The organism is Paraburkholderia sp. FW306-2-2C-D06C, from assembly GCF_058781505.1.
In genome coordinates this window covers 1-114,240 of record NZ_JBYSWU010000001.1, presented here as the reverse complement: position 1 = coordinate 114,240, position 114,240 = coordinate 1, and the positions used below count along the sequence as shown (strand labels likewise).

The 114,240-nt window shown below is 63.1% G+C and carries 100 protein-coding genes and 7 pseudogenes (1 of these 107 only partly in view); 40 read left to right on the top strand and 67 right to left on the bottom strand.

The annotated features are described in order from the left end of the window. Both AC3WLT_RS00535 and AC3WLT_RS00530 read left to right on the top strand, forming a co-directional pair. Positions 1 to 727 carry the 3' portion of an SDR family oxidoreductase gene (locus AC3WLT_RS00535; RefSeq protein ID WP_492590116.1) on the top strand. Its footprint begins 20 nt before the window's first position, so 727 of the gene's 747 nt are visible here — the last part of the coding sequence; its start codon lies beyond the left edge, outside the window; its stop codon occupies positions 725 to 727. A 344-nt stretch (positions 728 to 1,071) separates the two neighbouring features. Continuing rightward, on the top strand, positions 1,072 to 2,244 hold the full coding sequence (locus tag AC3WLT_RS00530) for a patatin-like phospholipase family protein (RefSeq protein WP_492589753.1): 1,173 nt from the start codon (positions 1,072 to 1,074) through the stop codon (positions 2,242 to 2,244). 261 nt (positions 2,245 to 2,505) lie between these two features. Here the strand turns inward: AC3WLT_RS00530 and AC3WLT_RS00525 are convergent, their stop codons facing one another. The 3 genes and pseudogenes from AC3WLT_RS00525 to bufA1 all read right to left on the bottom strand — a co-directional run. Beyond that, positions 2,506 to 4,734 carry a hypothetical protein gene (locus tag AC3WLT_RS00525; RefSeq protein ID WP_492589751.1) on the bottom strand — a complete coding sequence of 743 codons (2,229 nt, stop codon included), beginning with the start codon at positions 4,732 to 4,734 and terminating at the stop codon, positions 2,506 to 2,508. A gap of 1,300 nt (positions 4,735 to 6,034) precedes the next feature. After that, positions 6,035 to 6,217, bottom strand: a pseudogene (locus tag AC3WLT_RS00520) (DoxX family protein); the annotation flags it as partial. Between the two features lie 123 nt (positions 6,218 to 6,340). Next, a pseudogene (gene bufA1 / locus AC3WLT_RS00515) lies at positions 6,341 to 6,556 on the bottom strand (BufA1 family periplasmic bufferin-type metallophore); the annotation flags it as partial. A 32-nt stretch (positions 6,557 to 6,588) separates the two neighbouring features. Between bufA1 and AC3WLT_RS00510 the strand changes: the two are divergent. From AC3WLT_RS00510 to AC3WLT_RS00495, 4 genes are all read left to right on the top strand, one after another. Continuing rightward, positions 6,589 to 6,786, top strand: a complete 198-nt coding sequence (locus tag AC3WLT_RS00510) for a hypothetical protein (protein ID WP_492589749.1) — start codon at positions 6,589 to 6,591, stop codon at positions 6,784 to 6,786. Next, a complete protein-coding gene (locus AC3WLT_RS00505; RefSeq protein WP_492589747.1) occupies positions 6,783 to 7,190 on the top strand; it encodes a hypothetical protein in 408 nt (135 codons plus the stop codon). Before AC3WLT_RS00510 ends, AC3WLT_RS00505 begins: the two co-directional genes overlap by 4 nt. Positions 7,191 to 7,249: 59 nt before the next feature. Continuing rightward, a complete protein-coding gene (locus AC3WLT_RS00500) occupies positions 7,250 to 7,690 on the top strand; it encodes a hypothetical protein (RefSeq protein WP_492589745.1) in 441 nt (146 codons plus the stop codon). 138 nt (positions 7,691 to 7,828) lie between these two features. Beyond that, entirely contained in the window at positions 7,829 to 8,524 is a 696-nt protein-coding gene (locus AC3WLT_RS00495) for a P-loop NTPase family protein (protein ID WP_492589743.1), read from the top strand. Between the two features lie 90 nt (positions 8,525 to 8,614). On the opposite strand, the gene AC3WLT_RS00490 is transcribed toward AC3WLT_RS00495, so the two are convergent. Together AC3WLT_RS00490 and AC3WLT_RS00485 are read right to left on the bottom strand one after the other, a co-directional pair. Then, on the bottom strand, positions 8,615 to 9,913 hold the full coding sequence (locus AC3WLT_RS00490; protein WP_492589741.1) for an MFS transporter: 1,299 nt from the start codon (positions 9,911 to 9,913) through the stop codon (positions 8,615 to 8,617). 230 nt (positions 9,914 to 10,143) lie between these two features. After that, the gene (locus tag AC3WLT_RS00485) at positions 10,144 to 10,869 is read right to left on the bottom strand and encodes a GntR family transcriptional regulator (protein ID WP_492590114.1); all 726 of its coding nucleotides are present in this window, start codon (positions 10,867 to 10,869) and stop codon (positions 10,144 to 10,146) included. 186 nt (positions 10,870 to 11,055) lie between these two features. Between AC3WLT_RS00485 and AC3WLT_RS00480 the strand changes: the two genes are divergently transcribed. Together AC3WLT_RS00480 and AC3WLT_RS00475 are read left to right on the top strand one after the other, a co-directional pair. Then, entirely contained in the window at positions 11,056 to 12,354 is a 1,299-nt protein-coding gene (locus AC3WLT_RS00480) for an MFS transporter (RefSeq protein WP_492589739.1), read from the top strand. A 2-nt stretch (positions 12,355 to 12,356) separates the two neighbouring features. Beyond that, positions 12,357 to 13,244 (top strand): amidohydrolase family protein, encoded by an 888-nt coding sequence (locus tag AC3WLT_RS00475; protein ID WP_492589737.1) that lies wholly within the window; start codon positions 12,357 to 12,359, stop codon positions 13,242 to 13,244. A gap of 23 nt (positions 13,245 to 13,267) precedes the next feature. Here the strand turns inward: AC3WLT_RS00475 and bamA are convergent, their stop codons facing one another. Next, the gene (bamA, locus tag AC3WLT_RS00470; RefSeq protein ID WP_492589735.1) at positions 13,268 to 15,583 is read right to left on the bottom strand and encodes an outer membrane protein assembly factor BamA; all 2,316 of its coding nucleotides are present in this window, start codon (positions 15,581 to 15,583) and stop codon (positions 13,268 to 13,270) included. Positions 15,584 to 15,680: 97 nt separating this feature from the next. Next, on the bottom strand, positions 15,681 to 16,079 hold the full coding sequence (locus AC3WLT_RS00465; protein WP_492589733.1) for a hypothetical protein: 399 nt from the start codon (positions 16,077 to 16,079) through the stop codon (positions 15,681 to 15,683). Positions 16,080 to 16,360: 281 nt separating this feature from the next. Between AC3WLT_RS00465 and AC3WLT_RS00460 the strand changes: the two genes are divergently transcribed. After that, positions 16,361 to 17,086 carry a DeoR/GlpR family DNA-binding transcription regulator gene (locus AC3WLT_RS00460; protein WP_492589732.1) on the top strand — a complete coding sequence of 242 codons (726 nt, stop codon included), beginning with the start codon at positions 16,361 to 16,363 and terminating at the stop codon, positions 17,084 to 17,086. Between the two features lie 58 nt (positions 17,087 to 17,144). On the opposite strand, the gene AC3WLT_RS00455 is transcribed toward AC3WLT_RS00460, so the two are convergent. The 8 genes from AC3WLT_RS00455 to deoC all read right to left on the bottom strand — a co-directional run bounded on the left by AC3WLT_RS00455 (position 17,145) and on the right by deoC (position 26,666). Continuing rightward, the gene (locus tag AC3WLT_RS00455) at positions 17,145 to 18,215 is read right to left on the bottom strand and encodes an ABC transporter permease (RefSeq protein WP_492589730.1); all 1,071 of its coding nucleotides are present in this window, start codon (positions 18,213 to 18,215) and stop codon (positions 17,145 to 17,147) included. A 15-nt stretch (positions 18,216 to 18,230) separates the two neighbouring features. Then, entirely contained in the window at positions 18,231 to 19,781 is a 1,551-nt protein-coding gene (locus tag AC3WLT_RS00450; protein WP_492589728.1) for a sugar ABC transporter ATP-binding protein, read from the bottom strand. A gap of 61 nt (positions 19,782 to 19,842) precedes the next feature. Beyond that, a complete protein-coding gene (locus AC3WLT_RS00445) occupies positions 19,843 to 20,847 on the bottom strand; it encodes an autoinducer 2 ABC transporter substrate-binding protein (RefSeq protein WP_492589726.1) in 1,005 nt (334 codons plus the stop codon). A gap of 114 nt (positions 20,848 to 20,961) precedes the next feature. After that, positions 20,962 to 22,008 carry an ABC transporter permease gene (locus AC3WLT_RS00440; RefSeq protein ID WP_492589724.1) on the bottom strand — a complete coding sequence of 349 codons (1,047 nt, stop codon included), beginning with the start codon at positions 22,006 to 22,008 and terminating at the stop codon, positions 20,962 to 20,964. A gap of 34 nt (positions 22,009 to 22,042) precedes the next feature. After that, the gene (rbsK, locus tag AC3WLT_RS00435) at positions 22,043 to 23,014 is read right to left on the bottom strand and encodes a ribokinase (protein WP_492589722.1); all 972 of its coding nucleotides are present in this window, start codon (positions 23,012 to 23,014) and stop codon (positions 22,043 to 22,045) included. Then, positions 23,011 to 23,166: a hypothetical protein gene (locus tag AC3WLT_RS00430; RefSeq protein WP_492589720.1), complete on the bottom strand. Its 156-nt coding sequence runs from the start codon at positions 23,164 to 23,166 to the stop codon at positions 23,011 to 23,013. Before AC3WLT_RS00430 ends, rbsK begins: the two co-directional genes overlap by 4 nt. Positions 23,167 to 23,227: 61 nt before the next feature. After that, positions 23,228 to 25,639 carry an aldehyde dehydrogenase family protein gene (locus AC3WLT_RS00425; RefSeq protein ID WP_492589718.1) on the bottom strand — a complete coding sequence of 804 codons (2,412 nt, stop codon included), beginning with the start codon at positions 25,637 to 25,639 and terminating at the stop codon, positions 23,228 to 23,230. 16 nt (positions 25,640 to 25,655) lie between these two features. Then, entirely contained in the window at positions 25,656 to 26,666 is a 1,011-nt protein-coding gene (deoC, locus tag AC3WLT_RS00420; RefSeq protein WP_492589717.1) for a deoxyribose-phosphate aldolase, read from the bottom strand. 506 nt (positions 26,667 to 27,172) lie between these two features. Between deoC and AC3WLT_RS00415 the strand changes: the two genes are divergently transcribed. The 6 genes from AC3WLT_RS00415 to AC3WLT_RS00390 all read left to right on the top strand — a co-directional run bounded on the left by AC3WLT_RS00415 (position 27,173) and on the right by AC3WLT_RS00390 (position 33,447). Further along, positions 27,173 to 27,802, top strand: coding sequence for a TetR/AcrR family transcriptional regulator (locus tag AC3WLT_RS00415; protein WP_492589715.1), 630 nt, complete (start codon positions 27,173 to 27,175; stop codon positions 27,800 to 27,802). 193 nt (positions 27,803 to 27,995) lie between these two features. Further along, positions 27,996 to 29,144 carry an acyltransferase family protein gene (locus tag AC3WLT_RS00410; protein ID WP_492589713.1) on the top strand — a complete coding sequence of 383 codons (1,149 nt, stop codon included), beginning with the start codon at positions 27,996 to 27,998 and terminating at the stop codon, positions 29,142 to 29,144. 327 nt (positions 29,145 to 29,471) lie between these two features. Beyond that, the gene (locus tag AC3WLT_RS00405) at positions 29,472 to 30,824 is read left to right on the top strand and encodes an MFS transporter (protein ID WP_492589711.1); all 1,353 of its coding nucleotides are present in this window, start codon (positions 29,472 to 29,474) and stop codon (positions 30,822 to 30,824) included. Between the two features lie 33 nt (positions 30,825 to 30,857). Continuing rightward, the gene (locus AC3WLT_RS00400; RefSeq protein ID WP_492589709.1) at positions 30,858 to 31,517 is read left to right on the top strand and encodes an RraA family protein; all 660 of its coding nucleotides are present in this window, start codon (positions 30,858 to 30,860) and stop codon (positions 31,515 to 31,517) included. A gap of 106 nt (positions 31,518 to 31,623) precedes the next feature. Then, a complete protein-coding gene (locus AC3WLT_RS00395; RefSeq protein WP_492590112.1) occupies positions 31,624 to 32,436 on the top strand; it encodes a class II aldolase/adducin family protein in 813 nt (270 codons plus the stop codon). 84 nt (positions 32,437 to 32,520) lie between these two features. Beyond that, positions 32,521 to 33,447 (top strand): 2-hydroxyacid dehydrogenase, encoded by a 927-nt coding sequence (locus tag AC3WLT_RS00390; RefSeq protein WP_492589707.1) that lies wholly within the window; start codon positions 32,521 to 32,523, stop codon positions 33,445 to 33,447. Here AC3WLT_RS00390 and AC3WLT_RS00385 read toward each other — a convergent pair. Then, complete coding sequence (locus tag AC3WLT_RS00385) at positions 33,441 to 34,421, bottom strand: LysR family transcriptional regulator (protein ID WP_492589705.1); 981 nt, start codon at positions 34,419 to 34,421, stop codon at positions 33,441 to 33,443. The two genes, AC3WLT_RS00390 and AC3WLT_RS00385, sit on opposite strands and share 7 nt — an antisense overlap. A 143-nt stretch (positions 34,422 to 34,564) precedes the next feature. Here AC3WLT_RS00385 and AC3WLT_RS00380 point away from each other — a divergent pair, with 143 nt between their 5' ends. Next, positions 34,565 to 35,794 carry a Zn-dependent hydrolase gene (locus tag AC3WLT_RS00380; protein WP_492589703.1) on the top strand — a complete coding sequence of 410 codons (1,230 nt, stop codon included), beginning with the start codon at positions 34,565 to 34,567 and terminating at the stop codon, positions 35,792 to 35,794. Positions 35,795 to 35,801: 7 nt separating this feature from the next. After that, positions 35,802 to 36,755, top strand: coding sequence for an HpcH/HpaI aldolase/citrate lyase family protein (locus AC3WLT_RS00375; RefSeq protein WP_492589701.1), 954 nt, complete (start codon positions 35,802 to 35,804; stop codon positions 36,753 to 36,755). Here AC3WLT_RS00375 and AC3WLT_RS00370 read toward each other — a convergent pair. Next, the gene (locus AC3WLT_RS00370; protein ID WP_492589699.1) at positions 36,752 to 36,907 is read right to left on the bottom strand and encodes a hypothetical protein; all 156 of its coding nucleotides are present in this window, start codon (positions 36,905 to 36,907) and stop codon (positions 36,752 to 36,754) included. The two genes, AC3WLT_RS00375 and AC3WLT_RS00370, sit on opposite strands and share 4 nt — an antisense overlap. Here AC3WLT_RS00370 and AC3WLT_RS00365 point away from each other — a divergent pair. Beyond that, positions 36,906 to 38,222 carry an MFS transporter gene (locus AC3WLT_RS00365; RefSeq protein WP_492589697.1) on the top strand — a complete coding sequence of 439 codons (1,317 nt, stop codon included), beginning with the start codon at positions 36,906 to 36,908 and terminating at the stop codon, positions 38,220 to 38,222. The two genes, AC3WLT_RS00370 and AC3WLT_RS00365, sit on opposite strands and share 2 nt — an antisense overlap. A gap of 198 nt (positions 38,223 to 38,420) precedes the next feature. Here AC3WLT_RS00365 and AC3WLT_RS00360 read toward each other — a convergent pair whose 3' ends face one another. The 4 genes from AC3WLT_RS00360 to AC3WLT_RS00345 form a co-directional block, all read right to left on the bottom strand. Beyond that, positions 38,421 to 39,533, bottom strand: a complete 1,113-nt coding sequence (locus AC3WLT_RS00360; protein ID WP_492589695.1) for an acetoin dehydrogenase dihydrolipoyllysine-residue acetyltransferase subunit — start codon at positions 39,531 to 39,533, stop codon at positions 38,421 to 38,423. Positions 39,534 to 39,536: 3 nt separating this feature from the next. After that, a complete protein-coding gene (locus tag AC3WLT_RS00355; protein ID WP_492589693.1) occupies positions 39,537 to 40,541 on the bottom strand; it encodes an alpha-ketoacid dehydrogenase subunit beta in 1,005 nt (334 codons plus the stop codon). Positions 40,542 to 40,848: 307 nt separating this feature from the next. Then, complete coding sequence (locus AC3WLT_RS00350; RefSeq protein WP_492589691.1) at positions 40,849 to 41,832, bottom strand: thiamine pyrophosphate-dependent dehydrogenase E1 component subunit alpha; 984 nt, start codon at positions 41,830 to 41,832, stop codon at positions 40,849 to 40,851. A 51-nt stretch (positions 41,833 to 41,883) separates the two neighbouring features. Then, positions 41,884 to 42,723 (bottom strand): hypothetical protein, encoded by an 840-nt coding sequence (locus tag AC3WLT_RS00345; protein ID WP_492589689.1) that lies wholly within the window; start codon positions 42,721 to 42,723, stop codon positions 41,884 to 41,886. A 469-nt stretch (positions 42,724 to 43,192) separates the two neighbouring features. On the opposite strand from AC3WLT_RS00345, the gene AC3WLT_RS00340 reads away from it, so the two are divergent. After that, a complete protein-coding gene (locus AC3WLT_RS00340) occupies positions 43,193 to 45,169 on the top strand; it encodes a sigma-54-dependent Fis family transcriptional regulator (protein ID WP_492589687.1) in 1,977 nt (658 codons plus the stop codon). Between the two features lie 430 nt (positions 45,170 to 45,599). After that, positions 45,600 to 45,980, top strand: coding sequence for a DUF2917 domain-containing protein (locus AC3WLT_RS00335; RefSeq protein ID WP_492589685.1), 381 nt, complete (start codon positions 45,600 to 45,602; stop codon positions 45,978 to 45,980). A 181-nt stretch (positions 45,981 to 46,161) separates the two neighbouring features. Here AC3WLT_RS00335 and AC3WLT_RS00330 read toward each other — a convergent pair whose 3' ends face one another. The 9 genes from AC3WLT_RS00330 to AC3WLT_RS00290 form a co-directional block, all read right to left on the bottom strand. Continuing rightward, positions 46,162 to 46,368, bottom strand: a complete 207-nt coding sequence (locus AC3WLT_RS00330) for a hypothetical protein (RefSeq protein WP_492590139.1) — start codon at positions 46,366 to 46,368, stop codon at positions 46,162 to 46,164. After that, positions 46,365 to 47,567 (bottom strand): 3-oxoadipyl-CoA thiolase, encoded by a 1,203-nt coding sequence (gene pcaF, locus AC3WLT_RS00325; RefSeq protein WP_492589683.1) that lies wholly within the window; start codon positions 47,565 to 47,567, stop codon positions 46,365 to 46,367. The genes AC3WLT_RS00330 and pcaF overlap by 4 nt, the downstream gene beginning before the upstream one ends. A 416-nt stretch (positions 47,568 to 47,983) precedes the next feature. Beyond that, positions 47,984 to 48,964 carry a D-erythronate dehydrogenase gene (denD, locus tag AC3WLT_RS00320; protein WP_492589681.1) on the bottom strand — a complete coding sequence of 327 codons (981 nt, stop codon included), beginning with the start codon at positions 48,962 to 48,964 and terminating at the stop codon, positions 47,984 to 47,986. Next, the gene (gene otnI, locus AC3WLT_RS00315) at positions 48,961 to 49,770 is read right to left on the bottom strand and encodes a 2-oxo-tetronate isomerase (RefSeq protein ID WP_492589679.1); all 810 of its coding nucleotides are present in this window, start codon (positions 49,768 to 49,770) and stop codon (positions 48,961 to 48,963) included. The genes denD and otnI overlap by 4 nt, the downstream gene beginning before the upstream one ends. A gap of 76 nt (positions 49,771 to 49,846) precedes the next feature. Beyond that, the gene (locus AC3WLT_RS00310) at positions 49,847 to 51,181 is read right to left on the bottom strand and encodes an MFS transporter (protein WP_492589677.1); all 1,335 of its coding nucleotides are present in this window, start codon (positions 51,179 to 51,181) and stop codon (positions 49,847 to 49,849) included. Between the two features lie 70 nt (positions 51,182 to 51,251). After that, a complete protein-coding gene (gene otnC, locus AC3WLT_RS00305) occupies positions 51,252 to 51,914 on the bottom strand; it encodes a 3-oxo-tetronate 4-phosphate decarboxylase (protein ID WP_492589675.1) in 663 nt (220 codons plus the stop codon). Continuing rightward, positions 51,911 to 53,221 (bottom strand): 3-oxo-tetronate kinase, encoded by a 1,311-nt coding sequence (gene otnK / locus AC3WLT_RS00300; protein ID WP_492589673.1) that lies wholly within the window; start codon positions 53,219 to 53,221, stop codon positions 51,911 to 51,913. The genes otnC and otnK overlap by 4 nt, the downstream gene beginning before the upstream one ends. A gap of 15 nt (positions 53,222 to 53,236) precedes the next feature. Further along, positions 53,237 to 54,157, bottom strand: coding sequence for an L-threonate dehydrogenase (gene ltnD, locus AC3WLT_RS00295; RefSeq protein WP_492590110.1), 921 nt, complete (start codon positions 54,155 to 54,157; stop codon positions 53,237 to 53,239). Positions 54,158 to 54,174: 17 nt separating this feature from the next. Then, positions 54,175 to 54,879, bottom strand: a complete 705-nt coding sequence (locus AC3WLT_RS00290) for a FadR/GntR family transcriptional regulator (protein WP_492589671.1) — start codon at positions 54,877 to 54,879, stop codon at positions 54,175 to 54,177. A gap of 229 nt (positions 54,880 to 55,108) precedes the next feature. Here AC3WLT_RS00290 and AC3WLT_RS00285 point away from each other — a divergent pair, with 229 nt between their 5' ends. Together AC3WLT_RS00285 and AC3WLT_RS00280 are read left to right on the top strand one after the other, a co-directional pair. Beyond that, positions 55,109 to 55,933, top strand: coding sequence for an IclR family transcriptional regulator (locus tag AC3WLT_RS00285; RefSeq protein WP_492589669.1), 825 nt, complete (start codon positions 55,109 to 55,111; stop codon positions 55,931 to 55,933). Between the two features lie 1,638 nt (positions 55,934 to 57,571). Then, positions 57,572 to 57,700 (top strand): annotated as a pseudogene (locus AC3WLT_RS00280) (LysR family transcriptional regulator); the annotation flags it as partial. Positions 57,701 to 57,729: 29 nt separating this feature from the next. Here AC3WLT_RS00280 and phnN read toward each other — a convergent pair. From phnN to phnF, 3 genes are read right to left on the bottom strand one after another with little or no spacing between them, the layout of a single operon-like run. After that, the gene (phnN, locus tag AC3WLT_RS00275) at positions 57,730 to 58,284 is read right to left on the bottom strand and encodes a phosphonate metabolism protein/1,5-bisphosphokinase (PRPP-forming) PhnN (RefSeq protein ID WP_492589667.1); all 555 of its coding nucleotides are present in this window, start codon (positions 58,282 to 58,284) and stop codon (positions 57,730 to 57,732) included. Positions 58,285 to 58,286: 2 nt separating this feature from the next. Beyond that, positions 58,287 to 59,009 (bottom strand): DUF1045 domain-containing protein, encoded by a 723-nt coding sequence (locus AC3WLT_RS00270; RefSeq protein ID WP_492589665.1) that lies wholly within the window; start codon positions 59,007 to 59,009, stop codon positions 58,287 to 58,289. Further along, positions 59,006 to 59,764 carry a phosphonate metabolism transcriptional regulator PhnF gene (gene phnF, locus AC3WLT_RS00265; protein WP_492589663.1) on the bottom strand — a complete coding sequence of 253 codons (759 nt, stop codon included), beginning with the start codon at positions 59,762 to 59,764 and terminating at the stop codon, positions 59,006 to 59,008. The genes AC3WLT_RS00270 and phnF overlap by 4 nt, the downstream gene beginning before the upstream one ends. Before the next feature lie 187 nt (positions 59,765 to 59,951). Here phnF and AC3WLT_RS00260 point away from each other — a divergent pair. From AC3WLT_RS00260 to AC3WLT_RS00245, 4 genes and pseudogenes are all read left to right on the top strand, one after another. Further along, positions 59,952 to 60,125 (top strand): annotated as a pseudogene (locus AC3WLT_RS00260) (ATP-binding cassette domain-containing protein); the annotation flags it as partial. Further along, positions 60,119 to 60,379 (top strand): annotated as a pseudogene (locus tag AC3WLT_RS00255) (ATP-binding cassette domain-containing protein); the annotation flags it as partial. The pseudogenes AC3WLT_RS00260 and AC3WLT_RS00255, both read left to right, overlap by 7 nt. Positions 60,380 to 60,503: 124 nt before the next feature. Further along, entirely contained in the window at positions 60,504 to 61,637 is a 1,134-nt protein-coding gene (locus AC3WLT_RS00250; RefSeq protein WP_492589661.1) for an alpha-D-ribose 1-methylphosphonate 5-triphosphate diphosphatase, read from the top strand. 105 nt (positions 61,638 to 61,742) lie between these two features. Next, positions 61,743 to 62,507: a glycosyltransferase family 2 protein gene (locus AC3WLT_RS00245; protein WP_492589659.1), complete on the top strand. Its 765-nt coding sequence runs from the start codon at positions 61,743 to 61,745 to the stop codon at positions 62,505 to 62,507. Positions 62,508 to 62,549: 42 nt separating this feature from the next. Here AC3WLT_RS00245 and AC3WLT_RS00240 read toward each other — a convergent pair whose 3' ends face one another. From AC3WLT_RS00240 to manD, 10 genes are all read right to left on the bottom strand, one after another. Then, on the bottom strand, positions 62,550 to 63,557 hold the full coding sequence (locus tag AC3WLT_RS00240) for a lysylphosphatidylglycerol synthase transmembrane domain-containing protein (protein WP_492589657.1): 1,008 nt from the start codon (positions 63,555 to 63,557) through the stop codon (positions 62,550 to 62,552). Between the two features lie 205 nt (positions 63,558 to 63,762). After that, positions 63,763 to 64,209 (bottom strand): lytic transglycosylase domain-containing protein, encoded by a 447-nt coding sequence (locus AC3WLT_RS00235; protein WP_492589655.1) that lies wholly within the window; start codon positions 64,207 to 64,209, stop codon positions 63,763 to 63,765. Positions 64,210 to 64,267: 58 nt separating this feature from the next. Next, complete coding sequence (locus AC3WLT_RS00230; protein ID WP_492589653.1) at positions 64,268 to 64,624, bottom strand: hypothetical protein; 357 nt, start codon at positions 64,622 to 64,624, stop codon at positions 64,268 to 64,270. Further along, on the bottom strand, positions 64,621 to 64,974 hold the full coding sequence (locus tag AC3WLT_RS00225) for a hypothetical protein (RefSeq protein ID WP_492590108.1): 354 nt from the start codon (positions 64,972 to 64,974) through the stop codon (positions 64,621 to 64,623). The genes AC3WLT_RS00230 and AC3WLT_RS00225 overlap by 4 nt, the downstream gene beginning before the upstream one ends. A gap of 8 nt (positions 64,975 to 64,982) precedes the next feature. After that, positions 64,983 to 65,189 carry a hypothetical protein gene (locus tag AC3WLT_RS00220; RefSeq protein WP_492589651.1) on the bottom strand — a complete coding sequence of 69 codons (207 nt, stop codon included), beginning with the start codon at positions 65,187 to 65,189 and terminating at the stop codon, positions 64,983 to 64,985. Positions 65,190 to 65,325: 136 nt separating this feature from the next. Beyond that, positions 65,326 to 66,159 carry a GntR family transcriptional regulator gene (locus tag AC3WLT_RS00215; protein WP_492589649.1) on the bottom strand — a complete coding sequence of 278 codons (834 nt, stop codon included), beginning with the start codon at positions 66,157 to 66,159 and terminating at the stop codon, positions 65,326 to 65,328. A 72-nt stretch (positions 66,160 to 66,231) separates the two neighbouring features. Continuing rightward, positions 66,232 to 67,524, bottom strand: a complete 1,293-nt coding sequence (locus AC3WLT_RS00210; RefSeq protein ID WP_492589647.1) for an MFS transporter — start codon at positions 67,522 to 67,524, stop codon at positions 66,232 to 66,234. Positions 67,525 to 67,624: 100 nt separating this feature from the next. After that, the gene (locus AC3WLT_RS00205; protein ID WP_492589645.1) at positions 67,625 to 68,671 is read right to left on the bottom strand and encodes an L-idonate 5-dehydrogenase; all 1,047 of its coding nucleotides are present in this window, start codon (positions 68,669 to 68,671) and stop codon (positions 67,625 to 67,627) included. A 31-nt stretch (positions 68,672 to 68,702) separates the two neighbouring features. Further along, entirely contained in the window at positions 68,703 to 70,106 is a 1,404-nt protein-coding gene (locus tag AC3WLT_RS00200; protein WP_492589643.1) for an MFS transporter, read from the bottom strand. Positions 70,107 to 70,156: 50 nt separating this feature from the next. Then, positions 70,157 to 71,365, bottom strand: a complete 1,209-nt coding sequence (manD, locus tag AC3WLT_RS00195; protein WP_492589641.1) for a D-mannonate dehydratase ManD — start codon at positions 71,363 to 71,365, stop codon at positions 70,157 to 70,159. Between the two features lie 266 nt (positions 71,366 to 71,631). Between manD and AC3WLT_RS00190 the strand changes: the two genes are divergently transcribed. Further along, a complete protein-coding gene (locus AC3WLT_RS00190) occupies positions 71,632 to 73,140 on the top strand; it encodes a mannitol dehydrogenase family protein (RefSeq protein ID WP_492589639.1) in 1,509 nt (502 codons plus the stop codon). A gap of 96 nt (positions 73,141 to 73,236) precedes the next feature. Here AC3WLT_RS00190 and AC3WLT_RS00185 read toward each other — a convergent pair whose 3' ends face one another. The 3 genes from AC3WLT_RS00185 to AC3WLT_RS00175 are packed head-to-tail and all read right to left on the bottom strand — an operon-like array spanning position 73,237 to position 76,423. Beyond that, positions 73,237 to 75,057, bottom strand: a complete 1,821-nt coding sequence (locus tag AC3WLT_RS00185) for a bifunctional diguanylate cyclase/phosphodiesterase (RefSeq protein ID WP_492589637.1) — start codon at positions 75,055 to 75,057, stop codon at positions 73,237 to 73,239. Beyond that, positions 75,057 to 76,181 carry an extracellular solute-binding protein gene (locus tag AC3WLT_RS00180; protein WP_492589635.1) on the bottom strand — a complete coding sequence of 375 codons (1,125 nt, stop codon included), beginning with the start codon at positions 76,179 to 76,181 and terminating at the stop codon, positions 75,057 to 75,059. The genes AC3WLT_RS00185 and AC3WLT_RS00180 overlap by 1 nt, the downstream gene beginning before the upstream one ends. Continuing rightward, positions 76,088 to 76,423, bottom strand: coding sequence for a hypothetical protein (locus AC3WLT_RS00175; protein WP_492590137.1), 336 nt, complete (start codon positions 76,421 to 76,423; stop codon positions 76,088 to 76,090). The genes AC3WLT_RS00180 and AC3WLT_RS00175 overlap by 94 nt, the downstream gene beginning before the upstream one ends. Positions 76,424 to 76,980: 557 nt before the next feature. Between AC3WLT_RS00175 and AC3WLT_RS00170 the strand changes: the two genes are divergently transcribed. From AC3WLT_RS00170 to AC3WLT_RS00160, 3 genes are all read left to right on the top strand, one after another. After that, positions 76,981 to 77,763 (top strand): ABC transporter substrate-binding protein, encoded by a 783-nt coding sequence (locus AC3WLT_RS00170; RefSeq protein WP_492589633.1) that lies wholly within the window; start codon positions 76,981 to 76,983, stop codon positions 77,761 to 77,763. Between the two features lie 268 nt (positions 77,764 to 78,031). Beyond that, positions 78,032 to 79,147, top strand: a complete 1,116-nt coding sequence (locus tag AC3WLT_RS00165) for a succinylglutamate desuccinylase/aspartoacylase family protein (protein ID WP_492589632.1) — start codon at positions 78,032 to 78,034, stop codon at positions 79,145 to 79,147. Positions 79,148 to 79,529: 382 nt separating this feature from the next. Continuing rightward, positions 79,530 to 80,693: a porin gene (locus tag AC3WLT_RS00160; protein ID WP_492589631.1), complete on the top strand. Its 1,164-nt coding sequence runs from the start codon at positions 79,530 to 79,532 to the stop codon at positions 80,691 to 80,693. A 241-nt stretch (positions 80,694 to 80,934) separates the two neighbouring features. Here AC3WLT_RS00160 and AC3WLT_RS00155 read toward each other — a convergent pair whose 3' ends face one another. From AC3WLT_RS00155 to AC3WLT_RS00130, 6 genes are all read right to left on the bottom strand, one after another. Continuing rightward, a complete protein-coding gene (locus tag AC3WLT_RS00155; protein WP_492589629.1) occupies positions 80,935 to 81,573 on the bottom strand; it encodes a formate dehydrogenase subunit gamma in 639 nt (212 codons plus the stop codon). Beyond that, positions 81,563 to 82,483, bottom strand: a complete 921-nt coding sequence (fdxH, locus tag AC3WLT_RS00150) for a formate dehydrogenase subunit beta (protein ID WP_492589627.1) — start codon at positions 82,481 to 82,483, stop codon at positions 81,563 to 81,565. Before fdxH ends, AC3WLT_RS00155 begins: the two co-directional genes overlap by 11 nt. Before the next feature lie 20 nt (positions 82,484 to 82,503). After that, on the bottom strand, positions 82,504 to 85,575 hold the full coding sequence (gene fdnG / locus AC3WLT_RS00145) for a formate dehydrogenase-N subunit alpha (protein WP_492589626.1): 3,072 nt from the start codon (positions 85,573 to 85,575) through the stop codon (positions 82,504 to 82,506). A 155-nt stretch (positions 85,576 to 85,730) separates the two neighbouring features. Continuing rightward, positions 85,731 to 86,393 (bottom strand): ankyrin repeat domain-containing protein, encoded by a 663-nt coding sequence (locus AC3WLT_RS00140; protein WP_492589625.1) that lies wholly within the window; start codon positions 86,391 to 86,393, stop codon positions 85,731 to 85,733. Between the two features lie 64 nt (positions 86,394 to 86,457). Continuing rightward, on the bottom strand, positions 86,458 to 87,093 hold the full coding sequence (locus AC3WLT_RS00135; protein WP_492589623.1) for a c-type cytochrome: 636 nt from the start codon (positions 87,091 to 87,093) through the stop codon (positions 86,458 to 86,460). After that, positions 87,090 to 88,772, bottom strand: a complete 1,683-nt coding sequence (locus AC3WLT_RS00130) for a pyrroloquinoline quinone-dependent dehydrogenase (protein ID WP_492590106.1) — start codon at positions 88,770 to 88,772, stop codon at positions 87,090 to 87,092. The genes AC3WLT_RS00135 and AC3WLT_RS00130 overlap by 4 nt, the downstream gene beginning before the upstream one ends. Before the next feature lie 551 nt (positions 88,773 to 89,323). On the opposite strand from AC3WLT_RS00130, the gene pqqA reads away from it, so the two are divergent. The 7 genes and pseudogenes from pqqA to AC3WLT_RS00095 all read left to right on the top strand — a co-directional run bounded on the left by pqqA (position 89,324) and on the right by AC3WLT_RS00095 (position 93,781). Further along, positions 89,324 to 89,398, top strand: coding sequence for a pyrroloquinoline quinone precursor peptide PqqA (gene pqqA, locus AC3WLT_RS00125; protein ID WP_013342881.1), 75 nt, complete (start codon positions 89,324 to 89,326; stop codon positions 89,396 to 89,398). Between the two features lie 198 nt (positions 89,399 to 89,596). Then, positions 89,597 to 89,872: pseudogene (locus AC3WLT_RS00120) on the top strand (cytochrome b); the annotation flags it as partial. Continuing rightward, positions 89,869 to 90,945, top strand: a complete 1,077-nt coding sequence (locus tag AC3WLT_RS00115; protein WP_492589621.1) for an alpha/beta fold hydrolase — start codon at positions 89,869 to 89,871, stop codon at positions 90,943 to 90,945. The pseudogene AC3WLT_RS00120 and the gene AC3WLT_RS00115, both read left to right, overlap by 4 nt. Beyond that, entirely contained in the window at positions 90,887 to 91,213 is a 327-nt protein-coding gene (locus tag AC3WLT_RS00110; RefSeq protein WP_492589620.1) for a thiaminase II/PqqC family protein, read from the top strand. The genes AC3WLT_RS00115 and AC3WLT_RS00110 overlap by 59 nt, the downstream gene beginning before the upstream one ends. 320 nt (positions 91,214 to 91,533) lie before the next feature. After that, entirely contained in the window at positions 91,534 to 91,923 is a 390-nt protein-coding gene (locus tag AC3WLT_RS00105) for a DUF6232 family protein (protein ID WP_492590104.1), read from the top strand. Between the two features lie 158 nt (positions 91,924 to 92,081). Next, positions 92,082 to 92,414, top strand: coding sequence for a hypothetical protein (locus tag AC3WLT_RS00100; RefSeq protein ID WP_492589618.1), 333 nt, complete (start codon positions 92,082 to 92,084; stop codon positions 92,412 to 92,414). Between the two features lie 263 nt (positions 92,415 to 92,677). Next, positions 92,678 to 93,781, top strand: coding sequence for a hypothetical protein (locus AC3WLT_RS00095; protein WP_492589616.1), 1,104 nt, complete (start codon positions 92,678 to 92,680; stop codon positions 93,779 to 93,781). Between the two features lie 75 nt (positions 93,782 to 93,856). Here AC3WLT_RS00095 and AC3WLT_RS00090 read toward each other — a convergent pair whose 3' ends face one another. Beyond that, positions 93,857 to 96,310 carry a glycogen/starch/alpha-glucan phosphorylase gene (locus AC3WLT_RS00090; RefSeq protein WP_492589614.1) on the bottom strand — a complete coding sequence of 818 codons (2,454 nt, stop codon included), beginning with the start codon at positions 96,308 to 96,310 and terminating at the stop codon, positions 93,857 to 93,859. Positions 96,311 to 97,048: 738 nt separating this feature from the next. Here AC3WLT_RS00090 and AC3WLT_RS00085 point away from each other — a divergent pair. Beyond that, positions 97,049 to 98,416 (top strand): MFS transporter, encoded by a 1,368-nt coding sequence (locus AC3WLT_RS00085; RefSeq protein WP_492590102.1) that lies wholly within the window; start codon positions 97,049 to 97,051, stop codon positions 98,414 to 98,416. Between the two features lie 172 nt (positions 98,417 to 98,588). Here AC3WLT_RS00085 and ltaE read toward each other — a convergent pair whose 3' ends face one another. From ltaE to AC3WLT_RS00070, 3 genes are all read right to left on the bottom strand, one after another. Then, positions 98,589 to 99,596: a low-specificity L-threonine aldolase gene (gene ltaE, locus AC3WLT_RS00080; RefSeq protein ID WP_492589612.1), complete on the bottom strand. Its 1,008-nt coding sequence runs from the start codon at positions 99,594 to 99,596 to the stop codon at positions 98,589 to 98,591. Positions 99,597 to 99,873: 277 nt separating this feature from the next. Continuing rightward, positions 99,874 to 100,626, bottom strand: coding sequence for a peptidoglycan DD-metalloendopeptidase family protein (locus tag AC3WLT_RS00075; RefSeq protein ID WP_492589610.1), 753 nt, complete (start codon positions 100,624 to 100,626; stop codon positions 99,874 to 99,876). Positions 100,627 to 100,777: 151 nt separating this feature from the next. Further along, entirely contained in the window at positions 100,778 to 101,089 is a 312-nt protein-coding gene (locus tag AC3WLT_RS00070) for a cupin domain-containing protein (protein ID WP_492589608.1), read from the bottom strand. Between the two features lie 262 nt (positions 101,090 to 101,351). On the opposite strand from AC3WLT_RS00070, the gene AC3WLT_RS00065 reads away from it, so the two are divergent. After that, entirely contained in the window at positions 101,352 to 101,672 is a 321-nt protein-coding gene (locus AC3WLT_RS00065) for a hypothetical protein (RefSeq protein ID WP_492589606.1), read from the top strand. A gap of 242 nt (positions 101,673 to 101,914) precedes the next feature. On the opposite strand, the gene AC3WLT_RS00060 is transcribed toward AC3WLT_RS00065, so the two are convergent. The 8 genes and pseudogenes from AC3WLT_RS00060 to AC3WLT_RS00025 all read right to left on the bottom strand — a co-directional run. Next, complete coding sequence (locus AC3WLT_RS00060; RefSeq protein WP_492589604.1) at positions 101,915 to 102,232, bottom strand: DUF4148 domain-containing protein; 318 nt, start codon at positions 102,230 to 102,232, stop codon at positions 101,915 to 101,917. A gap of 275 nt (positions 102,233 to 102,507) precedes the next feature. Continuing rightward, entirely contained in the window at positions 102,508 to 103,917 is a 1,410-nt protein-coding gene (gene gnd / locus AC3WLT_RS00055; RefSeq protein ID WP_492589602.1) for an NADP-dependent phosphogluconate dehydrogenase, read from the bottom strand. 173 nt (positions 103,918 to 104,090) lie between these two features. Continuing rightward, on the bottom strand, positions 104,091 to 104,723 hold the full coding sequence (locus AC3WLT_RS00050) for a DUF938 domain-containing protein (protein ID WP_492589600.1): 633 nt from the start codon (positions 104,721 to 104,723) through the stop codon (positions 104,091 to 104,093). 47 nt (positions 104,724 to 104,770) lie between these two features. Continuing rightward, entirely contained in the window at positions 104,771 to 105,376 is a 606-nt protein-coding gene (locus AC3WLT_RS00045; protein ID WP_492589598.1) for a pyridoxamine 5'-phosphate oxidase family protein, read from the bottom strand. 113 nt (positions 105,377 to 105,489) lie between these two features. Then, on the bottom strand, positions 105,490 to 106,386 hold the full coding sequence (locus tag AC3WLT_RS00040) for an NAD-dependent protein deacetylase (RefSeq protein WP_492589596.1): 897 nt from the start codon (positions 106,384 to 106,386) through the stop codon (positions 105,490 to 105,492). Positions 106,387 to 106,438: 52 nt separating this feature from the next. Next, positions 106,439 to 106,651 (bottom strand): oxidoreductase-like domain-containing protein, encoded by a 213-nt coding sequence (locus AC3WLT_RS00035; RefSeq protein WP_492589594.1) that lies wholly within the window; start codon positions 106,649 to 106,651, stop codon positions 106,439 to 106,441. 99 nt (positions 106,652 to 106,750) lie between these two features. Next, positions 106,751 to 107,515, bottom strand: a complete 765-nt coding sequence (locus AC3WLT_RS00030; protein ID WP_492589592.1) for an SDR family oxidoreductase — start codon at positions 107,513 to 107,515, stop codon at positions 106,751 to 106,753. Between the two features lie 128 nt (positions 107,516 to 107,643). Next, positions 107,644 to 107,985: pseudogene (locus AC3WLT_RS00025) on the bottom strand (ABC transporter substrate-binding protein); the annotation flags it as partial. A gap of 164 nt (positions 107,986 to 108,149) precedes the next feature. Between AC3WLT_RS00025 and AC3WLT_RS00020 the strand changes: the two are divergent. Beyond that, positions 108,150 to 109,028, top strand: a complete 879-nt coding sequence (locus AC3WLT_RS00020) for a polysaccharide deacetylase family protein (protein WP_492589590.1) — start codon at positions 108,150 to 108,152, stop codon at positions 109,026 to 109,028. A 54-nt stretch (positions 109,029 to 109,082) separates the two neighbouring features. On the opposite strand, the gene AC3WLT_RS00015 is transcribed toward AC3WLT_RS00020, so the two are convergent. From AC3WLT_RS00015 to AC3WLT_RS00005, 3 genes are all read right to left on the bottom strand, one after another. Continuing rightward, positions 109,083 to 110,495 (bottom strand): DUF2252 domain-containing protein, encoded by a 1,413-nt coding sequence (locus AC3WLT_RS00015; RefSeq protein WP_492589588.1) that lies wholly within the window; start codon positions 110,493 to 110,495, stop codon positions 109,083 to 109,085. Positions 110,496 to 110,614: 119 nt separating this feature from the next. Then, a complete protein-coding gene (locus AC3WLT_RS00010; protein WP_492589586.1) occupies positions 110,615 to 111,628 on the bottom strand; it encodes a hypothetical protein in 1,014 nt (337 codons plus the stop codon). 140 nt (positions 111,629 to 111,768) lie between these two features. Further along, the gene (locus AC3WLT_RS00005; protein WP_492589584.1) at positions 111,769 to 113,880 is read right to left on the bottom strand and encodes a D-(-)-3-hydroxybutyrate oligomer hydrolase; all 2,112 of its coding nucleotides are present in this window, start codon (positions 113,878 to 113,880) and stop codon (positions 111,769 to 111,771) included. Positions 113,881 to 114,240: the final 360 nt, after the last annotated feature.

Below are 114,240 nucleotides of genomic sequence, written 5' to 3'. Positions count from 1 at the left end.
AAAAGTCGTCGTCATCACCGGCGCGAGCAGCGGGCTGGGCGAGGCGACCGCGCGGCATCTGTGCGCACAGGGCGCAAGCGTCGTGCTGGGTGCCCGGCGCGTCGATCGCATTCAGTCGCTGGCGGACGCGCTGATCCGCGACGGCGGCAAGGCAGCCGCCGTGGCAACCGACGTCACCCGCTACGATGACGTGAAGAAACTGGTCGATACGGCGGTACAGACCTTTGGCCGCGTCGACGTGATGATTAACAATGCCGGGCTGATGCCGAACTCGCCGCTCGAGCGCCTCAAGATCGACGACTGGAACCGAACCATCGACGTGAACATCAAGGGCGTGCTGTACGGCATCGCTGCGGCCCTGCCCTACATGAAGCAGCAGAAGGCCGGCCATATCATCAACGTCTCGTCCGTGGCCGGCCATAAAGTGCGGCCCGGCAGCGCCGTCTATGCGGCCACCAAAAGTGCCGTGCTCATGCTGTCCGAGGGGCTGCGCCAGGAGGTCAAGCCCTATGACATCCGCACGACGGAGATCTCGCCTGGCGCGGTGGACACGGAACTCCCGAACAGCATCACCGAGTCGGATGTCGCCGGGAACATCCACAAGTTCTATGAGGAGTACGCGATACCTGCCGAGTCGTTCGCGCGCGCGGTCGCCTTCGCGATCGGTCAGCCGGCGGAAGTCGACGTGAACGAAATCCTGTTCCGGCCCACGCGCCAGGAGCTCTAACTGCGGTACGGCGGTGAAACCGGGTAACCCTCTCGAGGAACGGACGCTACAGATCGAACGCGTGAAGCGAAAAGCAGTCACAAACAGTCACAAACGCAACCTGTTCGTCTCAAGAAATCGCTCTATCGAGCGCTTCAGCACATCGGCCACGCCGCCGGAATGCTCAGTCGCGAGGAATCGATCTGCCCGCCGCGGCGCCGCGCAGAAGTAGCAGCGAACGGCAGGTGCGTCATGCCCTTCGAGGACTTGTATCGTCTGAAGAAGCCACGTGCCGATCTCACGCCACGCCGACCCTGCACGTGGCAGAATCACCGGCATCGCAGCATTCGTCCGGGGGACTGACAATGACGGCAAAGGGCAACAAGACGCACGGCGAACGCGACGTTGACCCGGCCGGCCGGTCGGGCGCCGCGCCGGACCTTCCCGGACAGGTTGTGCTGGTCTTTCAGGGAGGCGGTGCTCTCGGCGCGTACCAGGCTGGGGTTTATCAGGCGCTTCATGACGGCAAGATCAAACCCGACTGGGTGATTGGTACATCGATTGGCGCGATAAACGGCGCAATCATCGCCGGCAATCCGCCCGAGAACCGAATTGCCCGGTTGACCCAGTTCTGGAACGGCGTGGCGCGTCGAGACATCGATGCGGCAAGCTGGTTGCCAGGACTCGCAAACTGGTCGCGCGACCTGGCGATCGTCACGCAAGGCGTGCCGTCGTTCTTCACTCCGCAGCTGGAGTCCTGGGCGAGTATCCAAACGCGCGTCGGTTCCGAACGGGCGGCATTCTATTCGACAGAGCCACTGCGTGAGACCTTGTCTTCACTGGTCGATTTCGATTACCTGAACAGGAAGACCACGCGGCTGACCGTTGGTACGGTCAATGTCCGTAGCGGACGTATGCGGTATTTCACCAATCGCGACGCGCTGCTGGACGTCGAGCATGTGATGGCATCCGCCGCTTTCCCACCCGGCTTCCCGTCGGTGCGACTGGAAGGCGAATCATACTGGGACGGCGGCGTCTATTCGAACACGCCGCTCGAAGCCGTGCTCGACGACCGGCCGCGCTGCAGCTCGGTGATTTTTTCCGTGCAATTGTGGCCCTCGAGCGGTCCGGAACCCGAATCGATTCTGCAGGTCATGAGCCGGCAGCGCGACATTCAGTATTCGAGCCGCGCGGAGAGCCATCTCGATCGACAGAAGCAGATTCACCGGCTGCGTCATGTCATTCGCGAACTCAGCCAATACATCCCCGAAGAGAGGCGCAATGCCCCGGAGATTCAGGAGCTTCTCGGCTGGGGCTGTGGCACGACGATGCAGGTATTGGAACTCGACGCGCCGGCATTCGACAACGACGACCTGAACAGGGATATCGATTTTTCGTCGAGTGGCATCGAGCGGCGCTGGGCGGCAGGTTATGACGACACGACCCGCTTACTGGAACGTGCACCCTGGCGCGAAACACTGGACCCTATGGAGGGCATCTCGGTCTTTCGAATGGCCTCCGCGGAAGGTCACGGGTAACCCGCACGATCGCGGCAATCCGACACGCCAGGCTCGCCTGTTGTCTCAACGCGCTATGCCGACTTTCCGGATTCGCGATACCGACAACCCGTCTTCGTCAATCTCGAAGAGCCTCGACTCGCCTCCGCTAATGGGTAGCGCTGATTAACTTTTGGCAGGCTTTATTATGGTCAGCCAACCGGTTGGCCAGGGTGTGGTCCCAGCCAACCGGTCAGCGAACCTCCGCTACTTTCGCAGCGGCGCGTCAATCACCCTCAGCCCTTACTGGCCCGTATAGCCGAGCGGAACAGTCGCATTGTTCTTCGCAACCGTCGCGTTGTTCGACACGATGTACTGCGGCACCTCGGTGAGGGTCAGCGTGACTTTGCCGTTGGTATAGGCAAGCGTGCTGGCATTGCCGTAACCATCGATCTTCGTCACATTGCCCGACGTGCCAGCGTTGTCGACCTGAAGCTGATACGTGGCCGAGTATGTCTGGCTATAAAGGCCACCGCTCGTAGGCCACTGCGCATTGTTGTGCGCCCACGCAGCCGTCACGACCTTGCCGTTGCCGAGTTGCTGGAACGCGTACGCAAAGGTTCCGGACGGCGTACCCGTGACCCGGCCCAAGGTATTCGTGCCGTCGAGGACCCGTGTCATCGTGGCGAAGGCCATCGCTTCCGGCTTCGGAGAGAGGTTCGTTGCGCCGTACGCGCCCTGGGCGTCATTCAGGTCGAAGAACGAGCCGTAGCCCACTTCGCCCGGATAGTCAGGACCATAGAAAAGCGTCGTGAGCTGCGCGCCGCCGCCGAGCACAATAATGTGCGCCCGCACGCCAATCGCGGCATGGGCGAACAACTGGTTCTGCGACGGCACCGTGGGGCCGTAGCTAAGGCCAGGATCGTAGCTCGCGCCAGCTTCGGTGAAGAAGAGCTTCATGTTCGGCTTGCCCGCCTGCATCACCGAACGCAACTGCACCATCTGGTTGTCGAGCGCGTTGGCCTGGTTCGCCGGATCCGGATCCGAGTCCTGCAATTCAGGCGGATGAGACGGATAGGTGCCCGCATTCCAGTAGCCATGCGTCGAGACGGCATCGATGTAATTCCACAGGCCAAGCGCACCGAATTTCTGCAGATAGCCGGTGGTGCAAGTGTCGCAATTCGCGGCGAACGGGTTGGCCGTGCCCATCACGACTGCATTCGGATCGGTCGAGTGAATGCCTTCATAAGCGGCCTTGTACATAGCGACGAAGTTTGCGTCGCTATCCGCCCACCCGAGGCTCGGCTCCCACGTCACCTGGTAATAGTTCTTTTGCTGGTTCGGGTAATTGGCCGCGCGAATCAGGCTCGTATCGGTACCGACCCTGCCCATGAAACTCTGGAACTCAGCCATGTTCGACGGTGCGTAATAGCTGTCGTTGAACTGGCCCGTCTTCGAATCCCAGGCAGGCAGTCCATCGAGGCGCACAATGCGCATCTGATCCGGATTAGCCTTATAGAACGGATCGAGGTCGTTCACGTTCGGCGTGTACGTGTAGGGGCCATTGGGTTCCATGGCCGATACCTGACGGTCGTCGATCGTCCACGAGATTCCCAGAGCATGCAGCGCAGCGATGTTGCCGTTGAAGCCCTGCATGCCGAAGCGGTGCTGATCCTGATGGGCATACGTTACGGTGCCCAGTACCGGCTTGAGGTTCGGCAACACGCCGAACGTCGCGATGCCCATCGGACGCGTTCCGCTGCTCGGCAACGTGCCGCCATTCGAGCGCAGCGTCGCGGTCAGCGCGCCATAGCCGGACCACGTCGACGTGCACGGAATCGTGCTGGTTTTCACACCGGAGCTCACCGCGAAACTTCCCTGCGTCTTGATCGCGCCATTCGAGTCCGCCACGGACCAGATGACCGTATCCGCGCTCTGAGCGTTCGTCGTAATCGCGAGCTTGAACGGTGCGTTGTTCTGGAAAACGCGCAGGCCGTCGGTAGTGGGTGTGTCGGCGCTGATCAACCCGTTGGAGGTTCCGCCCGCTGTTTGTGTCGGCGAGCCGCACGACATGGTTGAACTGCCAGGGGTCGGGGTCGGAGTCGGAGTCGGAGTCGGTGTCGGTGTCGGTGTCGGTGTCGGTGTCGGTGTCGGCGTCGGCGTCGGCGTCGGCGTCGGAGTCGGCGTCGGCGTCGGTGTCGGCGTCGGGCTAGCGGCAACCGCCGTCATCCAGCATGCCTTGTCGTAGCCGACTGCGGGATCGGTCTGCGAAACAGCGCCGACATAACAACCGACCCCGTTACTAAAGGTAGCCGGCGCGGTCAACATCACCGATGGCGCATCGGGCGGAACCGCACCGAACACCACCGAAGCTGTTCCGAGGAATGCGCAGTTGCCATTCTCCAGTGCGCACAACTTGTATTGCTGGCCTGCGACGGTGATGGTGCTGGCCTGAGCCTGCGCATTTTGCGCAGCAAACGATGCCAACACCGTTGCTGTCGCAACGCCCAGTAGTTTTAGATTACTCGTCATTGTCCGTATGAATCGCTAAAAAGCAGGTTGTCCCCGAGGATTCAGCAAGATCGATCAAAGCCGTCCCGCTTTGGCGTTATTGAGCACAGAGAGATGAACCGGAGAACGCACTGATTGCGTTCATTGCTGACGAAGCTGGCGCTTCGATGTGACGTTTTCCGCTGGCAGATACCGTTAGACATCCGCCCGTGAGCTGACCGCTGCCAGACAACAGCGCGTTCAGCATTTCGATCTGGCATCAGTCAACACATTTAAATTACGCACTCCTTACTAACAACCTGATTAAGGCTCATCCGACGACGTGCTATCAGTGACTACCTCCCTGGATCTGCAACGCCAGGCATCCAGCGCAGCATGTCGCGAGACTCGACCGTACGCACCTATTGCGTGAACAGTTCAGTCGACTTGGCAGCCAGTTTGAAACGATCCGCCGAGCGCACACCAAAAAAGCCAACACAAGGGGTTATGGCGTGCCGACGATAAAACCTGTCACACCTGGTAAGGATTGCACCAGCAGTTCGGCGCACCCTCCATGTGACAAACAGACATTCGCTCGGCACGTTCAATCAGGAAATTGAGGACAGCTGACAGCTCGGTCGAATCCGCCTTCTTTCACTCTTGACGGCCCAATGCCGGTACGAACCCGGTGACCCGGCAGTCGAGGCAAGCCCATCACCTGGCAGGCAGGTTCGGAACTCGAAACTCATTGGGCCACGTCCAGGTCCGGCAGTCCAGCACCGGCGAAGGATCCTGCAGATAGCACTCGAGGCGCCAGACTCACTCGCCAGGCGTTTCGCACAAGAAATCCTTCTCCAGCGCGGCACAACTCTTATCGATGTAATTCTTACTGGATCGACAGAGCTTCGGCGCGGACTCGGTATTAGTTGCGAACGTTTTTGGCAGATGAATTATAAACGTTTCATCTGTGTAACGTGGTGGCGGCTGGAGATGATAAGTAATAATTCGAAGAATCTTCCACGGCAGGTGCCCGACGGTTTTCCAAAACGAGGGAAAACGAAGAGCTCTGCCTCAGCCTGACAAAAAAAGGAAAATGTTAATTTTTATCAACTGATGACGACAATTTAGCAGCAGCAGACGACATTTAAGCGTTTTTTATATTATTAATATAAATTGGCATATTTGATAAATCTGCAGCGATGACAGAGCGATACGGCACGAATTCGATGAAACATAGAAAGTGCTTCATATCGCCTTTCGTCAGATCTTTTATTAAAACCAATCATCTGATTAATGGCGGGTTCAAAATCGACAAAATCCCTCCGCATGCGTGAGACGAAAATCAGCATGCGTTGACCCACTTTTGCCGAGCGAGGTGGTCTACAGACCACTTCCCCCCGCCCCTGCACACCAGGACCAGCAGCATCGCCGCCCACTGGATATGCGTCGGCCACGCCTGCGGATAGACAAATATTTCGATGACTGCTGTCATACCAAGCAGAACAATCGCCACAGGTCTGGTTGAACCTCGAACCAGGCGACATCGGGCTGCGTGTCGATCACTGTCTGATGATGACGGAACCGCAGCCCGATATCCGCGCTCGTAGGAATGGGCAAGACCTGTCGCGCGCCGTGGCGTCAGCGAGTTTCATCGCACAACGGCCGCTCGGCCCGCCTGGAGCTTGCCGCCCTGGATCTTCGAGCAGTCGCCGGCGGGCAGCAGGACGAATGACTTCGGATCGCGCGCCTGCGTCGCCTGTCCTGCGCAGGAATGAGCGCCTTGCGCACAGTCGTTCTTCGCGACCGCGTCGACGCCGAAGCATTTCTCCAGCTTGTCCCTTTCCATGCGCGCCAGGTTGTCCCGCAAGCCGCACCGACGGCAGCGTCGACTGGACCATGCTGATGATCCGGTCGCAGGCCGGCGACCGGGAAGCCTACCGGCTGCTGCCCGAAGCGATCGCGCCATACCTGCGGTCGTTGGCCGCGCGACAGATCAACAACAGGAACGATGTCGAAGACACGGTTCAGGATATTCTTCTAACCCTCCACACGGTCCGGCACACGCACGGCTCGCTCCTACGCCCATTGCCATGATGGGCAGTCTCGCGGTTGCGGCGATGACCGCGGTTGCGCTAGCGCTGTTTCATCCCATCGATGCCGCGCTCATGATCCTGCTGTGGAATGTCGGCGTGGCGGCGCTGTTTCTGGCGATCAATGCAATCCCCTACCCTGTGCAAGACGTGGCTCTTGCGATCGGAGACGATCGGGACGGGCTTTTCTTAACAGTCTGTTACCAGATCCCTGCCGTTTGTTACCAGATCCCTGGATGGAATCGGCGATGGGAAATGCTATTCTTCGGGCCGAAAAACCGGATAAGACGCGCTTTAGCACGCCGCGCAATCGGTGCCATCGGCACAATCAGCGCCCCTGCGCGAGTTAGCGCCATGTCCGGTCAATGGGCGAATACAGTCCGTCAAGGTTCACAACTACAACAGTAACGAGACGCCGGCCGATACGCGTTTGGCTGACGTCTTTCGAACGAAGAAAAGGTTTGCATATGTTGAAGAAAATCAGCCAGATCATTGCCATCGGGGCACTTGCAGCAGCCACGTCCTTACCGGCTTTTGCCGGCGACATGAACAACGCCGTCGGCGGCGCGCTCGGCGGGGTTGCCGGCGCAGCGGTGGGCGGCGCACTCGGGGGCAGCACGGGCGCCGTGCTCGGCGGTGCGGTGGGTGGCGGCGCGGGTGGCGCGGTGACGTCGCACGGTCATGAGCGCACGGGCGCGATCATCGGCGGAGCGCTGGGCGGCGGTGCCGGCACGGCGGCAGGCAATGCGATGGGCGGACGCACCGGCGGCCTGGTCGGCGCGGCCGTTGGCGGCGGCGCGGGTGCGGCGTTAGGCGGCAACATGTCGCGTAATGCGTATTCGAACGACTACGGTCAACGCAACTACGGCGGCAAGCACCACCGCAAGCACCATCGCCACGACGACTAAGACGAACGCATCGCATCGCATCGCATCGTATTACCGCCGCTCATTTCTTTTCCGTGTAGCCTATTTCGCGGATACGTCACCGAAGTCTGGTACGGTCCTTTCTGACTTAGGCCGCATCACCACACAGGATCCGCAGAAATGAGCCATATCCACTTCATTGGTGGCGAAAAAGGCGGCGTTGGCAAATCGCTCGTCGCCCGCGTGCTGGCCCAGCATTTTATCGACCGGAGCACGCCGTTCATTGGCTTCGACACCGATAAATCGCATGGCGCCTTATTGCGGTTCTATGCCGATTTTGCCGCTCCGGCCGTGCTCGATCAGCACGACAGTCTCGATCCCATCCTCGAACACGCGCTCGAGAAGCCCGAGCGGCGCATTCTGGTCGATCTCGCCGCGCAGACCCAGCAGCCTTTGAGCAAATGGCTGGACGATGCGGACGTGATCGCGCTCGCCGAAGAGCATGGCCTGACGCTGACCTGGTGGCACGTCATGGACGCAGGACGCGATTCGGTCGATTTGCTGCGGGAGTGGCTCGACCAGTTCGGCGGACGAATCAAGCTTGTGCTCGTTCTGAATGAAATCCGCGGCGAGCGTTTCCAGATTCTGGATGCGTCCGGCGAACGCGCCCGGGCCGAAGCGCTTGGCGCCAGCGTCATCTCGCTACGCCGCTTGCCTGATACGACGATGCAGAAGATCGACCAGCAAGGCGCAAGCTTCTGGGCCGCAGTCAATCACCCCGACCGCTCAGCCAACGGACTCGGCATGCTGGAGCGGCAGCGCGTCAAAGTGTGGCTGAATCGCGCTTATGGCGAGATGGACAAGCTCGCTTTGTAAGCCGGAAGGACCGCGCGGCGATCAGCGTGCCGACCACCGCTACGGCCCTCAGCCAGGCGCGCTCAGGCAGCGCCCAGGCTGATGCTCGCTCTACGCCGCCGACTCCAGCGCCATTCTGCGGCGCGCACTGGCCAGCGCCGCGACAGCGGTTCCCATCCCCAACACGAACAGGCAGGCGGTGGGCACCAGCATCGGCGCGACATGGCTATGCGCGACCTTGCCGACATAAGGCATCAGGTTCTGACCAGCGAAGCCCCCAAGGTTGCCGATTGCGTTGATCGCCGCAACGCTCGCTGCCGCTCTCGCGCCCGAGAAGAACCGCGGCGGAAGCGACCAGAAGCACGGGTACAGCAACGGGATGCATGCTCCACCCAGGCACAGGGCAGCGAAGCGCATCGACGCGCCCGGCAAGACGAGGCTCGACGCGAAGCCGATCACCCCGATTCCTGCCACCAGGCTCATTGCCTTCAGAACGACGCGCTCACGTTTGAGCTTGCCAGGAAGCCAGAGCAGAAGCAGCGTTGCGAGCGCCCAGGGAATCATGTTCAGCAAGCCATTGAGCGACGACGACACGCCATAGCTTTTAAGCAGCGTCGGCATCCAGTAGGTCACGCCGTACAGCGAAGTCGACATCAGCATGTAAGTCAGCGCGAACATCAGCACCTTCGGGTCGAGCAGCGCGCCCCATGGCCGCGTCGCCTTCGCCTCGCTTGACGTTTCGCGCTTCAGCGCGGCGATCACGACGTCTTTCTCCGCTTGCGAAAGGAAAGCCGCGTTCCTGACCGAATCCGGCAGGAATTTGAGCGCGACCAATGCAATCAGGATGGCCGGAATGCCCGTCGCGATGAACACCCATTGCCATCCCGCGAATCCCCACGTCCCGCCGAGGGTGAGCAGCAGACCGCCGATCAGCGAGCCGAGCATGTTCGCGAGCGAACTGCCCAGCGTGAAGAAGCCGAGCACCCGGGTGCGGTAACTCTGCGGAAACCATTGGGTGAGGTAGTAAATGACGCCGGGATAAAAGCCGGCCTCGGCCACACCCAACGCGAAGCGAAACGAATAGAAGACGGGAAGCGACCGGGTGAACGCCATCAGAACCGTGACGACGCCCCAGGTAATCATGATTCTCGCGAGCCACGTCCGTGCGCCGAAGCGATGAAGCGCAAGCGTGCTGGGCACCTCGAAGAGGAGATAACCGATGAAGAATAGCGACGCCCCAAGACCGTATGACGCTTCCGTCATGCCGAGGGCATGCACCATCTCCAGCTTGGCAAAGCCGACATTCTGGCGGTCGATAAACGAGATGAGAAACATGACGATCAGCAACGGCATCAGCCGCCACGCCATCTTCTTCATTACCTGCTGCTCAAATCCTGCCGGTGTAGTCATGGTCCGCTCCAGTTTCCTTGCTGGCCGCCTTCGACCATCGCGTCATAGACCGGCAGTCGCTACCTCGGCGCAATCAGCCAAATTGATTTAGTCATATATATGTTTGTATGAATTTGAAATAGGCGCTATGAGGTGATACCCGCACCCGGGGCGAAGCCGGGCGGCCGCGGCATGCCGCCCTCGCCTTTCGGACGGCTCTGTCGCCGGGTTTTGCCGCCGGGTTTTGCCGCTCAGCGGATTTCGACCTGGTACTGGAAGGTGGCGGCGCCGCCGCGGGTGCTGCGCCATTCGAATGGTGTCCCGGCGAAGTCGGACGCGACACGGTGAACAAGAATCACGGGGCTGCCGACCGGCACGCCCAGAAGCGCTTCATCGTCGGCGGTGGCTTGTTCCACGTTGAGAATTTCCGTGGCGGACGCTACGATCTGCCGGCAGAGCCGCTCGTATAAGGGGTACAGCAGGTCCTCGAAATCCTCGAGCGCCAGGGTTGCCAGCGGCTCGAAGCGGGCGCGGGGCAGCCAGATTTCTTCAGACAAGACGGCTTGCCCTTCGATCAGCCGGACGCGTGACAGGTGAATCGCCTTCTCGGAGGCTTTCATCCGCAACTTCGCGCGAATCTCTTCACCCGGCTTGACCACTTCACGTTTGAGCACGCGCGCAGTCGGCCGCACCGGCTCACCCGCACGCGACTTGAAACGGAAGAAGCGAAACAGCGACGAATCAAAACGCGGCCGGCGAACGAACGTTCCCTTGCCCTGACTGCGCGTGAGCACACCGTCGACGACCAGCAAATCGATTGCCTTGCGCACCGTACCCGTGGATACGTTATAGAACTGGCCAAGCTCCGCCTCGGTGGCGATGGCTTCCTCAGGCGCCCATTCCCCCGCGGCAATCCGGCTGACAAGGTCGTCCCGCAATTGCTGATACCGGGGCAATCGATCGTCCGGCTTGGTCATGACAGAAAGCGCGTTCATGATTCATATAGTTGTTCAGAGGAGCTACCACTGTACCGCATCCGCAACCGGCCGAGTCATCAAGGGTTAATCCCGAATGCACATTCCCGTCCGGCGGCCTAGACTTCTCATACAGTCATATATATGACTGTATGACGTGAACGATGACACGCACGAACGGAGACAGGCATGTTCAGTTGGTACAAGCAAGGCACGCCCCTCGAACGCAACACCTTTTGGGGGTGCTTCGCAGGCTGGGGACTCGATGCGCTCGACGTGCAGATGTTCACACTGGCGATCCCCGCCATCATCGCGGCTTACGGCATCGACCATACGCAGGCCGGCGCGATCAGCAGCGTGACGCTCGTGTCGTCGGCGCTCGGCGGCTGGCTCGCCGGGGCGCTGTCGGATCGCTTTGGGCGAGTCCGGACGCTGCAAATGACGATTCTCTGGTTCGCAAGCTTTACGTTTCTTTGCGCGTTCGCTCAAAACTTCCCTCAGCTCCTTGTCCTCAAGGCGCTGCAAGGGTTCGGATTCGGCGGCGAATGGGCGGCGGGCGCGGTGCTGATGGCTGAAACCATCCGGACCGAACACCGCGGCAAGGCCATGGGCGCCGTGCAAAGCGCCTGGGCGGTCGGATGGGGCGCCGCAGTCCTGCTCTATGCCGCGGCCTTTTCCTGGTTGCCGTCGGACACGGCTTGGCGAACGATGTTCGCTGTCGGCCTGTTGCCGGCCGGCCTGGTTCTCTTCGTACGGCGCAACCTCAAGGAACCCGTGCGTCCCGCTCCGGCCAGCGCGGAACCCAAGGTCTCCGCGCTGGGGCAAATCACGCAGGTCTTCCAGCCACGGGTAATCAGGACCACGATCATTGGCGCGGTGTTGGGTACCGGCGCTCACGGCGGGTACTACGCCATCATGACGTGGCTGCCGACCTTCCTTGCCAAAGAGCGGCACCTCTCGGTGCTGAATACCGGCGGCTATCTCGCGGTTGTCATCGTCGCCTTCTGGTGCGGCTGCATGGCGAGCGCTCATCTGCTCGACCGAATCGGCCGCCGTCGCAACGTTGCACTGTTCGCGTTCTGCTGCATCGTCACCGTGCTCGCCTACGTGATGCTTCCGCTGACCAACACGGAAATGCTCGTTCTCGGCTTCCCGCTCGGCTTGTTCGCCGCGGGCATTCCGGCCAGCCTGGGCCCGCTCTTCAACGAACTTTATCCGGCCGACATGCGCGGCACCGGCGTTGGATTCTGCTACAACTTCGGGCGCATTGCCTCGGCAAGCTTCCCGGCTCTCGTCGGCTATATGAGTCATTCGATGTCGCTCGGCGCGGCAATCGGCATCGACGCCGCAGTGGCATACGGACTGGCGATGGTCGCCGTTCTGCTCCTTCCCGAGACGCGCGGCAAGCGGCTGCGTGCGGCGGCGCCGGAACTCGCCGCCGATGCCGCCGACGACGCGCGGTTGACCTTGAACCCTCCGCGGGGATGACCATGAGCTCTCGAGGACTCACCGCACCATCGCGCCCCTGCCGCGTGGACACTCACGCGCACGTTTTCGAGCGAGGCTTGCCACTGGCAGACGGAAGGCGCTACGCGCCGGGCTACGATGCAACGCTCGCTGCTTATCTGCAACTTCTGGACACCCACGACATCGGCCGGGCCGTTCTCGTGCAACCAAGCTTTCTCGGCACCGACAACCGCTATCTGCTGCAAGCGCTCTCGCGTGACACCCGCCGCTTGAGGGGCGTGGCAGTCGTCGCGCCCGACATCTCCGAAGAAGAGTTAGTTGACCTGCATGACCAGGGCATTACCGGCGTACGGCTTAACCTGATAGAGCAGGCATTACCCGAGTTGCGCGGAAAATCGTGGGCAACGCTGCTGAACCGTTTGGCGCGACTCGGCTGGCATGTCGAATTGCACCGGCAAGCGCATGACCTGGCGCCGCTGATCGACTGCCTTCTGGAGGCGGGATTGCCGGTCGTCGTCGACCATTTCGGGAGGCCCGACCCGGACAAGGGTACGAGCGATCCCGGATTCAAGGCGCTGCTCGACTTTGGCAACACAGCGCGGGTTTGGGTGAAAGTCTCGGGCGCGTACCGCTGTACGGCTCCTGGTTCCAGCTTTGTCCGCGACGCGACGAACCAGCTCCTCGAACACTTTGGCCCTGAGCGCCTGATGTGGGGAAGCGACTGGCCCCACACGCAATACGAAGAGGTGCTGGACTACGGCCAGTCGCTGTCAACGCTGCTGGACCTGGGTCTGGACCCGGCGGTTGTCGACTCGATTCTAAGCATCACGCCGCATGCCTTCTACGGATTCGAGCAGGAACCTGCCGGGCACAACACTTCGACTGAGCCAACGCTGCAACGCACTACCTGAAGCAGCCATGTAAGTGTCGACACTTAGAACGACGTGCCGATCTGGAACTGGAACTTCTGGTATTGATCGCCCGCGTGCCTGACGAGCGGAAAGCCGAGACTCAGCTTGAGCGGACCAATCGGCGAGATCCAGGCAAGGCCCAGCCCGTAGCCGTATCGCAATCCGTTCGCACCAATGCTGTTGCCTTCGCTGCCCCATACGTTGCCGCCGTCGAGAAATGTGAAGACGCGCAACGTACGGTCGTAGCCCGTGCCCGGCAGCGGGAACGTCAGTTCGACGTTACCCACCAGCAGCTTCGACCCGCCGATCGGGTCGTTGGTAGTGGCGTCGCGTGGTCCAAGCGAGCTCGGCTCATAGCCGCGCACCGAACCGATCCCGCCGGCGTAGTAGTTCTTGAAGATCGGGTAAGCCTTGCCGTTCAATCCATTGCCGTAGCCGCCCTGAAAATTCAGACCGAGCACGAAGCCACGCGCGAACGAATAATAGTATTGCGCCTGCAGATCGGCCTTGTAGTAAGGCGTATCGCCGAGCGGTGTGCCGTATTCGGCGTTCGCCTGCGCGTAGTAGCCACGGCTCGGCACGAGCGCGCTGTCACGGTTGTCGCGCGACCAGCCCACCGTCACCGGCACATTGTTGGACACACGCCCAAATTCAGCGACATAGTCCTTGTAGCTCTGCGGCGTAGCGGAATCGATCTCCAGACGGTTCTGCTCGAATCCCAGCCCGAAGTACACCATGTCGGCTTCGGAGAAAGGAACCCCGAACTTCATATCCGCGCCTGCCGTGATGATTCGAAAGCTCGAATCGGTCGAGTAATACAGCGGCTCGGTGGTGCGGTAGAAGACGTCGGTAATGCGCTTGATGCCGTCCACCGTGAAATACGGATCGACCTGCGTGACGGTCAGCGTTCGGTACGTCGACGAAGTGTTCACATTCACCGCCAGGCTGGTGCCGGAGCCGAACACGTTGTCCTGCGAGACGCCCGCCGAGACGATCGGCCCCTCGCCCGAGCCATAACCCAGGCCCAGCGAAATCGAGCCGGTCGGTTTTTCTGTCACGTTGACGTCGATATCGACCTGGTCCTGCGCGCCTTCCACCGGCACCGTGGTCACATCGACATCGGTGAAGTAGCCCAGACGATTGATGCGGTCCTTCGACAGCGCGAGCCGATTCGAGTCGAACCATGAGCTTTCCATCTGACGCATTTCACGGCGCACCACTTCGTCGCGCGTGCGGGAGTTGCCGACCACGTTGATGTTGCGCACGTATACGCGGCGGCTCGGGTCCACTTGCAGCGTCAGGTCCACCTTGTGGTGTTCCTGATCGATCTGCGGCAGCGCATTGACGGTGGCGAACGCATAGCCGTATTCGCCGAGCTTGTCGACGATCGCTTTCGTCGCCGCTTTCAACCTGTCGGCGGAGAAGCGCTCACCCCGCCTGATGTCGATCAGCTTGCTGAGCTCCGCCTCGCGGTCGAGCAGATTGCCCGCGAGCTTGATGCCGGAGATCGTGTACGGTTCGCCTTCGTGCAGCGTGACCGTCAGGTACATGTCCTTCTTGTCCGGCGAAAGCGACACTTGCGTCGACTCGATGTTGAACTCGAGGTAGCCGCGATTCAGGTAATACGAGCGGATGTTTTCGAGGTCGCCGGTCAGCTTGTCTTTCGCGTACAGGTCGTTCTTCGTGTACCACGAGAACCAGTTCGGCGTGGACAGCTGCATTTCGTCGCGCAAGGTATTCTCGCTGAACGCCTTGTTGCCGATGAAATTCACCTGACGGATCTTCGCGCTCGGGCCTTCAGCCACCGAGAACAGCACCGACACCCGGTTGCGGTCGATCGGCGTGATCGTGGTGGTGACTTCGGCGGCGTAGTAGCCGCGCGTCAGGTACTGGCGCTTCAGTTCCTGCTCGGCCTTGTCGACCAGCGCCTTGTCGTAGTAGCGGCCCTGCGACAAACCGACGGCGCGCAGCGCCTTGGTCAGGTTGTCCTTGTCGAATTCATGGATGCCCGCGAAATCGATCGTGCCGATCGCCGGACGCTCCAGCACCTGCACGATCACGACGCTGCCTTCGGTCGAGATCTTGACGTCGTTGAAAAAGCCGGTGGCATACAGCGCGCGAATGGCTTCGGAAGCCTTATCCTCGCTGAATGTCGCGCCCTGCTTGATCGGCAGATACGCGAACACGGTGCTGGGTTCGATGCGTTGCAGTCCTTCGAGCCGGATATCGCTAACCACGAATGATTCGCCGGCGTAGGCCGACACCGCTGTCACACTGACGCCGAGGCCGACGAAGGTCACCGCTCTGCTGCGGCGCGCGGATGGGAATTGAACAGACATGCAGGGGAGCCAAATGAAAGACGCACAACGTGGAAACCGCGATTGCAATGCGCTTTTTCGCGTATTGCTCGAGGCGCGGATGATGGGGACGCGATCGCTATTGCATCGTGATGCGGGACAGATCGCCGAGCTTTGCCACGCCGCTCACTAACGCCAGCACTTCTGTCATGTGCGCGGCCTGAGTGCGTTGCATGCGAAACGAAAGTTCCGCACCGCCGGGTAGACGGAACGTCAGAATCAGATGGGCGGCCGTCCCGCCATCCTTGCCGATTTCCCACGCCTCACAGGGCATCGCGAATTTCACGCTTTTCTTCTTACTGCGAATCCGCTCCGACACGCCGATGGCGTTCGACAAGGCCGCCAGCAACTCGTGCATGACAGAGCAATGCAACGCAATGCTGGAAGATTGATTGGTCTTCAACATCAGGTACTGACCGTCCCCCGTCAATTCGAAGCCACGCACGGAGTCGATCGCAAGGGATGGAGGCGGTGCCATTGAGCATTCCAGAATGAAGCCAGGCTCGAAGTGTAGGTGGCTCTCCAACGCGTTGAGTTACTACACGATTAACTTAACTTTCCTTCGACCGTTGCCCGTTACTGAATCTTCAGTTGCAAAGATTTCGCGCACGGCAAGGAATGCAGGACTCGAACATTTGCGTAGAAAAAGTTGGGCCGCCATGCTCACACGAGGCTCGCCGCGCAGACCACCTCTTGTTATAATTCTTTCACCAAATCGAACAAAACATAACGCCCCCTCCACTGCGCGACAGGACCTCCATGCTGAAACCCGATCGCCTCCGCGCCCTCGCCGATGCGCTGGCCAGGCAGAACGTGATGCGCCTGCGCGACGCCGCCAGTCTGCTGGGCGTTTCGGAAATGACTGTCCGGCGCGACATCGCAGGCAGTCCGGAACGATTCACCTATCTCGGCGGCTACATCGTCAGCGCGACTGACGTGCCGAACAACGCCGGCTACTCACTCGAAGAGGAGAAAGACCACTTCGCGCAGGCCAAGGCGGAAGCGTCCGCGATTGCGGCGGGACTCATCGGCGACAACGAAACGCTTTTCATCGATTGCGGCACGACGCTCACCACGCTTGCCCGGCTGATTCCGGTCGAGCGCCACGTCACCGTGGTGTGCTATTCGTTGAATGTCGCGGAGATTCTGCGGCGCAAGCCGAATGTGCGGATGATTCTGCTGGGCGGCGTCTATGTGCCGTCGTCGGATTCATTTGCGGGCGAAGAAAGTCTCGAGATGCTGCGCCGCATGGGGATCAACAAGGCGTTCATTTCCGCGGGCGGCGTGGATGCCGCACGCGGCGTCACCTGCTGGAATTTTCACGAAGTCGCATTGAAGCAGGCCGCCATGGCCAGTGCCGTCGAACGGCATCTGGTGGTGGACCAGAGCAAGTTCGGCGTCGTCAAGGCGGTGCGCTTCTCGCAAATCGACGACTTCGATTCCATCATCACGGAGAAGGGTCAGGAGCTCCGCAAGCGCAGATAAACGCGCTTGCGGCACGGCGCCTCGACAGCGCGCGTTGCAAGCGCGCCGACCGCGGCGTTCAACCTTTGCGCTGCAACGCGAAGAGTGTCCCGGCAATCAGAATGAACGCGCCGATGATCACCTTCTGCCAGGTGCTCGGCACGCCGACCAGAATCAGCACGCTGTTGATCAGCGTGACGAGCACGACGCCGAGCAGCGTACCGGCTACCGTGCCCGTGCCGCCGGTAATGCGCGCGCCGCCCAGGATCACCGCGGCGATCACATCGAGTTCCGAGCCGACCAGATCGAACGGATTCGCGAGACGATTGTTCGATACATGCAGAATGCCGGCGATCCCCGCAAGCATGCCCGTATAGCCGAACACGAACAGATGGATCGCGCGCAGGTTGTAGCCGAGCCGTTCGGCAATCGCCAGACTGCCGCCCATCGCATAGACGCCCCGCCCCATCATCGTCCGGTTCAGCAGCCACCACGTGACGAACGCGGCCGCCACCAGCGCCAGCACCGAAATCGGCAGCACCGCGCGCAGTCCGTCTGCCGTGTGATAGAAAAACAGCGGAATGCGGCCGAAACGATCCATGCTGTGCGGAATGTTCATGAAGAACGTCGTGCCGATGAAGGTCAGCAACAGCCCGCGATACAGATACTGCGTGCCGATCGTGACGATCAGCGAAGGCGCTTTCAAGCGGTGCACGAGCAGGCCGTTGACGATGCCGAGCACGACGCCGCCGAGCGCGCCCGTGCTCAGGATCAGCGCGAAGGGTGCGTCGGGCCACCATGCGAATACCGCCTTGGTGATGCCGTACATGGTCAGCGCGGCGATCGCGGTGAACGACACGTCGATGCCGCCCGAGGCGAGCACGACCAGCGTCCCCAGCGCGAAGAGCGACATCGTGGTGGCCGAATGCAACAGGTCGAACAGCGTCGCGAGCTGGAAGAAGCGCGGATTGATCGCGCCGACGATCAGGCACGTGGCCGCGATCAGCGCGACGGTGAACCATTCGGGGTTGCGCGCGAGCTTCGTGCGCAACCCCGGCGGCTTGACCTCGGGTGCGACTTCGACGACGGTCGGGGTGCTCATGGTCTGGTTCATGCGCGGATTCATGCGCGGATTCATGCGCGAGTTCATGGGTATTGGCGTCCTCTATGCGGCTTCCGAAAGCAGCGCGTGATACAGGTCGGCTTCGCTCAGCGCGTCGGCAAGGTATTCACTCGCGACGCGCCCTTTCTTCATCATCAGGATTCGGTCGCAGTTCTGCAGCAGTTCCGGCAGGTCGTCGCTGATCAGGACGATGCCGATGCCGCGTTGCGACAGGCGCTGCATGATGCGGTAAATGATGTCCTTCGATCCGACGTCGACGCCGACAGTCGGTCCATGCAGGATCAGCACGCGCGGATCGATGGCGAGCCAGCGGCCGATCAGCACGCGCTGCTGGTTGCCGCCCGAGAGCGACTGCACCGGCTTGTCGACGCCGGGCGTCGCGATCTGCAGATCCTTCACCGTCTGTTCGGCGAGCGCCTGCGCACGGGCGCGGTCGATCTGGCCGCAGCGGTCGCGCAAACTGGAGATCATGGCGGTGATCACGTTGTCGCGGATCGGTTTATCGAGGAATAGTCCTTCGTTCAGGCGGTCTTCCGGCACGTAGCCGATGCGATGGCGTTTCGCGTCCGACGGCGTGCGCAATGCGATAGCCTTGCCGTCCACGATGACCTGCCCCGACTGCGCGGGGGCGACGCCTGCCAGTGCCCGCGCCAATTCGTTGCGCCCCGAATCCAGCAAACCGGTGACACCGAGAATTTCGCCGCCACGCAGCGCAAACGACACATCATTGAACTGGCCGGCGCGCGTCAAACCGCGCACATCGAGCACGACATCCTGCCCAAGACCGCCCTCGCGATAGCGTTCGTTCGACAGGTGACGCCCCGTCATCAACTCGCTGATCTGCGCTTTCGTGAATTGCGCGATCGGTCCTTGCGCCATTTTTTGTCCGTCGCGCAGCACGATCACTTCCCCGCCGATCGCGTAGCACTCGTCGAGCTTGTGGCTCACGAACAGCACCGTCACGCCCTGCGCGCGCAGATTGGCGAGCACTGCGATCAGGTTGTCGACTTCCTTTTGCGTGAGTGACGTCGTGGGCTCGTCCATGATCACGAACTTCGCCTCGCTGGCGATCGCGCGGGCAATCGCAACCAGCTGACGCGTCGCGAGCGGCAATTGTTCGATGAGCGTCGTCTGAAAATCGGCGTCGCCGGGCAGACCGACTGCTTCGAGCGCACGCGCGGCCGTGCGCGCCAGCGCGCGCCGGTCGAACGTGCGGGCGAGCCTGCCTTCGTGCAGCGCCAGCTCGGACGTGAGCGCGACGTTTTCGGCCACGCTCATGTTCGGCAGCAGCGACAGATCCTGATAGACGGTCTCGATGCCTGCCGCGAGCGCTTCGAGCGCGGAGAGCCGCGCATGCCGCACGCCTTCGATCACGAGGACGCCTTCGTCAGGCGGCTGCGCACCGGAGATGATCTTGATGAGCGTGCTCTTGCCGCAGCCGTTCTCGCCGAGCAGGTGATAGATCTGGCCGCGCTCGAACGAGAGGCTCACACCGCGCAATGCATGCACGCCGGTGAACCGTTTATGCACGCCGCAGACCTGTAGAAAAGGCTGCGACGGTTGAGGCTGCGATGACGATGCGTCTTGATTCATGATGGCGAACCGCTAGTTAAGGCGTGCCCGCATGGGCACGCCGTGGCACCTGAAACACGGATCAGAACGGATACTGCTTGTAGTTCGACTTGTCGACGTTCACCCAGCCCTGGCCGCGCACGATGATGCCCTTGCCCGGTCCCTTGGCGACCGTGACCTTCGTATAACCAGGGATGCCGAGATCGGCTCCGTTCTCGACCGTCTTGCCGTCCACCAGCATCTGCGCGACCTTGTTCATCGCGATGCCCGCAAGCTTCGGATCCCAGAACGCGATGCCGTTGATGGCGCCGCTTTCGAGGAACTTGCCTGCTTCGGTCGGCAAGCCCGTGCCGTATACGCAGATCTTGCCCTGCATGCCGGCTTCTTCGACCGCGCGGCCAATGCCGATCACGTCGAGCGAGGACGACCCCTGGAAGCCTTTCAGGTCCGGATGCTTGCGCAGCACTTCCTTCGCGACTTCATACGCGCGCTCGCCGTCGTTGTTGGTTTCGAGCTTCGGCTCGACCAGATTCATCTTCGGATATCTGGCCTTAGCGTTGCCAATGCCGCCGTCCGCCCATTGCACCTGCGAGCGGCTGCCGAGCGAACCGACCAGCACGGCCCATTTGCCGTCGTCGTGCATGCACGACGCAAGACGCTCGTTCAGCCCGGCGCCGTAGGCGGTGTTGTCGAACGCTTCGATGTCGACCATCGTGTTCTTCGCGTTGTCGGCCTCATGGGTGACCACCTTGATGCCGCGATCCATCGCTTTCTTCAGCGCCGGTTCGAGCGTCGGCGGATCGTAGGGCACCACGGCAATCGCCGTGACTTTCTTCGCGATCAGGTCCTCGATGATCTTCAGCTGCTGCGCGGCATCCGCGCGGCCCGGGCCGGTCTGATAGGCGTTCACACCCGGGTTGTCCTTCGCGAACTGCTTGACGCCGTCGTCCATCCGGTTGAACCAGTTGATGCCGGTCACCTTGACGACCGTGACGATCGTCTCGTTGGTTGCAGCTTGCGCGGCGGCGATCACGCCCACCGCGAGGGCGCCTGCCGCAAACGCGGTGCCCAGTCGAGTCAATTTCATGCGATGTCTCCTTTATCGTTCGATGTCGCCCCTCTTCACGATCGCGGACAGCCAGGGCTCGTTGTCCGCCGCGTACTGAAAACCTTGTTGTGCCTGCTAGCGTCTGCTCGAACGCTAACGCTTCGGCGCCGCGCCTGCGCCGCCTGCACTGCCGCCTCCGCCGAAGCCAAAAATCGCCCGCACCCGCTCGCCGCCCGCGAACGCCAGCGACAGCAACAACAGAAAACCCCACGCGCAATCGCCGAAAAACTGCGACACGCCCAGCAGATTGAACAGGCTCGACAGAAATTGCAGCACCGTCGCGGCAAAGAACACGCAGACGATGCGTCCATGCCCGCCCGCGGGGTTCACGCCGCCCATCACCGCGATCAGAATCGCGATCAGCAGATATGAATTGCCGTAGTCCCATTTCGCACTGGACGTATGCGTCGTGCTGATGAGCCCCGCCAGTGAAGCGAGCACGCCGCACATGGCATAGGTCGTGATCAGCATTCGCGCGCGCGGAATGCCGGCATAGAACGCGGCTTTGGGATTGGTGCCCATCAGATAGAGGCGCAGGCCGAACGGACTGCGTTTGAGCAACCACCCCAGCACGGCGACCGCCGCGATAAAGATGCAGAACGCAAGCGGCACCTGAAACACCGTACCGTTGCCGATATTCGACAACGGATCGACATAGTCGACATGCACCGACGCGCCGTTGCTGAGCACCACGGCGACACCTGTAAACAACAGCTGGGTGCCGAGCGTACAGAGAATCGGCGTGAGCCGGAGACGCGCGATGACCACCCCGTTCAGCAGGCCGCCAAGCAACCCGACCGTCAACACGATCGCGCAGAACAGCGCCGTATAGAGCGCCGGCGAGTCGTCGCCGTTGACGAAATGCGGCACGGCCATGGCGGCGGCCATGCCCGAGAGGTTCGCCAGTCCGACGCCGGACAGGTCGATCCCGCCATTGCCGGACACCATCGACAGCATGATGCCGAGCGCGAGCAAACCGAGTTCGGGCAACTGGCCGCCCATCGATTGAAGGTTGTCGATGTCGACGAACTGCCCGTGCGATAGCCACGTCGCGACCAGCACGACGAGCACGTTGACGATCAGCAGAAAATTCAGTTGCCGGTCGGCGAACAGTTTTCCAGCGGCGAACGAGGACTTCATGGTGACGGCGATCTCCTTCGACCTGCGCAAACAGTCAGAATGCCTGTGACGTCTGGCCCGACTGGCCGGACTGATTCAGGACCCGCTTCACTTCGTCGAGCGTCGGCATGGAGGGCGCCGTGCCCGCACGCGTCACGGAAATGCCCGCGAGCGCGCAACCGAAGCGCATCGCCGAGACCGCATCGTCGCCGCGCGCCAGCGCCGCCGCGAAGCCGCCCGTAAAGCCGTCGCCGGCGCCGGCGGTTTCCACCACGCGGCCGCAGCGGTAAGCCGGCACGTGTACCGATCGGCTCGCCGAATGCAGCAGCGCACCGCCTTCGCCGAGCGTGACGATCACCGCGCCGGCGCCTTTGGCGAGCAGCACATCGGCGGCACGGCGCGCATCGTCGGCATTCGCGATCGGCACGCCGGTCAGCGCGGCGGCTTCGGTTTCGTTCGGGGTGATGTAGTCGCACAACGGAAAAATTCCGTCGTCGAGCGGCAACGCGGGCGCCGGATTGAACACGGTCGTGACGCCGTGTTTGCGCGCCACTTCCAGACCGCGGCGCGCGGCGGACAGCGGTTGTTCGAGCTGCGTGACGAACACGCACGCGGCAGCGATGTCGGCTTCGATCGCGTCGACGTCGGCTGCATTCATCGTGCCGGCCGCACCGGATGCGACGATGATCGCGTTCATGCCGGTGGTGTCGTCGACAAAGATATGCGCCGCGCCGGTGGAAACGCCCTCCACGATCGACGCGCGCGCCGTGATGCCTTCAGCAGCCCACGTCGAGCGGGCAATCGCGCCGAACGCGTCGTTGCCGATGCGGGTGCAGAAAACCACTTCGGCGCCGGCACGCGCCGCCGCGACCGCCTGATTCGAGCCCTTGCCGCCCGGCCCCATCGCGAACGCCGAGCCGGCGATCGTCTCGCCGATCAGCGGCATACGCCCGGCGCGAAACGTCAGGTCGGTGACGTAGATGCCGAGAATGACGACGCGCCCGTTTGCTTGCTGAGGCGCGTTCATTTGCGCTCCCCTCGCGCAGCCTTGCCCGAGAGGACTTCGTTTGGGGCATGACGTACATGAGCTGCATGACGTGCATGACGCGTATGACGTGCGCGCGGCGCATCGGTATGCAAAAGCGCGGTATTCAACAACAGGTCCAGATTCTTCAGCACGTTGTCTCCTCCATTTTCTGGTTGGCGTGCGTGTCATTCAGACGGCGATTCCGACTGTCGATCAGTCACCGTACGGTATCCAGATGTTCTTCACCTGCACGGCCTGGCGCAGAAACGGCAGGCCTTCACTTGAGCGGTCGAACCAGTCGAACCGACGTCCGTGATCGACGAACGTGCGCTTCAGATTGCCGATCGACTCGCGTTCGACCAGCGCCGAATCCGCCGCATTGCCGAAGCACCAGACGGCATCGACGTCGTCGTGCCTGGCAAGCGCCGGCAGCAGCGCGCCGCGCTCACCCGTCACGATGTTGAGCGCGCCGCCGGGCACGTCCGAGGTCTCGGCCACCTGATAAAAGTCGGTGACCGTAAGCGGACACGCCGCACTCGGCAACACGACGACGCGATTGCCCATCGCAAGCGCGGGCGCCGCCAGCGAAACGAAACCGAGTAACGGCGCCTCGTCCGGACACGCAATGCCGATCACGCCGAGCGGCTCGTGCATCGCCAGCGCGACGCCGCGCAGCGGCGGCGTATGGACGGCGCCGTCGAACTTGTCGGCCCACGCGGCGTACGTGAACAGACGCGTCACCGCTGCGTCGACTTCCGCACGCGCCGCCGCTTCCGTGGCACCGTTTCTCACGACGAGCTGCCGCGCGAATTCGTCCGCGCGCACGGCGAGGTTCTCGGCGAGATAGAAGAGCACCTGAGCGCGGCTATGGGTGCTCGCCTGCGACCACTTCTGCGCCGCCCGCGCCGCTTCGACCGCGTTGCGAATGTCCTTGCGGTTGCCCTCGCCCACTTCGCCGACCGGCGTGCCGTCCGGTGCGTGAACCTGCAACGAATAGCCGCTGTCCGGCCGCACCTGCTTGCCACCGATGAACAGCTTCGCGGTGCGGTCGATCAACGCGACATTCGCGACGTTCGTGACACTCGACGGCTGATCACGCTTGCCTGCGCCTGCCGCTGCCGGAGCAACCGCCGGCCGACGCTCCGCAAGGTTGAGCCACGCACGCGGTTTCAGATATTCGTAGATGCCCTCACGTCCGCCTTCGCGCCCATAGCCCGATTCGCGATAGCCGCCGAAGCCGACCGCCGCGTCGAACAGGTTCGTCGCATTGATCCACACGACGCCGCACGCAAGGCGCGGCGCGATGTCGAGCGCGCGGCCGATCGTCTCGCTCCACACGCTAGCGGCGAGCCCATAGCGCGAATTGTTGGCGAGTGCGATGGCTTCGTCGGGGGTACGAAAGCTCATCGTCACCAGCACCGGGCCGAAGATTTCTTCTTGTGCAAGCGTGGAGGCCGGCGCCACACCGGCGACGAGCGTGGGCGGATAAAAGCAGCCGCCGGCCGGCATCGCGGCATTGGGCGATTGCCAGACCGAGCAGCCCTCGCGCCGCCCGCTTTCCACCAGCGACTGGATGCGCTCGAGCTGCACCGGATCGACGATCGCGCCGATATCGATGCTCTTGTCGAGCGACGTGCCGACCCGCAGCGTCTCCATGCGGCGCTTCAGCTTCGCGATGAAGCGCGCTTCGATACCTTCCTGCACGAGCAGCCGCGAGCCCGCGCAACAGACCTGCCCCTGGTTGAACCAGATCGCGTCGACTACGCCTTCCACCGCACTGTCGATATCCGCATCGTCGAACACGATGAACGGCGACTTGCCGCCGAGTTCGAGCGTCAGCGATTTACCCGAGCCGGCCGTGACCGAGCGGATCGACCGTCCCACCTCTGTCGAACCCGTAAAGGCGATCTTGTCGACCTGCGGATGCGCAACCAGCGCCGCGCCGGTCCGGCCATCGCCCGTGACGACGTTCAGCACGCCCGCGGGCAAGCCCGCGCGCTGCGCGAGTTCGGCGAACAGCAACGCGGTGAGCGGCGTGTATTCGGCGGGCTTCAGCACGACGCAGTTGCCCGTTGCAATCGCCGGTGCGATCTTCCACGCGAGCATCAGCAGCGGAAAATTCCACGGCACTATCTGACCGACCACACCGAGCGGCGCATAACCGGCCAATTCGCTGTCCTGCAGCTGCGCCCAGCCCGCGTGATGCAGGAAGTGCCGCGCGACAAGCGGCACATCGATATCGCGCGTCTCGCGGATCGGCTTGCCGTTGTCGAGCGCTTCGAGCACGGCGAACAGCCGGCTATGACGCTGGACCATGCGCGCGAGCGCATACAGGTGCCGTGCACGTCCGGCGCCGCCGAGCGCGAGCCAGCCCGGCTGCGCGGCGCGCGCCGCGGCAACGGCCGCGTCGATATCGGCTGCATCGCCCTGGGCGATCCCGGCAAGCCGCTCGCCCGTCGCGGGCGCGTACGAGACGAAACGCTCGCCGGCGGCCGGCGCATGCCACGCGCCGCCGATGAAATGCCCGAAGCTCGCCTCGTGTTGCGCGAGCCATGCGCGCGCGGGCTGGTCGTCCTCGGGTGCGGGACCGTACTCCAACGATGAAAAATACTCGGCTACGCTCATGGGATCGGTCTTGTGTTCAGGCTACGGGGTGACGGTTGAAAGCGGAATAACGGCCGCTCACGTGATGTTCGAGCTGGCGTTCGATATCGGCCAGCAGACTCGACGCGCCGATCCGGAACAGCTCCGGTTCGAGCCACGGCCGGCCGAGTTCCTCCTTCATCAGGATCTGGTACGACAGCACCGACTTCGCGCCCGACACGCCGCCCGCCGGCTTGAAGCCGATCGGCACGCCGGTGCGCTCCCGGTATTCGCGGATCATGCGCACCATCACGAGCGACACGTCGAGCGTCGCGTTGACGCCCTCCTTGCCGGTCGACGTCTTGATGAAATCGGCGCCGGCCATCATGCAGACCATCGATGCGCGCGCAACGTTGGAGAGGGTGCGGATGTCGCCGGTCGCGAGAATCGTCTTCAGATGCGCGGGACCGCAGGCAGCGCGGAACTCGCGCACTTCGTCGTAGAGCGCCCGCCAGTTGCCTGTGAGCACGTATTCGCGCGTGACGACGATGTCGATCTCCGTCGCGCCGTCCGCAACCGAGGCCTCGATCTCCTTCAGCTTCAGCGGATGCGGACTGAGCCCGGCCGGAAACCCTGTCGATACCGCGGCGACCGGAATACCGCTGCCATACAGCGCATCGGCCGCCGCCGCGACGAAGCGGTGGTACACGCAGACCGCGCCCGTCGTGATCCCCTGCGGCGCGATGCCGAGCGCTTCGAGCAGATCGGCGCGCACGGGCTGGCGCGCCTTCGCGCAGAGGCGCCGCACGCGGCCCTCGGTGTCGTCGCCGTTGAGCGTGGTGAGGTCGATGCAGGTGACGGCCTTCAGCAGCCATGCGGCCTGCGCATCCTTCTTGACGGTGCGGCGCGTGGCGAGCGTGGCCGTGCGCCGCTCCACCGCGGACTGATTGACGCGCAGGCCGTCGAGCCATGACGCGTCGAACGGCGTGCCCGGGTTGCGCACTGGATGGATGAGCGGCCCGCCGCGCAGCGCGACGACCGACGAAGACAAGGAAGGAGCTTCAGGCATGAGACATCCGAAATATTGATGCGACGCACAACACCGGCCGCCGATTCGTTCGCGCCTATGCTACAACGATTGATATAATTATCACAAGCTTTGCGAATAGATCGTTACATTCACAAAGATTTCGGCCCGCCTTAACACCATAAGTGTTACTTATGCACCATATTCATGGTTCAAATATCACAATCACGGTCGTGGCAAATCGCAGCACACACAAAGAAAAGAATTCCGTCGCCCCTCATGCGCGGCGGCGAAGTGGATGGCGCCGCCATGCAGGCGGCTTGAAAACCCCGGTTGCGCGGCCGGTCCGGCGCTCGTTCCCGGAGGCGCCGTGGTCCAAAAGGTCGTCAGCAGGTCGATGCTTGTAAAATGAAGCTTCAACCGACCTCTTTCGACTATGCAAACCAGGCATCGCCCACACCAGCCCGACGCGCCTCGACAAGCGGGCAATTCCGGATCCGCGGCCGTAGTGACATCGCGCGAACTCGCACTCACGCTCCGGAGACACCATGGATAATCCCACCCGTTCGGAACGCTCCCGCCGAGCGGCGCTCCAGGCGGCGCTCACCATCGTCGCTCGCGATGGCCCGGGTCAGCTCACGTTTGACGCGATCGCTCGGGAAAGCGGTATGAGCAAGGGCGGACTGATGCATCAGTTCCGCACCAAAGGGGATGTGCTGAAGGCGTTGCTCGAGCATGAGATCGAGTACTTCGAGAATTTCTCGCGCAACTACCTTGCTGCGAATGGAGAGACGAAGGCCGAGCCCAATCTCGCAGCAGAGATCGCCACCATGCGCGAAGCCACGGACAATCCCCATTCCGCGGGTTTTTCCATCCTTGCCGCTCTGGTCGAAGATCCCTCGCTGCTGTCCGCCACGCGCGAGACCACCGCGCAGAAGGTCAAGCATATCAAGGCCGAGGCGGCCGACCCGGACCTGGCGCTCCTGCGCTGGGCAGCAGCCAGAGGTCTGGTGTTTACGGCCCTGCTTGGCCTCTGCCCGCTTTCCGAAAAGGAGCGCGGACGTTTGTTCGATCGGCTGCTTGACGAAGACCAGTGGCCGCAAGCTGCTGAGCTCAATAAGAAACCGCGCGCCGCACGCTCGCCGCGTAACGCCAGGAGCGGCGCTCAAAACGGTTGAAACCAATGCGTAAAGTGCGCATATTCCGCGCAGCCCCCGCCGCCACTTTCCAACGAAAGGACATACCGCGGAGTTCGTGTTTGACGACGGCGGAGGGCATCCGGATGGACATTAATTTCACGATTTTTTTTCGATTTTTGTCGTTGAGCGCGGAGGTAAGATCGTCGCAGCCTGAATAAAAAAGGGGCAGAAAATGGCGATCACCTTGAATCTGCCAGCGTCCGCGAATTTGAATAAATCGTTAAAGATCGACGCCATTCGATTCATCGCGGCTTTCTGGGTCTTGATGTATCACTTCAAGCCGCCCGCTTTCAAAGAACTTCTCCCGCATCAGCTGGCCTTCCTCGGCGGCGCGTTGTGGTCCGGATCGACAGCGCTGTTTGCGGGGCCCGCCGCAGTCATCGTGTTCTTTGTCATTTCCGGCTATTGCATCCACAACGCTTATCAGAAGGATGTCACGCTCAAGCCGGTCAACTATTACGCATCCCGATTCATCCGTATCGGCTTGCCGCTGATCATCCTGCTATGCCTCGTCCAATCGTTGCCGACGGGGCAAAATTATCTGGAGTCCGTGCTTTGGTCGCTCTACTGCGAGATGGTGTATTACGCCGTTTATCCGATCTTGCGGCCCCGGTTTCGCTACATCGGTGAAATGATCGTCGGCAGCACGATTGCAGCCGGCGTGATGGTGGCGGCGGTTCGTCTGTTTGGGCACCCCGCGTGCCGCGGCTGCGTCTACGAGACGTATCGCATCCCGGGTACCGCTTTACTGTATGCGGCTGGATGGATTTTTGGCTGCCTGATCGCGGAAACCCAGCGCAATGCGGAGCAGTTTCACGTGCGTGGCGCGTATTCGCCGCTCACCATGATGATCAAGCGCGGCCTCGATCGGAGCACTCGTTACCTCGCAAACCATCTGGTTGCGCTGCGAGTGACGGTTGCCGCAGCCGGGGCGGCAGTCATGATTCTGCTGTCCGAATCGAATCTCAAACCGGCGCTCGTGCCGCTGATTACGCCCGATATCACGCTGCCGCTATTTCAGTTTCTGGCGGCGATCTGGATCGCGACGGAAACAGCCACGCCTTCCAAAGCCGGCATTTGGTCCCGACTGGCTGCTTTCGGGGCGTGGTCCTATAGCCTCTATCTTTGCCACAAGATGGCGCTTGCCCTGCTGGAAATGACCGGGTTCGACGGCACATCCCGCTTAGCATGGTTCGTCCAGGTGGCATTGGCGTTCGCCATCAGCTATGCGTTCTACCGGATGATCGAAAGGCCTTCACATCTGATTTCCCAGCGACTGAGGAAATACACAGCGAGTGCGCCCGCTACGCCGGCGACTTGAGCGCGGAGATACCCGTTCTGCGTGGCGTTGCGTTTGATAGAGCCGCGTTGCGTTTGATAGAGCCGCGTTGCGTTTGATCGAGCCGCGTAGCGTTTGATCGAGCCGCGTAGCGTTTGATCGAGCCGCGTTGCACGCGACAGTAGTCGCGGCTTCCAGATTCTCGCAACAGGAATCACGGCGCGCCTCATCATTCGCACCATTAATACAAAGGATTAGAAAACAGACTTTTACTTATTGTTTTTGGCTTCCGATAAAGGCGCCAGGCCATAGCGCAATGGCTGTGTTCATCACCTGAACCTGAAACCGCCATGCCCCAAGGAGAAGCCCATGACTTCCTTACGCCCCGCCGACGCGTCCTCCACGCCAGACGGCACACAAAGCAACATGAAAAAAATCGCCGTCGCGAGTGTGATCGGCACGACCGTCGAATGGTATGACCTGTTCGTCTTCGCAACCGCGTCCGCGCTCGTCTTCAACAAGGTGTTCTTTCCGGGCTTCGTGCCGTTGACCGGCACTTTGCTGGCGTTCGGAACCTTCGCGTCCGCCTACCTCGCGCGGATTGCCGGCGCGGCATTGTTCGGGCATTTCGGCGACCGCCTCGGCCGCAGGGCCATGCTTCTGGTTTCGCTCGTCATCATGGGCATCGCGACATTCACGATCGGCCTGCTGCCGAACTATGCGTCGATCGGCATCTGGGCGCCCATTCTGCTGCTCACGCTGCGCATCGTCCAGGGCCTCGCGCTCGGCGGCGAATGGGGCGGCGCCGTGCTGATGGCCGTCGAGCACGCACCGGCCAACAAACGCGGACTGTACGGCTCGTGGGTCCAGATCGGCGTGCCCGCCGGCACGCTGATCGCCAACCTGGCCTTTCTGATCAGCAACGCCGTGCTCGCGAACGAAGCGCTGCTTTCGTGGGGCTGGCGCATTCCGTTTCTCGCGAGCGCGTTGCTTGTCGGCGTGGGCCTGTACATCCGTCTCAACACGTCCGAAACACCGTCGTTCCGCAAGATCAAGGAGGCCTCCGCGCAGGTCAAACTGCCGATCGCCGATGTGCTGACCAGGTACTGGAAGCAGGTGCTGCTCGGCGGTATCGCCACGATGTCGACCGGCACCTCCTTCAATCTGATCGTCGCGTTCGGTCTTACCTACGGCACGCAGACACTCGGCTTTTCGCGCAACGCGATGCTGTCCATCGCCCTGCTCGCCTGCGCGCTGTGTATCGTGCTGCTGCCGGCCTTCGGCAGGCTGTCCGATATCGTGGGCCGCAAACCGGTGATCATCGGCGGCATTGTCGCTGAAGCGCTGTTCGCGTTCCCGCTCTTCTGGCTGCTGGATACCCGTGAATTTCCGTTTGCCCTGATCGGCTATCTGCTGATGATGACGGCGTTCGCGGCGAACTACGGCCCCATCGCAACCTTCCTCGCCGAGCTGTTCGGCACCGAGGTCCGATACTCCGGCCTGTCCGTCAGCTACATGCTGTCCGGGCTGCTCGGCAGCGCCGCCACGCCGATCGTGACGACGGCGCTGCTGTCCGCCACGGGCCGCGGGTCGTCGGTCGCGTGGTACATGATCGGCTCGGCGGCGGTCTCCGCATTCGCCCTGGTGCTGCTCGCCGAAACGCTTCGCAGGGATCTCTCTTCGATGGCACGCGCCAATGCCGCCACGGCAAGCCTGTCGTGAATGCCGGACATCGGATCTGAACAGACTGCTCGCATGCAAGCCAATCCCGACACCTCCTTGTTACACGGCCTCGATACCGTCAGCCTTCCGACGCTCGGCCACTTTCTGGAAAACGGTTTCGCGGATCACCGCATTCGCGCGCTGGTGCCCAACGTGAAGGTGATCGGGCGCGCCGTGACGCTCAAGCTGACATCGCCCGATGCCGTTCCGGTCAACCGCGCGCTAGCGCAACTGAAACCCGGCGACGTGCTGGTGATCGACATGAACGGCGATCACCAGCACGCGCCGGTCGGGGCGGTCACAGCATGTGCCGCGCGCAGCACCGGCGCGGCCGGCATCATCGTCGACGGCGTGGTGACCGATTGGCTCGAACTGCAGCGCACGGGGCTCCCGGTCTTCGCGCGCGGCACCTCATTGCTGACGACGAAAAAACGCGACACCGGTTCAAGCGCGTTCAACGAGCCGGTTGTTTGCGGAGGCGTCGTGGTGCGGCCAGGCGATATCGTGCTGGCCGACGACAACGGCGTACTGTTCAGCGATGCGCCGACCCTCGCCGCCGTGATCGACATGGCGCTCGCGTCCGATCAGGCGGAACCCGCGTTACTCGCGCGTCTCGACGCGAAAGAACCGGTTCGCGATGTCCTGCAATGCTTCATGCCGCCCAGTATTCAAGCGGCTAATGATCAGCATTAGAACAATAAGGTTGACGAGCCCCCCAACGCCAGCGAACACTACACGCATGACAGCACGTGCGAATCTGGAGTCTTTTGAAATGCAAACGAAGCAATCGCCCGATCCCATGCGCGACAAGTCCGCGCCGCTCGGCGCCAGAATCGGCGCCCGAGTCGATACCCGCTCCGATGCCGAACAGCACGTACGGGAGGAGCTGGCGGCACTCTACCGCCTCGCCGCTCACTTCCGCATGACGGACATGATCGACACGCACATCACGGCACGTCTGCCGGACCGGCCGGGCGAGGCGCCGGCCTTCTTGATCAACCGCTACGGCGTGCTTTTTCACGAGATGCGCGCGTCGGATCTGGTGAAGATCGATCACCACGGCAACGTCATCGACGAACGCGCGCACAGTGAGCCGGAACTGTTCCGGGTGAATGCCGCGGGTTTCACGATTCATTCGGCCATCCACGCAGCGCGCGACGACCTGCATTTCGTGATCCACACGCATACGGCGGCCGGAACCGCGGTGTCGGCGCAGGAGCATGGGCTGCTGCCGATCAGCCAGCATGCGCTGAAGTTCTACGGCAAGCTCGCTTATCACGACTACGAAGGCATCGCGCTCGAACTCGGCGAGCGCGAACGGCTGGTGCGGGATCTCGGTTCCTGCAAGGCGATGATCCTGCGCAATCACGGACTGCTCGCGGCAGGCGCGACGGCGGCCATTGCCTTTCACGAGATCTATTTTCTCGAGCGGGCCTGCCAGGCGCAGATTCAGGCGCTGGCCGGCGGCACCGCGCTGCGCATTCCACCGCGCGAAGTATGCGAGTTGACCGCCGCCCAGTTCGATCGCGAGGACTCGGCGGAAATCGCGGACGTGGCATGGCGCGCGGCGCTACGGCTCATCGACGACCCGCAATCCGATTACCGCAGCTAGTTTCCCGCGGCCAGGTCCCGCAGCCTGGCCCGCTTCACCCTTCGCGATACGTGCCGTCGCCATGCACGTATCGCCAACGACGCCATGACCAAACTTGTCCTGATGAGTCGTGACTACGACATGTCACACCTCGTGCCGCCGATCCTGCGCGCGGCCCCCGAACTCGACGTCGTGATGCACGGCACGCCTTCAGCCGAGGACGCCGAAATCGCCGTATGCTGGAACCCGCCGGCGGGCGCGCTTGCGTTGCTGCCGAAACTCCGGCTCGTGCATAGCATCGCCGCGGGCGTCGACAACATCCTGTCGGACCCTGCGCTTCCGTCCGTGCCATTGTGCCGGGTCGTCGATCCGCAACACGCGCGCGGCATGAGCGAATTCGTCACATGGGGCGTGCTGCACTATCACCGTCAGCTCGATCGCGTGCTGGCCAATCAACGCGTCGAACGCTGGTTCCGCCACGACCAGCGCGATCCGTCCGAATGCGCGGTGGGCGTCATGGGACTCGGCGAGATCGGCAGCCGCGTCGCGCTGGATTTGCAGCGCTTCGGCTTCGCGGTGCGAGGCTGGGCCCGCAACGCGCGCGAATTGCCGGGCGTGGCGACCTTCGCCGGCTCGCAGGGCTTCGAGCCGTTCCTGGAAGGGACAGACATCCTCGTCTGTCTGCTGCCGCTCACCGAGGAAACGCGCTTGATCCTGAACGCCAACACCTTCGCGCATTTGCGCCCGGGTGCGAAGCTCATTCACGTCGGACGCGGCGAGCATCTGGTTCCCGCGGACCTGATCGCGGCGCTCACGAGCGGCCATCTCGGCGGCGCGATTGTCGATGTGTTTCCGACCGAGCCGTTGCCCAAGGACGATGACTTATGGCGCGCGCCCAATCTGATCGTCACGCCGCACATGGCGTCGGTGGCGAGTTCGGAGACGATCGGCGCGCAGGTGGCGCACAACGCAAGACGGCTGATGCGCGGCGAACCCTTGAGCAATGTGATCGACGCAGCGCGCGGCTATTGAGCGTCGGGAGCGTCGGGCGAGTGGGCTGCTGCGCCTTGCTCCTGCCCGTCGATGAACGCATTCAACGAATCGATAAACGCGGCTTCTGCGGTGCTCAGCTTGCGGTCCAGTGACCACAGCATGTAGATGTCGAGATCGGCCACGCCTTCGTCGGGCGGCAGCCGCTGCAGGCGGCCCTGCGCAATGTCGTCGCGCACGACGTGCTCCGGCAGGCAGCCGATGCCGAAGCCCGCGAAAATGAAACGCCTGACCTCGGTCATGCTCGACGAAGAGCCGACCACCCGCCCCGTGAAGCCCATTTCGTCGCGAAAGAAGGTGAGCGGCGACAGGTGGTCACCCACCTTGTCGCCGGTGAAAGAGACGAACTTTTCGCCGGCCAGGTCCGCGACGCGAAGATCGCTGCGTCCAAAGAGCGGATGGTGGCGTCCGCAGAAGAGCGCGTAACGCTGACGAAGAAACACGCGGCTATCCACTCGCCTGGGCAACGCGCGCCGCGGCGTCAGTCCGAGCGTGGCGGACTTTTGCTGAAGGCTGTTCACGACATCGGCGCTGCGCATTTCCTGGCTCTCCAGTTCGATGCGCGGATACGTGCGGTGAAAGTCTGCCAGAAAGGTGTCGTAGGCCGGAAAATCGATACCGCTGACGGTGGCCACGCGCACCATGCCGGAAATATCGTGATCGCGATCCACCTCGGCGAGCGACAGACGCGAGATCGTGCCATACACGTCTTCGGCGATCTGCTTCACTTCGATACCGGCCTGCGTCACCTCGATACGCGGTCCGTGACGATCCACCAGCCGCAAGCCGAGCTGCTCTTCCAGACGGCGCAACGCCTGGCTGACGGCGGGCTGCGTCAGATGCAGCTTAGTGGCCGCCCGGCTCACGCTGCCCTCCTTCGCGATCGCCAGAAACGTCCGCAGCAGGTTCCAGTCCAGACGGTCGTTCAGGTAAGTATCCGGGCGCTCTTTGCTCACAATGAGCCTCACTGGTTTCATCATCCGCCAAAATTATACTTAGGATAAGAATTAGAAATTAGACTAATCTTTTTTGATTTCCGATAAAGGCATCACGACGAACCCGACGCCGCCCTCGCGGCTGCGAATTCAGGAGTGTGATGATGCTGAAAATCGATGGTGAACGGCTCTGGACGAGCCTGATGGAGATGGCAAAAGTCGGCGCCACAGCCGGCGGCGGTGTGCGGCGCCTCGCGCTGACGGAGCAGGATGCGGCCGGACGCGCGCTCTTTTCGCAATGGTGCAGCGACGCCGGTCTCACACTGTCCGTCGATCAGGTGGGCAATCTCTTCGCCCGGCGCGCGGGCAAACGCAACGACGCCGCTCCTGTGGCCAGCGGGAGCCACCTCGACACGCAACCCGAAGGCGGGCGCTTCGACGGCGTCTATGGCGTGCTCGCGGCGCTCGAAGTCGTCCGCACCCTGAACGACGCAGGCATTCAGACCGACCGTCCCATTGAAATCGTCGTCTGGACCAACGAGGAAGGCGCCCGCTTCACCCCGGCCATGCTCGGCTCGGCCGCCTTCACGGGCGTCATGCCGCTCGCGCAGGCGCTGGCTACGCGCGACGCCGCAGGGATTTCCGTCGCGCAGGCTCTGCACGCCACAGACTACGCCGGCGCGCGCGCCGTGCCCGGCATCGTCTTCGACGCCTACTTCGAAGCGCACATCGAACAGGGTCCGGTGCTCGAGGAAAGCGGCGTGCCGATTGGCGTCGTCACGGGCGGCCAGGCGATTCGCTGGCTCGACGTGCGCGTGCGCGGACAGGCGGCGCATGCGGGCACCACGCCGATGCAGTACCGGCGCGACGCGCTGTTCGGCGCCGCCGAAATGGCCGCGGAGCTGGAGAGCATCGCGGCGGATTTCTTCCCGCAAGGGCTCGCGACCGTGGGTGAGCTACAGATACGCAACGCGTCGCGCAACACGATTGCGGCGGACCTGTCCTTCACCGTCGACCTTCGTCATCCTGACGACGCGTTGATCGGCAAAATGGAAAGCGCGTTGCGCGAGCGCTTCGAAGCGGTCGCCAAGCGCCGCCGTCTGGAGGTCGAGGTCGCGCAGCACTGGGTCAGCCCCGCCACGCCGTTCGATCCGGACTGCATTGCCGCTGTCGGCAACGCGGTTCAGGCACTGGACTATCCGCATCAGCGCATCGTCAGCGGCGCCGGCCACGACGCAATTCATCTCGCGAAGCATTGTCCGACCGCGATGATCTTTATCCCCTGCGTCAACGGCCTGAGCCACAACGAGGCAGAAGACGCGCTGCCCGAAGACGTGACACGCGGCGCGGACGTGTTGCTGCACGCGATGCTCGCGCGTGCCGGTCAAAGCTGATAAGCGCATGAACGCTCACCCACCCCCACGTCCGCCGAGCCTGCGGCGCACCTGGCTCTTCGTCCCGGGCAACGACACTCGCGCTCACGAAATCGCCCTGCACAGCGGTGCGGACGCTATCGCCGCGGATCTCGAAGAGATGACTGCGCCTGAAGACCGGCCGCGCGCACGCGAACGAATCGTGACGCTCTTGCGCGACTCAGCCGCGCGGGGCCTGTTCAGCTCGGTGCGGATCAACAAACTCGAACAGGACGGATATGCCGATCTCCAGGGCGTCATGCGCGGCATGCCGCGCGCCATCTTCCTGCCGCATGCGGAACACCCGGATCAACTCGCCGCTCTCGACCGCGCACTGTCCGGCATCGAACGCGAACGTGGGATTGCGGCAGGCTCGACGGAGATTGTTCCAACTATCGAGTCCGCGAAGGGCCTGGTCCATTTGGGCGCACTACTTCAGGTCAGTGCACGGATAAGGTGCTGCATGCTGGCGGTCGAAGACCTTGCGGCGAATCTCGGCGCGCGCCGCACGCCCGGCGGTCACGAATTGCTGTACGCGCGAAGCCGCTTCCTGATCGAGTGCATCGCCGCCGGATGCGTACCGATCGATCTGCCCTGTACGTATCGATCCGCTGAGGTGCTCGCCCTTGACCTCGACGTCTCGACACAACTTGGATTTGCTTCGAAGAGCGTCGTGTTTCCGGAACACGTCGCGGCGATTCATCGTGCGCTCACGCCGGCTGAAGGCGAGGTGCGGGCGGCGCATGCGCTGGTCGAAGCACATCACGCGCAACAGGCCGGGTTTGCTGCTGCCGGCGCCGCATGGATCGACTATCCGGAGCGCAACAACGCCCAGCACCTGATCGCGCGCGATGCTCGGTTGCGCGAGTTCCATGAGCATCGCGACGCGGGAGCAACACGAATGAGCAGCATGAGCATTAGCCGCCCTGATAGTAAGGATTAGAAATCCGAATTTTGTCGGCGCATTTCGGCGACCGATAAAAGCGGCTGGTCACACAAACCCACAAGATGCAGCGGTCGCAAAGCATAGACGGCGACGAAATCCGCCGCCGCCCCCGCAGCGAGCGGCCGCATGTTCACGAACAGGATTCCCATGTCCCACCCCGAACAGACTCATCAACCGGTACGCGCCGCGACCGCGGCGTTTATCGGCACGGCTGTCGAGTTCTACGACTACTACACCTACGCGACCGCGGCCGCGCTCATTCTCGGCGAAGTGTTCTTCCCGAGCAGCAACCACTTTCTCAGCACGATGGCCTCGTTTGCAACGTTCTTCGTCGGATTCGTCGCACGCCCGTTGAGCGGAGCAGTGTTCGGCCATCTCGGCGACACGCTCGGACGCAAGAAAATGCTGCTGCTGACCATGTTTCTGATGGGGATCGCCACCACTGGCATCGGTCTGCTGCCCGGCTACGACAGCATCGGCATCTGGGCGCCCGTCCTGCTCGTGCTGTTGCGCATCCTGCAGGGCATCGCGGTGGGCGGCGAATGGGGCGGCGCCGTGCTGATGGCAAGCGAACATGCACCGGCGGGCCGCAAGACGCTCTTCGCGTCGTTCCCACAGATGGGCAGTCCAGCCGGCCTGATTCTTTCGTTGATATCGTTCCGGCTCGTCACCTCGCTCGATCACGCGAGCTTCGTTGCCTGGGGTTGGAGATTGCCGTTCCTCGCCAGCTTCGTGCTGCTTCTGATCGGCATGGCGATCCGTCTGGGCGTCAAGGAATCGCCGGAGTTCGAGCAGCTCCGCAAGAGCCGCGAGGTGGTGAAATTTCCCGTTGCGGAGGTGTTGCGCACCGCGTGGTATCCGATCGTGCTGGCAGCGATGGCCACGACGATCGGCTCTGCCGGATTCTTCTTCACCAACACCTTCATGATTTCGTATGTCACGACTTATCTCGGCATGTCGAAATCGTTCATTCTCGATTGTCTGTTCGTCGTCACCGTCATCCAGTTGTGCTCGCAGCCGGTTTCGGCGCTGCTGGCTCAACGTTTCGGCGAGGCCCGCTTTCTGACCTATGCCGCCGTGCTGTCCATGGTCACCCCCTACCCGATGTTCGTGCTCGTGACGACGCAAAATCCGGTCGCGATCATCGCGGGCATCTCGCTCGCGGTGGTGACCCTGTCCGCGATCTACGCGGTCATCGCCGGCTTTATGACACCGGCGTTTCCGACTCAGGTACGTTACTCCGGCATTTCGATCGCCTATCAGCTGTGCGCGACGATCGCCGGCGGCACGACCCCGCTGATCGGCACCATGCTCGCGCAGAACTACAAGGGCGAGTGGTTGCCGCTGGCGGTTTTCTTCAGCGGGCTCTCGGCGGTATCGCTGTTTGGCATCGTGGGCCTCGAACGTTATCGCAAGGGCATGCGCGCGGACTCCATGGCCGCATCCGCCACCCGGTCCGCATGATACGAAGACCGTACCAGCGGCCCGGCCGCCACCTCGCGAAAGCCCATCGGCCTGGCGTGCAGCCACGCAGGCTTCGGCAAGGCCTCGCCGCCGGAAACCGGCACGATCTTCACCGGAATCCGCGCAAGCTTGTCGACGCTGCGCTTGCCATGCTGACCGAGCGCGGTGACGCTATCGCCATGCAGGGCGGCGTCCCTCTCAACGCCCCAGAAAATCGTCGAGCAGGCGATTGACCTCCGAGGCCGCTTCCATCTGCACCATATGCCCCTTTCCTTCGAGCACGTGGACGCGAATGTCGCCCGGCAGGCCCTGCGCATGCGCGGCGGGAATGATCTGGTCCTGCGCGCCCCAGATCACCAGCGTGCGCGGCGCAAGCTGAGCGAGCCGTTCGCGATAGCCGGCGCGCTGCACATTGCCGTCGAACGCCGACGACGCGATCTTGCACAGCGCATCGTTCACGCCTTCGAGCCGCTTGTACTTGACGATGTCCTCGACCAGCTGACGCGTCACCAGCGCCGGGTCGGCGAAGAGTTTCGCCAGATGCGGCTTGAGCGTGTTACGGCTGCTGCCCTCCACAAAGCCGCCGATGTACTCGCCGTTGATCTCCTCGCCGAGACCCGCCCCCGAAATCAACGCAAGCGAAGCAACCCGCCCCGGCGCTTTCGCCGCGACCGTCATCGCCACTAGCGCGCCCATCGAATGTCCGATCAGATGCGCGCTGCCGATGCCGCGATCGTCGAGGAACGCGATCACGCTGTCCGCCAGTTCATCGGCGCTGCCGGTTTCGACCGCTTTGCCGGACTCACCGTGGCCCGGCAGATCGAGCGCCCACACGGTGCGATGCGCGGCGAGCTCGGTATGATTGAACAGCCAGTTGTTCAGGTCGCCGCCGAAGCCGTGAATCAGCACTGCCGGTGTGCCGCCCTCGCCGAGCTTCAGATAGCGCACGGTGCGCCCGCCGATCTGAGCTTTCTCCGGTTGCGGGCCGCTTTCACCCGCGTCCGCGCTGGCCGGCACGAAGTCGCGCTGGAACGCTTCGACCGCGGCATCGATTTCCGCGTCCGGCGTTTCCGCGTCGGCCACCACCGCCAGCAACGCGCCGACCGGCAGCGTATCGCCCTCCTGCGCGATCTGCCGGCGCAAGATGCCGTCGAACGCACATTCGACGCCTGATGAGATCTTGTCCGTCTCCACGTCGAGCACTTCGTCGCCCTTGGCGACCTTGTCGCCGACGGCCTTGAGCCAGCCGTTGACCTGCCCCTGCTCCATCGACAGGCCCCACTTGGGCATCGTAATCATCTGAATCGGCATCGCTCAACCTCTCACTTTCAGAACGGCTTCGGCGATCTGCTGCGCCGACGGGATGTACATGTCTTCGAGCACGCCGGCAAACGGCGTCGGCGTATGCGGCGCGGTCACGAGTTCGATCGGCGCCTTCAGCGAGTGAAACGCGCGTTGGGCGATCAGCGCCGAGATATCGGTGGCCATCGAGCAGCGCGGATTCGCTTCGTCGACCACCACCACGCGGCCGGTCCGCTCCGCGCTTTCGAGAATCGTTTCCTCGTCGAGCGGCGAGGTGGTGCGCAGGTCGATCACGTCGACCTGCACGCCGTTTTTCGCCAGCTTCTCCGCGGCCTCCGTGGCGTAATGCACCATGCGTCCGTAGGTGACGATGGTGGCGTCGTCGCCGTCGCGCACGACGTTCGCCTCGCCGAACGGAATCGCATACGACTCTTCCGGCACCTCGCCTTCGCGGCTGTACAGCAGTTTGTGCTCGCAGAAAATCACCGGATCGTTGTCGCGGATCGCCTGAATCAATAGACCTTTCGCGTCGTACGGCGTCGACGGACACACGACCTTCAGACCAGGTATGTGAGTGAACAGCGAAGTCAGCATCTGCGAATGCTGGGCCGCCGCGCGCAGGCCGGCGCCCTGCATCGCGCGAATCACGACCGGCGTCACCGCCTTGCCGCCGAACATATAGCGAAACTTGGCGGCCTGATTGAAGATCTGGTCGAAGCACACGCCCATGAAATCGATGAACATCAGCTCCGCGACTGGCCGCATACCGCACGCGGCCGCGCCCACCGCCGCGCCGATATAGCCGCCTTCCGAGAGCGGCGTGTCGAGCACGCGGCCCGGATACTTGTGGAACAGCCCCTTCGTCACGCCGAGTACGCCGCCCCACGCGTCCTGCTCGCCCGGCGAGCCCGCGCCGCCCGCGTTGTCCTCGCCCATCACGATGACGGTTTCATCGCGGGCCATTTCCTGACTCAGCGCTTCGTTGATTGCCTGAGAGAATGTGATCTTGCGTGCCATGTCTGTCTCCTGTGTCGACTGGAGTTAGCGCTTCAGCGCTTACTCCAGTCCCATGCAGAATTGCGGTCGACCGGAGTTAGCGCTTCAGCGCTTACTCTGGTCCCATGCAGAGTTGCGGTCGACTGGAGTTAGCGTGTCGACCAGAGTTGGCGCTTCAGCGCTTACTCTGGTCCCATGCAGAATTGCGGTCGACCGGAGTTAGCGTGTCGACCAGAGTTAGCGCTTCAGCGCTTACTCTGGTCCCACAGCGCTTACTCCAGTCCCATGAAAGATGGTTGCCAAATCGTTCAGGTTTGCCACGCGTGCGTTACGGATAGGACACGTAGACGTCGCTCAACAGGTCTTCGGCGGTCGGCAGCGGCGCCGCCTTGGCTTCGGTCACGGCGCTGTCGATCAGGGCCTTGACCTCGGCATCGATGCCGCGCAACGGGTCCGCCGTGAGGATTTCGGCGCGCACCACGCGCTCCTCGAAGCGCTTCAGGCAGTCTTTCTCGTCGCGCAGCTTTTGCACTTCGCCAGGCGCGCGATAGGTTTGCGCGTCGCCTTCGAAGTGGCCGAAATAGCGGGAGAATTTCACTTCGACGAGTGTCGGGCCGCCGCCGTGGCGCGCTCGCTCGATCGCTTCGCCCAATGCTTCATGCACCGCGAAGAAATCGAAACCGTCGACGATCACACCCGGCATGCCGAAGCCGCTCGCGCGGTCGGCGATGTTGTCGGTCGCCACCGACCACGTCGACGAAGTCGCTTCCGCGTAGCCGTTGTTCTCCGCGACGAAAATCGCCGGCAGGCGCCATACCGAGGCCAGATTCATCGATTCGAAAATCACGCCCTGATTCGACGCGCCGTCGCCGAAAAAGCACACGCCTACGCCGCCGGACTTCTTGTACTTCGCCGCGAGCGCCGCGCCGCAAATCAGCGGCCCGCCCGCGCCGACGATGCCGTTCGCGCCGAGCATTCCTTTCGACAGATCGGCGATATGCATCGAGCCGCCCTTGCCGTGACACACGCCCGTCTTGCGGCCGTAGATCTCGGCCATCATGCCGTGCACGTCGACGCCCTTGGCGATGCAATGGCCGTGACCGCGGTGCGTCGTCGCCACGTAATCCGAGTCGTTCAGATGCAGCATCGTGCCCACCGCCGATGCTTCTTCACCCGCGTATAGATGCACGAAACCGGGGATTTCGCCGGTCGCGAATTCGACATGCAGGCGCTCCTCGAACTCGCGGATCGTGCGCATCATTCGATACGCCTTCAGCAGTTCGTCCTTGCTCAAATCACTTGAAACCGACATGGTGTGTCTCCTTGGAGTGAATGCATTACTTGCTCCGACCAATCCGCAACACTACTTCTGATGCGCAACCACGTTCGCCACCTCCCGCACGAGTTGCCGCGATGCCGAGAAGCGCAGCGTGCGTTCGACATCGACGGTCAGCGGCCCGTCCCAATCGAGCGCGATCTCATAGCGATCGCCCCGCTCCAGTTCGATTTCGCGCTCGCCATCGAAAGCTAGCGTGCCGTGTTCGGTATCGAGCGGCGTCCAGCGGCCGACTTCGAAACGCTCGCAGGTGCGCATGAGCACACGCTCGACGCGGCCCGGCGCAATCGGCGCGACCAGCGGCACGCCGATTGCGCCGATTGCGCCGGGGCGGGTGAAGCGCAGATGCAAGCCATGCGAGGCGGTGCGTTCGACCGGCGCCCACGCGCCGCCGATCGACGACAGGCCGATCCCGTCGGGCGAAGCGAAGGTGAGAAAGAGCGTTTCGATATCGGCCGGATCCGACACCGCGCGAGCACCCACGAAGCGTTGCCGGCTCACGCACACATCGACCAGCGCGATCTCCTCGCGGCCCTGGTTCGGCCCGCCGACGCAACGCACCACGAGGCGCTTGTTGCGCGTGAGCGCCACATCCGGCGGCACCGCGCCGGACGCGACCAGCGCGCCGGCGAGGCCGGCGACCGCCGCATGCGTGTCGAGCGCGCGCAGCAACAACGCGGCGACGCCGGTTCGATCGCGCAACGTCAGCACGCGATCCACACCGAGCACGCCGAGCCCGGCCAGCAGACGCACGACCATGTTGGCTTTTTCAGCGGTCGGAAACACCGACGCATACGTGGTGAGGCGGCGAATATCGCGACCCGAGGCCGGATTCGCGATCACACCGACGGTGATGGGCGATGGCACTGTGCTTGTCTCCTGCCCGCGCGGTGCGCGGACTATTCATAGTGGGGCGCCGCATTCGCTATTTGCAACGGCGCGCAACGGCGCTTTGTCATGCGCAGGACACTGCAAAGGGTGTGCCAATTTGCTCGAACAGTCGCGGACCGATCGCAAAGTGCCTTATTTAAAGGGCTCTGGAGAGTAAACGGCGTGCATGCAGCCGCCCGCACACGCCGTGCGATGCAACCTGCGCGGTGTCTCAGGCGCACTGTGTACGACGTTCCGCGTGCGAATCCAGCACTCGAAGAACACGCACAAAGCCTTTTCGCGCCTGAATTTCAGGGATGAAACAAGCCGTCTCAATGCGATCTCACACGCGCATGAGACGAACGTCTCACGCGTCTCGCGTGCTGCGTTGCAATGTGATTGCTGAAGCCGGATGTGCTACAAGAACAGCCTGAACTCACTGTGCGTCGCTCGACTGGAGCCGACCATGCCCTACGTTTCGCAGACCCAGCATATCGACCGCGTACGCGGCGCCATCGAAGGACGGCTGCCCGCGCCCGCCGATTCGGCGCGCCTCGTGTCGTCGTGGCAGCGTTCGTTCGAACAGTACCGGCTCGATCCGGGCGCCGTGATCGGGCCGCGCGTCCTTACGTCGGCCGAATTACGCGAGGTGCAAGGCAAGGAAGAAGCCTTTTTGCGCGCATCGGGCCAGTGCCTGACACGCCTGCACGACATGATTCGCGTGGCCGACTATTGCGTGATGCTCACCGACGCTCACGGCGTCACGATCGACTACCGGATCGACCGCGAGCGCCGCAGCGATTTCAAGCACGCGGGGCTGTATATCGGCTCATGCTGGTCGGAACGCGAGGAAGGCACCTGTGGCGTCGCCAATGTGCTGACCGATCTCGCACCGATCACGGTGCACAAGACCGACCATTTCCGCGCGGCCTTCACGACGCTCACCTGCAGCGCCGCGCCGATTTTCGCGCCGACCGGCGAGATGATCGGCGTGCTCGACGCGTCCGCGGTGCAGTCGCCGGATAACCGCGACAGTCAGCGGCTGGTGTTTCAACTGGTGCGGCAAAGCGCAGGTCTGATCGAAGACGGCTATTTCCTCAATCAAACCACGCAGCACTGGATTCTGTTCGGCCATTCGAGCCGCAACTTTGTCGAGGCGCAGCCCGAAGTGCTGATCGCTTTCGACGAGTGCGGCAACCTGGTCGCCGCCAATCGCAAGGCGCGCGAGTGTATTCCGGGCTTGAACGGCCCGCGCCACATCGACGATGTATTCGATACGTCCGATGTGCATCTGCATGACATTGCGCGCACCGATACGATTGTCGGCTTGCGTCTGCGCGCGACCGGCGCGACGCTGCACGCGCGCATCCGTGCGCCGCTCAAGCGGATTTCGCGCAGCACGGCCGGCATGACCGGCAGCATTGCCCGTGCGCAGCAAACGGATTCGCAACGCGATCTGCAACTCGGCGCGCTCAGCCGCTTTCTGCACAGCGCCGACAAGCGCATTGCGCACAACGCGGCGGTGGCGTTGCGCATCGTCGGCAAGCGGCTGCCTATTCTGATTCTCGGCGAAACCGGCGTCGGCAAAGAGGTGTTCGCGCATGCCGTGCACGACGCGGGCGCGCGGCGCACCCGGCCGTTCATTGCGGTGAATTGCGGCGCGATTCCGGAGTCGCTGATCGAGAGCGAATTGTTCGGCTACGCACCGGGCGCCTTCACCGGCGCGCGCAGCCGCGGCGCGCGCGGCAAGATCGCGCAAGCGCATACCGGCACGCTGTTTCTGGATGAAATCGGTGACATGCCGCTCAATCTGCAAACGCGGCTGCTGCGCGTGCTGGCCGAAGGCGAGATCATGCCGCTCGGCGGCGATGCGCCCGTGCGCGTGGATATCGACGTGATCTGCGCAACCCACCGCGATCTTGCGCAGATGGTGGCCGAGGGTTCGTTCCGCGAAGATCTCTACTACCGGCTGAGCGGCGCGAGCTTGCCGATGCCGCCGTTGCGCGAGCGCGCGGATATCCGCGACGTGATCGAGGCGGTGTTCGATGAAGAAGCGCAAATGGCCAGCCATGTGCTCACACTCGACGCGCGCCTCGCCGAGCGTCTTGCCGCGTTTAGCTGGCCGGGCAACATTCGCCAGCTGCGCAACGTACTGCGCTATGCGTGTGCGATCTGCGATTCCGCGCGCGTGGAGTTTCGGCATGTCGCGCCCGATATTGCGGCAGTGCTCGAGCCGGGGGCTGCGAATCATCGCACGCTGATGCACGCCAATCCGTACGACACGCCGCACGACGACCCGCGCGACGAGCGCACGCGCATTGTCGAGGCGCTCACGCGTCACCAATGGCGGCCGAATGCTGCCGCCCAGGCTCTAGGCATCTCGCGCGCGACCTTGTACCGGCGCATCGCTAAGCTGGGCATCGTCGGACCGCATCGCAGCTGATCCGGTTATTGCTGCGCCATGCGTTGAACGGCGTTGCGGTCGTTCGCAACGATTCCCGGCGTCGCGTCGAATGCAGGATTCACCGCAAGCGGTATGCATTGCGAAGTGCGCTCGCCGCGCAGATTCGCCTGAACGTCGTCACGAGCACGGCGCGCTGAAACGGTATGCAACGCTTATCGCTTGAATCGATTGCAATTTTTTATTGACAAGGCATGCGGCAAAACGGCACACTCGATCTCATGTTGACGCACACCTTCATCGCCCATGCGATTAAAAACCCAACGCGAGCCATCATCGGCTGGCCTTTGGGAGCATGTGCGCGTTAGCAGTCTGAATCTGCAAAACAAGACCCCCAAGGCCCCGCCGGTAACGGAAGGGGCCTTTTGTTTTGTGGGCGCCTCTGTCCGCCGGCTCGATGACGGAGAGCAAGATGGATCAGGCAAGCCCGCAGTGCATGGATGACGACTCGAGCCAGTACGCATATCAGCAGGACGAGCGTCTCCCGAAGGTGGTAGTGCATTTTTCCGTGATGCCCGGCGCGACGCTGACATGGCGTGTGGATGCCGACAGCACGCTCAGTGTGCAAGGCGCACGCGTATGGCTCACACGCGTCAGTTCACCTTACGATCATTGGCTCCAACCCGGCAACGAGTTTCGCCTGCAACGCGGCGAACGCGTGTGGCTCAGCACGGATGGAAAGATCGCCGCGCGCGTCTCGTTGACTAGCGCGCTGCCCGCACGCCGTGGTCTGGTCAGCCGCTGGCTGGCGCGGCTGGCATGGCTGAACCTGGGCGTGCCGACCCCGCGTTAGCATGACATGCCGCGACGCGATGGCTGAAGCTTCGCCGGTAGAAAAGCAAACACCCCTGCTTTGAGGGGTGTTTGCCGATCAGACACGCGAGTTTCGAAAAACCTGGCCGCCGTTTTGTATGACTGCGTTGCGCTGCTTATCGTGCTCGCTGCGGTACTCACCGCGCTGCTTACCGTGACGCTTACTGAGCGGTTTCTTGCGGCCTCACCTGCACGGCCGCGACCGAGACGAATACCGCGTGAATCGTGTCGCCGACCTTGACGCCCTTCGGGTCGACGTCCGGACCGACTTCTAGCGTTTGCGTCCGATACGCGCCACGCAGCGCTACGTACGGCGGTTCGCGTCTGACGACGCGTCGGCATCCGCTACGCGTCGCCAGACGCTTCACACGCGTTCGATGGCGATCGCAATGCCCTGACCAACGCCAATACACATCGTGCACAGCGCAAAGCGGCCTTGCGTGCGTTGCAATTGATACATGGCTGTCGTCACCAAACGTGCGCCGCTCATGCCGAGCGGGTGACCGAGCGCAATCGCACCGCCGTTCGGGTTCACGCGCGCGTCGTCGTCCGCGACACCTAGCGCGCGCAGCACGGCAAGCCCTTGTGATGCGAATGCTTCGTTCAACTCGATCACGTCGAACTGGTCGATGGTCATGTTCAGGCGCGCCAGCAGCTTTTGCGTGGCGGGCGCCGGTCCGATGCCCATCACGCGCGGCGCCACGCCGGCCGTTGCGATACCCAGCACGCGGGCGCGCGGCGTGAGGCCGAAGCGCTTCGCGGTGGCTTCGTTGGCGAGCAGCAGCGCAGCGGCGCCGTCGTTGACGCCCGATGCGTTGCCCGCGGTCACCGTGCCGTCCGCGCGCACCACGCCCTTGAGCTTGGCCAGCGCTTCAAGGCTGGTTTCGCGCGGATGTTCGTCTTGCGAGACGGTGATCGGATCGCCCTTCTTCTGCGCAATCGTCACGCCGACGATTTCCTGCGCGAGCGTGCCGTCGCGTTGCGCGCGTGCGGCCTTCTGCTGACTGCGCAGTGCGAATGCGTCCTGGTCGGCACGGCTGATGTGGTAGTCGGTCGCGACGTTCTCGCCGGTTTCCGGCATCGAATCGACGCCGTAGCGTTGCTTCATCAACGGGTTGACGAAACGCCAGCCGATCGTCGTGTCGAAGATATCGGCCTGGCGCGAAAACGCGCTGGTTGCCTTGCCCATCGCGAACGGCGCGCGGCTCATACTTTCCACGCCGCCGGCCACCATCAGCGCGGCCTCGCCCGATTTGATCGCGCGCGCCGCGATGCCGACCGCATCCATGCCCGATCCGCACAGGCGGTTCACCGTCGAGCCCGGCACGCCTTGCGGCAAACCGGCCAGCAGCAGCGACATGCGCGCGACGTTGCGGTTGTCTTCACCGGCCTGGTTCGCGCAGCCGTAGATCACGTCGTCGATCGCGTTCCAGTCGACGTCCTTGTTGCGCTCCATCAGCGCCTTGAGCGGCACCGCGCCCAGGTCGTCGGCGCGCACCGACGACAACGAACCCGCATAGCGGCCGATCGGGGTGCGAATCGCGTCGCACAGGAATGCTTCGGTCATGTGATGTCTCCAGTTGGTGTGCTGCGTGCGCTGTGCCGAAATCGGGTAGCGGCGCAGGCCGCTTGCGCAAAGGCATTGACCCGGCGAGCGCGCCGAAAAACGGCGAAACTGACGAGGAACAGCTGCGTGGCGGCCGCCACCTCAAATCAGCTTAGCGCAGGATGATGAACCACGGATTCGATATCGCGATATCGCGGCCATTTGTTCTTTATACGAACAATAGGTCATATATCGAACATTGAGGCTCGATAATAGGCGTGCGGCCGAAACCGTGTCAAGCAAAGCGACACCGTTACCAGGGAATACGTGCAGCCTCGCGGCCTGCGCGATGCCTCAGACAAATGACGCGCTCGTGCCGCTCAGATCTGCTTGACGGTCCGTGAAGAACCGCCGGCACGAGGCTTGGGGCGTGCTTTTCAGCGGACCTGAATCCGCTCGTCTTCGAGATAGGCGCGAATCACGTCGGCGAAACTGCGATCGCCGCTCAGGCCGAGCCGCTCGGCTCGCGACGTATCCCACCGTCCCGGCCAGCTGCCGACAATCTTCTCCACGCGGGCGTCCGGTTCCCAGACGATTCGCTGCGCGGTCTCGTCGCCGGCGACCTCGCGCAGCGCCGCAACCATCTCGTCGACGCTCACCGAAATCCCCGGCAGATTCAGCACACGCTGGTTGCCGAGCGCGGCTGCATCGATTTCGAGTCCGGCGATCAGGCTTTCGATCGCCTTGCGCGGCGACAGCAGCCACAAGCGCGTGGCGCCCGCTACCGGACACACCGCCGCTTCGCCGTTCAACGGCTCGCGAATGATTCCGCTCGCAAACGACGACGCCGCCGCATTCGGCTTACCCGGCCGCACGCTGATGGTGGGCAGCCGCAGCACGCGGCCGTCGACGAAACCACGCCGCGCGTAATCGTTCAGCAGCAACTCGGCGATCGCCTTCTGCGCGCCATACGACGATTGTGGATTCAGCGCGGTATCGTTCTGCACGACATCCGGCAGATCGCCGCCATAGACCGCCACCGAACTCGTGAACAGCACCCGCGGTTTGTGTCCGCGTTGCCGGCACGTTTCGAGCAGCAGACGCGACGCGTCCAGATTGATACGCATGCCGAGATCGAAATCCGCCTCGGCCTGGCCGCTGACGATCGCGGCGAGATGGAAGATCGCCGCGGTCTTCCCGTCGATCACGCTTTCGAGCACGCTGCGCTCCGCGATGTCGCCCACCTCCGCGCGAACGCGGCTGTCGCCGAAATCGCCCGCGCGCACCACGTCGAGCAGCACCAGCTCGGTAATGGCTTGCGGCTTGCCGTCCACGTCTTTCAATGAACCGCGCGCCAGCAGCTCGCGCGCGAGGCGCTGGCCGAGAAAACCCGCGCCGCCTGTAATCAGTACTTTCATGAGGTCGTTCTTCCTTCCTGGCGAACGTTGTTCAGATAGGGCTTCATCCAGCCCAAGCCTGCCGAGGTACCCGCACGCGGCCGGTATTCGCAACCGATGTAGCCGTCATAGCCGAGCGTGTCGATCAGATCGAACAGGTAGGGATAGTTCAGTTCACCGGTATCCGGTTCATGGCGTTCCGGCACGCCGGCGATCTGAATATGGCCGATGCCCGCCATATCGCGTTTGAGCTTCACCGCGAGATCGCCTTCGACGATCTGGCAGTGATAGCAATCGAATTGCACCTTGAGATTCGGCGCGTCCACTTCCGCGCAAATGGCCTGCGCGTCGTCCTGGCGGTTCAGAAAAAATCCCGGAATATCGCGCGTGTTGATCGGCTCGATCACGACGCTGATGCCTTCGGCTTGCGCGGCCTTCGCGGCATACGCGAGATTCTTCAGATACACCTCGCGATGCCGCGCGCGCGGTTGATCCGCGCCGATCAGTCCAGCCATCACATGCAGCTTGCGATTGCCGAGTGCACGCGCGTAATCGAGCGCGGTTTCGACGCTGCGATGGAACTCGCCTTCGCGGCCCGGCAGCGAGGCAATGCCGCGTTCGCCCGCAGCCCAGTCGCCGGGCGGCGCATTGAAGAGCGCCTGGGTCAGGCCGTTGTCGTCGAGCCGCGCCTTGATGTCCGCTGCTGGGAAATCGTACGGGAACAGGAACTCGACCGCCTTGAAGCCGTCTTTTGCCGCAGCGGCGAAACGGTCGAGGAAGGCGTGCTCGTTGTACATCATGGTCAGGTTGGCGGCGAAGCGAGGCATGGCAGCAACTCCTTGAAAACAGTTAATTCAGCGCGCCGCGATCACCGTAAGCGGCGCCCGGCGCGCGACGCCCGATTTAGCGATTGACCAGCCTGGCCGGCGTCAGCCACGTGGCGATCGCGCCGATCACCAGCATGCCGGCCAGCACATACATGCCGGTCTGCGTGCTATGCGTGAGATCCTTCAGATAACCGATCATGTAGGGGCTCGCAAAGCCCGCGAGATTGCCGATCGAATTGATGATCGCGATGCCGGCGGCAGCGGTCGCGCCCGACATGAACGCAGTCGGCAACGACCAGAATAGCGGCGCGCAGGTCAGCACGCCTGCCGCGGCCAGCGAGAGAAAGGCGATCGACACCACCGTATTGTCCGCAAACGAAGCGGCCACCGTGAAGCCGATCGCGCCGAACAGCGCCGGCACGATCAGATGCCAGCGACGCTCGCGGCGCTTGTCCGCGCTATGGCCCATCAGGTTCATCACGACGATCGCGCACAGGAACGGAATCGCGCTCAAGAGGCCGATTTCGAATGCGCCGCTCACGCCGGTCGATTTGACGAGCGTCGGCATCCAGAACGTCAGGCCGTATTGCCCGGTGACGAACGCAAAATAGATCAGCGACATCCACCACGTGCGCGGATCGCGGAACACCGCACCGAGCGAGTGCGCCTGCGTTTTCTGCTGCGGCTGCGCGGCGGCGATTTCATCGGCGAGCAGGCGTTTTTCGCTCTCGCTCAGCCATTTCGCGCTGGAGATGCCGTTGTCGAGATAGAGGATCGTCGCGATACCGATCGCGATTGCGGGGATCGCTTCGATCAGGAACATCCATTGCCAGCCCGCGAAACCCGAGCTGTGGTGGAACGTCTGCATGATCCAGCCCGACAGCGGATTGCCGAAAATCCCCGAAACCGGAATCGCCGACATGAACACCGCGATGATCTTCGCGCGCCGATGCGACGGAAACCAGTACGTCAGATACAGAATCACGCCGGGATAGAAACCGGCCTCGGCGAGACCCAGAAGGAAGCGCAAGATGTAGAACTGCATCGGCGTCTTCACGAAGACGAACACCGCGGACAGCAGGCCCCACGTGATCATGATCCGTGCGATCCAGATACGCGCGCCGATCTTGTGCATCAGGATGTTGCTCGGCAACTCGAACAGGAAGTAGCCGATAAAGAACACGCCGGCGCCGAGACCGAACACGGTTTCGCTGAACGCAAGGTCCTGCGACATCTGCAGTTTCGCGAAGCCGACATTCACACGATCCAGATAAGCCACCACGTAGCACAGCATCAGAAACGGCACGATGCGCCAGAACACTTTCTTATAGGTGCGCTCGACTTCGGCAGCGCCGGGTTGTCCCGCGTCGGCTGCAATGGGGCGGCTCGATGCTGTCTGATAGGTACTCATGCATTGTCTCCTTCTATGGATAGCCTGATGCGTTGCTGCTTGTCGCCTGGCTTTGTTGATGTCGGGTGTGCTACCAGCGCGCGCCGAACACGGTGCGCAATTCCTCGAGTGCGGCTTCGTCGAGCGGCATGGGCCGCGGGGTCGTCATCAGCCACAGGCGCGCGGTCTCTTCGAGTTCTTCGAGCGCATACGCGGCCTGCGCAATCGAACGCTCCCACACTACCGGGCCGAGACGCTCGAGCAGGACCGCGCGAACGCTATCGGCAAGCGCGGCGATCTGCTCCGCGACTTGCGGATCGCCGGGCCGCCTGTAGCGAATCAGGGGGACGTGTCCCACTTTCATCACGTAGTACGGGGTGATCGGCGGCAACACGTCGTTGTCGCTCCATACGCCCGCAAGCGTCAAGGCGACCAGATGCGTCGAATGCGTGTGGACGATGCCGCGCGCTTCGCCGTTGCGCGCGTAGATGCCGCGATGCAGCGCCAGCGTCTTCGACGGCTTGCCGCCGGACACCGCGTTGCCGGCCAGATCGACTTTGGCGATGTCGGCAGGGTCGAGCCGGCCGAGGCATGCGTCGGTCGGCGTGATCAGCCAGCCGTCGTCGAGGCGCGCGCTGATATTGCCGGCGGTGCCCACGGTGTAGCCGCGTTGATAGAGGCTCGCGCCGGTCACGCAGATTTCTTCGCGGACCCTGGCTTCGTTCGTCGTATGGAGTGCGGGCGTGCCGGTCATTGCACCACCCCGTCGAGATGGCGCAGCGCCTTTTCGAAGAAATCCGTCGTGCCGAAGTTGCCGGATTTCAGCGCCAGTGCAAGCGGCTCGGCGCCGGTCGTCGCGGTGGCCGGCACGCCGGGATCGATCTGCGCGCCGATGCGCAGCGTGTGCACGTCGAGCGCCTGCACCACCGCGCCCGAAGTTTCGCCGCCCGCCACCACAAACTTGCGTACGCCGCGCTCACGCAGGCCGCGTGCAATCGACGCCAGAGCCGTTTCGACCAGATGCCCCGCTTCGCTGACGCCGAGTTCGCGCTGCACCGCTTTGACTTCGTCGGGCGTGGCGGTGGCGTAGATCAGCACCGGCTCGGCTTTATCGAAGTGCGCCTGTGCGAATGCCAGCGCCTGCTCGACCACCGTTTCGCCGCGCGCCACCGCCAACGGATCGATGCGGAACGAAGACCGCGTTTCGCGCCAGGCCGTCACCTGCGCGTTGGTCGCTTTCGACGCGCTGCCCGCCAGCACGACCGACAACCCTTCCACTCGCGGCAATTGTGCGGCGTCGGATTGCTCCGCGAGCAAACCCGCGCGGCGGAAATTGCCGGGCAAACCCAACGCGACACCCGAGCCGCCCGTAATCAGCGCGAGGTCGGCGCAAGCTTCGCCCAGCACGTAGAGGTCCGCGTCCGACACCGCATCGGCGATCGCCATCCGCACGCCGTCGCGGCGTAACGCGTCGAACGATTCGCGTACCTTGGAAACGCCTTTGGCGACGGCGTCATACCGCACCAGCCCGACTTTCGATTCAGTCTGCCGTTGCAGCACGCGTGCGAGGTTCGCATCGCGCATCGGCGTGAGCGGATGGTTTTCCATGCCCGACTCGTTGAGCAAGGTATCGCCGACGAACAGATGACCGCGATAGATCGTGCGGCCATTCTCGGGAAACGCCGGGCATGCGATCGTAAAAGCCGTTGCGCCTGCGTCCTCGGACAACGCGTCGAGCAACGCATCCGTTACCGGGCCGATGTTGCCCGCGTCGGTCGAATCGAACGTCGAGCAGTATTTGAAGAAGAACTGCCGGCAACCTTGCGCGCGCAACCAGTCGAGCGCGGCGAGCGATTGCGCGACCGCGTCGGCGGCGGGAATCGTGCGCGATTTCAGCGCGACGACCAGCGCGTCGGCCTCGATCGCGTCATTCGATGCCGGCACGCCGATGGTCTGCACCGTGCGCATGCCGCCGCGCACCAGCATGTTGGCGAGGTCGGTGGCGCCGGTGAAATCGTCGGCGATACAGCCGAGCAGCGCGCGTTTGGACGGGGTGGTCATGGCGAACTCCCGCGCTTATTTCGCCGCCGGCACGTCGATGCCGGGGAAAATCCTGATCACCGCCGAATCGTCTTCACCGCCGTGACCGGCGGTCGACGCCATCATGAACATCTGATGCGCCGCCGCCGAAAGCGGCAAAGGAAACTTCGAACGGCGTGCGGTATCGAGCACGAGGCCGAGATCCTTGACGAAGATATCGACTGCCGACAGCGGCGTGTAATCGCCCTTCAGAATATGCGGCACGCGGTTCTCGAACATCCACGAATTGCCCGCGCTGTGCGTGATGACCTCGTACAGCGCCTCAGGATCCACGCCTTCGCGCAGACCGAGCGCCATCGCCTCGGCGGCCACCGCGATATGCACGCCGGCCAGCAACTGATTGATGATCTTCACTTTCGACCCGGCGCCATGCGCCGAACCGAGGCGATACACCTTGCCGGCCATCGCGGCCAGCACGTCCTCGCACGCGGCATAGGTCGCGTCCGGGCCGGACGTCATCATCGTCATTTCCCCGGAGGCGGCACGCGCCGCGCCACCCGACACCGGCGCATCGAGCATCTGCAAACCGGCGGCCTCGATCCGCTTGCCGAGTTCGATCGCGAAGTCGGGCGCGACAGTCGCGCTGGCGATCACGACGCCGCCTGGCTTCATCGCCGGCACGGCGCCCTGCTCGCCGAACAGCACCGCTTCGGTCTGCGCCGCGTTGACCACGAGCGTGACGACCACTTCGCATTGCGCCCCAAGCTCCGCGGGCGAAGCGCAACCCACACCGCCTTCCTTGATGAACGCTTGCAGGACCTCATTGCGCAAATCGCACGCGTGAACCCGAAAACCCGCGCGCAACAGCGAGCGCGCGACACCCAGGCCCATTGCACCAAGACCGATGACACCGACATTTCTGGACATGCTTGACCTCTGAGAATGCTTCGTTAGCAGCTGACGCTCGAAAGCGCTCAGCAAATACCCGCTTCCGCGAGCCGCCGCGCCGCGTTGTACATATGCGTGCGCGCCGCATTGCGCGCCGCCATCGGATCGCCCGCACGAATCGCGGCGGCGATCGCCGCATGCTCTTCGCGCACCTGACGGGAAAAGTCCTCGCGCAGCGCTTCATTGCGCCGCGTCACCACGGTGCCCGCTTCGAGGTACTGGTTCAGGAACGTGAGCGTCTTGAGGAAATACTGATTGCCGGTGACCGCGGCGATAGCGCGATGAAACGCGACGTCTTCAGCGACACCGTCTTCGCCTTCGGCCACCGCTTCGTCGATCTTCGCGAGCGCAGCGTCGATCGACACCATGTCGGCGTCGCTGCGGCGCATGGCGGCTTCCGATGCGACTTCCGCTTCGATCGCCCGCCGCAGCGCGAGGATTTGCAGCACCGAGCCCGCCTCGACGGCTTCCGCGTAATCGATGCGCAGCGGCCGGATCGCGCCGTGCGCGGCAACGAACACGCCGCTGCCCTGGCGCGGTTCGACCACGCCTTCGTTCTTCAGACGCGAGATCGCCTCGCGAATCACCGTGCGGCTCACGCCGAACTGCTGCGCCAGTACGGCCTCCGTCGGCAGCTTGCCGCCGCGCTCGAAGGCGCCTTTGTCGATCTGCTTGAGAAGCTGCTGCGCGACCGTGTCGCTCAGTGCCCGGGCAGGAATCTTGTCGAACATCGAATGCCTCGATTGATCATGTTATCGGGTCATCATACAAATTTCGATCGCAGGCCGCATCCATGCAAACCCTGGGCTCGCGGCCCAAAAACCTGCGAGGTTGGCGAAAATCAAGGCTTAAGCTATCGTCACGGCTTCCCGCGGCATCGCGCCGCCCCGGCTCGTGCCGGTTGTGCCGCGTGGTGCGCGACCGCTATACGCCCTCTTCGAACGCTTTTTGCAAAGGCCCATGAGCAAAGCCCTGCCGCCGTCTTCCGCCGTTCCTGTCAGCGCCGAACCGGCCCCGGACAAACCGGGTGATTCGTATGTGCAGTCGTTCGCACGCGGCCTGGCGGTGATTCGCGCGTTCGACGCCACGCGCCCCGAACAGACGCTGACCGACGTGGCCGCCGCCACCGGTCTGACGCGCGCCGGCGCGCGCCGCATCCTGCTGACCTTGCAGACGCTCGGCTATGTGGAAGCCGAAGGCCGCCTGTTCCGCCTGACGCCGAAGATCCTCGATCTCGGCTTCGCGTATCTGACCTCGATGCCGTTCTGGAACCTCGCCGAACCGGTGATGGAAGAACTGTCGGCACAGGTGCATGAAAGCTGTTCAGCGGCCGTGCTCGACCGCACCGAGATCGTCTATGTGCTGCGCGTGCCGACCCACAAGATCATGACGATCAATCTGTCGATCGGCAGCCGTTTGCCGGCGTATTGCACGTCGATGGGCCGCGTGCTGCTCGCCGCACTCGACGACGAAACGCTCGACGCAACCCTGAGTTCGGCGCCGCTCTACGCACACACGCCGCGTACGGTCACCGACAAGGAAGAGCTGAAGAAACTGATCGCGCAGGTGCGCCGCCAGGGCTGGGCGATCGTCGACCAGGAACTGGAAGGCGGTCTGATTTCGCTGTCCGCGCCGATTCGCAACCGCCAGGGGCGCGTGATCGCGGCGATGAATATCAGCGGCAACGCCCAGCGCAATTCGGCCAGGCAGATGGTGAAGGCGTTTCTGGAACCGCTGCAGCAGGCGGCGCAGACGGTGTCGGAGATGGTGGCGCGGCGCGGCTGAGTTTAGCGGTTGTTGCGCGGTTGAGATTGATAGCGGCGCGCGGTACGTGACCTCCTGGGCGGTGTGGCGGTGCACCGTGACGAGCCTTCATTGCGCGTAAGCGGTTCAACGTGCGCGGCTGCAGACCTGGCGCAATAAGCATTCGCAAATCAACAGTACTCGAGCAGGATGGCGTCGATGACAAAAATACATGACAGAACGACCGTTCAGGACATCCTCGCAGAGGCGAGCACACACGGCATCGGTACTCGAACCTCTCCGTCGCATTGATACGCGGCCGCGTCTTCGGACACGGATTCGGACCGGGCGGCGGACGAAAGCGGTCGCAACACGAACAAAGTCGGCGCCCCCCGCCCGGTGCGGTTACCTCGTGTTTTCTGTTGCGATCCCGTACATCACCAGCTAGTTTTTAGCTGCCCCCGAAAAAGATGTTGCATTGTGGGTCCGTGCCACAGGGCCGGGCATGTTTCACGCCGCTTTGCATCTTCGTGTCGGGCATACCTCCGTATGCCGGCGTCCCTGTAGCAGGCGAAGCATCCTGAGTCGCGGCATTTTCCTGTGGGGCGGGTTGTGGCGTCTGCGGCGTGCCTTGAGAATGAGCAAGCCCTGCCATGACAAGCAACCCGGCAGCAGAAGCGACCATCAATTTTGATTTCACGTTAGCTCCTTGAATTGCGTTGAGTTCCAATCATGCGATGCGTCATTCGCGTGCCCGAAGTTGACATCCTCACGGGATTGTCGAACGCGCAAAGCGTCCTTCGCGCCTGCGGGCCAGATGCCCGAGGCGAAAGTTCTAGGTCATTGGGAAAATTGGGAGAGCAGTGCGCCGAGCCGAGGTTCCGAGGCGCAAGGTGGCGTGCGAACTGGCAGTGTCAATGGATTTTGTGGACCCTCGACACGTAATAATCGCCCTGCAGATAGGTTAGGTTATAGGGCGCGGAATGCCGGAGCGGTAGTGAATATTCGCGTCGAGCTTCGCTCGCGAACTCGCAAGCGGCTTTTTACGCCAGTCCTGGTTTAAACGCCAGCCGTCTGGCGGATTTGGCCAGTCGCGGATATATAGGAGCCGCTACTGGCATCAATCGCTTTTGATGAGGCTCGACGTCTTTCACAAATTACTTTGAGCTGCCATGCGCGGATTTCGATCGTCATGGTGCGAACCGGACTACGCCTTTGGCCGACCACCTCTGGGCAGTTTTCTGAAGCCCACGCACCTCGAAATATTCGGTTTCAGAACTCACAACACCTTGGTCAACATGTTGGGCGTCTGGGGCGTTAAGGAGATGAACGGTGAGAAACCGTCCCGTTACCTGAACGGGAAACTTGCTGGAGCCGAACATGAAAAACACGAACGGGCAGTCCCTGCGTTCGCAGGTCGAAAAGTGGCTCGCGCCGGCTCCCGCGACAGCCGTTCATGTGACCAGATTCAGTCGCGCCGGATGGAATGGGGGACGCTACGTGTGCGTCGAGATGTCGTCACCAGCCGGAGCGCACGCATTGTTCTTCTTCAGGCACGATGACGGCAGTTGGTGCGTAATCCCACCAACTGCCAACAGGCGGAAGTCGACCGCGGAGCATCCTCTCGTGCAGGCGACTGTGGCCACCTTTTGACGACGGTCTTGCTGAGCGCCGCGCTGAATCGCGCCGCTCGGCATCCGCGTCGCGCAGATCGAAGAAGCGCTGCCGAACTATGATCTCAGCATTATCTCGTGGCGGGCTTTGTTGCCCACGCCGGCCGTACTGCAGTTCGTGTCGTGTTTGCAGTAAGCGACGCGCGAACGAATGGCCGCGCCGGCCTAACGCGTATTGGCGCACGCCTTCAAAAACGCAATCAACGCATGCCCTGCGTCCTCAAGCTCGCCGGAGTTATCGATGGTCGTGCAGCGAATCCCATCAGGCAACGCAAACGGCGCACGCCGTGCAAGCCTTGCCGCGACCTGCTCCGCCGACTCACGCGCCCGCGCGCCGAGCCGCGCTTCGAGAATGTGCGGCGCAGCGTCCACGTGCACCACTTCCGTTTGCGGATAACGCCCCAGCGTATGCTGCAAATGCTGACGCGAACCGTTGACGACGACCGCGCAACCGCGCGCGAGCCACGCATCGAGTTCGATACCGATGCCATAACGCAGCGAGTGGCTGGACCACTCCAACGCGAACAGACCGAGCACGGAACGCGCCGCGAATTCTTCGGCGCTCAGCGCGACATGCTCCTCACCATTGCCGCTCGGCCGCGTGATGTAACGATGCGCGAATAGAATCGGTTCGCCCATCAAACGCCTGCGCGCAAAACCCAGCAACGAATCCTTGCCCGCGCCGGACGGCCCCATTACATAGATCAAACGACCTGCCATCGTTACTTCACCTCCCATGTCTGAAACGGCACACGCCGCCACAACACGAACGGCGCGCCCGGCGCGGGCTCGACAAAAAGCGCGGCGTGGTCGACGACGAGCGGCCCGAGCCTGGGCGTTTGCGCCCGCCACCAGGCGACCAGCGTCGCGCGCTCATCGGCGTCCGCGAGCGAATTGGATAGCGTCATGTGAAAACGGAATTCGTCGAACACATACGGATAACCCCATTCGACCAGCAGCGCGCGTTGCCGCTCGGTCAGCGGCGCCGCAAGACGGCGTGCGAGATCGGCAGCGGACGGCCTGGCGCGCAGTGCATCGAACGATTGCAACGCGCTTGCTGCGACGGCGCGGATATTCGTTTCGCCGGCCTCATCCGCAGGACGCAGCGCAACAAAATCGCCGAGCGTCGCGGCTTCGACCGGCAACGTCAATGCGGCCTGCGAACGCGCCCATTCGAGCGCCGTTTGCAGCACGTCGTGCCGGGTCGCGCCGTCCGCCAAACGAAATGGAGCAATCAGCGTGCCGTGCCATCCATAGCGACGGGGCGCATCAGTCAGATCCACCAATGGACGCTTCAAGCCGTCCGGTTGCGGCGGCACGTACACCTCGCCGCTTTCCGCATCGCGGCCCAACCAGCCGGATCCTGCCCGCCACCACGCCGAATCACGCGACGGCGCGAAATACACGGCAAAACGTGCCTCGGCGCCCCAGAGGGCGCCGCTCATACTTCGTGCTCCACGAGCAGTTGCACACGGTCAGCGGCGAAATGCGTGAAGCCGTACTTGATCGGCGTCCCCTCCAGATCGACGTCGACGTTTTCGACCCACAGCACCGGCTGCTGCCGGTTGATGTTCAAACGTCGCGCCACTTCCGGCTCAGGCAACACGCTGCCGATACGGCTCCACTTGCGCAAGTAGTCGGTCACGCCGAATTCCGCCATCGACTTCGTGATGCTGCCGGTGCGCTCCAGCACCTCCGGCAGATCCGCGAAACGCGCCGCCGGATACCAGTTGCGCGCGAACGTGAGCGGCACGCCGTCCGATTCGTGCAGCGATTCGATCCGATAGACCGACGCACCCGCCCGCAGGCTGAGCGCCTTGGCGACATTCGGCTCGGCTTTCACCCGCGCGGCCGACAGCATCGTGCCGGCAGCCGCGTGATGCTGCTGCCGCAAGTTTTCTGTAAATCGCGTGCGGCGGCCGATCGTATAGTCGATGGCGCCGGGTTGCACGAAGGTGCCGCGTCCCTGTTCGACGCTGACAAGACCGAGCGCGGCGAGACCCAGCATCGCCCGGCGCACTGTATGCCGGTTCACGTCGAAGCGCTTGGCCAGTTCGCCCTCGCTAGGCAGGCGGCCCTCCTCGCCGAAACCGCTCGCGGCGATTTCCGCGGCAAGAATCTGCTCGATCTGCCGCCACACGGCAACGCCCGCGCCGCGTTCGAGCAGCGTGCCCGGTGTCGCGTTGTCGTTCGATGTCATGGTGCTGTCATTCCCCCAGGTTCAAATATTCGCTATGTCGTGCATTGTAGTGCGCAAGCCGTGATGGAAATGTGAAATGCCCTCCACGTTCAGCAACACTCGACAAGTATATCTTTAAACGTCTAGACGTTTAGACGAATAGATGGTCAAATGATCGCTCGCTGGATCAACAGGAGTCTCGATGAGCATGACGCCGCTGCTGAGCGCCCGTTCGCTGACCAGACAATACGGCGGCCGCAACGGCTGCGTGGATGTCAGCTTCGATCTCTATCCAGGCGAGGTGCTGTGCATCGTCGGCGAATCCGGCTCGGGCACGACCACGCTGCTGAATACGCTCGCCTTGAAAACCGAAGCCGACAGCTGGCGCCCGCCACGTTTTCCGGCGGCGAGCAGCAGCGCGTGAACATCGCGCGCGGCTTGATCGCGGGACATCCGCTGTTGCTGCTCGACGAACCCACGGCCTCGCTCGACGCGGAAAATCGCGACGTCGTCGCCGATCTGATAGTCGAGGCGCGCGAGCGCGGCGCGGCGATAGTCGGTATCTTTCATGATGAAGATACGCGCAACAAGGTGGCGACGCGCCGTCTCGAACTCCAGCCGCCCTCGCGCCACTGATGTCGCTGACGTCGCTGACGTCGCTGATGTCGCTGATGTCGCTGATGTCGCTGATTGACACGAGACGGCACTCTACTGAACACTGAGCCAGGCGCTCAGATCCGACCGACTACGGAGCAAATCGATGTTGATCAAAAACACTCGCATCGTGACGCGAGATGAAGTATTCACTGGCGTGGTCCATATCGAAGACGGCGTGATCCGCGACGTCGAGCGCGGCACAACTTCAGCGCGCGAGGCGGAAGACTGGGACGGCGACTATCTGTTGCCGGGCCTGATCGAACTGCACACGGACAACCTCGAAAAGCACCTCGCGCCGCGTCCCGGCGTGCAATGGAACACCGACGCCGCCTTCGTGATCCACGACGCCCAGGTGGCGGCGGCCGGCATCACCACGGTGTTCGATGCGCTCGCGATCGGCTCGCGCTCGAATGTCGGCCTGCGTGGCCGCGATCTGCAAACGCAATGCGCCGCAGCGCTCACGCGCTTTTCCGAGCGCAAGCTGCTGCGCGCCGAACACTTCCTGCATCTGCGCTGCGAAATCGCTACCGCCGACGTGGTGGAAGTATTCGACTCGTTGTGCACGCATCCATTGCTGCGGCTTGCCTCGGTGATGGACCACACGCCCGGCCAGCGTCAATGGCACGACCGCGATCAATGGCGCCGCTTCCAGGAACGCAACGGCAAGCTGAGCGACGAGCACGTCGCCATGGCGCTCGCCGAACTCTCCGACGAACAGCAGCGTTACGCCGACGTGCACCGCCGCGCGATCGTCGCGCGTTGCAACCGGCTCGGCGTCCCGGTCGCGAGCCACGACGACACGCTGATCGAACACGTCGAACAGGCCAAGGCCGAGGGCATCGTGCTGGCGGAATTTCCGACCACGCGCATCGCCGCCGAGACGGCGCGCGAGCACGGCATTTCGACCATCATGGGCGCGCCGAATATCGTGCGCGGCGGCTCGCACTCGGGCAACGTGTCGGCGCTCGAACTGGCCAAAGCGGATCTGCTCGATATCCTGTCGTCGGATTACGTGCCGTCGAGTTTGCTGACCGCCGTGTTCGAACTGGTCGACAAGGCCGGCTGGAGTTTGCCGCGCGCCATGGCGACCGTTTCCGCCGAGCCGGCCCGCACAGCCGGTCTGCATGACCGCGGCGCGATCGCGCCGGGCTTGCGTGGCGACTTCGTACGCGTCACCATGCTCGACACGCTGCCGGTGCCGCGCGCAACTTACCGGGCCGGCGCGCGGATCGTTTGACGATGCTTTCAAGCCTCGTTGGGCGCGGGCGGCAGCGGTTCGGCCGCGGCCCAGCGCGTCCAATCGCGTCCAGCGCGGCATCCCCTCTTCGTGACCGCCTAACCAATGACCGTTCATTCCCCACTGCGTCGTCCCCCACGAATTTCCTGCGTCATCTGCGCTTACAACGAAGCGCCACGCATCGGCAGGGTGCTGGCCGTAGCCGCCGCGCACCCTTTGTTCGCCGAAGTCATTGTCGTGGACGACGGTTCGACCGACGGCACCGCCGAGGTCGTCGAGCGCTTCACGCCGGTGCAGCTGATCCGGTGCGGCGAAAACCGCGGTAAAAGCGCCGCCATGGCGACCGGGATCGCCGCCGCGCAAGGCGAGCTGATCATGCTGCTGGATGCCGATTTGAAAGGTCTGAGCGCCGAGTACATCAGCGCGCTCGCCCGTCCCGTTTTGCAAGGCAGCGCGCAAGTGAGCCTGAGCTTGCGCCAGAACAGTCTGTTGGCGTTTCGCGCCATCGGCCTCGATTTCGTCTCCGGCGAACGGGTGGTCAAAAGAACGCTGCTGGGCGAAGTGCTACAGGAGGTTCACGGCTTGCCACGCTTCGGGGTCGAGGTATTCATGAACCGCCGGATCATCGAGCGCCGCCTTCCCATTGCGGTCTCGCACTGGCCGAACGTCACGCAGGCTCGCAAAACCGAGAAGCTCGGCTACTGGAAGGGCATACGCGCGGAATGGCGCATGATCGCGGACATCCTGAAGGTGGCTTATCCGCTCGCGCTGATTTCACAGACCTTTCAACTGCTTCGCTTACGCGTCGAGCACGGTCCACGCGCGTGTTTTTCGGCGCGCATCAGAAAGGCGCCGGACAACTCGCGGTGAAGCGTGTTCACCGAGCCGTTCCGTTGGCTTTAGCCTTGTGACTCATTCGGCCGCGGGGAGCGTGCCGCCGCGCCTCGTCGCAAGCGCAACGAAACCTGCCGCGCCCAGCATCAGCGGACAGTAGAGCGTCGCGAAGCGCCACTGCACCAATGCCGTCGCGATGCTCGCACGGGGCAGCCAGCTCGCGAACGCGGCAGCCAGCGCCATATCGCCGGTGCCGCCGCCAGCGGGTACACCGGTCCATAGCGCAGCATGCAGGGCGACCGCCTGCACGGCCAGCACGAAACCCAACGGCAGGCGGTAGCCGAGTTCGCGCAAGATAAACCAGAGGGCGCCATAGCGAAGCAGCCACTGGAGCGTCGTCAGCAACAACAAGGCGGCAAGCCGCCAGCTGGGCCCGGCCACCAGTTCCAGCCATTGCGCGCGAACGCTGCGGCAAAACCGGCTCCACCTCGCTCGACGCTCGTTCAGCCAGCGAACTCGCTGGCCGGTGGCGTCCAATGCCGCCGCCACACGCCGACGGTTGAACCAGACGACGCCGGCTAAAAACGCGCCGCAGGCCAGCACGGCGAAGACGAGCGGCGCAATCTCGCGTGGAATCACTCGCGTCAGCGGCCCAAATGAAAACAGAAGGGAAATCGGCACGGCGCTCGCGAAAAACGCCAGATCGAGCGCCTGATCCGCACCGACGACGGTTGTCGCCAGCGCCCAGGATGCGCCGGCGCGCTGCAGCAAGCCCAGGTTGACCCCGTAGCCTGCCGCGCCCAGCGGAGAGGCCAGAAACGCGAAATCGGTGGCCAGCGTGATGGCGAAAGTGCGCAGGAAGCTCACACGACATCCGAGCGCGGTTTGCATCAGATGCAGCTTGCCGGCCTTGGCCATCGCGCTGAGCGCGGCACTCGCGACAAGCGCAACGAAGACGTACAAGGAGACGTCGCGCAGCCCGGCGAGCGCCGCCTGCGAATTGAGGACGAAAGGCGCGCCGATGGCGAGGCCGATACCGGCAAGCGCCACCAGCACTGCCGCTTTACGCGTATGTGATCCGATCACGGGGAGGCCTCAGCAGGCGCGGTTGGCAAGGCGCCGTTTTCTCCGCACGACGCGGCATGCATGGCGCCGCGTCGCGCGTGAAAGCGAGGCCTTCGGGCGCCTCATGATAGTCGATCAACGCTGCGTTTTCGTGACGGCGCTGCGCAGTCCGGCACCCGGCCCACGCCGCTGCCCTGTGCGGGCGGCTCGCTCGTGCCGGGCATGCCTAGCGGGCGGACGGCAACTGCCCCCATGCGACCAGTACCTGCTGAATGCCGCGTGCGTAGGCGTCGCGCCGTTTCGGCGATTCCGAATGGTAGGCGCCGATCGCGCGCCAGGTATTGCCGTGCTTGACCATCTTCTGTTTCAGCAGCCAGGCGGCCACGTAGACGTTGACGCACGGGTCGGTCAGCGCGCGATGCGGTACGCCTTCGCGCTTAAGGTCGCCGAAATGAATTGAATTGATCTGCAGCTGACCGACGTCGATCGAACCGTTCGCGTTCTGCCGGATTGCGCTCGGGTCCCCCTTCGATTCGTACCATGCAACCGCGCGTAATACCCACGGGTTGACGCCCTGATAAGCCGCGGCTTCGTTGAAGCAATCGTCGGCCGCGTACGCCGTGCCGCACACCGACAGCCATGCGAGCGCAGCCACGCAGATTTTCAAGGACATGATTCATCCCCCCGCTTGATAGCGATAAAGAGTAGTGAGCTCCGGCTCGCCGGCCGACTTACTTGATCGACGCCTGATCGATCTGCCGTTGCACGGAGTCGAGGTAAGCATGCGAGGCGTCGGATACGACGAGCCGTACGACCGGGCCCGGCGGCGGCTTGAGCTCCTGAACGTGTACCGGCGCGCGCGGCTTCTTTCGATGCGGCGCCGGCTTCAGCGGCAAGTCGTCATCGTCGCCGCTCGACGGCGGCAGCATCGCCAGCGACGGCAGCGGCGGATACACCTTGTCCGCCGCGGCGGGAAAAGCGCTCGCCGACTGCAGGTCGGCCCCCGGCTGCCCCGCGAAGGCCGGCGCGCTCAGAAGCATTGCCACCGCCAGTAAAGTCATCCGGAACATCTCGATGGCCTCCTTCATTGAACCGTCCTGATCGACACGCTATACGGCTGACCGAGGCCGGCAGTCCGATTCTCGAAGCTCACTTTTGTCGTCCGCTGTGCCGGCACGCCCTTCCATACAGCCTGATTCAGGTACGCGAAGTCCTGACCCAGCGCGGTGACGAGAACAACCGTGGACTGCTTCTGCGCGGCAGCCAACGCGCCTGCTTTGGCAAGCACGGCGGTGAGCTGCGGGTCGCGCGCGCCGAGCGCGTCCGGCGGAATTTCGAAACTGATAACTTCGTTCGGCGCCTTGTCCGGCCGTGCGGCAGTCGAGGACGGCATCTGTGCGCATCCGGCCAACGCGAGAACGGCCACCACAAACATCATCTGTCGCTTCACGCGAATCTCCAGTCAGTCTCGTTGCTGTAACGTGGTTTTCGGCAGGCCGGTGGAGAAAGTTGATATGCGGAAAACGCCTCCGCAAAAACAAAAATAGTTACCTCAAGATCCGCGCAAACGATTGCTTCGGCGCTCACCGAGGCACCGATCCAGGCAAAGTTGCCTCGCGTTTTCGGCGATGAAATCGTCTGATGATTGGCCATCAGGAAGCCGTGTCGACACGCGGGTGTCGACAAGCGGCACAGCCGGGAGGGATGAATCGGGGAACGGTGAATCAGGCTGCGAGGTTCTCAGGCCGCCTGCGAGACTGAAGGCGCGCGGGCCGCTTGTCGGGGCGCGTCAAGTCGACAGCGGTACGCGCTCCGGCTCGTCTGCTTCGAACCACGCAGGATTGCGCTCGGCAATCGGCCCCAGCGACACCAGAATCTCGCGCAGATGCCGGCGCATCGCTTCCTCCGCAGCGCCGGGGTCGTGCGCGCGCAGCCCGGCAAGAATCTTCGCGTGCTGCTTGATCAGCAGGTCGAGCGGCGAAACGTCGGGCAAGCTCAGGTAGCGCACCCGATCCATCTGCGCCTTGATGTCCTGAATCGTCTCCCATGCCGCCGTGCAGTCGATGGCCTGGGCGATCGCGAAGTGAAAGGCCTCGTCGAGCGCGAGGAAGGCGGCGGTGTCGTTCGATTTCGCGACGAGCTTCTGATCGCGCAGATTGTCGGCGAGCGCCTGCAACTGTTCGTCGGTGATCGACACAGCCGCCTTGCGCACCACCGCTGTCTCGATCGCCTCGCGAATGAAGCGGCCTTCGCGCACCTGGCGCGGCGAAATGCGTTTAACGAAGGTGCCGCGCTGCGGCAGCACTTGCAGCACGCCCGCTTCGACCAGCTTGATGAACGCTTCGCGCACCGGCTGCCGCGACACCTGAAACATGTCCGACACTTCCTTCTCCGAGAGCGGCGTGCCCGGCACCATCTGGCCCACGAAAATCGCCTGGCGCAACGCGCGGAAAATCTGTTTGCCGATCGGCTCGTGAGAATCGAACGAGACGCTGGCGGTCAGATCCGGCAGTTCGGCGCGCGGGCCGGCCGACACGGCCGCGCGCCGCCGCGCACGAGGCGCTGCGAGCAGCATATCGGCGGAGATAGACGAGTCAGCAGCGTGAAGGTTTTTGTTCGGCATCGGACAAAGCAGCGGATGAAATACGAGGGAGACGGCACGCGCGCTGAACCCATGCAAGCGCGTCGCACCATACTACCATGCACGTTTCATACGCAGAGCGCTTGCGCGCGGCTCGCGAATCCATACCAGCGAACACGCCGCGCCGAGCACCGCGACCGCGCCCGCCAGCACGAACGCACTGCCGTAAGTGCCGTGAGTCGCCTCGACGATGAAGCCGGTCACCGCGGGCCCGATCACGCCGGCCAGATTCGCCAGCAGGTGCACGAAACCGCCCACACCACCTACGTGTTCACGCGGCACGGTGTCCTGAATCACGGCCCAGTAGACCGCGCCCGTCACATACAGGAAGAAGATCGACACCGACATCAGCGCGACCGCGCCTTGCACGCTGGCAACGCGTCCGGCCAACGCCACGCACACCGCTGCCGCGCCGAGACAGGTGCCGAGCACGAGCTTGCGCGAGAGCAGCGGCTTGCCGGTCAGGCGCAAGATGAAGTCCGAGATGAAGCCGCCCGCCGCCAGCCCGATGCTGCCGAGCACCCATGGGATCACGGTTGCGAAGCTCATGTCATGCAAGCTCAGATGATGCGCTTCGGTCAGGTAGGTCGGGAACCACGACAGGAAGAAGAACAACACGTAGTTGTATGAGAAGAACGCAAAGGCGGTCGCGAGAATGATCGGCTTGCGCAAGAAGTGGCCGAGACCGAACCGTTCGCCATCGGCCGAATGAGCGATGGCATGTTCATCGGCCTGGCCCGCGCGGATGAGATCCATCTCGTCAGGCGTCACGCGCGAATTTTCGTGCGGATGTTCGGTGGTCGTCGCCGCCCACACTACGAGCCACGCGAGCCCCAGCATCATGATCGCGACAAAGGCCCAGCGCCAGCCGAACTGCACCGCCATGAAACCCACCACCGGGCCCGCCAGCGCGCCGCCGAGCGGCGTGCCCGAACTGATCACGCCGATCGCGCTCGCGACTTCCTTGCGTGGAAACCAGTTGTTGACCATCTTGCTGTTCGACGAACTGAACGGACCTTCGCCCATGCCGAACAACACGCGCAGCACGATCAGCGAACCGATGCCCGTCGCCAATGCTGTCGCGCCGCAGAAAACCGACCAGACGCCCATTGCGGTGCCGAACACGCGCTTCGCACCGACCTTGTCCGAGAGCACGCCGCCGACAAAATTGAATAGCGCGTAGCCGACGAAAAAACTGCTGAACACAATGCCCATCTGCGCATGCGAGAAGTGCAGGTCCTTCTGGATCAGCGGCGCGGCGATCGACAGCGCCGAGCGGTCGAGATAGTTGATCACGCCTGCCAGAAACAGCAGCGCGACGACAAACCAGCGTTGGCTCTTGATCATCGGATGTCTCCTTTCGGTTCGCCTCTTTGCGGGCGTTTTAATGAATTGTGGAGGCGCTGCGGATGCAATGCCCCGGCCACGGTCAGTGGGTGTCGAGTGCCTAGTCGAAGTTCAGATGCACCTTCATCGACTGCGAGCGGTCGAGCGCCACTTCGAACGCGTGGTTCGCCTCGCTCATCGCGAACGCATGCGTCATCAGCGGCCGCAGATCGACCTTGCCCGAGGCGATTTCCTCGGCGGCGATCGCGTATTCGTCGGTGAAACGGAACGAGCCCTGGTAGCGGAGTTCTTTGGCCATCACGAGATTGGCCGCCACCGGCGATTGGCCGGCCGGCAGATTGCCCACCTGGATCACCGTGCCGCCCGCCCGCGCCGAGCGCAGCGCCGTGTCGAGACCGGCGGGGCTGCCCGACGCTTCAATGACGACGTCGAAGGTGCCGCGTTGCGCGGACCATTGATCGATCGTGGTGCTATCGGCAGCGTTCACGGTCTGATCCGCGCCGAGTAGCCAGGCCACCTGCAACGCGCGGCTCGACAGATCGAGCGCGACTGTGCGATGCGCGCCCGCGCGGCGCGCAACCGTCAGCAGAATGCAGCCGATCGGCCCGCAGCCCACCAGCAGGACGCTCGCGCCGACCAGCGAGCCGGCCCGCTTCACCGCATGCAACGCGACGGCGAGCGGTTCGGCCATCGAAGCCTGCGCGAAATCTACGCCATCCGGCACCGGCACGCACTGCCGCGCCGCGACAACGATGTACTGACGAAACATGCCCTGCGTATGCGGAAACGTCGAAGCGCTGCCCATGAAGCGCATGTTGAGGCAATGATTCGGCATGCCGCCGAGGCAAAAGCGGCACGTCCCGCAGGCGAGCCCAGGATTGACGGCGACGCGCTGCCCGGGCGTCAGGTTCATGTCCACGCCGACGTCCACGCCGAGCGAATCGATCTCGCCGGCCACTTCATGCCCGAGCACGAACGGCTCGCGCACCGCGAAGTCGCCGCTCTTGCCCTTGAAGTAGTACGAGAGATCCGAGCCGCAAATGCCGCCGGCGCGCACGCGCACGCGCACCTGGCCGGGGCCGGGTTCGGGCGGCTCGACTTCGTCGATGCGGATCAGTTTGGGTTCGTGAAGCACGGCTGCCAGCATGGTGAACTCCGGTAGGGCAAAAGTCGCGCGCTCAGGGCTGCGCGATTGACGACGAAGATGAAGATGAGAGGCCTTGCGCGGACGTGTACTCCTGCGGCAGTTCGCCGGCGCCCCAATCCTGGAGATCGCCGCCGCGCCGGCGCGGCGCGGTTTCCGGCAACGCAAACAGCGACACTGCCGACACGATGCCGAGCACTGCGACATAAAGGATCAACGCGAGCGAGTTGCCATGCGTCACCTGGATCAGCTTGACGGCCAGCAGACCGAGCACACCGCTGCCGAGCAAAGAGCCGATCTGCCAGATCAGCGCAATGCCGCTGCAACGCACGCGCGCCGGGAACAATTCAGGGAACAACGCCGCTTGCGGCGCATAGCAAAGACTGTGGCCGACGCTGATCGCCAGAATCATCACGAGCTGGATCGTCGCACGATTGCCGCTATCGATCGCCATGAAGAACGGCACCACCAGCGTCACATGCAGCAGCGCGCCGGCGATAAAGGTCGGCCGCCGGCCGATGCGATCGGACAACGCGCCGGCGAGCGGAATCGTCATGAGCTCGAGCGCCACCGCAACGATCACCGTTTGCAGCAGCATGCTTTGAGCAATGCCATGTGCTTTGCCGTAGGCGAGCACGATCATCGTGTACATCGCGAAGGTGCACGCCTCGATCAGCTTGGCGCCGACGCCCTTGACGATGGTTGGACCAAACTGCCGCACCACTTCGACCACCGGACGTGAAGCCACCGCCTTGGTGCGCTGGATCGTGGCGAAGATCGGCGACTCTTCGGTCCGCAAGCGGATATACAGACCCACGGCGACCAGCAACGCGCTGGCGAGAAACGGAATGCGCCAGCCCCAGTCGAGCAGTTGCGCCTGCGTCAACGTTGCGCTGAGCACCGCGAACAACCCGGACGGAATCAGAAAACCGGCAGGCGCACCCAATTGCACCAGGCTTGCGAAGAAGCCGCGCCGCACAGGCGGTGCGTATTCGGCCGTCAGCAACACGGCGCCCGCCTGCTCGCCGCCCACGCCGAACCCTTGCAGCACGCGAATCACGATCAATGCGATGGGCGCCCAGATACCGATCGACTGATAGTCCGGCAGCAGGCCGATCACGAACGTACCCAGGCCGACGATCAGGATCGTCACGATCAGTGCTTTCTTCCGGCCGACGCGGTCGCCGAAATGACCGAACACGATGCCGCCCAGCGGCCGCGCCAGGAACCCGACCGCGTAGGTCGCGAAGGCAGCTAGCGTACCGATCAGCGGGTCGTCTGCAGGAAAGAACTTCTGGCCGAACACCAGCACGGCGGCGGTGCCGTACACGAAGAAGTCGTAGTACTCGGCTGCGGTGCCGATGGTCGAGGCGAAGGCGACGCGGCGCAGCATGGCGGTGCTGGCCGGCGCGGCGGCTTGCGGGCGTGCTGGATTCACGCGTGTCTCCATTCTGTTATTGGGCTTGCGGGGCGAATCAGCTCACCCGCTCACCAGTTCCACAGCGTCCCATCTTCGAGACGCGCGACCGGCAGATAGGCCGGGTCGTACGGATAGCGCGCGGCAGCCGCTTCGTCGATATCGACGCCGTGGCCCGGCGCCTCGCCGGGATGCATCACGCCGTGATCGAAGCGCCATGCATGCGGGAACACCTCGAGCGCTTCCGCCGGAAAACCCATGTACTCCTGCACGCCGAAGTTCGGCACCCACAGATCGAAGTGCAGCGCCGCACCCATGCACACCGGCGACAGATCGGATGGACCGTGGCAACCGGTGCGCACCTGGTACAGCGAAGCAAAATCGGCAATACGCCGCAGATGCGTAATGCCGCCCGCGTGCGTCAAGGTCGCGCGGATGTAGTCGATCAACTGCTCCTCGATCAACTGTTTGCAATCCCAGATGCTGTTGAACACTTCACCGACTGCGATCGGCGTAACCGTATGTTCGCGAATCAGCCGGAAGCCGGCCTGGTTTTCGGCGGGCGTCGGGTCTTCCATCCAGAAGAGCCGATACGGCTCGACCGACTTGCCGAGACGCGCCGCCTCGATCGGCGTCAGACGGTGGTGGACGTCATGCAGCAAATGCGTAGCGAAGCCGAACTTGTCACGCACCGCTTCGAACAGCTTCGGCACGAAGTCGAGATACTTTTCCGACGACCAGCTCTGCTCTTCGACCGCGCCTTTGGTGGCAGGCTCGTACATGCCGCTGCCTTTCGAGACGCCGTATACCGAGCGCATATTCGGCACACCGCATTGAATGCGGATGGCCTGATAGCCGGCTTCGACATGTTCGGCGTAGCGATCGAGCGCCTCGGGAATGTCGCGGCCGGTGGCATGGCCGTACACCATCACGCCGTCGCGCGACGCGCCGCCGAGCAGCTTGTACAGCGGCATGCCCGTGACCTTGCCGAGAATGTCCCACAGCGCCATATCGACGGCGGCGATCGCCGTCATCGTGACCGGCCCGCGGCGCCAATACGCGCCTTTGTACAGGTATTGCCAGGTGTCTTCGATACGGCCCGGATCGCGGCCGATCAACAGCGGACACACGTGGTCTTTCAGATACGACGCGACCGCGAGTTCGCGGCCGTTCAGCGTTGCATCGCCGATACCGTGCACGCCTTCATCAGTGACGATTTTCAGTGTGACGAAATTGCGGCCCGGGCACGTGACGATCACGTCGGCGCGAACGATCTTCATGACATTTTCCTTGCAGAGGCGAGTTGCGGACCGCGCCATGCGGCGGCATGCAACTTGCAGCTTTTCATGGCGGTTCTGGAGCGGTGGCCGAGCTGCGAAAACACCTATGTCATGCATCACTCAAGCCGTGCGAACGATGCTACCATACAAGTATAGTAAGTCGTCAAATCAGGGTTTTCCCGCTAATCGACACCGTTTTTCAAGCCTTTTTTCAAGCCCTTTTCAAGCCCTTTTCAAGCCCGTCTCCGCTCTCTGGATCGCCTCTCATGACCTCTGCTGACGCCCTGCCGAGCCTCGCCCGCCACGCATTGCCCGCACTGGGAGCCCACCTGTTGTCGCCGCAGTGGCGCGAGCCGCGCATCGGCATCGTGCATCTGGGCATCGGCAATTTTCATCGCGCGCATCAGGTGCTCTATACGGAAGAAGCCATGCTGGCCGCGGGTGGCGATTGGGGTATTTGCGGCGTGACGCTGCAAGGCGACCTCGGCAAGCGCGACGCGCTCATGAAGCAGCAAGGTTTGTACAGCGTGGTCGAACGCGGGCCGCACGGCGCAGAGGTGACGGTCGTGCGCGCGTTGCGTGAAGTGCTGGCCATGCCGCACGATCACGCGGCGCTGTTCGCACGGCTTGCCGATCCGCTGGTGCGAATCGTTTCGCTGACGGTGACTGAAAAAGGCTATTGCCGCGACCCGAAAACGGGCGAGGTCGCGCTCGACGATGCCGCCGTCGCACACGATCTGGCACACCCGCTCGCGCCGCGCACGGTGCCGGGCATTCTCGTGGCCGCCTTGCGCGAGCGGCGTGACAGTGCGGGCAATGCCGGCACTGCGGATGGCAAGCCGTTTACCGTGCTGTCATGCGACAACCTCGCGCATAACGGCGCCGCGCTGCGCCAGGTGGTCTGTTCGTTCGCACGGCAACTCGATCCCTCATTGGCCGACTGGATCGCCGCCGAAGTCGCGTTTCCATCGACGATGGTCGATCGCATCGTGCCGGCCACCACCGGCGCCGAACGCGCAACGGCCGCCGCTGCACTCGGCTATCAGGACGCCGCGCCGGTGCCGTGCGAGCCGTTCCGGCAATGGGTGATCGAAGATCGTTTCCCGGGGGGACGTCCCGCGTGGGACGCGGTCGGCGCACAACTCGTCGACGACGTCACCCCGTTCGAGCTGGCGAAGCTGCGCATGCTGAACGGCACGCATTCGACGCTTGCGTATCTGTCGATGCTGGGCGGCTTCGATACCATCGACGCGGCGATCGCCGACCCCGCCATGCGCAATCTCATTCACGCGATGATGACGCACGAAATCGCGCCGACCCTGACTGTGCCCGCGTCGTTCGACCTGCTCGCCTACCGGGACGCACTGCTCGAGCGTTACGCGAACCCGGCGCTCAAACATCGCTGCGCGCAGATCGCAATGGACGGCAGCCAGAAGATTCCACCGCGTCTGCTCGGCACGATTGCAGCCAGGATCGAGGCGGGCCAGCCGTTCACGCGTCTGGCGCTGGCGCTTGCCGCCTGGATGATGTTTTTGCGTGGCCATGCGGACGACGGCACACGCTACGAAATCAGCGATCCGCTTGGCGATAGATTGAAAGCGCTCGCGGCGTCGGCGCGTGGCGAGCCGCAGGCGCTGCTTGCCGCGTTATTGTCCGTGCGGGAAGTGTTTCCGGCGCATCTCGCCGCGCAGCCGCGCTTCATCACCACGCTTCATGACGCGCTGCGCTTGCTCCACGAATACGGCGCACGCGGCGCGATCGCCGCTTCGCAATGAACTCGCTACTGGCCTCGTTACTGGCCTCGTTGCTGGCCTCGTTGCTGGCCTCGTTACTGGCCGCGAGCGTCCAGACCGTCAGGCGCTCAGCCCGGCTCACAGCGCCAAACCGGCGCTTCCAGCCGTAGGCTCGGCGTCGCCGCCTTCCGCACCATCCTGCATGCCTCGCTCCTCTTCGAGCTTCTGCGCGTCGAGCAGGTCCTGGTAGCTCAGATACGCACAACGTCCGCCGGATTTGGCCGCGTACATCGCGGCGTCGGCGTTGAGCAGCAACGCCTCGGCAGTGGCGCTGTCGACCGGAAACTGGCTGATGCCGATGCTGGCGCCCACCGTCATGCAATGCTCATCGATCAGCAACGCCTCATTCAGCATGTCCATGATCCGCGCCGCGATCTTTGGCGCCGCATCGGCGGAACGCGAGCCTTCGATCAGCACGATGAACTCGTCGCCGCCCAGCCGGGCCACGACATCGACGGGGCTCAGCCCATTTCTCAGACGCCGCGCCACCGCAACGAGCACCTTGTCGCCGACGGAATGGCCGAACTGATCGTTGATCTGCTTGAAGCGGTCCAGATCGACGAACAGCACGGCCAGCCGTTCGTCGCGCTTCGTCGCCTCGCCGATCGCCGCCTCGAGTTTCTGCATGAACAACATCCGGTTGGGCAGTCCGGTCAACATGTCGTGCGTGGCGAGATGAACGAGTTCATGTTGCTTGTTGTGCAGCGCATCCATTTGCGATTTGATTTCGCGGCGCAGACGATCGAAGCAGCGCGCCAGTACGCCGATTTCGTCGGTGCGTTTGAGCGGCAGCGTTTCCATCGAGTGTCCGGCGAACAGATGGGTCGCTGCGTGCGACAGAATGTGCAGAGGCCTGGTTAGCGCGCGGGCAAACAGGATCGCGAGCAGGATCGCCATCGCGCTCGAAATCAGCACCATCCGGATGATCCGGCTGCCCAGCAGGTTAGCGCCGGAGAGCACATCGTCAAGCGGCTTGGCGAGGCCCAGCACGATGAAGCGATTGCCTTCGGCCGCGCCGAACGGCCGGCGAACGAAAGCGAGCACCAGGCCGGCGTCCAGCCCCGAGCGCACCAGACCTTTCAGAAGCACTTCGCTTCTGGACTGTTCGAAGAGCGGCCTGGCGGCGGCAAAACTGTCCTGCATGAAGAAGCGCCGCCCCTTGTCGAAGCCGAACGTTTTCGAGGCATCGGGATGGACCAGGAAATCGCCCCACTCGTTGGCGAGATAGACCTGGTAGCTGCGCGGCAGATCGCTCTGCAGACGTTTGAGCAATCCGGCGAGGTCGATGTCGAGAACCACGACGCCCACCACCGCGCCACTTTCGTTCGCCACCGGCGTGCCGAGCCGCAGTGTCGGTTTGCCTTCGGCCGAATGCGCGCCGTACTCGCGATTGATCGTGATCGGCGAGGTATAGATGCGCTCCGGCGGCAAGGCCAGCGTATCGAACACGTACGCGAACTGGCCTTTCTCCTGCAACGCGCGCCCCGCGACGCGCACCGTGCGCCTGGCGTCGCGATCGAAACGGATCAGTTCCAGCCCGTAGTGCTCACGGGTGATCAGACGGATCTGCAAATATTCGGGGTGGTGGGCCATGAAACTGGCAAACACCTGTGCCAGCCTTTCGCGCGGCGCATTCGGGCCAAGACCGTTGTCGGTCTGCGCGACCTCGGCCGCGGACGGCATGCTGCCGAGCACCAGGGCGTCGGCGGCGGCATCGTCCATCGCCACTGAAAAGCGCTCGCCCAGCAGTTCCGTCGAAGTCAGCAAGCTGCGTTCGGCTTCGCTCACCAGCATCGTGCGATTGGCACGGTACGCGTAATAGCCGGTCGCGCCGGACGCCAGCACACCAATGCACGCAAGCAGCACCGATAACTTGAACGTCAGGCCTGGACGCATCATCAAAAGCGCTCCGAGCGGTCTCCCGACACGATTTTGCTCCACAGGTCCTCGCGCCGCTGGATATCCTCCACCGGGCCGATCCAGACGATGCGCGCATCATCGCGGTTTTCCGCGGACTCAGTCAAGGTGTTGGCGAGCCCCTGGCGCTGCGTCAACAACTCGCTGACGTCCGGTTCGAGCATGTAGTTGATCCACGCGAGCGCAAGCGGACGATCGGCCGCTGAAATGGTCATCGCCCAGCAGTCGAGCCACGCGAGCGCGCCTTCGTCGGGAATCACATAGCCCACGTCCGCGCCGGCGCGACGCAGCAAAGCGACCTGCTGGGTGCCGTAGTTGCCGAACATCAAGGCAGCCTTGTGTTGAATGAAGAACGCGGTCGCCTCTTCCGGCAGCGTGTAATACGTCAGCAAGTTGCGGCGCAGGTCGACCAGCTTGTGTGCGATCACGCGCATCTGCGCGGCATCGAGCTGAAAGGGATGGGCATAGCCCAGCGCCAGCGCCGTGAACGAGAAATTATGCTGGGCGCTGTTGAAGTCGAGAACCTTGCCGCGGTAACGCGGGTTCCACAATTCGAGCATCGAGCGCGGCGCAACGGCAATCTGCTTGCGATCATAGATCAGTCCCATCGACGAATAAGTGAATGGAATGGCGTACACCTTGCCGGCCGTCGTCAATCCCGCGATCGACGACAGCGCCTGAAAACGCGGCAATTGTCTTCGAGTATTGGGCAGACTGGCCAGATCGAGCGGCGTCAGCAGATTCGCGCGGGTATAGCGCTGGATTTCGGCGGTATTGGCTGCCAGCACGTCGAATTGCGGCGCGCCTCCTTTGCCGTGCATCTGGTCCCATAGCGCCTCGTCGGAATCGACCAGCGTGACTTCCACCTTCGCATGGAAACGCGCTTCGAAAGTTTTGACCACGTCGCTGTCCGCATACCCCGGCCATGCCAGCACGCGCAGAACCTTCTCGTCGGCGGCAGCCGGCGCGGACGACAAAAGGCTAGCGCAAAAAACGGCGCTCAGCAGCAGCGTCAAAAATCCGGGAAAAGCGCCGTTGCGCGATGGATCCGGGCGCCGTGCACCGGCTGCGGTTCGCCGCTGGAACGATGGGTTGCCACCGTGCATTTCATCTGCCCTCCAAATCGTGTGCATTCCATCAACATCGCCCCGGCGGAATGCCGTGACGACGAGCGTACCGCCAGGCGGCAGTTGGCCGCCGGCGCGGTGTGTCGAATGACTTCGTTCAGACAGATAAGCTCGCCAACGCTGTGCGGCAAGCGCGCAGCGCGTCGATGATAGCGCCAAGGAAGGCGTTTTTGGTTCGGCCTCGCCGGCGCCGGCAGGAACAGGCTGCCGGCAAGATGCACTCAACGGCTCACCTCGCGCCCACTCATTTATGTATAACGGATCGCCTCACGGAATCTTTAACTGAACCGGGCCAAGGGAACGCTCGAAGCGCAAGCTTCGGCGCGCCTGACACGGCACCGTCAGCGGCGAGCTCGCGGATTCGTTCGGCAAGGGGCAGGAGGCAAGGAACCAGAAGGAAATAGAAGGGAATAGAAGGGTGACTTTTACAGCCAGCCTGATCGTCAACCTGGTCTGCGACGAAATCCGCTTCGAATCCGCACATTAGCCAATTTCTTTACAGCACCTTTACAACACAGCAAACGATAGAAAGCCCAGCAATGCAATTCACATCAACAGCACAGTCGAATTACCGCCCTATTCAGGCTTTAGAAGCTATTCCCGTTCGCTATCCGGTGTTTCACTAGCTACCCAATCTTTTTGAACTGATAAGCTTGGCGCGCGCTGCTGGCCGCCCCGGCCGGCAGACTAAACCAGGTCCGGTCGTGATTCGCGCCGGACGTCCCGCTGCGGCACAACCGCATGCGGGAGTATTTGAACTACACCGAGGAGTTAAACAGTGAAAAAACTGCTAGCGGCTTTGACGGTTGCTCTGCTTGCCACCGTCTCGATTGGCGCACACGCTAAAGATTGGTCGACTATCCGTTTCGGCGTTGACGCCAGCTATCCTCCGTTTGAGTCGAAGGGCTCGGACGGCAAGCTCGTTGGCTTCGACATCGACCTCGGCAATGCAATCTGCGCGCGCCTGAAGGCCAAATGCGTATGGGTTGAAAACGACTTCGACGGCATGATCCCGGCACTGAAGGCGAAGAAGTTCGACGGCGTGCTGTCGTCGATGTCCATGACGCCGCAACGCGCCGAGCAGATTGCTTTCTCGTCGAAGCTGTTCAACACGCCGACGCGCCTCGTCGCGAAGAAGGGTTCCGGCATCCAGCCGACGGCCGATTCGCTCAAGGGCAAGACGGTGGGCGTCGAGCAAGGCACGATCCAGGAAACCTACGCAAAGACGTACTGGGAAACGAAGGGCGCGAAGGTCGTGCCGTATCAGAACCAGGACCAGGTCTACGCCGACTTGCTGTCGGGCCGTCTGGATGCTGCGTTGCAAGACGCGGTGCAAGCTGACATCGGCTTCCTGAAGACGCCGCGCGGCGCGGGCTTCGAGTTCGTCGGCAAGGATCTGGACGATCCGAAGATCCTCGGCAGCGGCGCCGGCATCGGCATGCGCAAGGAAGACGCCGATCTGAAGGCGAAGGTCGACAAGGCGATTGCCGACATCATCAAGGACGGTACGTACAAGAAGCTCGAGAAGAAGTACTTCGACTTCGACGTGTACGGCAGCTAATACGGCAGCCGATCCAGCGTGGCGTGTCTGAAAGGCGCGCCGCGCGAGGCAACGTGACCAGGACGGGCCCCGCCACACGCGGGGCCCGTTTTGTTTGCAAGGCCGTCCACACGACGCAGCGCAAAACCATCCACCGCGCCATATCGGCTAAGATCGTGCGATCGAGGCGCCGCGCGACGGCCCCCCGCAGACCGATCACGAGACAATCTTTTCCCTGTAATCAACGACATAGCACGGCCCGCCCCACTTGCCCGCGCACTTGAAAACCATGCAAACCCAAACCCATCCGCTGATTGCGCCGACGCTCGGCACCGCCCGCAACCTGACGAGTTTTCACTACGGTCCCGGCGGCGGGCAGAAGATTTACATCCAGTCGTCGCTGCATGCCGACGAGTTGCCCGGCATGCTGGTGTCGTGGGCGCTGCGCCGCAAGCTCGCCGCGCTGGAAGCCGCCGGCAAGGTGCGCGGCGAGGTCGTGATCGTGCCGGTGGCGAATCCGATCGGTCTGAATCAGCACTTTCTCGGCCACCTGAGCGGCCGCTTCGAAACCAACAGCGCGCAGAACTTCAACCGCAACTTCTACGACCTGTCGGCGCTAGTGCAGCCGGGCATCGAGGCGCGCCTGACCGACAACATCGACGCCAATCGCCTCGCGATCCGCGCGGCGATGCGTGAGGCGCTCGACGAGCAAAAGCCGGAAACCGAACTTGAATCGCAGCGTCTCGCACTGCAAAAGCTGTCCTGCGACGCCGACGTCGTGCTCGATCTGCATTGCGACTGGGAAGCCGCGATGCACCTCTACACGAACCCCGATCTGTGGCCGGAAGTCGAGCCGCTCGCGTGCTATCTGGACGCCAAGGCGTCATTGCTCGCGTTGAATTCGGTGGGCAATCCGTTCGACGAAATCCACAGCTTCTGCTGGTCGGATCTACGCGGCAGGTACGGCGAGCGCTTCCCGATTCCGAACGGCGCGATCTCAGTGACGATCGAACTGCGCGGCCAGCGCGAGGTGTCGTACGAATACGCCGATCGCGATGCGCAGGCGATCATCGAATACCTGACCTCGCGCGGCGTGATCGAAGGCACGCCCGCCCCGCTGCCGGCGCTCGAATTCGCCGCGACGCCGCTCGCCGGCGCCGAGCCGCTCGTCGCGCCGATCAGCGGCGTACTGGTGTACCGCTGCGAAGTCGGCACCTGGGTCGACGTGGGGACTGAGATCGCCGATATCGTCGATCCGCTGGCCGATCGCGTCGTGACCTTGAAGAGCGGTGTGGCCGGCGTGTTGTACGCACGGCATCTGACGCGCTTTGCAACGGCCGGCCTGGAGTTCGCACGCATTGCCGGCGCAAAGGCGTTCAGAAGCGGCTCGCTGTTGAGCAATTGACCGGTAAGCAAGCGGCCAACAAGCAGCAAGCGGGGCTACGGCTCGGCGCCGGCCCGAAAGCCTTTCGCTGTAAAGCAAATCGCCCGCTATTCAAGCGGGCGATTTGCTTTTGTACGTCGCATGCCGCCGCAGCGCCCTGAAACCAATCACTTTTCATACGCATATCCGCGCGAAACGGCAAGAGCTTAGACGCGGGTGGCATGAGCCATTTCCGATAGCGAAGCCAGGTGAAGCGATGTGAGTGTCGCGTTGACGCGACAAATTACAAAAATAACCGAAGCTGTCACAGACCTTACTCTGCATTCCCTTAAATTTCCGCCCATCGCACGACCTCGCCGAAGAGCCGGCGTCGCGATCGCTTAATTTTTAATCGGAGAATGTCTTGAACAAGAAAGTATTGACCGCCGCTACTCTCGCCGTCTTCGCCAGCGCCGCCCATGCGCAAAGCAGCGTCACGCTGTATGGCCTGATCGATGCCGGCATCAGCTACGTGAACAACTCCAGGTCGGGCACTAGCCACGACAAGCTCTTCAAGTACGACGACGGCGTTGCTCAAGGCAGCCGTTGGGGCCTGCGCGGCACCGAAGACCTCGGTGGCGGCCTGAAGGCACTGTTCGTGTTGGAAAACGGCTTCAACAGCGGCAACGGCACGGCTGGCCAGGGCGGCGCGATGTTCGGCCGTCAAGCGTATGTCGGTCTGTCGAAGAACGACATCGGCTCGCTGACATTCGGTCGCCAGTACTCGTTTTCGACGGACTACCTGGGCGGCAATTACTCGACCGGTGGCCAAACCGTCGCGGGTAACTACGCTTACCACATCAACGACGTCGACCAGTTGACGTCGAGCCGTATCAACAACTCGGTCAAGTTCAGCAGCGCGAATTTCTCGGGCCTGACCTTCGGCGCGATGTACGGCTTCTCGAACCAGGCTGGCGCATTCGCCGGCGCACCGGCAAGCGGCACGGTCGCGGCACCGGTCGCAGGTTCGTCGCGTGCATACAGCTTCGGCCTGAACTACGCGAACGGCCCGTTCGGCATCGGCGCGGCGTACACGGACATCCGTTACCCGAGCCAGGCAACCCCGGCGTTCTCGACCAGCATGGCTAACGTCGCAGTCGCCAATGTTCGCGATCTGCGCACGTTCGGCGTCGGCGGCCGTTATTCGATCGGCGCAGCGACGCTGTGGGCGTTGTACACGAACACGCGCTTCGAACCGATCACGGGCGGCTCGACGACGTTCGCTGCATACGAAGCGGGCGCGAAGTACGCATTCACGCCGGCACTGACGGCAGGCGCAGGCTACACGTACATGCACCTGAGCAACGCCAACACGGGCCACTGGAACCAGGCTGATCTGAGCGTCGACTACGCGCTGAGCAAGCGTACGGACGTGTATGCACTGGGTATCTACCAGATCGCCGCAGGCCACAACGGCACGCAGGATCTGCAAGCGCAGATCGGTTCGAGCACGAGCTACTTCAGCACGTCGGGCACGGGCGCGGACAACCAGCTGGCATTCCGCGTGGGTATCCGTCACAAGTTCTGATCGGGTGTTGCCGGCAGGGAGCGCGAGCTCGTTGCCGGCCCGAGGTTTTGGAAAACGCCCTGCGGGGCGTTTTTCTTTTGGAGCAACGCTTTTACAGGTACTGTCACGTTGTCGGCAAGTCGGCGGGGGTGCGGCGACAATAGCCGGCATGAAACGAACCGCTCAATCGCACGGCTCCCCTGCCACCTCGGCCATTTCATATGCGGGCTATCGCTTCCCGCCCGACGTGATCAGCTACGCCCTATTTGATGCTCTCACGGAACCAGCGTGGATGATGCTTCCTCGCCCAGCCGAGCGTCACGGTGCCGCGCGTCATCGCGCCGATCGAGCCTTTGATCCACAGCGCCGCATAGATGTGCACGATGATCCCCACGATCAGCACGAACGCCGTTGCCGCATGAATCAACGCCGCCAGCCGTATCACCGAGACCGGATAGTAGTCCGAGAAATAGCGTCGCCAGATCACAATGCCGCTTAGCAGCAGCAAGATCAAGCATGCGGCCATCAGAAAGAAGAGCAGCTTCTGTCCGGCGTTGTAGCGGCCGACCTCGGGCAGCTTGTCTTCGCGATTCGCAAGCACATCGTCGATCTGCCTGAGCCACTGGAGGTCGCTCTTGTCGAGCAGGTTGTGACGCCAGAAGCGCAGCGCAAGAATCAGGAACGACACGAACATCACCAGGCCGACGAACGGATGCATGATGCGCGTCCACTGTCCGCCGCCAAAAAGCGCGGTGAGCCAGAACATCGACGGATGAAACAGCGCGAGCCCGGACAACGCGAGCAGCACGAAACTGATCGCGGTAATCCAGTGGTTGGTGCGCTCGTTAGCGGTATAGCGCACAATCCGGTTCGCGTCTGCCGCATTTTGGTCAACTTTCATCGGAACCCTCCTTCGGGCGGCGTGTCTCGTCGCGGGCAGCGGCCTCCTCTTCCTGCGTGACTTCGTTCGGGCCGACGCGCGTATAGTGGAAAAACCCTGCAAGCGCCGCCAGCGCCATCGCACCCAATGCAAGCGGCTTCGCCACGCCCTTCCACAAACCGACTAATGGGCTGATCCTCGGATTGTCCGGCAGCCCGTGGTACAGCGATGGTTTGTCCGCATGGTGCAGCACGTACATCACATGCGTGCCGCCGACGCCTGGTGGATCGTACAAGCCCGCATGCTCGAAGCCGCGCTCCTTCAGGTCCTCGATGCGTTCCGCCGCGTGCTGCTTCATGTCGTCCTTGGTGCCGAACACGATCGCTCCGGTTGGGCACGTCTTCACGCACGCTGGCTCCTGGCCCACCGCGACGCGATCCGAGCACAGCGTGCATTTATACACACGATGATCCCGCTTCGAGATGCGCGGAATGTTAAATGGACAGCCGGTGATGCAATAGCCACAGCCGATGCAGTTTTCCTCATGAAAATCGACGATGCCGTTCGTGTACTGGACGATCGCGCCGGGTGAAGGACACGCCTTCAGGCAGCCGGGATCTTCGCAATGCATACACCCGTCCTTGCGGATCAGCCATTCGAGGTTGCCATCCGGGTTCTCGTATTCGGCGAATCGCATCACCGTCCACGAGTGCTCGGTCAGGTCGGGCGGGTTATCGTAGACGCCGACGTTCGTGCCGATTTCGTCGCGCAGGTCATTCCACTCCATGCACGCGGTCTGACACGCCTTGCAGCCGATGCACTTGGTGACGTCGATCAGCTTCGCGACGCTGCCCGTAGCCGGCTCGCGCGCTGACGGCGGCTGCACCGTAGTGGCCGACACGCGCTTGATATCGAGCGATTGCAGTGCCATCGCGTTCTCCTCTCACGTGGTCAGGCTTTCTCGACTTTCACGAGGAAGGACTTGAATTCCGGCGTCTGCGTATTGCCGTCGCCGACCACTGGCGTAAGCGTATTGATCAGATAGCCCGGTTTCGCGAGGCCCTTGAAGCCCCAATGCAATGGAATACCGACGGTCTGCACCTTCTTGCCGTCAATCATCAGAGGTTTGATGCGTTTGGTGACCACCGCCACCGCAACCATGTGCCCGCGATTCGACGACACCTTCACCCGGTCTCCGGCCGTCACTCCGACTTCCTTCGCGAGATCCTCTCCGATCTCGACGAACTGCTCCGGCTGAGTGATCGCGTTGAGTCGCGCGTGCTTCGTCCAGTAATGGAAGTGTTCGGTGAGCCGGTAGCTCGTCGCGACATGCGGGAATTCCGCCGCCTTGCCGAACGCCGCACGGTCGCCCGGAAACACGCGGGCCGCTGGATTGCTCGTTACTTGCGCGTTTTGCGGATGGAGCGGGTTGTAGCCGAGCGGGGTCTCGAACGGCTCGTAATGTTCAGGGAACGGGCCTTCGGCCATCCCATCGCGCGCAAAGAAACGCGCGACCCCTTCCGGGTTCATGATGAACGGACCCATGCCGGCTTCCGGCGGTTCGTCCACCTTGTAGTCCGGTATGTCAGCTCCGCCCCAGGTATGGCCGTTCCACGCGATCAGCTTGCGAGTCGGATCGAACGGCTTGCCGCTTACGTCGCATGACGCCCGGTTGTACAGAATGCGTCGGTTTGCCGGCCACGCCCATGCCCAGCCGAGCGTCTGCCCGATGCCCGTCGGGTCGGCGTTGTCGCGCCGCGCCATCTGGTTGCCCGCCTGCGTCCACGCACCGCAGAAGATCCAGCAGCCGCTCGATGTGCTGCCGTCATCCTTGAGTTGTGCAAAGCCCGCTAGCTGATCGCCTCTTTTCACGAGCACCTTGGCCGGGTCCTTCGGGTCGGCCACGTCGGCCAACGCCTTGCCGCTATATTCCATCGCCAGTTCTTCAGGCGTGGGGCTTGCGGGATTCGCATACGGCCAGTTCAGATTGACGATCGGGTCCGGAAACTTGCCGCCCTGCCCCTGGTACATCTTGCGGACGCGCAGGAACAGCCCCGACATGATTTCCAGATCGCTCCTCGCTTCGCCGGGCGGCATGGCGCCCTGCCAATGCCACTGCAGCACGCGCCCCGAGCTGACGAGCGAGCCGCGTTCTTCGGCAAAGCAACTGGTCGGCAGACGGAACACTTCGGTCTGGATCTTCGACGCATCGACGTCGTTGAACTCGCCATAGTTCTTCCAGAACTCCGATGTCTCGGTAGCGAGCGGGTCCATGATCACGAGCCACTTCAGCTTCGAAAAAGCGGCGGTCATCTTCGCCTTGTTCGGCGCGGAAGCAAGTGGATTGAAGCCCTGCGCGATGTAGCCGGTCATCTTGCCCTGGTTCATCAGCTCATACACCTGCAACATATCGTATGGCTTGTCGAGTTTCGGCAGGTAGTCGAAGCACCAGTTGTTCCCAGCCGTCGCCGTGTCGCCCCACCATGCTTTCATCAGACTAACGAAGAAGCTTCGATAGTTCTTCCAGTAGCTCAACTGGTTCGGCCGCAATGGCTGCGTCGCGCGCTTCGTTATATACGCCTCGTAGTCCTGTTCAGCTTGCGACGGCAGCGTCATGTACCCCGGCAGCAGGTTCGACAACAGTCCGAGGTCCGTCAGCCCCTGGATGTTCGAGTGTCCGCGCAGCGCGTTCATCCCGCCGCCCGCGATGCCGATGTTGCCAAGCAGGAGTTGCACCATCGCACCCGTACGGATCATCTGCGATCCGACCGAATGCTGGGTCCAGCCAAGTGCATACAGGATCGTTCCGGCGCGGCCCGGCACGGCCGTGGTCGCGAGCATCTCGCACACCTTCAGGAATTGATCCTTAGGTGTACCGCAGGTCTTTTCGACCATCTCCGGCGTATAGCGCGCGTAGTGCTGCTTCATCAGGTTGTACACGCAACGTGGATGTTGCAGTGTCGCGTCCACCTTCACGAAGCCATCGTCGCCACGCTCATAGTCCCACGTCGATTTGTCGGGGTAGCTGTGCCTGGCGGCATCGTAGCCCGAATAGAGCCCGTCGTTGAATGCGAAGTCCTCTCGCACGATGAACGATAAGTCCGTGTAGTTCTTCACGTACTCGTGCTGGATCTTGTCGTTCGTTAGAAGATGGTTGATGATCCCGCCCAGGAAGACGATGTCCGTCCCGGTGCGAATCGGTACGTAATAGTCGGCAACCGACGCGGTACGCGTAAAGCGCGGATCGACCACGATCAGCCTTGCCTTGCGATGCGCCTTCGCTTCCGTGACCCACTTGAAACCGCACGGGTGCGCCTCGGCCGCATTGCCGCCCATCACCAGAATCACGTCCGCGTTCTTGATGTCGACCCAATGGTTCGTCATCGCTCCACGGCCAAACGTCGGGGCAAGACCTGCCACCGTCGGGCCGTGTCAGACACGCGCCTGGTTGTCGAAACCCAGTAGCCCCATGCTGCGGGCCACCTTGTGCGTCAGGTAACCGACCTCGTTGCTGCTCGCCGACGCGGCCAGCATACCGGTCGTCAGCCAGCGGTTGACCTTCTTACCGTCTTCGGCAGTTTCGACGAAGTTGGCGTCGCGGTCTTCTTTCATCAGCTTCGCGACACGGTCGAGCGCGTCATCCCACGAGATGCGCTGCCACTGGTCGGAACCGGCCGCGCGATACTCCGGATGCGTCAGGCGGCTCGGGCTGTGAATGAAGTCGATGAGACTTGCGCCCTTCGGGCACAACGTGCCGCGATTGACCGGGTGATCCGGGTCGCCTTCGATATGAATAATGCTGGCCGTGGCGTTTTTCGCGCCGTCGCCCAGCCCGTACATCAGGATGCCGCAACCGACTGAACAATACGGGCAGGTGTTGCGGGTTTCAGTGGTACGCGACAGTTTGTATTGACGGACTTCAGCCAACGCGGGTGCCGGTGAGAAGCCCATCAGGGCCAAACTCGATCCGGTCAGCGATGTGGCGGTGAGCGTCAGGAACTGGCGCCTTGTCAAATTGACCATGGTGGCGGTCCTCGGACGTGGTGTTGCCCATGAACTACCAGTATATATAGTGATTTTTGAATATTCCGCCAGAGGTGCCAGCGGATAAACCCTCACTTGGCACGCCGAATTTCTCGTCGGTCGCTTGCACTCGATGAGGATGACGAACCGGTTCGCTAGTGCGCGGACAACAGCACGGCCGCGTGACCTGAGCCGGTCTGCGCGGCGATGTCCTGGGCGGTCATCCCGCGGTTGTCCCGCAGCGTCGGATCGGCGCCGCGCGCAAGCAGCAGCTTGATCGTGTCAGGATGATCGTAGCCTGCGGCCCACATCAGCGCGGTCAGGTTGTTCTTGTAGATGCGGTTGACGTCGATGCCGGCATCCAGCAAGCGCTGCACCACGGCCGTGTGTCCCTGCCCCGCCGCATACTCCATCGCGGTTTTGCCGACCCGATCGGTAGCTGTTGGATCGGCGCTGTGCGCGAGCAGCAACGCGACGAGTTCGTCGTATCCGCCATAAGCCGCGGCCATCAGCGGCGTCACGCCCGACACGTCGGCCTGGCGGACGTTCGCGCCATGCCCGATCAAGGTCTGCGCCATCCCGGCTAAGCCTTTCTTGCACGCGGTGATCAACGCAGTGTCGCCGATCCGGTTGCGCGAATCCACTACCGCGCCGGCTTCCAGTGCGGCCCGGACTGCCACTTCGTCGCCGCTCCTGGCAGCGACCAGCAATTGCTGGTTCAGCGTCGCATCGGCGGCCATCGCGTCCGCCGGTAAGCCAGCGCCGTATGCGCCCACCAGCAGCGCAACACACGCTATCCATCCTGTTGTTGGTCTCATGGCTCCCGCTCCCGCTTTAGCGGCTCACGTCCATTGCGTGCGGCACCGCAACATCGCCGCTGCGCTACTGCAGATTGGCGACGTAAGCGGCAAGGTTTTCGACGTCCTCGTCGGACAGCCCTTTGCTGACACTCGTCATGTTGCCCGCATCGTTCGTTCGCCGACGCGCCCTGAAGTCCTGCAGTTGCTTGACGATGTATTGATCGTACTGTCCCGCGACACGCGGAATCTCGTTCTGCCCGGAGAACCCGCCCAGATGGCACATCGTGCACAACACCTCCGCCGCCTTGCGGCGCCCTGCTTCGACTTTCATGGGATCGGCCCTGTACGGCACCGGTTCGGCGCGCTGCGCGGCAAAGTAGTCAGCCAGATCCAGCATATCGTCACGAGACAGACCGGTGACAATCGGCGACATGCGTGGATCGCTGCGGCGTCCCGCCTTGAAGTCTTGCAGTTCCAGGTAGAGGTAGCGAGCGGTCTGTCCGGCCAGAATTGGATAGTCCGGGTTGGTGGAATTGCCCATCGGGCCATGGCAGGCCACGCATACCTGCGCCTTGGACTGGCCTGCCGCGGCGTCTGCATGCGCGCCGGTGGGAAGCCCCCCGGCGCTCACGCAACACAACAGCAGGACCGTCCAGATCCAACGCGTGCCCAGAAACGCGCGCACATCTTTGCCGGCGCTCGCCACGGGCTCGCTCATGGCAACGCGAATACAACGACCGCATTGCCGCGCTTGAAGTCGATCTGCGTATTGCCGCCGGCGGCAACGGCAACGTACTGCTTGCCGTGGACCATGTACGACACCGCTGGCGCGTTCACGCCGGCACCGCACTGAAATTCCCACAGCATCTTGCCGGTGGACGCGTCGAAAGCCCGGAACAGGCCGTTGCCCTCGCCGTTGAAGACGAGGTCGCCGGCGGTCGCGAGCACGCCGCCAATCAGCGGCTGCTCAGTCTTGTAGGACCACGCAACCTTGCCTGTGTCGACATTGACCGCAACCAGCTTGCCCCACTGCGCCTCGGACGGGATCGTCTTGAACGCGCCGCCGAGCCACAGCTTGCTGCCGCCTGGATACGCGGCGTCTTCAACCTGATAGGTCATCGGCTGGTGCAGGTTCGCCGCATACGCGAGGCGCGTCTTCGGGTCGAACGCCATCGGGGACCATTCGACCCCGCCATTGGCACCCGGCAACATCCGCGCGCCAGCGGCGGTGGGCAGCGTCCACATGTTCTCTTGCGGAATCATCGGTTGTGAGAAACGGATCAACTTGCCGGTGCGCCGATCGTGGACGTACACGTGTCCGGTCTTTCCGCCCTCAAGCACACCCGGAACCATCTTGCCATCGGTGTCGCGGACATTGACAAGGATCGGCGGACTCGCTGCGTCGAGATCCCAGACGTCATGGGCGATGTACTGGTAGTGCCATTTGTATTTGCCGGTATCCAGCTCGACCGCGACGAGCGAATCCGTATAGAGATTGTCTCCGGGGCGGATCGCTCCATACAGGTCCGGGGACGGGTTGCCGACCGCGAAAATCACCGTGCGCGACTCCCGGTCGATCGCAGGCGCCATCCACACACCGCCGCCGAGCGTCTTGTAGAAGTCACCGCCCTTGGCCGCAAGCTGCTGCTTTTCGCTATTGATATCGCGCTTCATGTCGCGGCCGGTCGCGTCTTTGGTCGCCCAGACACCTTCCTGTCCAGTGTCCGGAATCGTGTAGAAGGTCCACAACAAGTTTCCAGACGCCGCGTCGTATGCTTTAACAAACCCGCGAATGCCATACTCGCCGCCATTGGTGCCAATCAGCACCTTGTCTTCGACGACGGCGGGTGCCATCGTCTCCGAGTAGCCGAGTTCCGGGTCGGCAATCTGGGTCGCCCACAGGACTTTGCCGGTCTTCGCATCCAGCGCGACCAGTTTGGCATCCAGAGTTGCCATGAAGAGCCGGTCGCCCGAGATCGCCACGCCGCGGTTGTTAGGCCCACAGCAGAACGTCGTAATCGGTCCCATCTTGTGCTTGTAATGCCAGTACTCCTTGCCGGTTGCCGCGTCCACCGCGTACACGTGGTTGAACGACGTCGTAATGAACATGATGCCGTGCGAAACGATCGGTGCCGTTTCCATCGACTCGTTGACGGCAGTCTGGAAGATAAAAACCGGCTTCAGTCTTGCCACGTTGGTCTTGTTGATCTGCGCACCGGGGTAGTAGCGCGTCTGTGAGTAAGACCCGTTCGAATGAAGCCAGTCGGCAGTGCTGCCGCCAGCCGCGTCGAGTTGCTGCTGCGTGACCGGCCGGAGCACGTCCGGCATCGGCGCCGACGTGCTCGTTGCGGCGTTTTGCACCTCGTCCGCACCGAATGCGGCGGACACACCGAGCATCAGCGCAAACTGGCAGGCGCAAATCGTTAAGGTACTGCGGGATGGATGCATGAGTGTCTCCTGGTTTTTAATTGCCTAGGGTATTCGTCATGCGAATGCGACATCGTCCGCTTCACGGGCGGCGTCGAATACGGGATGGCACAACCCTATCGGATGCGCTTTGATCTGAACGCGTTTGGATTCAAATCGTCGATTGCCTGGTTAGGGCGGGTCGGCTGAGGGGATGGACACCGCTTTACGCTTTTTCACCATAAAGCCGGCCTCTTTAAGCGTAGGCCAAGCGATCCCTCTTTTCCAGACGGTATAGCCGCAAACGGGGTCTTTATTGGTCTGATCGCGGCGTGCACAATTCTTTACCGGCTGCCCGATTAGGCGCATCATCGGCCGTGTCGGCATCGGGTTGCAGTCATGCCTGCCGAAGCGCCAACGGGTGCTTTAATCCGTTTCGGGCATGCAGCTTGCATAGGCTGGTCGCGAAACGGGGCCGACGCCGCGACCCGGACTGCGGCAATGTCATCATTGTGTCCAGGCCAAAAAATGGAGGTACGAACATGCAATGGACAACGCCTAGCTACACCGATATGCGTTTCGGTTTTGAAATCACGATGTATATCGCCACGCGTTAAGCCCGCTTGAGCCGCGAATGGCGGCTTTGTGAATACTTTTCGCCAATCCGGATTGCCTGCCTGCCCGGCGCTGCGAACACTGCCGGTTTCGTCGCTCAACGACCGAACCGCCATCGCGGCAGCGCCGGGCGACCGGCCTCCTTCATCTCTTATAGCTCCGCGTCGCGCGCATGTGCATTGAGGCGGATTACGCTTTACGCCGCGTGCACTACGCAAGGGATTTTGTATGGGGGCATGGTTGTGATGCCGCTGTGCGGTTACCCCGGCTCTTCATTCAACCGCTATGAGACACGTTTCTGGCGCGTCCTGCTGCAGAAACGGGGTTTGGATGACGCGGGATTGCGCGCGCTCTTCTGCTGCCTTCACAAGGCAATGGGCTATGTGCCGATTGCGCTGATCGTGCTGCACATCGCGGGCGCGCTCAAGCATCAGCGAATCGATCGCGACAACCTGTTCGCGCGGATGTTGCCATGACGAGACGCGCCCCGCAGCAGACCTTGCCGCCGCTCAAAGCCGATGCGCTGCGTACGCGTGACGGCCATCGCGTGGCGTTCGCCGTGGCGGGTGCGTTCAATGGCGTGCCGGTGGTTGTGCTGCACGGCGGCCCGGGCAGCGGCAGCCAACCGGGCGTACTGCGACTCTTCGACCTGGCGCGCTTCAAGGTGGTGCTGATCAATCAACGCGGCAGCGGCGCGTCGACGCCGTTCGGCAGCGTGCGTCACAACTGCACCGCGCAGTTGATCGATGATATCGAGGCGATCCGCCGGCATCTGGGTATCGGGCAACGGGGCGTGCTCGGCGGCTCGTGGGGCGCTGCGCTGGCGCTCGCTTATGCGGGACTGCACCCGCAATCCGTGACGGGTGTTGTGATGCGAGGGCTGTTCCTGACGTCCGCGCGCGAAATGCGCGGACTGTTCATCACCTCCCGCCGCCGGGCGCCGCGCGCATGGGCGCGGTTAAGCGCCGCGGCGCACTCCGGCCGGCCCGCTGCGTTGTTTGCGCGCTGCGCTCAATTGCTGCAAACCGGCTCGAGTGAGGAGCGTCAGCGCGCGGTCGCCGTCGCCTGGCGCGGCTATGAAGACGCGGTGCTCGCATCCGTCCGTACGCGCCGCGCGCACCCGGCAGTCCTGCACTCGCAGCGCGATGCGCGCAAACTGATCGGTAAATACCGGATCCAGGCCCACTACCTGAAGCATCGCTGCTGGCTCGGCGAAACCCGTCTGCTGTCGCTGGCGCGCCGCGCAGCGGCGGCCGGTGTGCCGCTCGCCGCGGTGCACGGCACACGCGATCCGGTCTGTCCGCCGGCCAATATGCAGCGCCTCGCGCGCGCCGTGCCGGCCGCGCGGATCGAACGCGTGCGCGCGGGCCATCTGGCGAGCGACTCCGCACTGCAGGAGCACGTGACCCGTGCGCTCGAAACGATGTTCGACCCACCCGCACACGAGGAGCGCCACGCGCGCCGGGAGCCGCGACGAATTCGAAGCGCAGTTGCGCGCCAAGGGCACGGCCTACCATATCCATCATCCGTTCAACGTGAAGATGAATAGCGGCGGCTGCTCGCGCGAACAGATTCGCGGCTGGGTAGCGAACCGCTTCTGCTATCAGATCAACATTCCTCTGAAGGACGCGGCTGGCCTCGCCTATTTCCGCGCGCGGATCCCGCTCGCGCAGCGCGACGTCCTGCACGGCCTCGCTGTCACGCTCGATCATTTCACACGACACGACCAGCACGAACGGGCCCTCGCGATCCTGCAGTTCAAGCTCGACATCCTGCGGACCATGCTGGATTCGATCGAAAAAGCCTTCCCGCAATGAACGAGACCCTACGCGCCGCCGACGCAGCGCCGTCGCCCCAGCGCCCGAAAATCGCGACACTGTATCGCATGCAATGGGAACCGGCGCAGAATCGAACGCGGGGCATGATTTCGGTTGATTGCTACCCCAAGTATTCCGGTGTAAAAAAGGTGATGAAACAAGCGGCATAATTTAGGCATAAAATCCCGCAATTCCAGATTTTAGTCAACGGACTACAGATACCTGAAACAGTGGGCGTCACGGGTGCCCAAAAATCCCATAACTTTAGTCATTTGAAGTCTGGTACGCTGCGCCCTTTGCTACCGCTTGCATTCGACTCGATGGAAACCCCTTTCAATGATCGTGGCGTGTCGGTCACACGTAACGCGCTTTCAGCCGCCGGCCAGGTGTTCCCGCTGCGCGAGATTCTGGATGTGCATGTTGTTACCGTGCAGAAGAATAAGGTCTTACCTTTCACGATTTCGCTGATCGGGTTGGCCGGCGCCATTGCCGGCGGGATCTTGCACTCACCGGCGGGCATGGTGTGCGGCGTCATGCTGGTGGTGGTCGGCTGGCTCACATGGGCGACCCAGGACATTACCCATCGCCTGATGGTGAAAACCGCCAACGGCGAGCGGGAAGCGCTCTCGAGCGTCGATCGCGAATTCGTCGAGCGGGTCGGTGCGGCCGTGCATGAAGCGAAGGCGGCCGCAGCCACCTCAAAAGCCTGAGCCCTCCGCAAAGCGCTCAGCCCCCCGCGTTCAAGCGCCATGCGTTAACGCAAAATTGATTCGCGGCATCGCGGCTTTTGCGCGCCATTGAGGCACGCATCGCTAGAGTGGACAGGTATCAACAAAACGCGCCGCCTCGCCGGATCGGCGCAACCACGATGCTAACGTCCACTGCCTCGTCTGACATCTCCATGCCGCGCGCGCCGCGCGTTGCCCGTCCCACGCACCTCATCGTGCCGCTCGTCATCATCGACGTGACCGTGCCGGGCACTTCATCCGCAAGCGGACGGCGCGCGCTGCATGCCGCGCTCGGCGACGATCTGCGCCTCTATGTCGTCACCATCGACAAACATCGCGAGCGTGTGACCTTCCACGTCGAAGTCACCTCGCGCACGCTCGACGACGTAATCCGCCTGCTGACGAGCGCCCTCGACCGCGCCACGCTGGGTCGTGCGCAGACCACGGTGATCCGGCGTCCATGCGATTGTTGACGTAGATCAATGTTTGCACGGGCGCATCTGCTGCCGTGCTGCAAACCCGCGAACCTTTACACATCTTTGCAATTGCTCGCAGGTGGCCCTGTAGAGTCGGCGGTCCTGTTATCGCGTGTTCCCTCCCGCAGGCCCCCGCAAGCGTCCCGGTTTCGCCGTCCACGCCGCGGCAATCCAGTGAGATTGCCGCCAGTGCTGTCCACCTCGCAGCTCGCGATGCATCGCCTTCGCCAGGGACTCGCTCTTTTGCAAAGCGTGATCCTATGCTCCTGTCGTCTTCCGATGCCGCGCGCCGGCATTGTCGTCCTCGTCTTCGTCCTCGTTTGCGTCATCTCACAGCGGCGGCGCTGGCCGCAACCGTCGCCGTCATCACGCTGACCGGCTGCTCGACCAGCTTCCCAACACCCACCCCTCCAGCCCCGACCACCGCGCTGATCAACGGCGGCAAAGACGGTCTGCTGATTCCGCTGCATGTGGAGCGCGCCGACAACGATCATGCGCGCCTCGGCCTGCCGGTTCAGCTCGACGGCAAGCCGGTGTACGTCGCGCTCGACACGGGCACGCAAGGCGTGCGGGTGTTGAAGTCGGTGCTGCCGGGTTCGAACTACGCGAACACCGGCGCCGTGACGTCATTGTCGTTTGCGAACGGCGCGGAGATTCGGGGCGCGGCGGTGAAGGTGCCGTTCAGCGTGGCCGGCACGAAGCCGGCACCGATCGACGCGCAAGCGGTCGAAACCGTGCGCTGTCTGCCGATCGCGAAGCGCTGCGTGGCGATGGACGGCTACACCGGCGAATTCGGCTGGGCCTTTTCCGGCATTTTCGGCGCCGGCGCCGCGCAGCCGGGCGACGGCGGCTACACGCAACCGCTGCGCGCGCTGTCCGGCAACATCGGTCAACGCTACCTGGTGCACTCAAACTTCGCGAAACCGTACATTGTGTTGAGCCCGTCGAGCGCCCTCACGAAGGACTACACGATGGTGCCGATGACCATATCGAAAGACGGCGCGGCGCAATGGCCGCGAGGCTGCGTGAAGGTCGCCGACAAGATGACGTTCTGCGCGCCGCTGGTGTTCGCAACCGGCAGCACCGGCATGATCCGCATCGAAACGGACACAGCGCCGAACTGGACCGGCGACGGCGAAGAAGGCAAGGTGCTCAATCAGGGCAACTACGAAGCGGCGATCGGCACCGGATCATGGGTGCACCGTTATGAGGCCGCGCAGGTCACGATCGTCAAGGCGAAGCCGGACGCCAATCGCATCGTGATCGGTCTGATGGGGATGCAGAACATCGATGTGCTGTTCGATTTCGCGCGCGGCGAGTTCGGTCTGCATGCCGTCAGCGAGAGCGAAAGATTTGCGCCGTGACATTCATCGGGCGCTGGAAAAAAGGCCGTGCAAGCTCCGCACGGCATTTTTCTTTCGAGCAAGCGAGCGCGCCCGTCACTCGATCTCGAGCGGATTCACGTGCCAGATATCGCGCGCATATTCGCCGATCGTGCGGTCCGACGAAAACTGCCCCATGCCCGCAACGTTTTCGATCGCGCTCTCGGCCCACGCGCGTTTGTCGACGAAACGCGCGTCCACTTCCGCTTGCGCCTTCGCAAACGCCGCGAAATCGGCGAGCACCATGTAGTGATCGCCCCAATCGACCAGCGTGTGGAAGATGTCGGAGAACCGCAGCGGATCGTCCGGCGAGAAGAAGCCCGAGCGAATCTGGTCGAGCGCCATGCGCAGTTCCGGATTCTCCTCATAGACTTGCCGCGGCCGGTAACCGGAGGCGCGCAGGTCGTCCACTTCGTCGGCGGTATGGCCGAAGATGAAGATGTTCTCGCGCCCCACCGCGTCGCAGATCTCGATGTTCGCGCCGTCCATCGTGCCGATCGTCAACGCGCCGTTGAGCGCGAGCTTCATGTTGCCGGTGCCTGACGCTTCCGTGCCGGCCATCGAAATCTGCTCCGACAGATCGGCTGACGGAATGATCAGCTCGGCCACGCTCACGCCATAGTTCGGCACGAACACCACCTTCAGCCGGTCGCCGACCAGCGGATCGTGGTTGACCTTCTGGCCGACGTCGCCGATCAGTTTGATGATCGTCTTCGCCATTCGATACGCGGACGCGGCCTTGCCGGCGAACATCACCACACGCGGCACCCAGTCGCGCTCGGGGTTCTCGCGAATCTGGTTGTAGCGCACGATCACGTGCAGCACGTTCAGCAACTGCCGCTTGTATTCGTGGATGCGCTTGACCTGCAGGTCGAACAGCGCATCGGGATCGAAGTGCAGTTTCGTGTGATGCGCGAGACGCTGCACGAGCCGCATCTTGTTCTGCCGCTTCGCTTCACGGAAGGCGTCGACGAACGCCGTGTCGTTGCGCAAATCGCGCAGCTGCTCCAGCTCGAACAGATTGCTGCGCCAGTGCTTGCCGATCTGCTGATCGATCAGCGAAGACAGCGACGGACTCGCCTGCGCGAGCCAGCGCCGCGGCGTGATGCCGTTGGTCACGTTGGTGAAGCGCTCCGGATAGAGGCGCGCGAAGTCGGCGAAGATATCGCGCGTCATCAGTTGCGAATGCAGCTTCGACACGCCGTTCACCGTATGACTCGCGACGATCGCCAGATGCGCCATCCGCACGCGCCGCTGGCCATATTCGTCGACCAGCGAAATGCGGCGGATCATCTCGCTGTCATGCCACGATTGCTCGCTGACGTGCTTGAGAAACTCCGCGTTGATCTCGAAGATGATCTCCAGATGGCGCGGCAGCAAACGCGCGAGCGTCTCGACGTCCCACGTTTCGAGCGCTTCGGGCATCAGCGTGTGATTGGTGTACGAGAACATCTGCGTGATGTGTTTCCACGCCTTGTCCCACGGCACGTGATGCACGTCCACCAGCAAACGCATCAGTTCCGGAATCGCCAGCACGGGATGCGTATCGTTCAGATGCACCGCCACTTTCTCGGCGAAGCGGCCGAACGTGCTGTGCGTGCGCTGATAGCGGCGGATCAGATCCTGCATCGTCGCCGAGACGAAGAAGTATTCCTGGCGCAGCCGGAGTTCGCGGCCGGCCGGCGTCGAGTCGTCCGGATACAGCAGGCGCGATACGTTCTCCGACATGTTCTTCGTATCGACCGCGTTGCGGTAGTCGCCGCGGTTGAACGCGCCGAGGTCGAGTTCCTCGGTCGCGCGCGCCGACCACAGGCGCAGCGTGTTGGTCGCGGCGGTCGCATAGCCGGGAATGACGGTGTCGTAGGCCATAGCATTCACATGCTCGGAGTCGATCCATTCGACGTGTTCGCCGCGCTGCACCGTGCGGCCGCCGAAGTGCACCATGTACTTGATCTCGGGCCGCGGAAACTCCCACGGATTGCCCGCGCGCAGCCAGTAGTCCGGCGCTTCGACCTGCTCGCCATTGACGATCTCCTGACGGAACATGCCGTATTCGTAGCGGATGCCATAGCCGAAGCCCGGAATGCCGAGCGTCGCCATCGAATCGAGGAAGCAGGCGGCTAGCCGCCCGAGGCCGCCGTTGCCGAGCGCGGCATCCGGCTCGAGATCGGTCAGCGCTTCCATGTCCACGCCGAGACTCGCGAGCGCTTCCTTCATCTGATCGTAAATGCCGAGCGCGAGCAACGCGTTCGTGAACGTACGCCCGATCAGGAATTCCATCGACAGGTAATAGACGCGCTTCACGTCCTGTTCGTATTGCAGGCGCGTGGTTTTCATCCAGCGCGCGACCAGCCGGTCGCGCACGGCAAGCGCGGCGGCGTGCAGCCAGTCGTGCGGGCGGGCCGTGACGGCGTCTTTGCCGACGCCATACATCATGCGATTGGAAATTGAGCGCCGTAGCGCGTCGACGGTACTGTTGAGCTGGTCGAACTCCAGATCGACGGCTGTCATCGAAGCCTCCGGGAAAAAGCGATGCGGCGAACGCGAACCGCACAGATGACGGACGGGAGGCGCGTGCCGGTCAGGCGGATTAACAAGCTAACCAACAGAGTAGGACATTTTACGACCCGCGGACACCGGCGGGCGCGAACGGGAATCAGGCACATGCCATGCCCGCCGATGCGGGGTACTTCGCGGGTTTTTGCGCACGCGCGGTGCAAGCGGCGTGCTGGCGGGCCTGCGCGCGTGCATCGGCGTGCATCGGCATGCAAAAGAGACAAACGATTGCGAACGATGCAGGCGCGCTTCGACAGGATACAGCGCGATTATTTTTCTACGACGTGACGCGCGGATGAACGACTCGATGCCCGCGATACGTGGTCGAATCGGGCCGCCTCGCCTGCTGAACGGTTTTTCCGCGCGAACTCGTATCGTGCGTGAGCCGTGCCTGCTCGGAGGCACGCGCGGGACTTGACCGTTAGTTGCATTGCGGCAGCACCCAAATGGCCGCCCTGCCGCCGCGCTCCCAGCACGATTTCCACGACTCTGTAACAATCACTTCATTCGCTGCGCGAGCCGCCCTGACCAATGGATTCGGGCCGCGCGCGCCCCGCTCCACCCCACCCTGCCGCTTGCGCACCGCGCCATCTTTGGCGCGGCCGGCGCTTCGGCATGCTCAACCCGACGAGCCACGCCTTGTCCGACAAGTCCAGCGCCACTTCCGCCCACGCCAATCCGGCGGACGGCCCGATGTCAGCGGCCAACCGCCGCGCGATGGCCGCGATCATGCTGGCCGTGGCGCTCGCCACGCTCGACACCGCGATCGCCAACACCGCCCTGCCCGCCATCGCCGCCGATCTGCACGCGGCGCCCGCTGCGTCGGTATGGATCATCAACGCCTACCAGCTCGCGATGGTCGCGACGCTGCTGCCGCTCGCCGCGCTCGGCGACATCGTCGGACATCGGCGGATTTATATCGGCGGGATTGCGCTGTTCACGCTGGCGTCGCTAGCCTGTTCGCTCGCTTCGACCCTGCCGCTGCTGGCCGCCGCGCGCGTGCTGCAAGGGCTCGGCGCGAGCGCGATCATGAGCGTGAATACCGCGCTGATCCGCTATCTGTATCCGCCGCATCGGCTCGGACACGGCTTGGGCACCAACGCGCTGATCGTCGGCGTGTCGTTCGCGGTCGGGCCGACGGTGGCGTCGCTGATTCTGTCGATGGCGGCATGGCCGTGGCTATTCGCGATCAACGTGCCGCTCGGCCTGCTGGCGCTCGCCTTTGCATGGCCGGCGTTGCCGCACACCGAGCGAGGCACGCACAACTTCGACCCGCTCGCCGCCCTGCTCAACGTGATCACTTTTGCCGCGCTGATCTTCGCGCTCGGCGAGGCGGCTCAACGGGCTCCGGCGCAACGGGTACTGAGCGCGGCGGCGGTTGCCGTCGTATTTGGGCTACTGCTGATCCGGCGCGAGGCGGGACACCCGGCGCCGATGCTGCCCGTCGATCTGTTCAAGCGGCCGGTGTTCGCGTTGTCGGCGGTGACCGCGGTGTGCTCGTTCGCCGCACAAGGGCTGGCATTCGTGTCGCTGCCGTTCTACTTCGAGGATGTGCTGCATCGCAGCCAGGTCGAGACCGGCTTTCTGATGACGCCGTGGCCAGTGGTGGTGGCATTGGCCGCGCCGCTGGCCGGCAGTCTGTCCGACCGCTATCCGCCGGGCTTGCTCGGCGCGATCGGGCTCGCGGTGTTATCGGCGGGAATGACATCGCTCGCGTTGTTGCCGGTGCATCCGCATGTGCTCGACATCGGTATCCGGATGGCGGTGTGCGGTGCGGGCTTCGGCTTCTTTCAGTCGCCGAATCTGAAGGCGCTGATGGCCAGCGCGCCGCCCGAGCGCAGCGGCGGCGCCAGCGGTATTGTCGCGACCGCGCGGCTGCTGGGGCAGACCACCGGCGCCGCGCTGGTCGCGCTGAGCTTCGGCATCGCCGGCCGGCATGGGCCGACGCTCGCGCTGGGCGCGGGCGCTTTCTTCGCCGGCGCGGCGAGCCTTGCTAGCGGGCTGCGGCTTCTGGCGCCGTCGCATCGAGCCGGCGTGCACGCCAAGGCAGCGGCGGAGTAAACGTAAACGACGCCGTAAACGCGAAGCGGGCGCGCTGCCGTAACAGTGCGCCCGCTTTGTTTCGCCGCTTTGTTTCGCCGCTTTGTTTCGCCGCTTTGTTTCGCCGCTTGTTTTCGCCGCTTGTTTTCGCCGCTTGTTTTCGCCGCTTTGACTACCCGGCTACGCCGCTGAATCAATGCGCGGCGAAATACCCCTTCACAGCCGCGACGAACGTGTCGATATCGGCACGCGACACATCCTTATGCGTGACGAAGCGCGACGCATACAGCATCTGCGTGAGGATGCCGCGCTCCTTGAGCCACGTTTCGAGCGGCGCGCAATGCGGCTGAGGAAACTGCGCGAACACCATGTTGGTCGCCACGGACTGCACCTTGACCTGCTCGACATCGGCGAGGCAGGCAGCCAGATGCGCGGCGTTCGCGTGATCGTCGGCGAGGCGCTCGACGTTGTGATCGAGCGCATACAGGCAAGCCGCCGCCAGCACGCCAGCCTGGCGCATGCCGCCGCCCAGCACCTTGCGCCAGCGGTGTGCCACGTCGATCAGCGCCTGGCTGCCGACCAGCACCGAGCCGACCGGCGCGCCCAGGCCCTTCGAAAAGCAGATGGATACCGAGTCGAACGGCCCGCACAGCGCCGCGACCGGCTGCCCGGATGCCACTGCCGCGTTATAGACGCGCGCGCCGTCGAGATGAGCCGACAGGCCGTGCTGACGCGCCAGTTGCACTGCCTCGGCGACATAACCGGCCGGCAGCACTTTGCCGCCGATGGTGTTTTCCAGCGCGAACAGCCGCGTGCGCGCGAAGTGGTTGTCGATCGGCTTGATCGCGGCGGCGATCTTGTCGAGCGGGATCGAACCGTCGGCGGCATTGTCGAGCGGCTGCGGCTGAATGCTGCCGAGCACCGCGGCGCCGCCGCCTTCGTACTTATAGGTATGCGCCAACTGGCCGACGATGTATTCGTCGCCGCGCGCGCAGTGCGCCATCAGCGCGGCCAGGTTGCTTTGCGTGCCGCTCGGGAAGAACAGGCCGGCCTCCTTGCCGGCACGCTCGGCGACGCTCGCTTGCAGACGCAGCACGGTCGGGTCGTCGCCCCAGACGTCGTCGCCCACTTCGGCGGCCGACATGGCCGCGAGCATGGCCGGCGTCGGACGGGTTACGGTATCGCTGCGCAAATCGATCATTGTGAAGTCCTGTATTTGACGGCCCGTGACAGCCGGCCGGCGTGCCGCTTCGCAGGTTCAACTTCATGGCCCGCTTCATAGCCTGGTACGGCAGACCCAGCTCTAGCTGTCGAACCACAGAGTGTATTTCAATTACCGCTGCGCTGAGAATCGCACTAAAAACCCGCGCTAAAAACCCGCAGCCGCCGCTCCCACCGGTCCCGGCTCATGTGCCGGACTCACCGCCGGATCTCTTAGGTGTTAGGTGACACTCAGCGCCGAAACTCAGCGCCGAAACTCAGCCGCCGGACTTAGGCAGCCAGGCAAGCGGATCGACCGGTTGGCCGTTCTGCCTGACTTCGAACTGGATCGACGCCACACCCCGGCTATCCACGCCGACTTCGCCGATGGTCTGGCCTTGCGCGACGGCGTCGCCTTCCTTGACGAGCAGCGTGCTGTTTTGCCCGTAAGCGGTAATCAATGAATCGTCGTGCTTGATAATGATCAGCGGCCCGTACGCTTCGATACCGGAGCCCGCGTACACCACCCGGCCGGTGGCGGCGGCCTTGACCGGATCGCCGGCGCGGCCGCCGATCACGATGCCGTTCGACTTGCCCGGCGCGAAGCCTTTCAGCACCGGCCCGCGCAACGGCCACAGCAGCACGCCATGCTGCGGGACGGCGGCGGCAGGGCCGTTGGCGCCGGCCACATTGACCGGCGGCGTCACCACACTGCCGGACGCCATCGGCGGCGCAACGCGCAACACCTGTCCCGGACTGACCGTCGTGGTATTCGGCGCCAGACCGTTCCACGTAGCAAGATCCTGCGGCCGACGGCCGAACGCCGATGCGATGCCGGAGAGCGTGTCACCCGGATTGACGCGGTAATAGCCGGCCGGCACAGGAACCGTGGCGAGGATGGTCGGCCGGCTCGGCGTACTGCTGTAGAACGGCGTGCTCTCCCACGGCATCGTCGTACAGCCGCCGAGCACGACGCCAAACGCGGCCACGATCAGCAACCGGGACCCCGCGATTTGCCATTGTCTTGTCATGTGATGATCCTCGACAGGTTGATTCAATTGATCTGCCAGCGCCCGCGGCGCGACGCGGAAAAACGCGGCGCAGTGTGGTGTTCAACCGAAGCGGCAGCACGCATTATGCCCGCCGTGTGCACGCGCGAGCGCACCGGCGCCGCGGCGAACTTCAGACGCTGCCTTGCGCCTCGACCACCAGAATGCGCGCCACGCCGATTGGGTGCGCGACATGTTCGGTGCCGGCCGACGCGTAGAACACATCGCCCGTTTCCAGAATGGTCGACTGTTCGAGACCCGCTTCGCGGTAACGCATCTCGACGCGGCCATCGAGCACGGCGAACACTTCCTCGCCGTTGTTGACGTGCCATTTGTACGGCTGATCGGTCCAATGCAGGCGCGTCGTGATGCCGCCCATGTTGGCGATATCGAGCGCGCCCCATGGCCGCGTCGCGGTGAAATTCTTGCTGCGAATGATCTTCATAGTGAATCGACGGTTGAACGGCGCGGCCTTCCTCTTCTCCCTACCCCTGAGGCCTATCGGGGCAGCCTGACCAGCCAGGCCGCCCGTTTCGACTGGCCCCATTATAGGTCCAACGGCGAGTCTGACGGCCGGTCTCACGGCTGTCCCGGAGCCGCGCAGCGCCATTCGTGTGATTTATTGAATCCTTTGAGGTCACCTATACTCAGGCATGCTGCCGCAACGCGCCGTACGCAAAACGCTCAGATCCTGTGAGGAGTCGGGGATGAACAAAGCCACCTTTCTGGCCGTGCAACTCAACGTCGACGATGTTGCGGCGTCGCCCGGGTTGGTCGAGTTGCTGAACACACATCTGGTTTTTGCGGCGGACGTGGCCGAAGCGGCCGACGCGCTGGTGCAGCTCGCCAGCATTGCGGGTCTGTCGAGCGGCGTGGAAGCCAGCGTCGAGATTCCCGCCGTGGCGATCGAGCGGCTGCGCGAGGCGCTCGACAATCTGAGTGGCTACGACGAATCCTGGCTGCTCGCACTCGAACCGAGCCGCGCGCTGTTCGACGATATCGGCCGCCGGCATCGCACCTTGCATTAGGCTGCGCCCGCACTGCCGCGCACCCCCGGCGCCCCGTACGCCAACGCCGGCGGTCCGCCATTTTTCGCTCACCGCCCGAACCGCCAGACTGCCCGGCATGCTGAACCGCGGCTCCAGTCTCCAGGCAAACCGCCCACGCGGACCGTAAACGACAAAACGCCGTCCGGAAACCGGTCGGCGTTTTTTTATTGCCCACCGCCTGTCACCCAGGCGATGTTTGTTTGCATCAGCTTCGGCGCAAATTAGTTGCCGAAGTAAACCGACTGACGGTCGTTGCCGTTAATCGGGCGGCCAGCTTGCGAACTGCCGGCGATCGGTGCGCCGTAGCCGCTGTTCACAGCTTGAGCGGCGCCGTTCTGTCCATCGACGCGTGCTTGTGCGGCCTGCAGGTTGGCCGGGTAGTCGACGTGATCGCCAACCGGGTTGTAGCCGGCCTTTTCGAGTTGCACCAGTTCAGCGCGAACTTGAGCGCGCGTCACGGGCTGGTTCGATTGGGCAAACGAAGCAACAGGAGCGGCCAGAGCGGCGGCAACGACAACTGCGGAAATAAACGTCTTCATGATTAACCTCCAAAACTTGTTTTGATTTCGCCCGGGACCCATGTCCCGTAGCGCTTAAGTACAAGTTTAGGAGCGCCGACATCTAGGGGAAACCCCCAAAACGACGAAACTCTATTTCGATTTTCGCAATAGTTCGCAACCCACTGCACCCACATGCTATCTGAATGATAGTTTTCAGCAATAATTGCCCATCTCAATTTCAATCGCTGGCGTCAATCACTGCCGCCACCCGGCGCGCCTTGTGGCAAGCGCGCGCCGGGCCGCGATTCAAACGCTCAGCTCCAGTTCGCGTGGAAGCTGCCCGGCTTGTCGACACGCTCGAACGTATGCGCGCCGAAGAAATCGCGCTGCGCTTGCACGAGGTTCGCGGGCAGGCGTTCCGAGCGATAAGCGTCGAAATACGCAATAGCCGATGCAAAAGCCGGCACCGGCACGCCCGCATTGATCGCGGCGATCACCACGTCGCGCAGCGCCGACTGGTAGTTCGCGGCGATGTCGCGGAAGTACGGATCGAGCAGCAGATTGGCAATCGCCTTGTCTTTCGTATAGGCGTCCGTGATCTTTTGCAGGAAGCGGGCGCGGATGATACAGCCGGCGCGGAAAATCTTCGCGATCGTGCCGAAGTCGAGGTCCCACTTATATTCTTCCGACGCCGCCCGCAGTTGCGCGAAGCCTTGCGCGTACGAAATCACCTTGCTGAAGTACAGCGCACGGCGCACTGATTCGATGAACGCGTCACGCTCGACGTCGAGCGGCTTCGCCTTCGGCCCTTCGAGCACCTTGCTCGCGGCCACGCGCTGGGTTTTCAGCGACGACAGCACGCGCGCGAACACCGCTTCTGTAATCAGCGGCAGCGGCGCGCCGAGATCGAGCGCGTTCTGGCTGGTCCACTTGCCGGTTCCCTTCTGCGCGGCGCGATCGAGGATCACGTCGACCAGGTCCTTGCCGGTTTCTTCGTCTTTCTTGCTGAAAATCTTCGAGGTGATTTCGATCAGATAGCTGTCGAGCTCGCCCTGATTCCATTCGGTGTAGACCTTGCCCAACGCCTCGTTCGACAGACCCGCGACCTGTTTGAGCACCGCATAGCTCTCGGCGATCAGCTGCATGTCGCCGTATTCGATGCCGTTGTGCACCATCTTCACGAAGTGGCCCGCGCCGTCCGGCCCCATGTAAGCAACGCACGGCTCGCCGTCCGGCGCCTTCGCGGCGATTTCGGTGAGGATCGGGGCAACCAGATCGTAAGCATCGCGCTGGCCGCCCGGCATGATCGACGGACCTTTTAGCGCGCCCTCTTCGCCGCCCGACACGCCCGTGCCGATGAAGTGCAGGCCGGCTTTCGCCAGCTCCTGATTGCGGCGGATGGTGTCGGTGAAATGCGTATTGCCGCCGTCGATCAGGATGTCGCCCTTGTCCAGCAAAGGCTTGAGCGAGGCGATGGTGGCGTCGGTCGGCTCGCCTGCCTTGACCATCAGCAGAATGCGGCGCGGTTTTTCCAGCGACTCGACGAACTCTTCCAGCGTGAAAGCCGGCACCAGCTTGCGGTCCGGATATTCGGCGATGAGTTCGTCGGTTTTCGCACGGCTACGGTTGAATACCGACACCGCATGGCCGCGGCTCTCGATGTTGAGCGCCAGATTGCGGCCCATGACCGCTAGCCCTACCACGCCAATGGCCTGTTTGCCCATGTGAATTCTCCAGAGTCCAAAAAATGTCGGGACGTCGCGCCGGAATGATCGTCGGCGGGACGGCGAGGGTGAAAGGATAAAAGAAATGCCGGCTTGCCGCTTGGCGGCGGGCGATGAACGGAGCTTTTCACTGCATGCGAGCCGCCGGACGTTCGCACGCAGCCGAACGCTTGTCAGACTCGCGCCGCGCTCCGGCGTCTCCTGAAAACCAGGCTGAAATTGTTGGCCGGCATTGCGATCGGCTCGTCGCACAGCAAGCCGACCGGTGCGCCCAACGCTATCACGGCCTCCATGTCGCGCACACCCCATGCGGGATCGCTGCTGCGCAAATGTTGATCGAACGTCTCGTTGCTCGGTGACGTATGCGCACCGCCGCGCCTGTAAGGACCGTACAGATACAGCACGCCGCCGTCGGCGAGACACCGGCTCGCGCCGGCGAACAACGCTTGCGCCGCGGTCCACGGCGAGATGTGAATCATGTTGATGCAGACCACCGCGTCGAGCGTATCCACACCCCAATCCGCCTGATGCACGTCGAGCGCGAGCGGCGCGCGCACGTTCGCCAGTTTTTCATGCGCGACCCACGCGGCGATGGAAGCACGCGCGTCGGCATCGGGATCGCTCGGCTGCCAGTCGAGGCCGGGCAACGCGCCGGCGAAGCACACTGCGTGCTCGCCGGTGCCGCTGGCGATTTCCAGCACCCGGCCGGTGGCCGGCAACACCTCGCGCAGCACCGCGAGGATCGGTTCGCGATTGCGTTCGGCAGACGGTGAATGTTGCCGCTGCGCGGGATGAGATTCGGTCATGTCTTGTGTTCGGTTCAACTCAGCTTCAACTCAGTTTCAACTCAGCTTCAATACAGGCTGGTGCGCAGTCTCTCGACGAGTTCACGGTCGTAGGTAGCGGCATCGAAGCTCGCGCCGTTGATACGCCGATGAATCTCGCCCGCGCTCGGCAGGCGCGAACGCTCCACATGCTGCGCCGCATCCCACAGTTTCGAGCGCACCAGCGCTTTCGAGCAATGAAAGTACACCGCGTCGACGTCGATCAGCAGCACGGTGCGCGGCAGTTTACCTTCAACGGCGAAGCTTTCAAGCCATTCGGGATTGTTCGAAATGCGGCCGCGGCCGTTCACGCGCAAACTTTCGCCCACGCCCGGCACGATGAACAGCAGCGCCAGATGCGGCTCGGCGATGACGTTGCGCAGACTGTCGAGGCGATTGTTGCCGACGCGGTCCGGCAACGCGAGCGTCCGTTCGTCGACGATGCGCACGAAACCCGGCGCGTCGCCGCGCGGCGAACAGTCGAGGCCGTCGAGCCCGGCGGTGGCGAGCACGACGAACGGCGCGGCTTCGATGAACGCGCGATAGTCTTCGTTGACGTACAGAATCTCTTTGCGCACCGAGCGTTCGTGTGGCTGACCGTAGATTGCTTCGAGTTGCTCGATCGTCGTCAACATCGGCTTTCCTTTGCACCGTAGCGGTGGATTTCGTTGGATCGGCGTTGCGTTGAGCGTGTGATTATCGGCGATGGCGGCGCGCGGCGCGGTTCGATCTGTCTGGCCGAACCTGCTCAATCCAGCGCCAAACGGCCCGCCAGCGCGGTCAGCGTGTCCGCGCAAGGCGCGGCGATTTTAAGCGAGAGCAGCGGATCGGCCCGCGTGCGCCCAAGATTGATCGCGACGACCGGCTTGCCCTGCTTCTGCGCCCACACGCAAAAGCGGTAGCCGGAATACACCATCAACGACGAACCGGCCACCAGCACCGCGTCCGCCGCATCGAGCGCGTGCGACGCCGCTTCGACTCTCTCGCGCGGCACGCTTTCGCCGAAGAACACCACCGCCGGCTTCAGCAAGCCGCCGCAGTTCGAGCACGCCGGAATGCGGAACGCCTCGAGATCGTGCCATTCCAGATGCGCGTCGCCGTCGGCGGCGGTTTCGGCGATGACGTTCAGCAGCGCGGGATTCTCGGCTTCGAGCGTCTGCTGGATCGAGGCGCGCGTGTGCTGCATGCCGCAGTCGAGACACGTCACGCCGTCGATCCCGCCGTGCAATTCGATCACGTCGCGGCTGCCCGCACGCTGATGCAAACCGTCGACGTTCTGCGTGACCAGCGTCGGCACGTGACCGGCCGCTTCGAGCCGGGCGAGCGCGGTATGAGCCGCGTTCGGCTGCGCGTCGGCGACCACCGGCCAGCCGACCATGCTGCGCGCCCAGTAGCGCTGACGCATCGCGACGGTGCCGAGAAACTCCTGCAACGTGATCGGCGGCGAGCGTTTCCATTCACCGTTGTCGTCGCGATAGCCAGGGATGCCGGAGTCGGTGCTGATGCCCGCGCCGGTCAGCACGAACAGACGCGGATAACGCTGCACGAAGCTGTGCAGGTCGTCTAGCGTGTGGGAGTCGGCGTGCAGGGAGTCGGCGTGCAATCCGCTGAAGGGTTCGATGCGAGCGGGCTGAAGGTCGGTCATGACAGGGACGTTGGGTAGGGGCCGGCCTGGACGTTAAGCATTGAAGCGCCGTTCAGCGGCGCGAGCGCGGCTTGCTCTGCCGCGCCTTTTGCTCGTGCCGCACCTGCCGCGCCTGCCATTCGGCGAGTGCGGCCTGATAGCGCTCGAGTGCTTCATCGTAAAGATCGAAGACACATGGAGTGCAGCCGCTATGACAACAATCGTCGAGGTCAGGCTGCACGGGCGGCACCGGCTTCGGGTCGTCCTTGGGCGTGGCTCGGGGCACGGCGAATGGCTTCCGGATGACGGGACGCGCTCAGTATAAGTTGATCTTCCGCGCCGCGCGCGGCGGCGCATCGCGTTCTGCGCCGCCTCGGTCTTGCGGTCAGCCCCGGCCTACGAAAGGCATCTTGCTCGCCATGATCGTCATGAACTGCACGTTCGCCGACAGCGGCAGATCCGCCATATGCAGCACCGCATCGGCCACGTGCTGCACGTCCATCAGCGGTTCGACGGCGATCTCTCCGTTCGCCTGCGGCACGCCCCGCGCCATCCGTTCGGCCATCTCGGTCGCGGCATTGCCGATGTCGATCTGGCCGCAGACGATGTCGTACTTGCGGCCGTCGAGCGAAACGGCTTTCGTGAGACCGGTGATCGCGTGCTTGGTCGCCGTGTAGGCAATGCTGTTCGGCCGCGGCGCGTGCGCCGAGATCGAGCCGTTGTTGATAATGCGGCCGCCGCGCGGCGTCTGCGTTTTCATCAGACCGAACGCGGCGCGCGTGCAGAGAAACACACCCGTGAGATTGGTGTCGACCACCGAACGCCATTCGTCGATATCGAGTTCGTCGATCTCGACGGGCGACCCGTTGCGGCCGGCGTTGTTGAACAGCACGTCGAGCCGGCCGTGCCGCGCGCGAATCGTGTCGAACAGCGCAGCGACGCTGGCGGCATCCGTGACGTCGCAAGCCACGGCGAGCGCATCGCCGCCCAACAGTTGCGCCTGCTCGACGACCGCGTCGAGCGCCGCCTGGCGACGGCCCGCCAGCACGACGCTATAGCCGCGTTCCAGCAGCTTCAGCGCACAGGCACGGCCGATGCCGCTGCCCGCGCCCGTCACCAGCGCGACCTTCCTCGTTCCCGTTACTGTCACAGCACTTCTCCTTGTTTTGCAGATCGGCCGCGCGAACCTGCCGGACTTCACCGCGCGGATTGAACCGTGCGTAACCGGCCGGCGAGTTTCCTGAAGCCCGGATCTTCCTTGCGGAACATACAACCCTACACCTCGGACATCGGCGACGTGCTGGCGATCAGGCAGTCGTTAGCATCCGCCTCCTGGGCCTTGGCACCATACAACAGCGGATCGTCCATCACAAATGCGACGGCGCGCCCGGTCTTCACATTGAGGAAGGATTCCGCGTGATCCCTGGCGCTGATGAGGCGCATATTCACGCCCTTCTCACTGTTCATCTGCCGCAGCAGGCGTTCCCCGGACGTGCCCGCCGTCGTCACCACGGTCTTGCCCGCGAGATCGGAAAAGTCCTTCACGCCCGAGCTTTTCTTCACGATCATGCGCACGCCGTACTGGAAGACGCTGTTCGAAAACGCGACCGGGTTGTCGCGAAGCATAAAGTCTTTCAACTTGCCTTCATTATTTCCCGCTTCTTATGCACGCCGGTTTGAAACGGCGCAACGATGGTATCGTTTGTTGTTGCGCGTGATGCGCGCAAAGCAAGGCCTTCCCAGGACGGAGGAAGGAAGACAGGAAGCACCCGGAAGCACCGTTAATGACTGAATTCTCCTCGCCGCCACAAAACGCGGATAGCACCAAAGCCGCCGCGCCGCGCCGGCGCTGGCCGCGCACCGGCTATCCCGCGATGCTGACCGCCACCGCCGCATGGCACGTTGCCGTGCTGGCCGGCTGGCTGTTCGCGCCGTCCGCGTGGCCCTGGTGGCTCGCCGCGATTGTCGCGAATCACGCCATCTTCACGGTGGCCGGCCTGTTGCCGCGCACCTCGCTGCTGGGTCCGAACTGGACGCGGCTGCCCGCCGGGGCGCGCAATGCCGACGCCGTTGCACTGACCATCGACGACGGCCCCGACCCGGTTGTCACGCCGCAAGTGCTCGATCTGCTCGACGCCTACGGCGTGCGCGCCACGTTCTTCTGCATCGGCGCGAACGCGCAGCGCTATCCGGCGCTGACGCGCGAGATCGTCGCACGCGGCCATGCGCTTGAAAACCATTCGCAGGTCCACGTGCACACCTTTTCAGTGACGTTTCCCGGCGCGCTCACGCGCGAGATCGACGCCGCGCAGCGCACCTTCGAAGAGCTGAGCGGCGAGCGGCCCATGTTCTTCCGCGCGCCTGCCGGTTTGCGCAATCTCTTTCTCGAACCCGTGCTGCAGAAGCTCGATCTGCGGCTCGCGGCGTGGACGCGACGCGGCTTCGATACCCGCGAGCGCGATCCGCAAGTCGTCGCCGAGCGGCTGCTGGACGGCCTCGCCGCGCGCGATATCCTGCTGCTGCACGACGGCAATGCCGCCCTCACCGTCGACGCCAAACCGGTGATACTCGCGGTCCTGCCGCGTGTGATCGACGCGGTGCGCCGCCGGAACTTGCGTTTCGTCACGCTGCGCGAAGCACGTGAAGCGCATATCGACGCCTGAATACGGCGCCTGCGGCTCGCCGCCGGGGACGCGGCGAGCCGTGCAATACCGCCGCTACACGCGAAAATCCGCCGCCATGTCGTCATCGCTGCGAGCCTGAAGCTCGCCGCTGCGGCAGGCTTTCATGAACGCGTCGTAATCGCGCTCCACCTGGTCCGCGTAAGAGGCCGCATAGCCGGCAAGCGCTTCCGCGAACTGATCGCTGCGGCCGATATACGCGCTGACTTCGATCGCCTTGCCGCTCGCCTTGGCATGCGCGCGCGCCATGATCCAGCCGCACAGCCGTGCATAGCCTTCCAGCAGATCGGTGTCGAATAACTCGATGCTGGCCGACAGTTTCATGTCGCGCAGTTGCCGGAAATAAAAATGCCGCCCTGCCGGCCCAGTCGCCCACCCGAGGAAGATATCGCTCGCGGCCTGCAACATACGCTGCCCTTGCACGACGCGTTCGCCTTCGTGCTTGACCGCCGGCGACTTGTAGTACTGCGCGATCACCGACGGCCGCGCTTCCTTGATTTGCAGGAACAGCGGCTTGTCCATGTGATCGACATTCAGCACCACCATGCAGCGCGTGCCCACGCTGCCGACGCCCACCACCTTGAAGACGATATCCTGTGCGGTGAAATGGCTCAGCAGTTCGCGCCGGTCGTGCGACATCGTCTTCAGATACTCGCCCCACATGCGTTCGAGCAGCTTGCGCCAGTTGGCGCTCTTGAACATGTCGGTCTCTTCCGGCGTGAAGAGCGTGTTCGAACCCAGCACGTGGAATAGCGCCGGCGGCGCATCGCGGATCGTCCAGCGATCGCCGTCGCGCTCGGCCATTTTCTCCAGCAAGCTTTCGTGAGTGCGGTTCGCGGCCTTTTCCATGCCGCGCCGCACGGTGCGGCGGCGCTCCGGAGTCAGCGCGGTTTCCGCCATCCGGTCGAAGGTGATGCGGTCATACCAGAGTTCGAGCGCGCCGCATTGCGCATATTGCGCCATGCGATCGCGATATTCGGTGACAGCCGTCATCACCAGATTCTCGGCCGCGCCGCGGCTCAAACGCATGTGCCGCGCGGCGACCACGAGGCTCGCGGTCAGACGTTTCAGGTCCCACTCGAAAGGACCGACCGATACTTCGTCGAAGTCATTCAAATCGAATATGAGTTGCCGCTCAGGCGTGGCGAAACCACCGAAATTCATCAGGTGGCCGTCGCCGCATATCGGCATGGTGAGGCCGGTATCGGAGATCTGGCTGAGATCGCTGGCTTGCAGAATCGCGGTGCCACGAAAGAAGGTGAACGGCGAGACGGCCATGCGCCCATAGCGCAACGGTATGAGGTTGACGACACGGCCCTCGCTGCTTTGCTTGAGCAGTTCGATCGGGTTGCGGTTCAGTTCGCCCACCGTGCGATGGCTCGAGCGCTTCGAGTGCTCGCGGGCGGCACGGCCACGGGCCTCCCGTTCGGCAATGGTGCTGGCTTTCATGCTCTTCTCCGTCTTTTCTGCGGATCTTCACGACTGGTTTTAGAAGACTGCTTGCAGCTAAGCTCGCCTGTTGCTTTTCGCTATTCTGGGACGCGATCCCAAATGGTGCCACGACGCCTTTACCATCGATATCCCACTCCGGCGAAAATCACATCCGAATCCCGGTCATAGCGAGTCACGACCCGGTTCCATTCGATCCGTCCATTCCAGTGGTCGGTAAAGCGATATGAGCCCGCAATCGTGACGAGGCCGGAGAACTTGCCGGCGCCCGGACCCGGCGTCAGACTGCCCTCGTATTCGTTGATCGCATAGTACGCGCCGACGCCGAGCGCCAGCGTGACCGTGTCGTTCATAAACGCGCGGGTTGCCCACAGCTGGCTGGTGAAACCGTCGCGCCGCGCCACCTTGCTGCTGCCTTCGTGAAGATAGCCGACGGTGACGTCGAGGTACTTCGCAAGGCCGCGCCGGTACTCGATCGCGCCGCCCAGCGCGGTTGGCGAACTGGTCGAGTTGATGATGGTTTCGCCGACATACACCGCCACTTCGTTATTCGTGACCTTGTGCGTACTGCTGCTGGCCCAGTCGCGCGGACCGGGTGTGTTCGGGGCGTCGAGCTGATAGCCGACGCCGAACATCACGCTCGTCGCATCCGGCCCGCGCTGCACGTGCACACGGTTCAACTGGAGCTGCGTGATCCACCGGCTCGAGGCGTAGTATGCGGCGCGCACGCTGTAGACCACGCCCCAGCCGTGGGTGTCGGAATAACTTCCGCCTTGCTGGGCTGTCGTCGTATCGAAGTAGCGGTATGGACCGATGCCCGCTTGCAGGACGAACTGCGGGCTTCCTACCGGAATACGGCCCCAGAGCTGGATCATCTGGCCATCGCGATGATGGTCTGGAATGTGGCCTTCGTTGAGCCAGGTAAAGCTGGCGGCGAAATACTGGCCTAGCCCTTCCTGATAGTTGAACGCCCATGTGTAGGTGTTCGTGCTGCCGGCGCGCGAGCCGCCGCCGAACATCGAGAATTCCTGGGCGTCGCTCGCGCCCGAAGCCAGCAGGAGACACAGACCGGCAACGCAGGGGATAGTCTTGACTCTCGGCTGGCTGCCTGAGACACGTTTCAGATTCAGCATGCGGGTAGCCCCTTTAAAGCTATCGTTGCTGTTCGATATTGTCAGCGGGCGCCGTGCGCCCGCCACGCTGCACGCAAGTGGCATTCTGGCCTGGGATGGGGTTGGCGTCGATACGGGGCAACGCCGCGGGCCGCCGCTCCTCAGTTCGGTACGTTCACCGCGCCGTTGGCGACCGTGATCGCGTCGGGCCCGGGGCTCGTGGCAATCGCGGGAAGGTTAGCGGTGCTGAGCGGGGGCGCCGCGCCGGCAGTGCCACCGCGCGGCGTCGTATGAATCACCTGGGAAGGCGGCAACGGCGTGCCGTTCTTCAGATGGTTCCACATCAGGTTGAGTGCCTGGAGATTGTAGTAATGGACCGGCACGAAACGCGTATCGAAGCCGGCGACGCCGAGGAACGCATCGAAATGCTGGCCGTTCGTCACTTCGTAGAACGACAGCTTGCTCGCGCCGCCTTCGGCCAACTGATTCATCGCCAGATAGGGACGCGACGCATGGTTGATCGGTACGAGCGCATCGGCGCGGCCCTGCACGATGATGGCCGGCTTGCCGTGCAGGTTGGCGTTCACGCGGATCGCCTCGACGCTGCTGCTCAATCCGCCGTTCGTCCACAGTCTGCGCAGACAGGCGGCGCCCGCATAGCTGCCATCCGCGCTCGCCCGGCGATGATCCGCCGCGCCGGATGTGCCCACGTTGTAGACGAGGTTGATGCCGTTGGTCGGCGGCACGCCGTTGCCGGTGCCGAACACCGTGAGCATCGGCGACACCGCCGGCGTGACGCCCGCCGCACCGGTTGAACTCGTGGTGCCGAAGCTGAAGTTGCAGAGGTTATCGGCGACGCTCGACAGCGAGTACGCATTGGCATAGGTCACGGCAACGGCCGGCACTGCCTGGGAATCCCACATCGGCGCCTGCAGGAGATCGGAATCAGTCTGATATCCGTTTTGATGCAGCAGCGCCAGCGCATTAGTCGCCTGGGCCGTCACCGTAGTGCCGGCGATGACGCCGTCGGCCGCCAGCGACGCGCATCGCGCGGTGCGAATCGCCGTGGTCGTGGCGAGCGGCAACGCGCTCAGATACGGCGCGCCGGCCGCGGCGGGCGCGAGCGCCGCGCACGGCTGCAACGTATTCGCGAGCGTCATGTAGTCGGCGAGCGGTTTGCCGATTGCACCGACCGGCACGCCGCCCTGGGTCACCGACACTTGCGCGGGCAGCCGCAAATTGATCTGCGGTTCGCCGACCACGACTGCCGTGATCCAGCCGCCGGTGTCCTGTTCGGCTGCGGAAAGCGCCGCGCCGCCGCCGTTGCTCAACGACGCCGCGATGGTCATGATCGTGCCGTTGGCGTAGCGCACGGTGCGTGTCGAGCCGTCGAGCGTGCCGAATGAATCGTTGAGTGCCCAGTACGCGAACTGGATGGCTTGCAGCGTGTTTTTGCCCCAATCCTTTTCCGGATTCTGTTGCGAGTGTGCGTGCTTGAACGCGTAGCGATTCGGGAAATTGCTGTTGAAGGCAGCGAGCGCGCTGCCGCTCAGATTCGCGGTAAAGATGCTGGTTTTGCCGGCGGTGCCTGCGTCCTGCAAGGTGCCGTCGATGAGCGTGACGAGGTTGGTCGACAGTTCATGCGCGCCGTTGCCGCCGCCCTTGTCGGTGTAGGCGACCGCGCAACCGCGCTTGAGGCCCCACTCGCCGGCTGCGGAGATTGCGCCGTACACGCCGCGCGAACCCGACGAGGTCGCCGTGACGATGCATGGCTGATCCTGATTGAAGCTCGCCGGGATTTGCACGAGCATACTGACGTTCTGCTTGCCGCTGCCGTCGTCGGCGAACGCGAGATATTCCTTGCCGGCGATTTTGCCCTCCCCGAGGGTGTCGTTGCCGTTCAGGTCGACATTGGGACCCCAGAAACGCCCGTAGCCGCCGTTTGCCGTCATGTCGACGAGCGCGCGATAGTTCGACCAGATGGCGAGACGCCGGAGCTCGGCGGCGGTGGGTTGTGATGGGTTGGCGATGGTCGGCGCCGTGGCCGAGGCCAGGCCGGTTTTACCGAGGCCGGCAGTGAGGAGGTCGTCGGTGTTGCCGTCGTAGGACTGGATTTTCGCCGGGCTGGTGATGAAGCCCGGGAGGACATTGGTCTGTGGTTTGATGTTATTGCCGCCGTGGCATGAGGTTAGTGCAATAGCTATTGCTATTAGTGATGCTGGCGCTTGGGTGGTAGGTTTTAGCGCCGTTTTCGCTCGTATCGGTGATGTCATCTCGGTTGTCTCCACTTTCTTTTTTTGTGGTCCCGCCGTTGGGACCCTGCCGGGCGGGGGTCTCTCGATGAATCAGGCTTCCTGGGTTTTGTCCCCTGCCGGGGGCTTGGGAAAGCTTGATGCAAGTTTAGGATGTTTTTTTGCCTTCGCGGCGCTTCTTATGTTTGTTTGCCTATGGCGTTGGCCTTTCCTTGATTTTTTGCCTATGCGGCACTTATGGTGGTACTGCCTGCGGCGTTGGCCTTTCCTTGATTTTTTGCCCGTGCGGCACTTATGGTGGTATTGCCTACGGCGTTGGCCTTTCCTTGATTTGATATTGGTTTATTAGCTTTCCCCCTGTGCGGGGGAGCACCTACTTTT

Coding starts and splice junctions, on each gene's coding strand:
- AC3WLT_RS00530 (WP_492589753.1), top strand. CDS start 1,072: ATGACGGCAAAGGGCAACAAGACGCACGGCGAACGCGACGTTGACCCG.
- AC3WLT_RS00525 (WP_492589751.1), bottom strand. CDS start 4,734: ATGACGAGTAATCTAAAACTACTGGGCGTTGCGACAGCAACGGTGTTG.
- AC3WLT_RS00510 (WP_492589749.1), top strand. CDS start 6,589: ATGCTGATGATCCGGTCGCAGGCCGGCGACCGGGAAGCCTACCGGCTG.
- AC3WLT_RS00505 (WP_492589747.1), top strand. CDS start 6,783: ATGATGGGCAGTCTCGCGGTTGCGGCGATGACCGCGGTTGCGCTAGCG.
- AC3WLT_RS00500 (WP_492589745.1), top strand. CDS start 7,250: ATGTTGAAGAAAATCAGCCAGATCATTGCCATCGGGGCACTTGCAGCA.
- AC3WLT_RS00495 (WP_492589743.1), top strand. CDS start 7,829: ATGAGCCATATCCACTTCATTGGTGGCGAAAAAGGCGGCGTTGGCAAA.
- AC3WLT_RS00490 (WP_492589741.1), bottom strand. CDS start 9,913: ATGACTACACCGGCAGGATTTGAGCAGCAGGTAATGAAGAAGATGGCG.
- AC3WLT_RS00485 (WP_492590114.1), bottom strand. CDS start 10,869: ATGACCAAGCCGGACGATCGATTGCCCCGGTATCAGCAATTGCGGGAC.
- AC3WLT_RS00480 (WP_492589739.1), top strand. CDS start 11,056: ATGTTCAGTTGGTACAAGCAAGGCACGCCCCTCGAACGCAACACCTTT.
- AC3WLT_RS00475 (WP_492589737.1), top strand. CDS start 12,357: ATGAGCTCTCGAGGACTCACCGCACCATCGCGCCCCTGCCGCGTGGAC.
- bamA (WP_492589735.1), bottom strand. CDS start 15,583: ATGTCTGTTCAATTCCCATCCGCGCGCCGCAGCAGAGCGGTGACCTTC.
- AC3WLT_RS00465 (WP_492589733.1), bottom strand. CDS start 16,079: ATGGCACCGCCTCCATCCCTTGCGATCGACTCCGTGCGTGGCTTCGAA.
- AC3WLT_RS00460 (WP_492589732.1), top strand. CDS start 16,361: ATGCTGAAACCCGATCGCCTCCGCGCCCTCGCCGATGCGCTGGCCAGG.
- AC3WLT_RS00455 (WP_492589730.1), bottom strand. CDS start 18,215: ATGAACTCGCGCATGAATCCGCGCATGAATCCGCGCATGAACCAGACC.
- AC3WLT_RS00450 (WP_492589728.1), bottom strand. CDS start 19,781: ATGAATCAAGACGCATCGTCATCGCAGCCTCAACCGTCGCAGCCTTTT.
- AC3WLT_RS00445 (WP_492589726.1), bottom strand. CDS start 20,847: ATGAAATTGACTCGACTGGGCACCGCGTTTGCGGCAGGCGCCCTCGCG.
- AC3WLT_RS00440 (WP_492589724.1), bottom strand. CDS start 22,008: ATGAAGTCCTCGTTCGCCGCTGGAAAACTGTTCGCCGACCGGCAACTG.
- rbsK (WP_492589722.1), bottom strand. CDS start 23,014: ATGAACGCGCCTCAGCAAGCAAACGGGCGCGTCGTCATTCTCGGCATC.
- AC3WLT_RS00425 (WP_492589718.1), bottom strand. CDS start 25,639: ATGAGCGTAGCCGAGTATTTTTCATCGTTGGAGTACGGTCCCGCACCC.
- deoC (WP_492589717.1), bottom strand. CDS start 26,666: ATGCCTGAAGCTCCTTCCTTGTCTTCGTCGGTCGTCGCGCTGCGCGGC.
- AC3WLT_RS00415 (WP_492589715.1), top strand. CDS start 27,173: ATGGATAATCCCACCCGTTCGGAACGCTCCCGCCGAGCGGCGCTCCAG.
- AC3WLT_RS00410 (WP_492589713.1), top strand. CDS start 27,996: ATGGCGATCACCTTGAATCTGCCAGCGTCCGCGAATTTGAATAAATCG.
- AC3WLT_RS00405 (WP_492589711.1), top strand. CDS start 29,472: ATGACTTCCTTACGCCCCGCCGACGCGTCCTCCACGCCAGACGGCACA.
- AC3WLT_RS00400 (WP_492589709.1), top strand. CDS start 30,858: ATGCAAGCCAATCCCGACACCTCCTTGTTACACGGCCTCGATACCGTC.
- AC3WLT_RS00395 (WP_492590112.1), top strand. CDS start 31,624: ATGCGCGACAAGTCCGCGCCGCTCGGCGCCAGAATCGGCGCCCGAGTC.
- AC3WLT_RS00390 (WP_492589707.1), top strand. CDS start 32,521: ATGACCAAACTTGTCCTGATGAGTCGTGACTACGACATGTCACACCTC.
- AC3WLT_RS00380 (WP_492589703.1), top strand. CDS start 34,565: ATGCTGAAAATCGATGGTGAACGGCTCTGGACGAGCCTGATGGAGATG.
- AC3WLT_RS00375 (WP_492589701.1), top strand. CDS start 35,802: ATGAACGCTCACCCACCCCCACGTCCGCCGAGCCTGCGGCGCACCTGG.
- AC3WLT_RS00365 (WP_492589697.1), top strand. CDS start 36,906: ATGTCCCACCCCGAACAGACTCATCAACCGGTACGCGCCGCGACCGCG.
- AC3WLT_RS00370 (WP_492589699.1), bottom strand. CDS start 36,907: ATGGGAATCCTGTTCGTGAACATGCGGCCGCTCGCTGCGGGGGCGGCG.
- AC3WLT_RS00360 (WP_492589695.1), bottom strand. CDS start 39,533: ATGCCGATTCAGATGATTACGATGCCCAAGTGGGGCCTGTCGATGGAG.
- AC3WLT_RS00355 (WP_492589693.1), bottom strand. CDS start 40,541: ATGGCACGCAAGATCACATTCTCTCAGGCAATCAACGAAGCGCTGAGT.
- AC3WLT_RS00350 (WP_492589691.1), bottom strand. CDS start 41,832: ATGTCGGTTTCAAGTGATTTGAGCAAGGACGAACTGCTGAAGGCGTAT.
- AC3WLT_RS00340 (WP_492589687.1), top strand. CDS start 43,193: ATGCCCTACGTTTCGCAGACCCAGCATATCGACCGCGTACGCGGCGCC.
- AC3WLT_RS00335 (WP_492589685.1), top strand. CDS start 45,600: ATGGATCAGGCAAGCCCGCAGTGCATGGATGACGACTCGAGCCAGTAC.
- pcaF (WP_492589683.1), bottom strand. CDS start 47,567: ATGACCGAAGCATTCCTGTGCGACGCGATTCGCACCCCGATCGGCCGC.
- denD (WP_492589681.1), bottom strand. CDS start 48,964: ATGAAAGTACTGATTACAGGCGGCGCGGGTTTTCTCGGCCAGCGCCTC.
- otnI (WP_492589679.1), bottom strand. CDS start 49,770: ATGCCTCGCTTCGCCGCCAACCTGACCATGATGTACAACGAGCACGCC.
- AC3WLT_RS00310 (WP_492589677.1), bottom strand. CDS start 51,181: ATGAGTACCTATCAGACAGCATCGAGCCGCCCCATTGCAGCCGACGCG.
- otnC (WP_492589675.1), bottom strand. CDS start 51,914: ATGACCGGCACGCCCGCACTCCATACGACGAACGAAGCCAGGGTCCGC.
- otnK (WP_492589673.1), bottom strand. CDS start 53,221: ATGACCACCCCGTCCAAACGCGCGCTGCTCGGCTGTATCGCCGACGAT.
- AC3WLT_RS00290 (WP_492589671.1), bottom strand. CDS start 54,879: ATGTTCGACAAGATTCCTGCCCGGGCACTGAGCGACACGGTCGCGCAG.
- AC3WLT_RS00285 (WP_492589669.1), top strand. CDS start 55,109: ATGAGCAAAGCCCTGCCGCCGTCTTCCGCCGTTCCTGTCAGCGCCGAA.
- phnN (WP_492589667.1), bottom strand. CDS start 58,284: ATGGCAGGTCGTTTGATCTATGTAATGGGGCCGTCCGGCGCGGGCAAG.
- AC3WLT_RS00270 (WP_492589665.1), bottom strand. CDS start 59,009: ATGAGCGGCGCCCTCTGGGGCGCCGAGGCACGTTTTGCCGTGTATTTC.
- phnF (WP_492589663.1), bottom strand. CDS start 59,764: ATGACATCGAACGACAACGCGACACCGGGCACGCTGCTCGAACGCGGC.
- AC3WLT_RS00250 (WP_492589661.1), top strand. CDS start 60,504: ATGTTGATCAAAAACACTCGCATCGTGACGCGAGATGAAGTATTCACT.
- AC3WLT_RS00245 (WP_492589659.1), top strand. CDS start 61,743: ATGACCGTTCATTCCCCACTGCGTCGTCCCCCACGAATTTCCTGCGTC.
- AC3WLT_RS00235 (WP_492589655.1), bottom strand. CDS start 64,209: ATGTCCTTGAAAATCTGCGTGGCTGCGCTCGCATGGCTGTCGGTGTGC.
- AC3WLT_RS00230 (WP_492589653.1), bottom strand. CDS start 64,624: ATGAAGGAGGCCATCGAGATGTTCCGGATGACTTTACTGGCGGTGGCA.
- AC3WLT_RS00225 (WP_492590108.1), bottom strand. CDS start 64,974: ATGATGTTTGTGGTGGCCGTTCTCGCGTTGGCCGGATGCGCACAGATG.
- AC3WLT_RS00220 (WP_492589651.1), bottom strand. CDS start 65,189: ATGGCCAATCATCAGACGATTTCATCGCCGAAAACGCGAGGCAACTTT.
- AC3WLT_RS00215 (WP_492589649.1), bottom strand. CDS start 66,159: ATGCCGAACAAAAACCTTCACGCTGCTGACTCGTCTATCTCCGCCGAT.
- AC3WLT_RS00210 (WP_492589647.1), bottom strand. CDS start 67,524: ATGATCAAGAGCCAACGCTGGTTTGTCGTCGCGCTGCTGTTTCTGGCA.
- AC3WLT_RS00205 (WP_492589645.1), bottom strand. CDS start 68,671: ATGCTGGCAGCCGTGCTTCACGAACCCAAACTGATCCGCATCGACGAA.
- manD (WP_492589641.1), bottom strand. CDS start 71,365: ATGAAGATCGTTCGCGCCGACGTGATCGTCACGTGCCCGGGCCGCAAT.
- AC3WLT_RS00190 (WP_492589639.1), top strand. CDS start 71,632: ATGACCTCTGCTGACGCCCTGCCGAGCCTCGCCCGCCACGCATTGCCC.
- AC3WLT_RS00185 (WP_492589637.1), bottom strand. CDS start 75,057: ATGATGCGTCCAGGCCTGACGTTCAAGTTATCGGTGCTGCTTGCGTGC.
- AC3WLT_RS00180 (WP_492589635.1), bottom strand. CDS start 76,181: ATGCACGGTGGCAACCCATCGTTCCAGCGGCGAACCGCAGCCGGTGCA.
- AC3WLT_RS00165 (WP_492589632.1), top strand. CDS start 78,032: ATGCAAACCCAAACCCATCCGCTGATTGCGCCGACGCTCGGCACCGCC.
- AC3WLT_RS00155 (WP_492589629.1), bottom strand. CDS start 81,573: ATGAAAGTTGACCAAAATGCGGCAGACGCGAACCGGATTGTGCGCTAT.
- fdxH (WP_492589627.1), bottom strand. CDS start 82,483: ATGGCACTGCAATCGCTCGATATCAAGCGCGTGTCGGCCACTACGGTG.
- AC3WLT_RS00140 (WP_492589625.1), bottom strand. CDS start 86,393: ATGAGACCAACAACAGGATGGATAGCGTGTGTTGCGCTGCTGGTGGGC.
- AC3WLT_RS00135 (WP_492589623.1), bottom strand. CDS start 87,093: ATGAGCGAGCCCGTGGCGAGCGCCGGCAAAGATGTGCGCGCGTTTCTG.
- AC3WLT_RS00130 (WP_492590106.1), bottom strand. CDS start 88,772: ATGCTCGGTGTGTCCGCCGCATTCGGTGCGGACGAGGTGCAAAACGCC.
- AC3WLT_RS00115 (WP_492589621.1), top strand. CDS start 89,869: ATGACGAGACGCGCCCCGCAGCAGACCTTGCCGCCGCTCAAAGCCGAT.
- AC3WLT_RS00105 (WP_492590104.1), top strand. CDS start 91,534: ATGGAAACCCCTTTCAATGATCGTGGCGTGTCGGTCACACGTAACGCG.
- AC3WLT_RS00100 (WP_492589618.1), top strand. CDS start 92,082: ATGCTAACGTCCACTGCCTCGTCTGACATCTCCATGCCGCGCGCGCCG.
- AC3WLT_RS00095 (WP_492589616.1), top strand. CDS start 92,678: ATGCTCCTGTCGTCTTCCGATGCCGCGCGCCGGCATTGTCGTCCTCGT.
- AC3WLT_RS00090 (WP_492589614.1), bottom strand. CDS start 96,310: ATGACAGCCGTCGATCTGGAGTTCGACCAGCTCAACAGTACCGTCGAC.
- AC3WLT_RS00085 (WP_492590102.1), top strand. CDS start 97,049: ATGTCAGCGGCCAACCGCCGCGCGATGGCCGCGATCATGCTGGCCGTG.
- ltaE (WP_492589612.1), bottom strand. CDS start 99,596: ATGATCGATTTGCGCAGCGATACCGTAACCCGTCCGACGCCGGCCATG.
- AC3WLT_RS00075 (WP_492589610.1), bottom strand. CDS start 100,626: ATGACAAGACAATGGCAAATCGCGGGGTCCCGGTTGCTGATCGTGGCC.
- AC3WLT_RS00070 (WP_492589608.1), bottom strand. CDS start 101,089: ATGAAGATCATTCGCAGCAAGAATTTCACCGCGACGCGGCCATGGGGC.
- AC3WLT_RS00065 (WP_492589606.1), top strand. CDS start 101,352: ATGAACAAAGCCACCTTTCTGGCCGTGCAACTCAACGTCGACGATGTT.
- AC3WLT_RS00060 (WP_492589604.1), bottom strand. CDS start 102,232: ATGAAGACGTTTATTTCCGCAGTTGTCGTTGCCGCCGCTCTGGCCGCT.
- gnd (WP_492589602.1), bottom strand. CDS start 103,917: ATGGGCAAACAGGCCATTGGCGTGGTAGGGCTAGCGGTCATGGGCCGC.
- AC3WLT_RS00050 (WP_492589600.1), bottom strand. CDS start 104,723: ATGACCGAATCTCATCCCGCGCAGCGGCAACATTCACCGTCTGCCGAA.
- AC3WLT_RS00045 (WP_492589598.1), bottom strand. CDS start 105,376: ATGTTGACGACGATCGAGCAACTCGAAGCAATCTACGGTCAGCCACAC.
- AC3WLT_RS00040 (WP_492589596.1), bottom strand. CDS start 106,386: ATGACCGACCTTCAGCCCGCTCGCATCGAACCCTTCAGCGGATTGCAC.
- AC3WLT_RS00020 (WP_492589590.1), top strand. CDS start 108,150: ATGACTGAATTCTCCTCGCCGCCACAAAACGCGGATAGCACCAAAGCC.
- AC3WLT_RS00015 (WP_492589588.1), bottom strand. CDS start 110,495: ATGAAAGCCAGCACCATTGCCGAACGGGAGGCCCGTGGCCGTGCCGCC.
- AC3WLT_RS00010 (WP_492589586.1), bottom strand. CDS start 111,628: ATGCTGAATCTGAAACGTGTCTCAGGCAGCCAGCCGAGAGTCAAGACT.
- AC3WLT_RS00005 (WP_492589584.1), bottom strand. CDS start 113,880: ATGACATCACCGATACGAGCGAAAACGGCGCTAAAACCTACCACCCAA.